105 protein-coding genes, 1 tRNA gene and 1 pseudogene (2 of these 107 cut by a window edge) are annotated in these 115,343 nt (G+C 65.2%); 71 read left to right on the forward strand and 36 right to left on the reverse strand.

What is annotated here, in order from left to right; genetic code table 11:
- A protein-coding gene (locus QY049_RS30680) for a (2Fe-2S)-binding protein (RefSeq protein WP_194478611.1) crosses the window boundary here: on the reverse strand, positions 1-334 show its 5' portion. 158 nt of this gene lie to the left of the window's left edge; the window shows 334 of its 492 coding nt (coding positions 1-334); the start codon lies at positions 332-334; its stop codon lies beyond the left edge, outside the window.
- A gap of 308 nt (positions 335-642) precedes the next feature.
- Here QY049_RS30680 and QY049_RS30685 point away from each other — a divergent pair, with 308 nt between their 5' ends.
- The 4 genes from QY049_RS30685 (at position 643) to QY049_RS30700 (ending at position 3,157) form a co-directional block, all read left to right on the forward strand.
- Positions 643-1,407, forward strand: coding sequence for an alpha/beta fold hydrolase (locus QY049_RS30685; RefSeq protein WP_258764330.1), 765 nt, complete (start codon positions 643-645; stop codon positions 1,405-1,407).
- A 23-nt stretch (positions 1,408-1,430) separates the two neighbouring features.
- Positions 1,431-1,772: a hypothetical protein gene (locus QY049_RS30690; RefSeq protein ID WP_258767093.1), complete on the forward strand. Its 342-nt coding sequence runs from the start codon at positions 1,431-1,433 to the stop codon at positions 1,770-1,772.
- 51 nt (positions 1,773-1,823) lie between these two features.
- Positions 1,824-2,495 (forward strand): dienelactone hydrolase family protein, encoded by a 672-nt coding sequence (locus QY049_RS30695; RefSeq protein WP_258764331.1) that lies wholly within the window; start codon positions 1,824-1,826, stop codon positions 2,493-2,495.
- A 179-nt stretch (positions 2,496-2,674) separates the two neighbouring features.
- Positions 2,675-3,157, forward strand: a complete 483-nt coding sequence (locus tag QY049_RS30700) for a hypothetical protein (RefSeq protein WP_194478614.1) — start codon at positions 2,675-2,677, stop codon at positions 3,155-3,157.
- Between the two features lie 134 nt (positions 3,158-3,291).
- Here QY049_RS30700 and QY049_RS30705 read toward each other — a convergent pair whose 3' ends face one another.
- The 3 genes from QY049_RS30705 to QY049_RS30715 form a co-directional block, all read right to left on the reverse strand.
- Entirely contained in the window at positions 3,292-4,032 is a 741-nt protein-coding gene (locus QY049_RS30705) for a polysaccharide biosynthesis/export family protein (protein WP_246755663.1), read from the reverse strand.
- A gap of 142 nt (positions 4,033-4,174) precedes the next feature.
- Positions 4,175-4,831: a peptide-methionine (S)-S-oxide reductase MsrA gene (gene msrA, locus QY049_RS30710; protein WP_258764332.1), complete on the reverse strand. Its 657-nt coding sequence runs from the start codon at positions 4,829-4,831 to the stop codon at positions 4,175-4,177.
- Positions 4,832-4,955: 124 nt separating this feature from the next.
- Positions 4,956-5,273: a hypothetical protein gene (locus QY049_RS30715; protein ID WP_258764333.1), complete on the reverse strand. Its 318-nt coding sequence runs from the start codon at positions 5,271-5,273 to the stop codon at positions 4,956-4,958.
- Positions 5,274-5,662: 389 nt separating this feature from the next.
- On the opposite strand from QY049_RS30715, the gene rpsT reads away from it, so the two are divergent.
- The 13 genes from rpsT (at position 5,663) to QY049_RS30780 (ending at position 22,808) form a co-directional block, all read left to right on the forward strand.
- Positions 5,663-5,929: a 30S ribosomal protein S20 gene (gene rpsT, locus QY049_RS30720; RefSeq protein WP_092289289.1), complete on the forward strand. Its 267-nt coding sequence runs from the start codon at positions 5,663-5,665 to the stop codon at positions 5,927-5,929.
- 1,287 nt (positions 5,930-7,216) lie between these two features.
- Positions 7,217-8,629, forward strand: coding sequence for a chromosomal replication initiator protein DnaA (dnaA, locus tag QY049_RS30725; RefSeq protein ID WP_194482907.1), 1,413 nt, complete (start codon positions 7,217-7,219; stop codon positions 8,627-8,629).
- Positions 8,630-8,901: 272 nt separating this feature from the next.
- Positions 8,902-10,020, forward strand: a complete 1,119-nt coding sequence (gene dnaN, locus QY049_RS30730; protein ID WP_194478617.1) for a DNA polymerase III subunit beta — start codon at positions 8,902-8,904, stop codon at positions 10,018-10,020.
- 207 nt (positions 10,021-10,227) lie between these two features.
- Positions 10,228-10,593: an endonuclease domain-containing protein gene (locus QY049_RS30735; RefSeq protein WP_258764334.1), complete on the forward strand. Its 366-nt coding sequence runs from the start codon at positions 10,228-10,230 to the stop codon at positions 10,591-10,593.
- An 87-nt stretch (positions 10,594-10,680) separates the two neighbouring features.
- Positions 10,681-11,817, forward strand: coding sequence for a DNA replication/repair protein RecF (gene recF / locus QY049_RS30740; RefSeq protein WP_194478619.1), 1,137 nt, complete (start codon positions 10,681-10,683; stop codon positions 11,815-11,817).
- A 117-nt stretch (positions 11,818-11,934) separates the two neighbouring features.
- Positions 11,935-12,693, forward strand: coding sequence for a hypothetical protein (locus tag QY049_RS30745; protein WP_258764335.1), 759 nt, complete (start codon positions 11,935-11,937; stop codon positions 12,691-12,693).
- A 98-nt stretch (positions 12,694-12,791) separates the two neighbouring features.
- On the forward strand, positions 12,792-14,969 hold the full coding sequence (locus QY049_RS30750; protein WP_258764336.1) for a hypothetical protein: 2,178 nt from the start codon (positions 12,792-12,794) through the stop codon (positions 14,967-14,969).
- Positions 14,970-15,105: 136 nt separating this feature from the next.
- The gene (locus tag QY049_RS30755) at positions 15,106-15,792 is read left to right on the forward strand and encodes a hypothetical protein (protein WP_258767094.1); all 687 of its coding nucleotides are present in this window, start codon (positions 15,106-15,108) and stop codon (positions 15,790-15,792) included.
- A gap of 282 nt (positions 15,793-16,074) precedes the next feature.
- On the forward strand, positions 16,075-18,510 hold the full coding sequence (gene gyrB / locus QY049_RS30760; RefSeq protein WP_258764337.1) for a DNA topoisomerase (ATP-hydrolyzing) subunit B: 2,436 nt from the start codon (positions 16,075-16,077) through the stop codon (positions 18,508-18,510).
- Positions 18,511-18,788: 278 nt separating this feature from the next.
- Positions 18,789-20,084 carry a UDP-N-acetylglucosamine 1-carboxyvinyltransferase gene (murA, locus tag QY049_RS30765; RefSeq protein WP_194478623.1) on the forward strand — a complete coding sequence of 432 codons (1,296 nt, stop codon included), beginning with the start codon at positions 18,789-18,791 and terminating at the stop codon, positions 20,082-20,084.
- Between the two features lie 200 nt (positions 20,085-20,284).
- Positions 20,285-21,676: an MATE family efflux transporter gene (locus QY049_RS30770; protein ID WP_301270377.1), complete on the forward strand. Its 1,392-nt coding sequence runs from the start codon at positions 20,285-20,287 to the stop codon at positions 21,674-21,676.
- Positions 21,673-22,161, forward strand: a complete 489-nt coding sequence (locus QY049_RS30775; protein WP_194478625.1) for a DUF2867 domain-containing protein — start codon at positions 21,673-21,675, stop codon at positions 22,159-22,161. The genes QY049_RS30770 and QY049_RS30775 overlap by 4 nt, the downstream gene beginning before the upstream one ends.
- Positions 22,158-22,808 (forward strand): 2-hydroxychromene-2-carboxylate isomerase, encoded by a 651-nt coding sequence (locus tag QY049_RS30780; RefSeq protein WP_258764339.1) that lies wholly within the window; start codon positions 22,158-22,160, stop codon positions 22,806-22,808. Before QY049_RS30775 ends, QY049_RS30780 begins: the two co-directional genes overlap by 4 nt.
- 15 nt (positions 22,809-22,823) lie before the next feature.
- Here the strand turns inward: QY049_RS30780 and QY049_RS30785 are convergent, their stop codons facing one another.
- Entirely contained in the window at positions 22,824-23,216 is a 393-nt protein-coding gene (locus QY049_RS30785) for a BLUF domain-containing protein (protein WP_258764340.1), read from the reverse strand.
- 24 nt (positions 23,217-23,240) lie between these two features.
- Complete coding sequence (locus tag QY049_RS30790) at positions 23,241-24,356, reverse strand: aromatic acid exporter family protein (protein WP_258764341.1); 1,116 nt, start codon at positions 24,354-24,356, stop codon at positions 23,241-23,243.
- Between the two features lie 124 nt (positions 24,357-24,480).
- On the opposite strand from QY049_RS30790, the gene QY049_RS30795 reads away from it, so the two are divergent.
- On the forward strand, positions 24,481-25,851 hold the full coding sequence (locus QY049_RS30795) for an MmgE/PrpD family protein (protein WP_258764342.1): 1,371 nt from the start codon (positions 24,481-24,483) through the stop codon (positions 25,849-25,851).
- Positions 25,852-25,855: 4 nt separating this feature from the next.
- Here QY049_RS30795 and QY049_RS30800 read toward each other — a convergent pair whose 3' ends face one another.
- Positions 25,856-27,283 (reverse strand): serine hydrolase, encoded by a 1,428-nt coding sequence (locus QY049_RS30800; protein ID WP_258764343.1) that lies wholly within the window; start codon positions 27,281-27,283, stop codon positions 25,856-25,858.
- Positions 27,284-27,428: 145 nt separating this feature from the next.
- Positions 27,429-28,490 carry a helix-turn-helix domain-containing protein gene (locus tag QY049_RS30805; protein ID WP_258764344.1) on the reverse strand — a complete coding sequence of 354 codons (1,062 nt, stop codon included), beginning with the start codon at positions 28,488-28,490 and terminating at the stop codon, positions 27,429-27,431.
- A gap of 289 nt (positions 28,491-28,779) precedes the next feature.
- Here QY049_RS30805 and QY049_RS30810 point away from each other — a divergent pair, with 289 nt between their 5' ends.
- The 3 genes and pseudogenes from QY049_RS30810 to QY049_RS30820 all read left to right on the forward strand — a co-directional run.
- Positions 28,780-29,697 (forward strand): pirin family protein, encoded by a 918-nt coding sequence (locus QY049_RS30810; protein ID WP_258764345.1) that lies wholly within the window; start codon positions 28,780-28,782, stop codon positions 29,695-29,697.
- Positions 29,698-29,773: 76 nt separating this feature from the next.
- On the forward strand, positions 29,774-30,688 hold the full coding sequence (locus QY049_RS30815; protein WP_258764346.1) for a phosphoribosylaminoimidazolesuccinocarboxamide synthase: 915 nt from the start codon (positions 29,774-29,776) through the stop codon (positions 30,686-30,688).
- A gap of 174 nt (positions 30,689-30,862) precedes the next feature.
- Positions 30,863-31,156, forward strand: a pseudogene (locus tag QY049_RS30820) (cyclic nucleotide-binding domain-containing protein); the annotation flags it as partial.
- A 42-nt stretch (positions 31,157-31,198) separates the two neighbouring features.
- On the opposite strand, the gene QY049_RS30825 reads toward QY049_RS30820, so the two are convergent.
- The 3 genes from QY049_RS30825 to QY049_RS30835 all read right to left on the reverse strand — a co-directional run bounded on the left by QY049_RS30825 (position 31,199) and on the right by QY049_RS30835 (position 34,313).
- Entirely contained in the window at positions 31,199-32,284 is a 1,086-nt protein-coding gene (locus QY049_RS30825; protein ID WP_194478634.1) for an SbmA/BacA-like family transporter, read from the reverse strand.
- Positions 32,285-32,386: 102 nt separating this feature from the next.
- Positions 32,387-33,880, reverse strand: coding sequence for an NAD-dependent succinate-semialdehyde dehydrogenase (locus QY049_RS30830; RefSeq protein WP_258764347.1), 1,494 nt, complete (start codon positions 33,878-33,880; stop codon positions 32,387-32,389).
- A 112-nt stretch (positions 33,881-33,992) separates the two neighbouring features.
- Positions 33,993-34,313 carry a hypothetical protein gene (locus tag QY049_RS30835; RefSeq protein ID WP_194478636.1) on the reverse strand — a complete coding sequence of 107 codons (321 nt, stop codon included), beginning with the start codon at positions 34,311-34,313 and terminating at the stop codon, positions 33,993-33,995.
- Positions 34,314-34,655: 342 nt separating this feature from the next.
- On the opposite strand from QY049_RS30835, the gene QY049_RS30840 reads away from it, so the two are divergent.
- Together QY049_RS30840 and QY049_RS30845 are read left to right on the forward strand one after the other, a co-directional pair.
- Complete coding sequence (locus QY049_RS30840) at positions 34,656-35,849, forward strand: serine hydrolase (protein ID WP_258764348.1); 1,194 nt, start codon at positions 34,656-34,658, stop codon at positions 35,847-35,849.
- Between the two features lie 108 nt (positions 35,850-35,957).
- A complete protein-coding gene (locus QY049_RS30845; RefSeq protein WP_258764349.1) occupies positions 35,958-37,664 on the forward strand; it encodes an AMP-binding protein in 1,707 nt (568 codons plus the stop codon).
- A gap of 164 nt (positions 37,665-37,828) precedes the next feature.
- Here QY049_RS30845 and QY049_RS30850 read toward each other — a convergent pair whose 3' ends face one another.
- The gene (locus QY049_RS30850) at positions 37,829-38,830 is read right to left on the reverse strand and encodes an adenosine kinase (RefSeq protein WP_258764350.1); all 1,002 of its coding nucleotides are present in this window, start codon (positions 38,828-38,830) and stop codon (positions 37,829-37,831) included.
- 124 nt (positions 38,831-38,954) lie between these two features.
- Here QY049_RS30850 and murJ point away from each other — a divergent pair, with 124 nt between their 5' ends.
- From murJ to trmB, 15 genes are all read left to right on the forward strand, one after another.
- Complete coding sequence (murJ, locus tag QY049_RS30855; protein WP_301270378.1) at positions 38,955-40,487, forward strand: murein biosynthesis integral membrane protein MurJ; 1,533 nt, start codon at positions 38,955-38,957, stop codon at positions 40,485-40,487.
- 81 nt (positions 40,488-40,568) lie between these two features.
- The gene (trpS, locus tag QY049_RS30860; protein WP_194478641.1) at positions 40,569-41,621 is read left to right on the forward strand and encodes a tryptophan--tRNA ligase; all 1,053 of its coding nucleotides are present in this window, start codon (positions 40,569-40,571) and stop codon (positions 41,619-41,621) included.
- Between the two features lie 277 nt (positions 41,622-41,898).
- On the forward strand, positions 41,899-42,468 hold the full coding sequence (locus QY049_RS30865; protein ID WP_258764352.1) for a NifU family protein: 570 nt from the start codon (positions 41,899-41,901) through the stop codon (positions 42,466-42,468).
- 90 nt (positions 42,469-42,558) lie between these two features.
- On the forward strand, positions 42,559-43,251 hold the full coding sequence (gene tsaB, locus QY049_RS30870; RefSeq protein WP_301270379.1) for a tRNA (adenosine(37)-N6)-threonylcarbamoyltransferase complex dimerization subunit type 1 TsaB: 693 nt from the start codon (positions 42,559-42,561) through the stop codon (positions 43,249-43,251).
- Positions 43,248-43,733, forward strand: coding sequence for a ribosomal protein S18-alanine N-acetyltransferase (gene rimI / locus QY049_RS30875; RefSeq protein WP_194478644.1), 486 nt, complete (start codon positions 43,248-43,250; stop codon positions 43,731-43,733). Before tsaB ends, rimI begins: the two co-directional genes overlap by 4 nt.
- Before the next feature lie 38 nt (positions 43,734-43,771).
- Positions 43,772-44,227, forward strand: coding sequence for a Fur family transcriptional regulator (locus QY049_RS30880; RefSeq protein ID WP_128948724.1), 456 nt, complete (start codon positions 43,772-43,774; stop codon positions 44,225-44,227).
- A 5-nt stretch (positions 44,228-44,232) separates the two neighbouring features.
- Complete coding sequence (locus QY049_RS30885; protein ID WP_258764353.1) at positions 44,233-44,913, forward strand: HAD family hydrolase; 681 nt, start codon at positions 44,233-44,235, stop codon at positions 44,911-44,913.
- Between the two features lie 210 nt (positions 44,914-45,123).
- The gene (gene miaB, locus QY049_RS30890) at positions 45,124-46,521 is read left to right on the forward strand and encodes a tRNA (N6-isopentenyl adenosine(37)-C2)-methylthiotransferase MiaB (protein WP_258764354.1); all 1,398 of its coding nucleotides are present in this window, start codon (positions 45,124-45,126) and stop codon (positions 46,519-46,521) included.
- Positions 46,522-46,585: 64 nt separating this feature from the next.
- Positions 46,586-47,584, forward strand: coding sequence for a PhoH family protein (locus tag QY049_RS30895; RefSeq protein ID WP_258764355.1), 999 nt, complete (start codon positions 46,586-46,588; stop codon positions 47,582-47,584).
- A gap of 60 nt (positions 47,585-47,644) precedes the next feature.
- A complete protein-coding gene (ybeY, locus tag QY049_RS30900; RefSeq protein WP_258764356.1) occupies positions 47,645-48,154 on the forward strand; it encodes an rRNA maturation RNase YbeY in 510 nt (169 codons plus the stop codon).
- Between the two features lies 1 nt (position 48,155).
- Positions 48,156-49,274 carry a hemolysin family protein gene (locus QY049_RS30905; RefSeq protein ID WP_258764357.1) on the forward strand — a complete coding sequence of 373 codons (1,119 nt, stop codon included), beginning with the start codon at positions 48,156-48,158 and terminating at the stop codon, positions 49,272-49,274.
- Entirely contained in the window at positions 49,271-50,884 is a 1,614-nt protein-coding gene (gene lnt, locus QY049_RS30910; RefSeq protein ID WP_258764358.1) for an apolipoprotein N-acyltransferase, read from the forward strand. Before QY049_RS30905 ends, lnt begins: the two co-directional genes overlap by 4 nt.
- 232 nt (positions 50,885-51,116) lie before the next feature.
- Entirely contained in the window at positions 51,117-51,530 is a 414-nt protein-coding gene (locus tag QY049_RS30915; protein ID WP_194478651.1) for a helix-turn-helix domain-containing protein, read from the forward strand.
- Between the two features lie 115 nt (positions 51,531-51,645).
- The gene (locus tag QY049_RS30920; protein ID WP_258764359.1) at positions 51,646-52,773 is read left to right on the forward strand and encodes a M20 family metallopeptidase; all 1,128 of its coding nucleotides are present in this window, start codon (positions 51,646-51,648) and stop codon (positions 52,771-52,773) included.
- Entirely contained in the window at positions 52,770-53,480 is a 711-nt protein-coding gene (gene trmB / locus QY049_RS30925) for a tRNA (guanosine(46)-N7)-methyltransferase TrmB (protein WP_258764360.1), read from the forward strand. The genes QY049_RS30920 and trmB overlap by 4 nt, the downstream gene beginning before the upstream one ends.
- Here the strand turns inward: trmB and QY049_RS30930 are convergent.
- Positions 53,477-54,559: a DUF2336 domain-containing protein gene (locus QY049_RS30930; protein WP_258764361.1), complete on the reverse strand. Its 1,083-nt coding sequence runs from the start codon at positions 54,557-54,559 to the stop codon at positions 53,477-53,479. The two genes, trmB and QY049_RS30930, sit on opposite strands and share 4 nt — an antisense overlap.
- Positions 54,560-54,917: 358 nt before the next feature.
- Here QY049_RS30930 and rimP point away from each other — a divergent pair, with 358 nt between their 5' ends.
- From rimP to pnp, 8 genes are all read left to right on the forward strand, one after another.
- Positions 54,918-55,676 carry a ribosome maturation factor RimP gene (gene rimP, locus QY049_RS30935; RefSeq protein ID WP_194478655.1) on the forward strand — a complete coding sequence of 253 codons (759 nt, stop codon included), beginning with the start codon at positions 54,918-54,920 and terminating at the stop codon, positions 55,674-55,676.
- A gap of 2 nt (positions 55,677-55,678) precedes the next feature.
- Entirely contained in the window at positions 55,679-57,289 is a 1,611-nt protein-coding gene (gene nusA, locus QY049_RS30940; protein WP_194478656.1) for a transcription termination factor NusA, read from the forward strand.
- 23 nt (positions 57,290-57,312) lie between these two features.
- Positions 57,313-57,996 carry an RNA-binding protein gene (locus tag QY049_RS30945; protein WP_258764362.1) on the forward strand — a complete coding sequence of 228 codons (684 nt, stop codon included), beginning with the start codon at positions 57,313-57,315 and terminating at the stop codon, positions 57,994-57,996.
- Between the two features lie 70 nt (positions 57,997-58,066).
- Positions 58,067-60,760 (forward strand): translation initiation factor IF-2, encoded by a 2,694-nt coding sequence (gene infB / locus QY049_RS30950; protein ID WP_194478658.1) that lies wholly within the window; start codon positions 58,067-58,069, stop codon positions 60,758-60,760.
- Between the two features lie 155 nt (positions 60,761-60,915).
- Positions 60,916-61,359: a 30S ribosome-binding factor RbfA gene (gene rbfA, locus QY049_RS30955; protein ID WP_194478659.1), complete on the forward strand. Its 444-nt coding sequence runs from the start codon at positions 60,916-60,918 to the stop codon at positions 61,357-61,359.
- Positions 61,356-62,474, forward strand: coding sequence for a tRNA pseudouridine(55) synthase TruB (gene truB, locus QY049_RS30960; RefSeq protein WP_258764363.1), 1,119 nt, complete (start codon positions 61,356-61,358; stop codon positions 62,472-62,474). Before rbfA ends, truB begins: the two co-directional genes overlap by 4 nt.
- A 2-nt stretch (positions 62,475-62,476) precedes the next feature.
- On the forward strand, positions 62,477-62,746 hold the full coding sequence (gene rpsO / locus QY049_RS30965) for a 30S ribosomal protein S15 (RefSeq protein ID WP_018644188.1): 270 nt from the start codon (positions 62,477-62,479) through the stop codon (positions 62,744-62,746).
- Positions 62,747-63,123: 377 nt separating this feature from the next.
- Positions 63,124-65,286 (forward strand): polyribonucleotide nucleotidyltransferase, encoded by a 2,163-nt coding sequence (gene pnp / locus QY049_RS30970; RefSeq protein ID WP_194478661.1) that lies wholly within the window; start codon positions 63,124-63,126, stop codon positions 65,284-65,286.
- 75 nt (positions 65,287-65,361) lie between these two features.
- On the opposite strand, the gene katG is transcribed toward pnp, so the two are convergent.
- The gene (gene katG, locus QY049_RS30975) at positions 65,362-67,527 is read right to left on the reverse strand and encodes a catalase/peroxidase HPI (protein ID WP_258764364.1); all 2,166 of its coding nucleotides are present in this window, start codon (positions 67,525-67,527) and stop codon (positions 65,362-65,364) included.
- 114 nt (positions 67,528-67,641) lie between these two features.
- On the opposite strand from katG, the gene QY049_RS30980 reads away from it, so the two are divergent.
- From QY049_RS30980 to QY049_RS30990, 3 genes are read left to right on the forward strand one after another with little or no spacing between them, the layout of a single operon-like run.
- Positions 67,642-68,568 carry a hydrogen peroxide-inducible genes activator gene (locus tag QY049_RS30980; RefSeq protein WP_194478663.1) on the forward strand — a complete coding sequence of 309 codons (927 nt, stop codon included), beginning with the start codon at positions 67,642-67,644 and terminating at the stop codon, positions 68,566-68,568.
- Positions 68,569-68,577: 9 nt separating this feature from the next.
- Positions 68,578-69,042 (forward strand): GNAT family N-acetyltransferase, encoded by a 465-nt coding sequence (locus QY049_RS30985; RefSeq protein WP_258764365.1) that lies wholly within the window; start codon positions 68,578-68,580, stop codon positions 69,040-69,042.
- On the forward strand, positions 69,039-69,635 hold the full coding sequence (locus tag QY049_RS30990; protein ID WP_258764366.1) for a glutathione S-transferase family protein: 597 nt from the start codon (positions 69,039-69,041) through the stop codon (positions 69,633-69,635). The genes QY049_RS30985 and QY049_RS30990 overlap by 4 nt, the downstream gene beginning before the upstream one ends.
- Here the strand turns inward: QY049_RS30990 and fabI are convergent.
- The 3 genes from fabI to fabA form a co-directional block, all read right to left on the reverse strand.
- A complete protein-coding gene (gene fabI / locus QY049_RS30995) occupies positions 69,632-70,432 on the reverse strand; it encodes an enoyl-ACP reductase FabI (RefSeq protein WP_258764367.1) in 801 nt (266 codons plus the stop codon). The two genes, QY049_RS30990 and fabI, sit on opposite strands and share 4 nt — an antisense overlap.
- 141 nt (positions 70,433-70,573) lie before the next feature.
- Positions 70,574-71,797 carry a beta-ketoacyl-ACP synthase I gene (gene fabB, locus QY049_RS31000; protein WP_194478667.1) on the reverse strand — a complete coding sequence of 408 codons (1,224 nt, stop codon included), beginning with the start codon at positions 71,795-71,797 and terminating at the stop codon, positions 70,574-70,576.
- A gap of 40 nt (positions 71,798-71,837) precedes the next feature.
- Complete coding sequence (gene fabA / locus QY049_RS31005; protein ID WP_194482543.1) at positions 71,838-72,359, reverse strand: bifunctional 3-hydroxydecanoyl-ACP dehydratase/trans-2-decenoyl-ACP isomerase; 522 nt, start codon at positions 72,357-72,359, stop codon at positions 71,838-71,840.
- 369 nt (positions 72,360-72,728) lie between these two features.
- Between fabA and irrA the strand changes: the two genes are divergently transcribed.
- Entirely contained in the window at positions 72,729-73,217 is a 489-nt protein-coding gene (irrA, locus tag QY049_RS31010) for an iron response transcriptional regulator IrrA (RefSeq protein ID WP_194478668.1), read from the forward strand.
- A gap of 87 nt (positions 73,218-73,304) precedes the next feature.
- Here irrA and QY049_RS31015 read toward each other — a convergent pair whose 3' ends face one another.
- Positions 73,305-73,835 carry an SH3 domain-containing protein gene (locus tag QY049_RS31015; RefSeq protein ID WP_301270380.1) on the reverse strand — a complete coding sequence of 177 codons (531 nt, stop codon included), beginning with the start codon at positions 73,833-73,835 and terminating at the stop codon, positions 73,305-73,307.
- A 310-nt stretch (positions 73,836-74,145) separates the two neighbouring features.
- Here QY049_RS31015 and QY049_RS31020 point away from each other — a divergent pair, with 310 nt between their 5' ends.
- Positions 74,146-75,147 (forward strand): D-glycerate dehydrogenase, encoded by a 1,002-nt coding sequence (locus QY049_RS31020; protein ID WP_194478670.1) that lies wholly within the window; start codon positions 74,146-74,148, stop codon positions 75,145-75,147.
- A gap of 19 nt (positions 75,148-75,166) precedes the next feature.
- Here the strand turns inward: QY049_RS31020 and QY049_RS31025 are convergent, their stop codons facing one another.
- Positions 75,167-75,970, reverse strand: coding sequence for a molybdopterin-synthase adenylyltransferase MoeB (locus QY049_RS31025; RefSeq protein ID WP_258764369.1), 804 nt, complete (start codon positions 75,968-75,970; stop codon positions 75,167-75,169).
- Positions 75,971-76,061: 91 nt separating this feature from the next.
- Between QY049_RS31025 and QY049_RS31030 the strand changes: the two genes are divergently transcribed.
- Positions 76,062-77,423 (forward strand): serine protease, encoded by a 1,362-nt coding sequence (locus tag QY049_RS31030; RefSeq protein ID WP_258764370.1) that lies wholly within the window; start codon positions 76,062-76,064, stop codon positions 77,421-77,423.
- 3 nt (positions 77,424-77,426) lie between these two features.
- On the opposite strand, the gene ggt is transcribed toward QY049_RS31030, so the two are convergent.
- Positions 77,427-79,106, reverse strand: coding sequence for a gamma-glutamyltransferase (gene ggt / locus QY049_RS31035; protein WP_258764371.1), 1,680 nt, complete (start codon positions 79,104-79,106; stop codon positions 77,427-77,429).
- Positions 79,066-79,230 carry a hypothetical protein gene (locus QY049_RS31040; protein ID WP_258767126.1) on the reverse strand — a complete coding sequence of 55 codons (165 nt, stop codon included), beginning with the start codon at positions 79,228-79,230 and terminating at the stop codon, positions 79,066-79,068. The genes ggt and QY049_RS31040 overlap by 41 nt, the downstream gene beginning before the upstream one ends.
- Positions 79,231-79,353: 123 nt before the next feature.
- On the opposite strand from QY049_RS31040, the gene QY049_RS31045 reads away from it, so the two are divergent.
- Complete coding sequence (locus tag QY049_RS31045; RefSeq protein WP_258764372.1) at positions 79,354-80,094, forward strand: ParA family protein; 741 nt, start codon at positions 79,354-79,356, stop codon at positions 80,092-80,094.
- 261 nt (positions 80,095-80,355) lie between these two features.
- On the opposite strand, the gene mutM is transcribed toward QY049_RS31045, so the two are convergent.
- The gene (mutM, locus tag QY049_RS31050) at positions 80,356-81,237 is read right to left on the reverse strand and encodes a bifunctional DNA-formamidopyrimidine glycosylase/DNA-(apurinic or apyrimidinic site) lyase (RefSeq protein ID WP_194478676.1); all 882 of its coding nucleotides are present in this window, start codon (positions 81,235-81,237) and stop codon (positions 80,356-80,358) included.
- A gap of 81 nt (positions 81,238-81,318) precedes the next feature.
- Here mutM and ubiE point away from each other — a divergent pair, with 81 nt between their 5' ends.
- The 11 genes from ubiE (at position 81,319) to trxA (ending at position 98,466) form a co-directional block, all read left to right on the forward strand.
- On the forward strand, positions 81,319-82,080 hold the full coding sequence (ubiE, locus tag QY049_RS31055; RefSeq protein WP_258764373.1) for a bifunctional demethylmenaquinone methyltransferase/2-methoxy-6-polyprenyl-1,4-benzoquinol methylase UbiE: 762 nt from the start codon (positions 81,319-81,321) through the stop codon (positions 82,078-82,080).
- Entirely contained in the window at positions 82,077-83,651 is a 1,575-nt protein-coding gene (ubiB, locus tag QY049_RS31060; protein WP_258764374.1) for a 2-polyprenylphenol 6-hydroxylase, read from the forward strand. The genes ubiE and ubiB overlap by 4 nt, the downstream gene beginning before the upstream one ends.
- 67 nt (positions 83,652-83,718) lie before the next feature.
- Positions 83,719-85,179 carry a bifunctional phosphopantothenoylcysteine decarboxylase/phosphopantothenate--cysteine ligase CoaBC gene (gene coaBC, locus QY049_RS31065; protein ID WP_258764375.1) on the forward strand — a complete coding sequence of 487 codons (1,461 nt, stop codon included), beginning with the start codon at positions 83,719-83,721 and terminating at the stop codon, positions 85,177-85,179.
- Complete coding sequence (gene dut / locus QY049_RS31070) at positions 85,176-85,634, forward strand: dUTP diphosphatase (RefSeq protein WP_194478680.1); 459 nt, start codon at positions 85,176-85,178, stop codon at positions 85,632-85,634. The genes coaBC and dut overlap by 4 nt, the downstream gene beginning before the upstream one ends.
- A gap of 427 nt (positions 85,635-86,061) precedes the next feature.
- Entirely contained in the window at positions 86,062-88,566 is a 2,505-nt protein-coding gene (locus QY049_RS31075; protein ID WP_258764376.1) for a PAS domain-containing sensor histidine kinase, read from the forward strand.
- On the forward strand, positions 88,563-90,083 hold the full coding sequence (tsaE, locus tag QY049_RS31080; RefSeq protein WP_258764377.1) for a tRNA (adenosine(37)-N6)-threonylcarbamoyltransferase complex ATPase subunit type 1 TsaE: 1,521 nt from the start codon (positions 88,563-88,565) through the stop codon (positions 90,081-90,083). The genes QY049_RS31075 and tsaE overlap by 4 nt, the downstream gene beginning before the upstream one ends.
- A gap of 87 nt (positions 90,084-90,170) precedes the next feature.
- Positions 90,171-90,488: a PilZ domain-containing protein gene (locus QY049_RS31085; RefSeq protein WP_194478683.1), complete on the forward strand. Its 318-nt coding sequence runs from the start codon at positions 90,171-90,173 to the stop codon at positions 90,486-90,488.
- 123 nt (positions 90,489-90,611) lie between these two features.
- Positions 90,612-91,334, forward strand: a complete 723-nt coding sequence (locus QY049_RS31090) for a nucleotidyltransferase family protein (RefSeq protein WP_194478684.1) — start codon at positions 90,612-90,614, stop codon at positions 91,332-91,334.
- 92 nt (positions 91,335-91,426) lie between these two features.
- Positions 91,427-94,573, forward strand: coding sequence for a double-strand break repair protein AddB (gene addB / locus QY049_RS31095; RefSeq protein WP_258764378.1), 3,147 nt, complete (start codon positions 91,427-91,429; stop codon positions 94,571-94,573).
- Positions 94,567-98,076 carry a double-strand break repair helicase AddA gene (gene addA / locus QY049_RS31100; protein WP_258764379.1) on the forward strand — a complete coding sequence of 1,170 codons (3,510 nt, stop codon included), beginning with the start codon at positions 94,567-94,569 and terminating at the stop codon, positions 98,074-98,076. Before addB ends, addA begins: the two co-directional genes overlap by 7 nt.
- Positions 98,077-98,145: 69 nt before the next feature.
- Positions 98,146-98,466: a thioredoxin gene (gene trxA / locus QY049_RS31105; protein WP_007598398.1), complete on the forward strand. Its 321-nt coding sequence runs from the start codon at positions 98,146-98,148 to the stop codon at positions 98,464-98,466.
- A gap of 59 nt (positions 98,467-98,525) precedes the next feature.
- Here trxA and QY049_RS31110 read toward each other — a convergent pair whose 3' ends face one another.
- From QY049_RS31110 to trpA, 5 genes are all read right to left on the reverse strand, one after another.
- Complete coding sequence (locus QY049_RS31110) at positions 98,526-98,957, reverse strand: SRPBCC family protein (RefSeq protein ID WP_258764380.1); 432 nt, start codon at positions 98,955-98,957, stop codon at positions 98,526-98,528.
- A gap of 35 nt (positions 98,958-98,992) precedes the next feature.
- Positions 98,993-99,733 (reverse strand): metallophosphoesterase, encoded by a 741-nt coding sequence (locus QY049_RS31115; protein ID WP_258764381.1) that lies wholly within the window; start codon positions 99,731-99,733, stop codon positions 98,993-98,995.
- A 20-nt stretch (positions 99,734-99,753) separates the two neighbouring features.
- Entirely contained in the window at positions 99,754-101,097 is a 1,344-nt protein-coding gene (locus QY049_RS31120) for a folylpolyglutamate synthase/dihydrofolate synthase family protein (protein ID WP_258764382.1), read from the reverse strand.
- Positions 101,094-102,035, reverse strand: coding sequence for an acetyl-CoA carboxylase, carboxyltransferase subunit beta (gene accD, locus QY049_RS31125; RefSeq protein WP_128948769.1), 942 nt, complete (start codon positions 102,033-102,035; stop codon positions 101,094-101,096). The genes QY049_RS31120 and accD overlap by 4 nt, the downstream gene beginning before the upstream one ends.
- Before the next feature lie 173 nt (positions 102,036-102,208).
- Positions 102,209-103,045, reverse strand: coding sequence for a tryptophan synthase subunit alpha (gene trpA, locus QY049_RS31130; RefSeq protein ID WP_258764383.1), 837 nt, complete (start codon positions 103,043-103,045; stop codon positions 102,209-102,211).
- A gap of 72 nt (positions 103,046-103,117) precedes the next feature.
- Between trpA and QY049_RS31135 the strand changes: the two genes are divergently transcribed.
- Positions 103,118-103,462 carry an endonuclease domain-containing protein gene (locus QY049_RS31135; RefSeq protein ID WP_258764384.1) on the forward strand — a complete coding sequence of 115 codons (345 nt, stop codon included), beginning with the start codon at positions 103,118-103,120 and terminating at the stop codon, positions 103,460-103,462.
- A gap of 79 nt (positions 103,463-103,541) precedes the next feature.
- Here QY049_RS31135 and trpB read toward each other — a convergent pair whose 3' ends face one another.
- From trpB to aroA, 8 genes are all read right to left on the reverse strand, one after another.
- Positions 103,542-104,759 carry a tryptophan synthase subunit beta gene (trpB, locus tag QY049_RS31140; RefSeq protein WP_258764385.1) on the reverse strand — a complete coding sequence of 406 codons (1,218 nt, stop codon included), beginning with the start codon at positions 104,757-104,759 and terminating at the stop codon, positions 103,542-103,544.
- Entirely contained in the window at positions 104,756-105,415 is a 660-nt protein-coding gene (locus QY049_RS31145) for a phosphoribosylanthranilate isomerase (RefSeq protein WP_194478692.1), read from the reverse strand. The genes trpB and QY049_RS31145 overlap by 4 nt, the downstream gene beginning before the upstream one ends.
- Before the next feature lie 65 nt (positions 105,416-105,480).
- Complete coding sequence (locus QY049_RS31150; RefSeq protein WP_258764386.1) at positions 105,481-105,873, reverse strand: lipopolysaccharide assembly protein LapA domain-containing protein; 393 nt, start codon at positions 105,871-105,873, stop codon at positions 105,481-105,483.
- Positions 105,874-105,944: 71 nt separating this feature from the next.
- Complete coding sequence (locus QY049_RS31155; protein WP_007598410.1) at positions 105,945-106,250, reverse strand: integration host factor subunit beta; 306 nt, start codon at positions 106,248-106,250, stop codon at positions 105,945-105,947.
- 183 nt (positions 106,251-106,433) lie between these two features.
- Positions 106,434-107,414, reverse strand: a complete 981-nt coding sequence (sppA, locus tag QY049_RS31160; protein WP_194478694.1) for a signal peptide peptidase SppA — start codon at positions 107,412-107,414, stop codon at positions 106,434-106,436.
- A gap of 194 nt (positions 107,415-107,608) precedes the next feature.
- Positions 107,609-109,315 (reverse strand): 30S ribosomal protein S1, encoded by a 1,707-nt coding sequence (rpsA, locus tag QY049_RS31165; protein WP_188099359.1) that lies wholly within the window; start codon positions 109,313-109,315, stop codon positions 107,609-107,611.
- 270 nt (positions 109,316-109,585) lie between these two features.
- On the reverse strand, positions 109,586-110,224 hold the full coding sequence (gene cmk, locus QY049_RS31170) for a (d)CMP kinase (RefSeq protein ID WP_258764387.1): 639 nt from the start codon (positions 110,222-110,224) through the stop codon (positions 109,586-109,588).
- The gene (gene aroA, locus QY049_RS31175) at positions 110,221-111,558 is read right to left on the reverse strand and encodes a 3-phosphoshikimate 1-carboxyvinyltransferase (RefSeq protein WP_258764388.1); all 1,338 of its coding nucleotides are present in this window, start codon (positions 111,556-111,558) and stop codon (positions 110,221-110,223) included. Before aroA ends, cmk begins: the two co-directional genes overlap by 4 nt.
- Before the next feature lie 160 nt (positions 111,559-111,718).
- Here aroA and QY049_RS31180 point away from each other — a divergent pair, with 160 nt between their 5' ends.
- The 3 genes from QY049_RS31180 to QY049_RS31190 all read left to right on the forward strand — a co-directional run bounded on the left by QY049_RS31180 (position 111,719) and on the right by QY049_RS31190 (position 112,678).
- The gene (locus tag QY049_RS31180; protein WP_194478697.1) at positions 111,719-112,129 is read left to right on the forward strand and encodes a TIGR02300 family protein; all 411 of its coding nucleotides are present in this window, start codon (positions 111,719-111,721) and stop codon (positions 112,127-112,129) included.
- A 92-nt stretch (positions 112,130-112,221) separates the two neighbouring features.
- Positions 112,222-112,297 (forward strand) — tRNA-Ala (locus QY049_RS31185).
- 138 nt (positions 112,298-112,435) lie between these two features.
- The gene (locus QY049_RS31190; protein WP_258764389.1) at positions 112,436-112,678 is read left to right on the forward strand and encodes a GIY-YIG nuclease family protein; all 243 of its coding nucleotides are present in this window, start codon (positions 112,436-112,438) and stop codon (positions 112,676-112,678) included.
- A 9-nt stretch (positions 112,679-112,687) separates the two neighbouring features.
- On the opposite strand, the gene QY049_RS31195 is transcribed toward QY049_RS31190, so the two are convergent.
- Entirely contained in the window at positions 112,688-113,146 is a 459-nt protein-coding gene (locus QY049_RS31195) for a MarR family winged helix-turn-helix transcriptional regulator (protein ID WP_194478698.1), read from the reverse strand.
- 156 nt (positions 113,147-113,302) lie between these two features.
- Between QY049_RS31195 and QY049_RS31200 the strand changes: the two genes are divergently transcribed.
- The 3 genes from QY049_RS31200 to ugpB form a co-directional block, all read left to right on the forward strand.
- Positions 113,303-113,728: an organic hydroperoxide resistance protein gene (locus tag QY049_RS31200; RefSeq protein WP_194478699.1), complete on the forward strand. Its 426-nt coding sequence runs from the start codon at positions 113,303-113,305 to the stop codon at positions 113,726-113,728.
- A 173-nt stretch (positions 113,729-113,901) separates the two neighbouring features.
- Positions 113,902-115,104, forward strand: a complete 1,203-nt coding sequence (locus QY049_RS31205; protein ID WP_194478700.1) for a CaiB/BaiF CoA-transferase family protein — start codon at positions 113,902-113,904, stop codon at positions 115,102-115,104.
- 234 nt (positions 115,105-115,338) lie between these two features.
- A protein-coding gene (gene ugpB / locus QY049_RS31210; protein ID WP_194478701.1) for a sn-glycerol-3-phosphate ABC transporter substrate-binding protein UgpB crosses the window boundary here: on the forward strand, positions 115,339-115,343 show its 5' portion. It continues 1,312 nt past the right edge of the window; 5 of the gene's 1,317 nt are visible here — the first part of the coding sequence; its start codon is at positions 115,339-115,341; its stop codon lies off the right edge, out of view.

Raw genomic sequence — 115,343 nt, forward strand, 5'->3', positions numbered from 1 at the left:
CCAGCAGCGAAGCCGCCTGCATGATCTGCCCGGACTGGCAGTAGCCGCATTGCGGCACCTGCTCGGCAATCCACGCCTTCTGCAGGGGATGATCGCCCTTGGCCGACAGGCCCTCGATGGTGGTGATCTTCTTGCCGGCGACGTCGCCGACCATGGTCTGGCACGAGCGCACGGCTTCGCCGTTGACGTGCACGGTGCAGGCACCGCACAGGCCGGCACCGCAGCCGAATTTCGTGCCGGTCATCTGCAATTGCTCGCGGATGGCCCAAAGGAGCGGCGTGTCGTTTGCCGCATCCACGGACATACTCCGCCCGTTGATCGTGAGCGTTGGCATAGGCGTCTTCCCCTGCCGGTGCATGAAGCCGCTTACGGCGGCAACTTGAATGGCGGCCGCCCACCGGGTCAGCGACCGCCTTGCGCGCGAGAATGATCGGGTTCGTGCGCAGAGGCAAATGCAATCTGGAATCGATTGAAGCTATCGCGGCATCTGCCTGTTGTGCGTTGCGAGAACAGCGCTGACGCTAGCGACTGAACGCAACTAGCAACACGACAAGCATGCGTATCATTGCGATCGCGGCGGTTTCCTCCGAGTAACCTCGCAGGCTAGGATGGATCGAACCAAAACAAAATAAGGGTGGCGCAATGCCAAGGATCGATCGTGAAGGCGTCGGCATTTATTACGAAGTGCACGGTGACGGGCCGCCGCTGCTGCTCACGCACGGCTATTCCTCGACCTCGGCGATGTGGCATGGTCAGGTCGACGCGCTCGCGCGCGATCACAAGCTGATCTTGTGGGACATGCGCGGCCACGGACAGTCCGATTACCCTGACGATCCCAAAGCCTACAGCGAGGCGCTGACGGTCGGCGACATCGCGGCGATCCTCGATGCGGCCGGCGCCCCGCGCGCCATCATCGGCGGCCTCTCGCTCGGCGGCTACATGTCGCTCGCATTCTATCGCGCCCATCCCTCGCGCACGCGCGCGCTGCTGATCATCGACACCGGTCCCGGCTTCAGGAAGGACGACGCGCGCGAGGCGTGGAACGCGCGTGCGTTCGCCACCGCCGACAAGCTCGATCGTGAAGGTCTCGACGTGCTGAAAGCAGCCACGCGCGAGCGCGCCACCGCCAGCCATCGCAACGCCAGGGGCCTGGCGATGGCCGCGCGCGGCATGCTGACCCAGCGCGACGCCGCGGTGATGGAGTTGTTGCCGAATATAAGAGTGCCGTCGCTGATCGTGGTCGGCGCCGACGACACGCCGTTCCTGGCGGCGTCGGATTACATGGCGGCCAAGATTCCGGGCGCACAAAAGGTCGTGATCCCCGCGGCCGGACACGCCGTCAACATCGATCAGCCCAAGGCTTTTGTTGACGCCGTGGCGCCTTTCCTGAAGAACTTGCCGGAATAGGCGGCGAGGTGAGGGTCATGACGATGAAGCGGGCATTGGCGGCTGCGGGCGCGGCGCTTCTCATCATGGCGGCGTCCGCGCGGGCCGAACCCTTCGGCACGGTGCCGCCGCGCCGTCCCTTCGTCGACAGCCTATCGAACAACGCGCCCCTGGCGTTCGGGATGGACGCGGAGCAGACCGCGCACGCGCTGGGGCAGCCCCTGCGATACGTCCGCGGACGTCCCGGCAATGAAATCTATCTCGCGCTCCGCGACATCGGCGGCAGCGGACTGATCCCCTATCGCCACCGCCTGTTCCTGCAATTCCGTCACGGACGGCTGGCAGGATGGAAGGAGGATTACGGCGAGAACTGGATGTGGGAGTGACGGGCAAAGACAAGCGCCCGCATTGACGATCAACCAAGAAGGACAACCCGCGTGGGACAAGACATCAAACTGACGGCCTCCGACAATTTCCAGCTCGGCGCCTATCGCGCCGATCCCTCGGGCAACCCGAAGGGCGCGGTGGTGGTGATCCAGGAGATCTTTGGCGTCAATCATCACATCCGTTCGGTCTGCGACCGCCTCGCCGGCGAAGGCTATGTCGCGATCGCGCCGTCGATCTTCGACCGAACCACGCCGGGCTTCCAGTCCGGCTACACGCCCGACGAGATCGCCGAAGCGCGCAAGTTCGTCGCCAATCCCGATTGGAGCGCGATGCTGCGCGACACGCAGGCTGCGATCGACGCGGTGAAGAGCGTCGGCCTGGTCGGCATCATCGGCTTCTGTCTCGGCGGCAGCGTCGCCTTTGTCGCGGCGACGCGGCTGAACGGCCTCAAGGCCGCGATCGGCTATTACGGCGGCGCCGTGGTGCGCTTCGCCGACGAGAAGCCGAAGGTGCCGACGCAGTTGCATTTCGGCGAGAAGGATGCCGGCATTCCCCTCGCCGACGTCGAGACCGTCAAGACGAAGCGGCCCGATGTCGAGGTCTTCATCTATCCGGGCGCCCAGCACGGCTTCCATTGCGACGAGCGGCCGAGCTACGACAAGGCCAGTTCCGACATCGCCTGGCCGCGCAGCATGGCGTTCTTTGCGAAGCATTTGACGTAAGGCACACGGGCCGTCTCTCTCCACCGTCATTCCGGGATACGCCGCGGAGCGGTGCAGGCCCGGAATGACGAGAGCAGAGAGTTGCGCCGCGCTGCCCTCCGAGCAGAAATCGGGTGGCTGCACCACACCACCCGACGATAGAGCTGGCTGATCGAGCCAGTTCACGCCGGGAGAGCGTCATGCAGCAGGCCAACACGAACATCGTCATCCGCAACCCGTTCGGTACCCTGGACGTGCCTGATCCCGGCGATGCCGACGTCATGCACTATGCGATATCGGCTTCGCTTGCCGGCGATGCCGCCGACGGCAATGCGGCGCATTGGGCGACCGTTCCCGCAATCGGCGACCCGCTCGAAGGCGCCTGGGCCAGCCGCTGGAACGGCGGCGCCGATCCGACCATGTCAGGCGATACGCCCGAAGCATGGAAGCAAGGACGCGCGGAGGTGCGCGTCGTCGGTGAGCGCATTTATCTGCGGTTCGACTGGGACAATGGCCGACGCCACGGGCTGATCGACGCTGTGCGCGAGAGCGGCAATGGCCTGATCGGGAAATACATCAACCTGACCAATCCCGCGATCGTCAGGCCGTGGATCGGGCGCGTGGTCGACGCCTTCAGGATCGACGGATGCTTTCCGAATGGGCGGCTGGATTTCAGGCGGTGACCCTATCCGTCATTCCGGGATGCGCCGCGAAGCGAAGCGGGCCCGGAATCCATAACCACCATCGGGAGTATGGATTCCGGGTTCGCGCTACGCGCGCCCCGGAATGACGAAAGGATGGGATCGGGCTGAAGCTTCTAGAACCAGCGCTCGCCGACGAACACGGTGTCGCCGGGGCTGACGGGGGTGCCGAGCGGCACGACGGCACGCATGGCGCCGCCATTCTCGGTGTGGGTCACGGTGACCACGTCGCGCTTGGCGCGCGGCGAGAAGCCGCCGGCGATCGCCACCGCGCTCTCGACCGTCATGTTGGGCACGTACGGATATTGGCCGGGGGCTGCGACTTCGCCGAGAATGAAGAACGGACGATAGGAGTCGATCTCCACGGCGACGGAAGGCTCACGGATATAGCCGTTGCGCAGGCGCGCGGCGATTTCTCTGGCGAGCCCCGCCGTGGTGCGGCCGCGCGCCGGCACCGCGCCGATCAGCGGCATGGTGATGGAACCGCCGGCATCGATGGCGTAGCTGTTGGTGAGACCTTCCTGGCCGTAGACCACGACGCGCAGCTTGTCGCCGGCGTCGAGGTGATAGGAAGCGTCGTAACGCACGGGCGCGGCCATCACCGGTCCGCCATAGGCGACCGGAACGGGTGCAGGACCCGCGGCAAAGGAATTGGTGAGCGCATCGATGGCACCGCCGCCGCTGTTGGCAACGACGACCGGCGGCGGAGCGCCGTAGGGCTGGCCGTAGGCCATGGCGTCGAGATCGGGACGGGGTTGCACCATCGCGACAGGGCCGGCGGTCTGCATGCAGCCGCCCAGGGCCAGCGCGGCGGACGCTGCCAAGATCGACCATCGAAACGCGCGCAGAACCCGCACCGGACCATCCCTACAACCGAGACAGGTCCAGTCTTGCACCGGTTATGGTTAATAAAGGGTTGAGGGGACTTGCTCGGTGCGCCCCCTCTCCCGCTCGGCAAGCGGGAGAGGTGCAGCGGTGCTCGTGGCGTTACCGAATGCCTTAAGCGCTCACACCCACGCCGATGGGACACGACACGCCGGTGCCACCGAGGCCGCAATAGCCGGCGGGATTCTTCGCCAGATATTGCTGATGATAGTCCTCTGCGAAATAGAACGGACCCGCGGTCGCGATCTCGGTGGTGATGGCCCCCAGGCCCTTTGCGCTGAGCGCCTTCTGATAAAGCGCCTTCGACTCGTCGGCGGCTTTCTTCTGCGCATCGGAGAAGGTGTAGATCGCGCTTCTGTATTGCGTGCCGACATCGTTGCCCTGGCGCATGCCCTGCGTCGGGTTGTGGTTCTCCCAGAAAGTCTTCAGCAGCTTCTCGTAGGAGACCCTCGTCGGATCGAACACGACCAGCACCACTTCGGTGTGGCCGGTACGGCCCGAGCAGGTCTCTTCATAGGTCGGGTTCGGCGTGTGGCCGCCGGCATAGCCGACGGCGGTGGAATAGATGCCGTCGCCGAGCTCCCAGAATTTGCGCTCGGCGCCCCAGAAGCAGCCGAGCCCGAACACGGCCTGCTCGAGACCTGCGGGATAAGGCGGCTGCAATCTTGCGCCGTTGACGAAATGGATGCTCGCGGTGGGAATGGCTTGCGCACGGCCGGGCAGCGCGTCGGCTGCGCTCGGCAATGCGGTGGACTTGCGCATGAACAGCATGATGAACCTCCGCAAACGAGATGTGCGTCGCCCGAGCCAGATGCTTCAGGCGGCGTGCTCGCGATCGAGTGGGAATATAGGTGTTTACGCAACGAGAGGCAGTCTTGTTACGGCCCCCGGGAGCTCAGTCGCGGGAATAACCGATCAGCGGCTTGCGCGGTCGGAACAGGATCATCAGCAAAATGCCGAGGATGCCGAGGACGGCGAACACCGGCTGGTCCAGCACGAGGCGGATCACCGAGGTCCAGAGCCAGGGCGCCTTGGCCTCGACCCAGGCACGGAAGGCCGATTGGCTGGCCTGGTTGATGTCGTTCCAGAACTGGCCGAACCGGGTGAAGCGGAGGGTCTGGTCGGCCACCCAGCGGGCGCCGTCATAGACCATGAAGAAGAACCCGCCGGCCAGCAGCAACAGGCCAATCAGTCGGAAAAAGCCGCGGATCATACCCCACCCCAATTGATCGTCCGGTCGGACGACCCCTATCGACGCCGCCAGCCAATAGCCGGGAGACGGCAGAAATTCAACCTCATCAGGGCGTTACGCCCCCCTCCTGGCACGCCGGAAGCCTGCTTTTCCAACCCCGAAAGCGTTGACGGTGCCAAAGACCCCCTCTATAAGGGCGCCAACTGGCGGCGGGCGCAATCCTGCCGCCGCTGTTCTTTGAGCAGTTGCAGGCTCTTTTGGGGCCTCAGAGAGAGCCGCAAGGCTTTTCGCTCATGTTCCGGGAACGGCCCAGCAACCGAACACCCTAAATCCGAGCGTCGATTCCGCGGTCAAGCTGCCGGCGCTACCCGACCAAGACGCGACCGGTACCCGCAAAGGACATTGAGACCATGGCCAACACTACCTCTGCCAAGAAAGCGACGCGCAAGATCGCCCGCCGCACCGCCGTCAACAAGTCGCGCCGCACCCAGATGCGCGGCGCCGTGCGTAACGTCGAAGAAGCCATCAAGACCGGCGACCGCGCCGCCGCCGCGAAGGCGCTGGCCGCTGCCGAGCCCGCGCTGATGCGCGCCGCCCAGCGCAACATCATTCACAAGAACAACGCCAGCCGCAAAGTCTCGCGCCTCACCGCGCAGATCGCCAAGCTCGCCAAGTAGGCTCGCGAAGTAAAGTTCGTCGCGCGAAGCCGGTCGCTTCACGCGATCGGTCGAAGCGAACATCGCGCACGTCAATCAGCCCGGCTTTCACGCCGGGCTTTTTGCTGCCTGTCACAATTACCGTTTGTGGTCACTTCCCGCTTGCGGTCTTTGGGCGAGCGATCTTCGGCTGGAAGAGTCTTCGCGGCTTCGCCAGGCTGCGTCCGTAATTTCACCTGTCGCTGTTTTTGCAACAGCGGAAACTTTCACTGCGCTGCGAAAAACCCCTGCGGCGCGGGCCTAAGTTGAATTCCCGCGCGCCAGAGTTCTGCACACCGTAGTTTCACCGGAACGCGTTTCCACGACGGGTTACCCTCTGAAACGAGACTCAAAAAACGGTGTCTCGCTAACCACTTATCGACATAGCGGCGACAAGCATTTGGAAAATTCGCTCGCGCGTCGCGAGCGTGACGCTTTTGTAAAAATTTTTTGGCGATTGGGGAGTCATTGTCACATGATGCGCCGCATTTTCGAATCTGTGCACGAATCCAAAAACTTGGTCTCGAGGCTGTGTACAACTCGTGCGCGGCGTTAACGCTGGTCAAGTTTTTTGATGCCTCAAGTGTGAATCAATTTCGTTGCGAGTCTTTGCGCATAGTGTATTCCTTAAGTCGTTCGCGGCGCCCACGATCTTGAGACCAGCGCGGTTTGGGAAACGGGGCGGGCGTGCAAATCGGCGGCGGTGTGCACGTAGGCGACGCTTCAACAAGCGATTGTCGGATCAAAAACCCATAGCAATATGGGAACGGTAGCTCTTTGTCTTGACGTCTCCAAGCGATATCTCAGCGATCGCGCGAGGGGGATATGAGAGGCATCTCGAGACTACCCCGACACGCATGATGGCGTAGCCGAACGGACGATACGAAAAGACGGGCAGGGCATCCGCAATTGGAGCATTCCAGGAGTGGCTGTCTTTTAGACACGCAGGACCTTGCCGTGAGCGATCACGGCAGGACGGGGAGGTATCATGTCCTACGGATTCAACGCGGTATTGACTTTGGCTTCATCGTTCAACGATGCCGTTTCCAATCCGTCCTGCGATCAGCCCCCTATCCGTGAGGGCGCGTCGAGTACGCGCTGACCTCGCGAACTCTCCATCCAAGACATCGCTGACCTGACCCGCGGCGTTTTCGCCGAACGGTCGAGCCATGCCTGAAGATGGATTCGCTCGAGGTCGCGCCATGCATGGCAGGAACTCTGCATGGCGTTCACCACGCAACCTTATCTCTCGAGAAAAGTTTTCAAATGATGACGACATCGGAACAGGATCGCTGGTCCCGCGTGAAGAATCGGCTGCGCTCGAACGTCGGCGAAGACGTCTATACGAGCTGGTTTGCACGCATGGACCTCGAAGGCGTACAGGAGGAGAGCGTGCGGCTCTCGGTCCCGACCCGCTTCCTGAAGAGCTGGATCCAGGCCCATTATGCCGAGCGCGTGCTGTCGTGCTGGCAGGCCGAGATGCCGGAGGTGCATCGCATCGATCTCACCGTTCGCTCCGCCGTGCGCCCGGTCGTTCAGCCGAAGGAAGCGCCGGCGCCGGTCGAAGCGCGCCGCGCGCCTGCGCCCGAGCTGCGCTCGACCGCGACCGCGCCCGTGTCCGCCAATCATGATGCGCTCGGCGGCTCGCCGCTCGATCCGCGCCTGACCTTTGCGAGCTTCGTCATCGGCCGTTCCAACACGCTGGCGCATGCCGCCGCGCGTCAGGTCGCCGAAGGGCGCCGCGGCGACCCCGTGATGTTCAACCCGCTCTACATTCATGCCGGCGTCGGCCTCGGCAAGACGCATCTGCTGCAGGCGGTGACCTGGGCCGGCAATTCCGGCAACGAGCGCAAGGTGCTTTATCTCACCGCGGAAAAATTCATGTACGGCTTCGTCGCCGCGCTGAAGACGCAGACGGCGCTGGCCTTCAAGGAAGCGCTGCGCGGCATCGACGTGCTCGTGATCGACGACCTGCAGTTCCTGCAGGGCAAGTCGACGCAGGCCGAGTTCTGTCACACGCTGAACGCGCTGATCGATGCCGGCCGTCAGGTCGTGATCGCGGCCGACCGTCCGCCGTCAGATCTGGAAAGCCTGGACGATCGCGTCCGTTCGCGTCTGGCCGGCGGTCTCGTGGTCGAGATGGGCTCGCTCGGCGAGGAGCTGCGCCACGGCATTCTCAAGTCGCGCGTCGCAGCCGCCCGCACCCATCACGCCACCTTCGACGTGCCCGAGGAGGTGCTGCATTATCTGGCGCGCGCCATCACCCATAACGGCCGCGACCTCGAAGGCGCGATCAACCGGCTGCTGGCTCACTCGAAACTCAATAACCAGCCGGTGACGCTGGAGATGGCCGAGCGCGAGGTGCGCGACCTGATCCGCCCCTCGGAGCCGAAGCGGATCAAGATCGAGGACATCCAGCGCGTGGTGGCGCGGCAGTACAATGTCAGCCGCTCGGACCTGCTGTCCTCGCGCCGGACCGCCAATGTGGTGCGGCCGCGCCAGGTGGCGATGTACCTCGCCAAGACGCTGACGCTGCGCTCGCTCCCCGAGATCGGCCGCCGCTTCGGTGGCCGCGACCACACCACGGTGCTGCATGCCGTGCGCAAGATCGAGGCGCTCGTCTCCAAGGACAACGCGCTGTCCGAGGAGGTCGAGTCGCTCAAGCGCCAGCTTCAGGAATAAACGCCTAGAGTTCTCCTCCTCGACCTCCCGCCGCCCCGGCCATGCCCGGGCGGCGGTTTGCTTGCCGGGGCGGCGCCCTTTATTTCTGGCTGTAAATCGTGGGGAACCAGCCCCCGATCCCTTGAATCCCGGGGCCATCCGCGCCACCTTGCGCGACCCTGACGGCTTTGGTCATATCGGCTCGATGACCCGGCCTTCCGGGGTTTTCGGTGCCGCGGCGCGCTGTCCTCCGCCCGGCTTTTTCCATCTTTGGGGATCGGGCGAGTAGTGCAATGAAGGTTACGGTCGAACGCGCGCAACTCCTGAAATCGCTGGGCCATGTCCACCGCGTGGTCGAACGCCGCAACACGATTCCGATCCTGGGCAACGTGCTGGTGCGCGCCGAGAACGCGAAATTGTCGCTGAAGGCGACCGACCTCGATCTCGAGGTGACGGAAACGCTGCCCGCGGAGACCGCCACGGCCGGCTCGACCACCGTGCCGGCGCACATGTTCTACGACATCGTGCGCAAGCTGCCCGACGGCTCGCAGATCGTGCTGGAGGCCGACGGCGACCGCGCCGTGCTGGCGATCCGCGCCGGCCGCTCGCGCTTCACGCTGCAGACGCTTCCGGAGAACGACTTCCCCGACCTCGCCGCCGGCGATCTCTCGCATTCGTTCAATCTCGCCGCCAAGGACGTCAAGCGGCTGATCGACCGCACCCAGTTCGCGATCTCGACCGAAGAAACGCGCTATTATCTCAACGGCATCTATCTGCACGCCGCCGGCACGGCGAAGGCGGCGACCCTGCGCGGCGTCGCCACCGACGGCCACCGCCTCGCACAGCTCGACCTGGTGCAGCCCAAGGGCGCCGAGGGCATGCCCGGCGTCATCGTGCCGCGCAAGACCGTCGGCGAGGTGCAGCGCCTGATCGAGGACAGCGAAGCCGAAATGACGATCGAGCTATCGCAGGCCAAGATCCGCTTCACGATCGGCAACGTCGTGCTGACCTCGAAACTGATCGACGGCACCTTCCCCGACTATGGCCGCGTCATTCCGCAAGGGAACGACAAGGAGCTCGTCGTCGACAAGAAGGATTTCGAGAACGCGGTCGACCGCGTCTCCACCATCTCCAGCGAGCGCGGCCGCGCGGTGAAACTGTCGCTGTCGCCCGGCAAGCTGGTGCTGTCGGTGACCAATCCGGATTCCGGCAGCGCGACCGAAGAGCTCGAGGTCGAATACGCCTCCGACGCGCTCGATATCGGCTTCAACTCCCGCTACCTCCTCGACATCGCCGCCCAGATCGAGGGCGACGTCGCAACGCTGAGGCTCGCCGACCCCGGCTCGCCGACCCTGGTCCAGGACCGCGACGACAAGAGCGCGCTGTATGTGCTGATGCCGATGCGGGTGTGAGGGAGGTGCCGCTCCGTTCGCGACACCGTCTATGCGGAGACAACCCCTCACCCGGCTTCGCGGAGCGATGCCCTCTCCCACAAGGGGGGAGGGTAAAACGACAGCTTTCCCCGTCGCAACAAGCGCGGTGCACGTTGTTGTGCCCTCTCCCCTTGTGGGAGAGGGCATCTCCGCTGGCGGATACGCACTCAGTCAGGTGAGGGGTTCGTGCCGCGGGAGCAGTCTCATCGGCAAGTCGCCAAGCGCCTCCGCCAATTCGCGAAGAACATGCGGCACGAGCCAACCGATGCGGAAGCCGCAATGTGGCGTTTGCTGAGGGATCGTCGGCTCTCCACTTTCAAGTTTCGCCGACAGGTGCCGTTCAAAAACTACATTCTCGACTTTGTTTGTTTCGAGAAGTCTCTCGTGATCGAGATCGACGGAAGTCAACACGCTGAATCGCAAGGAGACGCGACGCGTGAGGCGGCGCTTGCCGCCGAAGGGTTTTGGACATTGCGCTATTGGAACAACGACGTGTTACAGCAGCCCGCTTCCGTATTGGAGGATATCCTTGAAAAACTCGCTCAGCGGTAACATCCCCCTCACCCGTCGCCTCACTTCGTGAGGCGCCACCCTCTCCCACAAGGGGAGAGGGGAAGAATCGCCTCCATCGAACATCACATGACCCCCTCCCGCATTCATCGCCTGACGCTGACGCATTTTCGGAACTATCGGGCGGCGGGGCTCGAGGCGGCGGCTGACATGGTGGCGCTGGTCGGGCCGAACGGGGCGGGCAAGACCAATTGCATCGAGGCGATCTCGTTCCTGTCGCCGGGCCGCGGCTTGCGGCGCGCGACGCTGGAGGATGTCGCCGACAACCAGGGCGACGGGTCCTGGGCGGTCTCCGCCCAGGTCGAGGGCGCGCTGGGCCTCGCCACGCTCGGCACCGGAATCGAGCCGCCGCGCGCGGACGCTGCGGTCAACCGCCGCTGCCGCATCGACCGCGAGCCGGTGAATTCGGCGGCCGCCTTCGGCGACCACATCCGCATGGTGTGGCTGACGCCGGCGATGGACGGGCTGTTCATGGGCGGTGCGTCCGAGCGGCGACGCTTCTTCGACCGCCTGGTGTTGGCGATCGACAGCGAGCATTCCAGCCGCATCAACGCGCTCGAACGTTCGCTGCGTTCGCGCAACCGCCTGCTCGAGACCCGCAATTACGACGACCATTGGTGTGACGCGATCGAGCGCGAGACCGCCGAGCTCGCGGTCGCAGTCGCCGCAACGCGCGGCCAGACCGCGGCGCGGCTCGCCGGCATGCTCGACGCGCGTGCGCAACGATCCGCGTTTCCATCGGCACAGATCGCGCTCGACGGCTGGATGGAGAACGCGCTGCTGACCGAGACCGCGACGTCGGTCGAGGACCGTTACCGCCAGATCCTGCGTGACAACCGCCCGCGCGATGCGATTGCCGGCCGCACCACCGACGGCCCGCATCTCACCGATCTCCAGGTGATCTATGCGCCAAAAAGCATGCCCGCGCGTGATGCCTCGACCGGCGAGCAGAAGGCGCTGCTGATCGGCCTCGTGCTGGCGCATGCGACGCTGGTCGCCGAGATGACTGGCATCGTGCCGCTGCTGCTGCTCGACGAGGTCGTCGCCCATCTCGATCCCAACCGGCGCGCCGCGCTGTTCGACGAGCTGCGCAAGCTCGGCGCGCAGGTGTGGCTGACCGGCGCGGACCCGGCCGCGTTTGCCGAGATCGGCGCGGGCGGCGAAGTGTTTGACGTCGAGAGCGGACGCGTTTCCGCCCGGCGATAGCCTGATGCGTTGAACCCGGCCTAACCGGGCCGCGACTAGGACTGTGAGGCCGCTGCTGGCGGTGTCGCAGCCGTTGCAATCGCGCGAACGACACGCGCGATATCCCTGGAGAGAAGCATGATGACGGTAAGGCGAGGGGCGAAAGCCCCGGCACGATGGCGGCTGTTCGTGTGCGGCCTCGCCCTGCTCGCAAGCGGCCTCGCCGCCGCAAGCGCGACCGGCTGGATGCCGCATCTGCCGCCGCTGTTCTCGTCGGCGCTCACGCCGGATCCCGATGCCGCCCTGCCCGCCCCGACGCGGACCAGCTATCGCGAGATCGGCACCACGAAAATGCTCGGCATCGAGGTTCCGCTCCGGACCAAGCTCACGGCGCGCATCCCCGCACAGCTCGGCGACGTGCTCACCTTCTACCGCGCCGAGCTCGGCAAGCTCGGCTGGCAGGAGCAGCGCGACGGCGCCGTGATCGCCAGCGATCACGTCCGGCTCGCCTTCGTCACGCCGCTGGGGCCGGCGGCGCTGGCGCTTGACCGCAAGGACGAGAGCACCCTCGTCAATCTGGTGCAGCGAAACAAGGAGGCCGCGACCATGGCGCATGTGATGCCGCGGCCCGGCCGCGCGGCACTGATGTTCACCAATCTTGGCGACAAGGAAGCCGTGCTCACGCTCGACCACCATACCGTCACGCTTCCGGCTCGCGCAGGCAAGGAGCGCCCCGAGGCGCCGCTGTTCAACATGCCGCCGGGCAAATATTCGTACGCGTTGAAGATCGCCGGCGGTCCGGACCGCGACACGACGATCGAGATCGCGGCCGGCGATGCCTGGGAGGTCACGGTCGGTCCCGAAGGCGATTTGTGGTCGCCGCTGCAGCTGTATTGAGCGCGCGCCGCGGGATACCGCCGTTGAACCTGTCCGGCTCCATCAACGACTAGCTGTCTGGGCCGCGCCGATTCCCGCGAAATCCAGGAGATTTGCCGATGTCGATGACCAAGCGCGGGATGCAGGTCCCGGCACGTGGGCTGCTGCTTGCATGCGGCGTTCTGCTGACGGCGAGCACCGCGCACGCGGCGCAATTCGACGCCGGCTATGTCGATCCTCACGCGGTGCCGATGCTGCCAGGCGCGATCGAGGACACCTCGCGTCCCGATCCCTACCGGGTGCAATACGGCGTACCGACCGTGGTCGCCGTGACGGCAGCTGCGGTGAAGAAGATGCTCAGCACTGAGGGCTGGGTGTCCTATGTCCACCCGCTCGACGAGACCAACACCAATCTCGCCTTCAAGAAGGGGCGGCAGGGACTGTCCGTTAACTTCACGCAGGGCCTCGGCCGTCCCGATCAATCCGCGGTCACCTACTCGCCAAACCGGATCTATTCGAACGTGCCGTTCCCCGAAGGCGCCGTTGATCTCGTGTTCGACGAGACGCGGCCCTATCTCGGCTGCATCGCGCCCAGCGCGTTCGATGCGACGGTGGCGTTCTACCTCAAGGAAATGGCCGCGATCGGCTGGCGCAAGCTCACGCCCGAAACAGCCGCAAGCTGGCCAAACGCGGACCTGAGCGCGCCAATCCCGAACGGCGTCCGCGCCTTCTTCGACCACCCCGATGGCGATTCGACGCAATTCTACAAGCAGAAGCCGGTGATGCTGACCCTGACCCGCCGTGACGACGCACGCACCAATGTCGACATCAGGGTCGCGCCGTTCGCACTGCCCACCGATCTCGAGGCGGGCGATGCGGCTGGCCTGCCGGAGCCGAAGCCGTTCAAATCATCCTCCGGACGAGGCAACGCCCAAACCGCAACGCGCGAGCTGATCGTCGCGGCCCTTGCCGATCTGCCCGCCGTGCTCGCCTTCTACCATCGCGAATTTGCCGCGCGCGGCTGGACCGAGCAGGGAAGCGCGCCGCTTGCCCCGGGAGACGAAGTCGCGCTGAAATTCTCCTCGCCCGAGGAAAACGGCGTGCTGCACTTGGGGCGCAAATACGATTTCACGATGGTGCATTTGACCGCGCAGGTGAAGGAGAGCGTGCTCGCCGCCCGCGCCAAGGCGAAGAAGGATGCCGACGAGCAATTCATGAAGGACGCGGAGGCGATGACGAAGCAGGTGCTCGCCGAGGACGCGGCCCGTCGCAAGGTACAAGCCACCGCACTCTCGGATACGCCGCTGCAGGTGCAGGCCGGGAGCACCACGCCGGTGCCGCTGCCGGAAAATGCACAGGAGGTGGATTTCGATGGCGCCGGCGGCCGGCTCGAATTCACCACCACATCAAGCGTCAAGGCTCTCGCCACGTTCTACCGCTCATCGCTCAAGCAGGCGGGTTGGAAGGAGCAGCCGTCGGTGATCAACCAGCCGAACCTGGCTGTCCTGGAGTTCGCCAGGGGCGGCAAATCGATCTCGTTCACAGTGATGCAGATGGGGCCGAAGGTGAATGTCAGCGCCGATGGCTCGGGCCTCAAGATGGCCGCAGCCAATCCTGGCTCCAAGGCCGCCTCAGCGAGCCGCGATGCGGCTAGCACGCAGGCCAAGGCGTCCGGCTTGCTGGAGGCGGATCCTGACTCTGCACTGCCCGTGCCGAAGCAACACAGCTCGACCTCGCTTGGCACGGCAAAACTGCCCGGCATCGAGGCGCCGTTCCGCCGCGAGCTCGAAGCCAGCGTCCCGGCCGAACTCGGCGACGTGCTTGCCTTCTATCGCACCGAGCTGAAAAAACTCGGCTGGCAGGAGAAGCCTGAAGGCGCGGTGACGACCGCCGATCGCGTCCAGCTCGCCTTCGCGTCCCCGCAGGGACCGGCGATGCTGAAGCTTGGCCGCGCCAACGGCGAAACTTCGGTCAACCTCGTGCAGAAGAACCCTGAAGCCGCGACCAAGGCGGACATCATGCCGAAACCGGGTCAGGCAAAGCTCTTGCTCGGCAATATGGGCGGTCAGGACGCGCAGATCACCATCAACAAGCAGACCGTCAAGATCGTCGCTGGCGCAGGCGGTCCGCAGTCGCCGAAGGGCCCCATGCTCGATGTGCCGCCGGGCAGGTACCAATATTCGCTGAAAGTGGCCGGCCGCCCGGTCCGCAGCGACACGATCGAGGTCGCCGCGGGCGACGCCTGGGGCTTGATGGTGGGGCCGACCGGCGAAGTGCTGCCGTTGCAGATGTATTGATCCCGCAGCCCTTGCCTGTGACGGCCAGGTTGAACCCATCAGGCTCGCGGGGCGACTAGTCGTCGAGAGGCGGCGACCGTGTCGCGGCCGCTGCATCGCGCGGAGATCACGAGGCGCGACATCCAGGAGAGTGGGCATGGCAACGGCAGGGCGCGGGACGAAGCTCCCGGCACGGTGGCGGCTGTTGGTTTGCGGCCTCATGCTTCTCTCGGGCTGTTCGCAAGAGCCGCTGACCGCAGCAGACCCCCACGCCGACCTGCCCGTGCCGACGCGAGCCAGTCACTCAAGCTACAGCACCTCCCACGCGTCCGGCATCGAAGTCCCGCTTCGGATCGAGCTCAAAGCCCAGGTGCCCGCGGAGCTCAGCGACGTGCTCGCCTTCTACCGCGCAGAGCTCGCAAAGCGCGGCTGGCGGGAAAAGCCTGATGGCGCGATGGTCGCCGCCGATCGGGCGTTGCTCGTCTTCGCCTCCCCGAAGGGGCCGGGCATGATGACGCTCGACCGCGCCAAGGGCGAAACCACGATCGACCTGGTGCAGCGGAATACAGAGACCGCGGCCAAGGCCAACTTCCTGCCGACACCAGGACAAGCTCGGCTTATATTCGGCTATCTCAGGCCGAACGCGGCTTCGCTTGTCATCAACGATCAAACCATCGAGATCGCTGGTGGCGAAAATCATCCACAAGTGCTGGATCTGCCGCCGGGCACATATCCCTATGAGCTGCGCGCGTGGGGCCTTCTGCTGCGCGCCGATACCGTCACCCTGGCGGCAGGCGAGGCCTCGGGCCTCAGCGACGACAAGAAGCCGTCCCAGATCTACTGAACCCCTTGGCCTGTTCCGGGGCACCACAGCGCCCCGGACGAGCGTCTGCACCCCCGCAAAATCCACGTCTTCGAGGGCCAAAAACGAGCTCTCGAATCGGGCTTTGGACGAGCCCCGGAATCGGCCTTCGGACGCCTTGAAATCGGGCTCAAAAACCCCATTTCCTCAAAGGGTTGCCGGAAGATAGTTTGCGCTAGGCGCTAGCCCTCTTTCATGGCACAAATAGCCTGCAAATCAGCGCCTTCTGCGCGGCTGATTCGGGCGACATCTCGAAGGCCTCTCATGACAGAACCTGCTCGGCAGACGCCTGCCGAAAACGAGCCCTCCACCGCGAGCGAATACGGCGCGGAATCGATCCGCGTGCTCAAGGGGCTCGATGCCGTCCGAAAGCGCCCCGGCATGTATATCGGCGACACCGATGACGGCTCGGGCCTGCATCACATGGTGTACGAAGTCGTCGACAACGCCATCGACGAAGCGCTGGCGGGCCACGCCACGCGCGTCGACGTCGTGCTCAATGCCGACAACTCCGTCAGTGTGCGCGACGACGGCCGCGGCATTCCCGTCGACATCCACAAGGGCGAAGGCATCTCTGCGGCCGAGGTCATCATGACCCAGCTGCACGCCGGCGGTAAGTTCGACCAGAACTCCTACAAGGTCTCCGGCGGTCTGCACGGCGTCGGCGTCTCCGTCGTCAACGCGCTGTCGAGCAAGCTGGGCTTGCGCATCTGGCGCGACGACAAGGAGCACTACATCGAGTTCGCCCATGGCGATGCGGTCGCACCGCTGAAAGTGGTCGGCGATGCGCCGGGACGGCGCGGCACCGAGGTGACGTTCCTGGCCTCGTCCGAGACCTTCAAGAACATCGAGTATGATTTCGCGACGCTCGAGCACCGGCTGCGCGAGCTCGCCTTCCTCAATTCCGGCGTCAACATCGCGCTGTCCGACATGCGTCACGCGGTCGAAAAGCGCGAGGAGATGTATTATTCCGGCGGCGTCGAGGAGTTCGTCAAATATCTCGACCGCAACAAGACGGCCCTGGTGCCCAAGCCGATCATGGTGCGCGCCGAAGCCAACGGCATCGGCGTCGAGGCCGCCTTGTGGTGGAACGACAGCTATCATGAGAACGTGCTGTGCTTCACCAACAACATCCCGCAGCGTGACGGCGGCACCCATCTCGCCGGCTTCCGCGGCGCGCTGACGCGCCAGGTCACCGGCTATGCCGAAGCCAACGCGAAGAAGGAAAAGGTCGCGCTGACCGGCGACGACTGCCGCGAAGGCTTGACCGCCGTGCTCTCGGTGAAGGTGCCGGACCCGAAATTCTCGTCGCAGACCAAGGACAAGCTGGTGTCCTCGGAAGTGCGTCCCGTGGTCGAGAACGTCCTCAACGAGGCGCTCCAGGCCTGGTTCGAGGAGCATCCGAGCGAAGCCAAGATGATCGTCGGCAAGGTGATCCAGGCCGCCGCTGCCCGCGAAGCCGCGCGAAAGGCGCGCGAGCTGACGCGCAAGAGCCCGCTCTCGGTGTCCTCGCTGCCCGGCAAGCTCGCCGACTGCCAGGAAAAGGATCCGGAAAAATCCGAGCTCTTCATCGTCGAGGGTGACTCGGCAGGCGGCAGCGCCAAGCAGGGGCGCAACCGCGAATTCCAGGCGGTGCTGCCGCTGCGCGGCAAGATCCTCAACGTGGAACGCGTTCGTTCCGACACCATGCTGAAGAGTGAGCAGATCGGCACGTTGATCACCGCCCTCGGCACCGGTATCGGCGACGAATTCTCGATCGACAAGCTGCGCTACCACAAGATCATCGTGATGACGGACGCCGACGTCGACGGCGCCCACATCCGTACGCTGCTGCTGACGTTCTTCTACCGGCAGATGCCCGACATCATCGATGGCGGCTATCTCTATATCGCCCAGCCGCCGCTCTATAAGGTCAGCAGAGGCAAGTCCGAGCAGTACCTGAAGGACGAGCGTGCGCTGGAGGATTATCTGATCGACGCCGGCCTTGACGATTGCGTGTACATCCCCGGCACCGGCGGCGACCGGTCCGGCCGCGATCTGCGCGCGCTGGTGGATGATGCCCGTGTTGTCCGCAGCATTTTGCGCAATCTGCACAGCCGCTACAACCGCAAGGTCGTCGAGCAGGCCGCCATCACCGGCGTGCTGAATAAGTCGGTCTACGGCAACCCCGAGAACGCCACGGCCGCGGCGCAGTACATCGCGACCCGGCTGGACAGCCAGGCCGAGGAGGTCGAGCGCGGCTGGGTCGGGCAGTTCGTCGAGGGCCAGGGCTTCCTGTTCGAGCGCACCGTGCGCGGCGTCAAGGAAGCCGCCATCATCGACGACGCGCTGCTCGGCTCCGCCGAAGCCCGCAAGCTCGACGAGTACGCGCCAAAGCTCCAGGACGTCTATGCCCGCTCCGGCAAGCTGCGGCGCAAGGACAGCGAGCACGTGGTGCACGGCCCGTCCGACCTGTTCGAGGCGGTCACCGACTCCGGGCGCAAAGGCATCACGCTGCAACGCTACAAAGGCCTGGGCGAGATGAACCCCGAGCAGCTGTGGGAGACCACGCTCGACACCGACGTGCGCTCGCTGCTGCAGGTGAAGGTCAAGGAGGTCGACGAGGCCGACGACATCTTCACCAAGCTGATGGGCGACGTGGTCGAACCGCGCCGCGATTTCATTCAGGAGCATTCGCTGAGCGCGACGATCGATATTTGAGGCTTGCTTCGCCTCTTCCGCTTGCGGGAGAGGCCGATGGGCCCCGGGCGATGCGAAGCATCGTCCCGCGCGCGGCGGGTGAGGGCTTTCTCCTCGCGGGGATGTTTTCTCTAAATCTCGGCAATCCCGCCGCGGAAGCGCCCCCTCCCCCGCAAGCGAGAGATGGAGCGCACCTTCTTCGTGGTGACCATCAAGCCTGAATTGCTACCGCCCACAATTCTCGGTAGTTTCCGCCTCCAAAGCAGCCCGCCCCAACCCTACAGGACGGAGAGATCCAAGTGGCGCCCATCCAATACATCGTCGAGGGCGGTCACCGGCTCTCGGGCTCGATCGAGCCGGCCGGCAACAAGAATTCTGCGCTTCCGATCATTGCAGCCGCACTCCTCACCGAACATCCGGTGACGCTGGAGAACGTGCCGCGGATCCGCGACACCGAGACGCTGGTCGAGCTGATCCGCTCGGTCGGTGCATCTGCGGAATGGACCGCCCGCAACACGCTTCACATCCACGCCAAGAGCATCCGCGCCGCCGATCTCGATCCCGAGCTCTGCGTCCGCATCCGCGCTTCCATCCTGCTGGCAGGTCCCCTGCTCGCCCGCTGCGGCGAGGTGATGCTGCCGCCGCCGGGCGGCGACGTGATCGGCCGGCGCCGGCTCGACACCCACGTGCTGGCGCTGGAGCAGCTCGGTGCCAAGGTCACCGCGACCGACCGGCTCGAATTCCGCTGCCCCAAGCTCACCGGCGCCGACGTGTTCCTGGACGAGCCGAGCGTCACGGCGACCGAGAACGCGCTGGTCGCCGCCGTCGCCGCCGACGGCGTCACTTATCTGCGCAACGCGGCGTCCGAGCCGCATGTGCAGGACCTCGCCAATTTCCTGGCCGCGCTCGGCGCGAGGATCGAGGGCATCGGCACCAACACCATGGTCATCCATGGCCCGGCGACGCTCGGTGCTGCGACCTACCGGATCCAGCCCGACCATATCGAGGTCGGCTCGCTGATCGGCCTCGCCGCCGTGACGCGCTCGCCGCTTCGTATTGTTCGTGCCGGCGTCGAGCATTTGCGCTCGATCCGCATGGGTTTCGAGCGGCTCGGCATCGTCTGCCGCGTCGAGGGCGACGATCTCATCGTGCCGTCGAACCAGACGCTGAAGATCCAGGACGATTTCGGCGGCCACGTGCCGAAGCTGGAAGACCAGCCCTGGCCGGCCTTCCCGGCCGATCTGATGTCGATCGCGATCGTCACCGCGACGCAATGCGAAGGCGTGATCCTGATGTTCGAGAAGATGTTCGAGTCCAGGATGTTCTTCGTCGACAAGCTGATCGGGATGGGCGCGCGCATCGTGCTCTGCGATCCGCATCGCGCGATCATCGCGGGCCCCAGCCGGCTGCACGGCGCGACGCTGAGTTCGCCGGACATCCGCGCCGGCATGGCGATGCTGCTCGCCGCCGTGTGCGCCGAGGGTACCTCCACCATCAACAACGCCGACCAGATCGAGCGCGGCTATGAGCGCATCGACGAACGCCTGAACGCGCTGGGCGCGAAGATCCGCCGCGTGCCGGAGCGGAAGGGGTGAAGGGGTCTTTTTTCCTTCTCCCCTTGTGGGAGAAGGTGGCGCGAAGCGCCGGATGAGGGGTTCTCTCCTAGATCGTATCTGTTGAGACATACCCCTCACCCGTCTCGCCGCTACGCGGCGAGCCACGCTCTCCCACAAGGGGAGAGGGTAAGAAACCGAGGGCCATGTTTTCGTCGCCCTGCTGTGCTATTGCAGCCAACATGCTCGACACGGTCCAACCACAACAGCCGGGGCAAGCCGGCGTACAAGGCCATCTCGCGCAGGAATTCGTCGAGACGTTGCGGCTGGCCGTGCCGATGATGCTGACGCAGCTCGGACAGATCGCGATGGTCACGAGCGATCTCGCGCTGATCGGGCGCCTCGGCGAGGATTCGGTCGCCCCTGCGGCACTTGCGCACACCGTCTATTTCGTCAGCTTCACCTTCGGGCTCGGCCTGATGGCTGCGGTGTCGCCGCTGGCAGCCCAGGCGTTCGGCGCCGGCGACATCAGGCGCATTCGCCGCTCCCTGCGCGTCGGCCTGTGGGTCGCGTTCCTCATTTCACTGCCGATGATGGCCTCGCCGCTGTATGGCGAGCACATCCTGACGGCACTCGGACAGGCGCCGCATTCGGCCGCGCTGGCGCAGCGCTATCTGAATGGCCTCGCCTGGGGCATCGCGCCGGCGCTCGGCTTCATCGCGCTGCGCAGCATGATGAGCGCGGTGAACCGGCCACAGGCGCCGCTGTGGATCACGCTGGCGGCGATCCCCGCGAATTTCGCGCTGGTCTATTGCCTGATCCATGGCCTGTTCGGCCTGCCGGAGCTCGGCCTGTTCGGCGCGGGGCTTGGGACCACGCTGGTCAATCTCGGCACCTTCATCGCCGCACTCGCCATTGCGGCGTGGCGCAAGCCGTTCGCCGACTACCGTCCGCTCGCCCACCTCTGGCGGATCGACTGGCCCTTGATGCGTCAGCTGATCGCCATCGGCGCGCCGATCTCGTTTTCGCTGCTGCTGGAATACGGCCTGTTCTCCTCGGCCGCGCTGCTGATGGGGCTGATCTCGACCACAGCGTTGGCCGCGCATCAGATCGCGCTCCAGGTCACGGCCGTGCTGTTCATGATCCCGCTCGGCATCGGCATGGCCGCGACGGTGCGTGTCGGCCATGCTTTCGGCCGCGAGGATCCTGCCGGCGTCCGGCGTGCGGGCCTCGTCGCGGCAGCGCTCGGGATCGCGTTCGTATCGGCGCTGACCATTGCCATCATCCTCGGCCGATATGAGCTCGGGCGGCTGTTCTTCGGCAGCAGCGCGGCCAGCGTGCCGACGGTCGAGCTGACGGCGACGCTTCTCCTTGTCGGTGCGACCTTCTTCATCGCCGATGCGCTGCAGACCATCATGGGCGGCGCACTGCGCGGCATCAATGACACAAGGATGACATTGGTTTTCGCAGCAACAGGCTATTGGTGCGTCGGCTTCCCCATCGCCTGGGTACTGGCCTTCCATGCCGGCCTCGGCGCGGTCGGCGTCTGGATCGGGCTGTCGATCGGATCGTTCGTCTATGCCGGCCTGTTGATCTTGCGCTTTGGCATGCTGACGCGCAAAATCGCGGGATGACAGGATCCGTTCGCGAAATCACGCCCGATGTCGATGCCGGCGCTGTGCTGGCAGGGGCGCAGTTTATCGATGCGTTTCGTGCAGAGGTCGGCGCGAGGCAATTGAGCGCCCGCGAGGCCTGCACCCGAATGGTGCTGCACGGGCCGCGCTGGATCGACGGGTTGACCCGCTTGCGCAACATTCTGGTGACACCCTTTGGCTTGAAAACATCGGGTGAAGCCGCCCATGCGCCCGGCGGCCTGATCGGCCTGTTTCCGGTGGTGAGCGAGACGCCTGAGCGGCTGGTCGCCGGCTTCGACGACTATCATCTCGATTTCCGTATCGTGGTCGATGTCGCCGGCGAAGCGCCGCTCCGCCACGTCACCGTGACCACTCTGGTGAAGACCAACAATCTCCTCGGACGGACTTACCTCACGCTCATCACGCCGTTCCACAAGCTGGTGGCCCGCAGCATGATGGGATGCATCCTGGAGCCGGCGCGATGACGCTGTCCGTCGACCTCTTCTTCTCCTTTCGCAGCCCGTACAGCTATCTGGCGCTGCCGAGGACGCTGAAGCTGGTCGAGGAACATGATCTCGCGATCAACCTGCGGCCGGTCTATCCGATCGCGGTTCGCGTGCCCGGTTTCTTCAAGAAGGCCAGTCCGCAGTTTGCGCGCTACATCGTGCTGGACTCCCGCCGTGTCGCCGCGCACGCCGGCATTCCGTTCCGCTTTCCACGGCCCGACCCGATCGTGCAGGACATGACGACGCTCGATGTCGCGGCAGAGCAGCCCTATATCCATCGCCTGACGCGCCTGGGAGCGATGGCGCAGCTCGACGGCCGCTCGCTCGCGTTCACATCAGCGATCGCGCCGGTGCTCTGGGATGGTTCGGTTGCCGGCTGGAACGAAGGCGATCACCTCGCGCGGGCAGCCGACAAGGCCGGGTTCGATCTCGCGACGATGGATGCGGCGATCAGCGCCGACCCGGATCGCTATGAGCAGGTGATCACCGAGAACGAAAAGGACCACGCGGCGTCAGGCCATTGGGGCGTGCCGACCTTCGTGTTCGAGAACGAGCCGTTCTTCGGCCAGGACCGCATCGATCTGTTGCTCTGGCGCTTGCAAAGCAAGGGTCTCGCGAAGCGTTAGCATCTTGATCGACGCTTACTCGGTGCCCGCGACAAAATGGTCCATGTAGTCAAGCAACTCTCCGACGTCCTGCGCGCGCACGGCGTCGGATAAAACCCTGTCTATTGCAGTTGCCCGTCCCGCATATGCCAACGCCCAGCGCCCATACCTGCGGTGCTTGATGCTGGGAGTCGTCAGAGTTCGGACGTCCGCGTGCCTGCGATCCCTGCAAATCGAGAGCTTCATCGTAGCAAGTTTCTCGTCGGGGCCTTCGAGAAACTGGGCAAAGTGGCGACCGGAAAATATCAGCACGCCCGTGAGGCCAAGCTCTGCGTTTCTCGTTTCCGCCGTGCTTCTGATGCTGGCGATCTCGCCATCGGCGTTGTCGCCGAGCAGACTGGTGCTGACATAGACCCAGGTCGAAAACATGGCTTCGCCCTCAATCCGAATACGTCACTCGGCCACCTTCACCGGCCCGTCCACCGCCGCCTCCGACCATTCGCCGACGACGCGGTCGAGGTCGCAGAGATTCTGGTGCATCTGCTCAAGCGAGAAGCCGAGCGCGAAGAAGCGTTCGGCGGTGTCGCCGGTGTGGCCGCGGATCAGGCCGTCCTGGCGCACGGCCGCGACCGCCTCGGCGTAATGCTGAAGCGCGACATGCACGGGATGGATCGGCGGCGCACCGGCGCCTTCGCGAAGGGCATCGGCGGCCGACTTCAGGAAACGCAGGATCGCCGCGCTGACCTCTGCCAGGGGGCCGGCGAGCCTGACCTGCACCTCGGCCGGCAGCGGCACTACGGTGGCGCGGCCGATCATCACGACGTCGTGGCGCAGCCGCAGGATCGTGCGCAGCAAGGGGCCGGTGTCGGGGCCGCTCGACAGAAGCGCCGAACGCTCGCGCTCGGCCTCCGCGCCGATGGTATTCATGCCCACCATGGCGGTGCCGATGCCGTCCTGGATCCGATGCAGCGCATCGTTGTCGCGGCCGCGCGTAAGACCGGCGAGCAATTCGTTGAAGGCCTCCGCGATCAGATCGAGCAGTTTCGCCGCGCTGGCGCGGATCTGCCGCACCGCGCGCGAGGGCAGCACCAGGAAGGAGACGAGCAGCCCCGTCACCGCGCCGACCGAAACCTCGCTGACACGATCGATCGCGGAGGCCATGGGATCGGCATGATGCATGCTCGGAAGCACCAGAACGATCACGGCCGTCACCGTTGCGGAGCTCAGGTTCGGGTAGATCGATGCGACGAAGGCCAGCGGCGCCACGGCCAGCACCAGCAGTCCCAGCAGGCCCGCTTCGCTGGAATAGGGGATCAGGATCGCGATCGCGCCGCCATAGATGGCGCCGCCGATCGTGCCGAGCATGTAATCGCGCGTCGCCTTCAACGAACGGCCGACGCTCATCTGGGTGACGATGATCGACGTCAGCACGGCCCAGAGCGGCAACAACAGATGCAGCGCGGTGGCGAGTGCGTAGGCCGCGGTGGCCGCGACCGTGACCCGGACCGCCAGCCCCAGCTGCGTCCTGCGCGACCAGACACGGTCGAACAACTGTCTTGCTGAAATCATCGTCTGATGTCCCGGACCCATCCTCATCCCACCAGCCAAGAGCATAGCTGATGCCCGCGGCCCCAAGGCCGCTTGAAAGGCAAAATCAGCCCGCCTAACTTGCCGGCCAAAACGAGGAAACACGATGGCCCACGAAACCGCAACGCTCGCCGCCTATGTCGCCAACCTGAAATTCGCCGATATTCCGGCGGAGGTGCTGGATCGCGCCAAGGTGCTGACGCTGGATTTCCTGGGCAGCGCCATCCGGGCGCGGAGCGAGGCGGAATCCACCCCGTCGCTGCTGAAGATGCTGGAAGCGCTCTCGCTCGACACCAAGGGCGATTCCACCGTGTTCGGCGACAGCAAGACCTGGACGCCGGCGGTCGCCGCTTTGCTCAACGGCGCACTCGGCCATTCCCTCGATTTCGACGATACCCACGCCGATTCCTCGCTGCATCCCAGCGCGCCGGTGGTTCCGGCCGCGTTTGCCGTCGGCGAGATGGTCGGCGCTTCGGGCCGCGACGTGCTGACGGCGATCGTTGCGGGCTACGAGGTCTGCTGCCGGCTCGGCAACGCGCTCGACCCGACCTCGCATTATGCGCGCGGATTCCACCCGACCGCGACGGCCGGCACCTATGGTTCGGCCGCAACGGCGGCCAAACTGTTCGGCCTCACCGAGCCGCAGATCATCGCCGCCTTCGGCGTCGCCGGCAGCCAGGCCGCAGGCTCGCTGCAATTTCTGATGAACGGCGCCTGGAACAAGCGCTACCAGGTCGGCGCCGCCGCGATGAACGGCGTGATCGCCGCGACGCTGGCGCGCAACGATTTCGTCGGCGCGACGGAATCGGTCGAGGGCAAGCACGGCCTGCTCGCCGGCTACACCGATGACGCGCATCCCGACAAGGCCGTCGCCGGGCTCGGCAAGACCTATGAAACCATGAAGATCGGCGTCAAACCGTATCCGAGCTGCCGCTACACCCATGCCGCGATCGACGCCCTGATCGCGATGCGGCGCGAGCACAATTTGACGCCCGACCAGGTCAAGCGCGTCGAGATCGGCCTGCATCGCAACGGCATCACGCTGACAGGCGATGCCGCCACCAAGCGGCATCCGACTTCGATCGTCGGCGGCCAGTTCTCGATGTTCTTCACCGGCGCGCTCGCGCTCGACCAGGGCTCGTTCGGCTGGGACGATTACGCCAGGCTCGGCGATGCCGCCATCGACGCGCTCGCCGACAAGTTCGACGTGGTGCAGGACGACCGGCTCGAGATCGGCCGTACCCATCCCTTCGGCGCGCGCGTCAGCATCACCACTGAAGACGGTGTGCATGAGCGGCTCTACGCCGATCCATCCGGAGAGCCGACGTCCTTCCCCGACGCACAGGCGATGCAGCAGAAGTTCCTGACGCTGGCGCGACCCGTGCTGAATGCACGGGCCGACAAGTTCGCCGACGCGATCATGACGCTGGAGCGGTTCGATCGCGTGGCGAAGGCGACGGAGCTGGGGCGGCAATAGTCGCCTAGTTCGCTCCCGCCAGCTTTCCGCCCTCACGCGTCGTCGCCACGACATCGCGCACGAGATCGAACACACCATCGGCGAGCGGCGGGAAGTTCGGCGAGCGGCCGAGGCGCACGATCACCAGCTTCTCCGATGGAATCACGATCGTGTACTGACCGATCGTGCCCTTGGCGAAGAATGCATCGCGCGGCCAGCCGTGCTTCACGCGAAACTTCGCGCCAAAACTGTCGCCCTGGTTGGTCCAGAAACCGGCGCCGATGCCGACCCACGCATTTGGCGTGGCGGATGCCGAATAGTTCACCCATCCCTCCGGCAGAATGCGTCTGCCACCAACCACACCGTCATTGAGATAGAGCTGGCCGAGGCGCGCCCAGTCCCGCGCGGAGGCCAGCATCTCGCCGGAGCCCTCGATCGTGCCTGCAGCATCGAGCTGGAGCGTGACGTTGACCATGCCGAGCGGCGCGAACAATTCGCGGCGCGCGAAGGCGAGCGCATCGGCGGGCTTGCCGCCGGCGGCATCGCGCAGCAGATGCGCGAGGATGATGAAGTTGCCGTCATGATAATTCCACGTCGTGCCCGGCGCTGTCGCAAGCGGCGCGCGCTCGGCAAAGCTGGCCATATCGTCCTCGGCATATTTCATGGTGTTGACCGGTTCGAGCGCGGAGCCAAGCTTGGCCTCCAACGAACTTCCAAGCGCGATGCCGGCGGTGTGACGCAGCAACTGGTCGACGGTGATGGCGTGGCGCGGATCGTCGGGGTTTCGCCACGCGGCGATGGGGGCGGGTCCGTCCAGCTTCAGTTTGCCCTGGCGCACGAGAATGCCCGTCAGTGCCGACATCACCGACTTCGTCATGGAGAAGCCGAGCAGTTGCGTCTCCGGGCCGATGCCGCCGGCATAGCGTTCGGCGATGATGCGGCCGGCCTTCATCACGACGATCGCGCGGGTGCGGCGATATGGCGGTTGCGCGGGTTCGGTGAAGGCACGGTCGAGCGCGGCCGCCAGGCCAGCGCTTTGCGGCGGCACGAGCCCGGGGCCGGCAATCTCGGGGAGTAACGCGGGCTGCTTGTCGTCAGGCGGCAGCGCGACGTCGGCGATCCCCTGGCCATGCTCGAGCGTGCAGCCGAGCCCGTCGCGGTAGACGGCATGGCTGCGGCCGATCCCGAACAGGGACACCGTGACGTCCTTGCGGGCGCGATCGACCCGAAAATCCATCGCCCAGGTGAGCAGACCCGTACCCGGCATCGCGTCGGTGGTTTCAGTGAGGTCCCGGTGGGGATCGAGGCCGGAGACGAAGATCTCCGAGCAGAGCGTGTCGGCGATGAAGCCGGTGGCGACCTTGGGCACGTCACGCGCCCGCGCCGCGCCGAGCGCGAGACCGGCGCAGGCGATGGCGGTGGCGAGGAGGACGATCTTGCGGCGACGAGTCACGGGCTTTCTCCGGCTGGGGTGCGAGTGCGGGAGAGCAGGCCGGATGCGCGCGATACACGCTCGCCGGATTCGGAAATCGGCCTCATCGAAACTGATGGGGACTGGTCGATTTCGGAATTCTTATGTAATTTCAATGATCTAAAATCTAGGCCGCATCGGCCTTGAGGCGCCGATACTCCGTCGGCGTCACGCCCGTGACCGCCTTGAAGGCGCGGTTGAACGGGCCGAGCGACTGGAAGCCGGCATCCATCGCGATGGTGATGACGGGAACCTCGGCCTGGTCGGGATCGGCGAGCGCGGCCTTGGCTTCCTCGATGCGGTGGTTGTTCAGGAACACATTGAAGTTGCGGTAGCCGAGCCGCTGGTTGATCAACCGGCGCAACCGGTATTCCGGGATTTTCAGCCGGGTGGCCAGCACGCCGATGGTGATGTTCTCCTGCCGGTAGATCCGCTCGTCCGCCATCAGCCGCATTAAGGCGGCGATGAGCTTTTGATCGGCGGCGTCATCGGCGGCAGGTTGACTGAAAGCGTCAGGCGGTGCGGGCTCCGCCGCCACCGGAAACAGCTCCGCCCCGTCAACCCGCATCATGGCATAGACGATCGCCGCGACGGTGCAGGCGAGCACCCCGGCATTGACGGTTTCGGCTGCAGCGCCGACATGGCGGCCGGCGACCGCGATCTGGAGCACCGCGTTCAGCCCGCCATAAAGCGCGATCGCGCAGACGATGAAGACACGAACGCGGCGGCGGCGCTCGACGAGGTCAGTCGGCCAGGAAGCGATCATCTGCCCGACCGCAAGCCCGATGAAGCCGAGCACGATCAGATTGACCACCGTCACCGAGAACCGCACATGGCCGCCGGGCGCAATCCAGACGCAGCCCGCGAAGCTGTAGGCCGCCACCAGCGCCCAGGTCAAACCATGCCACCAGCGGAGGCGAAACTCGTCGTCGAACAGGGCGCGCGTGAACAGCCAGAACACCACGATGGTGCCGGTCGATATTGCGATCAGCGGTGCATGCCAGAGCGGGACCCGCGACGTGACATCCAGCGAGTAGCTCACCACATGCGCGACCGAGCCCAGCACGAAGGCCGCACCGAGGCGGGCAGCCGGCACATTGCGAAAATCATGCAGCAGCGACGCCGCCAGCACCAGCAGCAGCGCGACTGTGGCAGCGCGAAAGGCGAGGTCGAGGGCGGCAAGAGTCATCAGGAGACGTAGCCGGTCACGGTTGCACTCGACCGAACATCGTTCGTTGCGCCGGTTTTTTCAAGAACCATCCGCATTCCAAGCCTAGCAGCACCCACCGCTGTCGTCGCCCGGCTTGACCGGGCGATCCAGTACGCCGAGACGGTTGTGATGGAATCGATGAGCTGCGGCGTACCGGATGCCCCGCTTTCGCGGAGCATGACAGCGGAGCGTGTGGTTGGCCTTTGTCGCGACGACGACGCCAAATCCTGCTAGCATCAGTCTCGATACGATACAGAAGGAGTCCACCATGAGCTGGCAGCCCTCCAACGATCCCGTGCTCGGCGATCCCATGTCATGCGATGCGCTGGATCTCGTCATCGTGCCCCGCACCCGCGATCTCGGCGATGGATTCGAGGTTCGGCGCGCGCTGCCGCATGGCAAGCGGCAGATGGTCGGGCCCTTCATTTTCTTCGATCATTTCGGCCCGGTGCAGTTCGTCTCCGGCAAGGGCATGGACGTGCGGCCGCATCCACATATCGGCCTTGCCACCGTCACCTATCTGTTCGACGGGTCCATCATGCATCGCGACAGCGAGGGCAACGTGCAGGAGATCGCGCCCGGCGCGATGAACCTGATGACCGCCGGACGCGGCATCGCCCATTCCGAGCGTACGCCGGACGCGCAGCGCGCATCGGGCCAGAAGATGCTCGGCCTGCAAAGCTGGATCGCGCTGCCTGAAGGCTCCGAAGAGATCGACCCTTCGTTCCAGCATTATGCCGCGGGCGATCTGCCGATGATCTCCGAGCGCGATTTTAACGCACGGGTGATCGCCGGGTCGGCCTTCGGCATCACCTCGCCGGTGAAGATGGTCTCGCCCTGGTTCTACACCGAGGTCACGGCGGCCGCCGGCGCGATCGTGCCGCTCGACCCCGATCACGAGGAGCGCGCGATCTACGTCGTCGACGGCGAGGTCGAGATCGCGAACGAGCGCTACGAGGGGCCGCGGCTGCTGATCTTCCGTCCCGGCGACCGCATCACGGTGAAGGCGCTGAAGGCCACGCGGATGATGTTTCTCGGTGGCGATGCATTGGAAGGCCCGCGCCACATCTGGTGGAATTTCGTCTCCTCCAGCAAGGAGCGGATCGAGCAGGCCAAGCAGGACTGGAAAACCGGCCGCTTCGCCGCGGTTCCGCAGGAACATGAGTTCATTCCGCTGCCGGAATAGGCTAATCCCGCATACGGCCGTGCCAGCAGGCGCGGCCGTATAACCTTTCCGAAGCCAAGTCTACGAAAGCCTTGCGATGACCACGATGCTCTCCAGCGACCTGCCCCTGACCAAGATCGGCCGCGGCAAGGTGCGCGACATCTACGCCGTCGACGACGACCGCCTGCTGCTCCTCACCACCGACCGCATCAGCGCCTTCGACGTCGTCATGGGCGAGACCATCCCGATGAAGGGCGCAGTACTGACCCAGATCAGCGCGTATTGGTTCAACAAGCTCGAAGGCATCGTGCCGCATCACATGATCAGCGCCGACACCGACGAGATCATCGCGGCCGTGCCGGCGTTGAAACCGCATCGCGCCGAGATCCTCGGCCGCGCCATGCTGTCCCGCCGCACCACCGTATTTCCGATCGAATGCGTGATCCGCGGTTATCTCTCTGGCTCGGCCTGGAAGGAATATGCGGCGAGCGGCACGCTGGCGGGCGAGAAGCTGAAACCCGGCCTGGTCGAGAGCGAGAAGCTCGAGCCGTCGATCTTCAGCCCCGCCACCAAGGCCGAGACCGGCCACGACGAAAACATCACCATCGCGAAGATGCGCGAAGTCGTCGGCGACGACGTCGCCTACACGCTCGAAAGCATGACGCGTGCGATCTACACGCTCGGCGAGGAGCTGGCACGCGAGCAGGGCATCATCATCGCCGACACCAAGTTCGAGTTCGGCCGCGACAAGGACGGTCGCATCATCCTGATCGACGAAGTCATGACGCCGGATTCGTCGCGCTTCTGGGCGGTCGATGCCTACAGGCCCGGCCAGCCGCAGGCGAGCTTCGACAAGCAGCCCCTGCGCGACTATCTCGACGTCGAGCGCCGCGCCGGCCGCTGGAACGGCGACGCCCCGCCGCCGCCACTGCCGGCGAGCGTGGTGGACGCGACCAGCAAGCGATACCTGGAAGCGTATCGGCGGGTGACGGGGAAAGAGCTGAAGATCTAGGCCGGCTGTCCATTGTCGTCCTGGCGAAAGCCAGGACCCATACCGCGAGGTCTCTCGATCGCGGACAGTGCTAATCCCGAATGACCGGTCTTCGCCAAACTCCTCCCTGGGGTAATGGGGTCCTGGCTTTCGCCAGGAGATCAAGCGCAGCGCGACCGATCTTGGCGTCGAGCCCTCGAGGGCCGCGTCGGCATCATGGTTCCCGCCGATGAAGACCGCAGCACGCGCGTGCGCAGCCTCGGCCGCTACACCACGATCGGCGAAATGGGCCTGGTGTCACACGCGCCGCGCAGCGCCACCATCCAGGCCGAGGTCGACAGCGTTCTCTACGTGCTGAACACGCACCAGTTCGACGCGATCAAGCAAGAAGCGCCCGCGCTCAGCCACAAGCTGCTGACCTATTTCGTGTCGGTGATGGCGGAGCGGCTGACCTTTGCGAACCGGACGATCGCGGTGCTGCGGCGGTAGGACGCGAAAACACGTGCGGTTGGTTGACCGGGTCGGCCTGGCTCAGGACTCGGTCGCATGCCATTCGTCCAGCGCCAACATGAGTTCGGCAACCCGGTTGGCGGAGGCTGTCCATTCTGCAAGCTTGGCGTAGTTGTCCGTGAACCAGTTGAACGCGGTCTGCACGACGACGAAGGCTGCCGACGCCTGAACGACTTCGCCGAGCGTCAGCGCATCGGCCAGGTATTTGGGAAGACACAGCAGAAGACCGATCACCGGCGTGACCAGAAGACTGGTATACGTAACCAGCGTCATCCGCATCAATTGCCAGCAATAGATGCGCCAGATCGCGATCACGGCCTTCAATGCCGACACGACGGCGTGGCGGCCATTCGGCCGGTCCTCGGAAATGACCTTGCCTTCAACACCCTCGCGGACATGCGTTCCGATCGCCCGCAGTTCGGCCTCCATGCGCTTGTTCTCCTCGATGACTCGCGTCAGGTGGCCGGCTGTCAACCAGATGCCGAGCGCCAGCAAGGCGGAATATGCGATCACAGCAAGGACAAGATATCCGGGAAGCGTGAAGTCCAGACCATCGAGATGAACCTGCAAATCGCCGCCGACGGACCACAGCACCCCGATGAACGTGCCGATCGTGAGCAACGACTGAAGCAGCCCGGTGACAAGATCGATCGGCAAGTCGGTTGCGACCCTGGCGTCATCGGCGATTCGATATTCCGGCGCCTCGTGGTGTCCGGCGAGGCGACCCGACCTGGCAAGGCGAGAACCTCCGAGCCAATCGTCATAGAGGCGGTTACTTAGCCACTCGCGCCAGGAGCGCTGCAGGGTCATGCGCGCCCACACCGAGAATACGGTCAAGGCGATACTCGCCGCCGCCAGCGGCAGAAACCGGAACGCCTGGAGCAGGAGTTCGGCCTGATCCTTCCGGCCGATGGCGTTGAAGAAGTCCCGATTCCAGAAGTTCAGGCCGTATTGGGTCAGAAGTTGCAGGACAACATTGATGATCAACCCGAGGACGAGGGCCCATGCGACCCAGGCGGTGGGGCCCCGCCAATATCCCGATGCGCTTTGCCAGAAGCGGCCAAGCAGCCGCTTCTCACCCGGAGCGAAAGAGATCCTCGTCAGCATTCGCGAGCCGCAATCCTGCGTGTGCACCACCGTGCCGCTCGCGCCAAATTAGGGAGTCTTGCCCGAGGCCTCTTGACCTGCGTCAAGCGACGCCAGCTGGCGCTACACTCCCGCCATCATCACGTATTTGATCTCGACATATTCTTCCATGCCGTGACGAGATCCTTCGCGTCCCAGGCCGCTTTCCTTGACGCCGCCGAACGGCGCGACTTCGGTGGTGATCAGGCCGGTGTTGACGCCGACCATGCCCGATTCCAGGGCCTCGGCGACGCGCCAGACGCGGCCGAGATCGCGGGAGTAGAAGTAGGAGGCGAGGCCGAACGGCGAGGCGTTGCACATCGCGATCACATCGGCTTCGTCCTTGAAGCGGATCACCGGCGCGAGCGGGCCGAAGGTCTCCTCCTGCGACACCAGCGAGTCGGGCTTGACGTCGGCAAGCACGGTCGGCTCGAAGAAGGAACGACCGAGCTCGCTGCGCTTGCCGCCGGTGACGACCTTGGCGCCGCGCTTGACGGCGTCCGCGATGTGGCGCTCGACCTTGTCGACCGCCTTCATGTTGATCAGCGGCCCTTGCGTCACGCCGCTCTCGGTGCCGTCGCCGATCTTCATCGCCGCGACCTTCGCGGACAGCTTCTGAACGAAGGCGTCGTAGATCTTGTCCTGGGCGTAGATGCGGTTGGCGCAGACGCAGGTCTGGCCCATGTTGCGGTATTTCGAGACGATCGCACCTTCGACCGCCGCGTCGATGTCGGCGTCGTCGAACACCACGAAAGGCGCGTTGCCGCCGAGCTCGAGGCCGAGCCGCTTCACGCCGACCGAGGCCTGCTGGTAGAGAATCTTGCCGACCGCGGTCGAGCCGGTGAAGCCGACGAAACGCACGGCCGGATGCTCGCACAGCACCTTGCCGATCGGCGGCGCATCACCGGTGATGATGTTGAGCACGCCCTTGGGAATGCCGGCCTTCTCGGCGAGCACGGCCAGCGCCAAAGCCGACAGCGGCGTTTCGTTGGCGGGCTTGAGCACCACGGTGCAGCCCGCGGCCAGCGCCGGCGACACTTTTCGGGTGATCATCGAGTTCGGGAAATTCCACGGGGTGATGGCGCCGCAGACGCCGATCGGTTGCTTGATCGCGAGCAGGCGCGCATCGGGCCGCTGCGACGGGATGGTCTCGCCATAGACACGCCTCGCTTCCTCCGCGAAGAACTCGATATAAGCGGCGCCGATGTCGACCTCGCCGAGCGCTTCCGACAGCGGCTTGCCTTGCTCGGAGGTGAGGATCAGCGCGAGGTCCTCGCGATTGGTCGTGATGAGTTCGAACCATTTGCGCAGGATGTTGGAGCGCTGCTTGGCGGTATGCCTGGCCCAGGCCGGGAAGGCGCGCTGCGCGGCCTCGACGGCCTTGGTGGTATCATCCGCGCCGAGCTGCGGGACCTTTGCGATCTCGACACCGGTGGCGGGGTTGTTCACCGCAAAAACGGGCGTGCCGACCCAGGCGCCGTCGAGGTAGCATGCCTCCTTCAGCAGCGAAGGATCCTTCAACCGGTCACGCAAGGTGGCGGTGGCGTGCTGGGCGCGTGCGGCGGCGGTCGGCGTCATGGCGTTACTCCCTTAGGGGCAATCGGGTCGGCCCGGAATATAGGGATATCGGGTACGTAATGCACCGTCCCGCAACGCACAGCTGATGGGAGTAAAGCCGACAGCGGCGTGGTTACGCCGCGCCGCTCATATAGGTTTCGCGCCGGCCGATCATGCGCTCGGCGGCCGCCTTGGCGTCGGCCTTCGAGGAGGTCGCGCAGGTGCGATATTCGAGATCTGGCACGTCTGACGTGTCGCGGCGGCCGAACCAGGATTTCGAGCCGACCGGCAGCAGCGCCAGCGACTGCGCCAGATTGTCGACCGCACCGAAGGAATAGAGTGCGCCGGTACCGGCGATCCGGACTTCGTATATGCCGGGCGAGATCGGCGCTTCCAGATTGTCGCCCCGTCCGGGACGGGGATAGCGCTTCCATTCGCTCCAGGTCGAAATCATCTTAAAGTCCCCTCGCGGTCGGTTCGGCGACCGCCAAATTTGCTTCAAATCTTAACGTCAGCCGCCGATCAGGCCGTCAGCTGAACGCCGCAACGCACAAAATGTTTCTAGTGCTTCAAACGCCTGAAACATACCGCCTGAGCCCATCCAAGGTCACGGTCAGTTGCGGCCATCCACCGCAGATTGCGAAGAAGTGTTGCAGATCAGTCGTCCCGCGTGGGGCGCAGACCGTCAAATCACGACATCGCGACCGAAGGCTGCATATCGCCACGCTTGCCGCACGACGGATGCGGGAGGACAATCCGTTCACTTCCAACAATAATCAAACCGGAGGAAACGCGTATGCAAAGCAAAGCTCAGATCGACGAGACTCTGCGCAAGACGAGCGACGCCAAGGAGATTCCCGGCGTTGTTGCGATTGCCGCCAGCGGCAGCGAAATTCTGTATCAGGGCGCGTTCGGCAAGCGCGACCTCGCCAAGCCCGACCCGATGACCGCGGACAGCGTGTTCTGGATCGCCTCGATGACGAAGGCGGTGACGTCGGCCGGCGCGATGCAGCTGGTCGAACAGGGCAAGCTGTCGCTCGACGCGCCGATCGGATCGCTACTGCCCGATCTCGCCAAGCCGCAGGTGCTCGAAGGCTTCGACGCCAAGGGCGAACCAAAACTGCGGCCGGCAAAGAGCGCAATCACGCTGCGCCAGCTCATGACCCACACGGCGGGCTTCTGCTACGACATGTGGAACGGCGAGTTCGCGCGCTACATGGAGAAGACCGGCACGCCGGGAATCATCACCTGCCAGAACGCGGCGCTGAAGACGCCCGTGATGACCGATCCCGGCACGCGCTGGGAATACGGCATCAATATCGATTTCGTCGGCAAGGCCGTGGAAGCCGTCAGCGGCAAGCGGCTCGACGCATATCTGCGCGACAACCTGTTTGCGCCGCTCGGCATGTCCGACACCGGCTTCAAGATCACCGACGACATGCGCAAGCGTCTCGTCGGCATGCATGCCCGCGGCGAGGACGGCCAGCTCGCTGCGATGCCATTCGAGCTCGAGCAGAATCCGGAATTCCACATGGGCGGCGGCGGCCTCTATTCGACCGCGGCCGACTACATCAAGTTTACCCAGATGATCCTGAACAAGGGCCGCGGCAACGGCAACCAGGTTCTGAAACCAGAGACGATCGCCATGATGGGGCAGAACCAGATGGGCGACCTCAACATGACCAAGATGACCAGCGCGGCGCCGCCCTACACCAACGACGTCGATCTGTATCCGGAGCAGGCGAAGAAATGGGGCCTCAGCTTCATGATCAACACCGCCAGGACCGCGGAGGGCCGCAGCGCCGGCAGCCTCGCCTGGGCTGGCCTCGCCAACACCTATTACTGGATCGATCCTGCGCGGGACGTCACCGGCGTGATCCTGATGCAGCTGCTGCCGTTTGCGGACGCGAAATGCTTGCAGGCGTTCGCGGGCTTCGAGCGCGGCGTTTATGCCGGGCTCGATGCGGGCAGCGGCAAGAAGGCGGCCTAACCCCTTAGTATGAGGCGCGCGGCGTCGCGCGCCTGATCGGCAACGGATAACCTCGTGCCCGAAAGCCCTCGGCTTCAGGCACGAGGCAATAATTTCGAGGAGACGACCTTGGCGAACGATCTTGCAGGCAAAGCCGACAGTTACGTTTGCGGCATCTCGGACACGCCGCTGCTCGGCGACACCATCGGTCGCAGCCTCGACCACGCGGTACGGCGCTGGGGCGGGCGTGAAGCGCTGGTCTCGCCGAGCCATGGCGTGCGCTGGACCTGGGCGGAATTCGCCGAACGCGTCGACGCGCTCGCCGCCGGCTTTCTCGCGCTCGGCCTGAAACGCGGCGAGCGGATCGGCATCTGGTCGCTGAACCGGCCGGAATGGACGCTGACGCAGTTCGCTGCCGCCAAGGCCGGCCTGATCCTGGTGACGATCAATCCCGCCTACCGGCTCAGCGAGCTGGAGTTCGCGCTGAAGAAGGTCGGCTGCGCGGCGATCGTCTCCGCGACGGCGTTCAAGACCAGCCAGTACATGGAGATGCTCAACACGCTGCTGCCGGAGCTGGCGGGCGCCAGGCCCGGCCAGCTGCAGGCGGCGCGGCTGCCCGCCTTGCGGATGGTGATCCAGATCGGCGGTCCTTCCGCGCCCGGCACGATCCCGTTCGACGAAGTCGCGCACATGGGCAAGGCGGAGCATCGCGAGCAACTCGCGGCGCTTGGTGCTGCGCTCCAGTTCGACGACCCCGTCAACATCCAGTTCACCAGCGGCACCACAGGATCGCCCAAAGGCGTGACGCTGACGCACCACAACATCCTCAACAACGGCTATTTCACGGGGCGCGCGATGCGCCTCACCGAAGCGGACCGTATCTGCATCCCCGTGCCGCTCTACCACTGCTTCGGCATGGTGATGGGCAATCTCGCCTCCGTCACGCTCGGCGCAACCATGGTCTATCCCGGCGAGGGGTTCGATCCGCTCGCGACGCTGCGCGCGATCGAGCAGGAGAAATGCACGACGCTGTACGGCGTACCGACCATGTTCATCGCCGAGCTCGATCATCCCGAGTTCAAGGCGTTCAACCTGAAATCGCTGCGCACCGGCATCATGGCCGGCGCGCCCTGCCCGATCGAGGTGATGAAGCGCGTCAACACCGAGATGAACATGCGCGAGGTCACCATCGCCTACGGCATGACCGAGACCAGCCCGGTCAGCTTCCAGAGCGCGACGGACGATCCGCTGGAGCGGCGCGTCTCCACCGTCGGGCGGATTCATCCGCATGTCGAGGTGAAGGTCGTCGACCTCGAAGGCAAGATCGTCAAGCGCGGCGAACGCGGCGAGCTCTGCACCCGCGGCTACAGCGTCATGCTGGGCTATTGGGAGGAGAAGGAAAGGACCGGCGACGTGCTCGACGCAAACGGCTGGATGCACACCGGCGACCTCGCCACCATCGACGACGAGGGCTACTGCAACATCGTCGGCCGCATCAAGGATCTGGTGATCCGCGGCGGCGAGAACCTCTATCCGCGCGAGATCGAGGAGTTCCTGTACCGCCATCCCAAGATCCAGGACGTGCAGATCTTCGGCGTGGCCGACACGCGCTATGGCGAGGAGCTCTGCGCCTGGATCCGCGTCAGGCCGGGCGAGACGCTGACCGCCGAGGAGGTCCGCGCCTTCTGCGACGGCCAGATCGCCCACAACAAGATCCCGCGCTACGTCGAGTTCGTCGACGAATTTCCGATGACGGTGACCGGCAAGATCCAGAAATTCGTGATGCGGGATGCGGTGGAGCAGCGGCTGGGGCTGAAGGCGGCGAAGACGGCGTGAGGCGGCTCCGCTGCCACTCCAATCACTCTGTCATTCCCCGCGGAATCCAGTACGCCGCGGCTTCTCGATTGAACCACTGACGTCTCTGGAATACCGGGTCGCCCGGTCCTGGTGCGCAATTGCGCACTGGCCGGGCAACGACAGCGGAGCGTGAGGCGCGAACCTTAGACCGTCAGCCCGCGCTGCTGCGCCAAATCCCTCAACGACACCTGCGGCCTTGCGCCGATGTGCTGGATCACTTCGGCAGCCGCAAGCGCGCCGAGCTCGCCGCACTGCTTGTGCGAGAGATCGCGCGAGAGACCATAGAGGAAGCCGGCCGCGAACAGATCGCCGGCGCCGGTGGTGTCGACCAGCTGCGCGATCGGCGAAGCGGGCGCTGCGACGGCGTCGGTCGGCGTCACCACCACGCAGCCCTTCTCGCTACGGGTGACGACGCCGAGCTTGACGTCGCTGCGCAGCTGCTTGAGCGCGGTGTCGAAGTCGGAGGTCTCGTAGAGCGAGTGCAGCTCGGACTCGTTGGCGAACACGATGTCGGCGGTGCCGCTCCGCATCAATCCCAGGAACTCGTCGCGATAGCGGCTGACGCAGAAGGAATCCGACAGCGTCAATGCCACCTTGCGGCCGGCCTCGTGGGCGATCTTGGAAGCCTTCAGGAAGGCTTCCTTGGCGCCCGGCGGGTCCCACAGATAGCCTTCGAGATAGACGATCTTTGCAGCCGCGATCTCGGCCGGATCGATATCGGCCGGCGACAGATCCTGCGCCGCGCCGAGATAGGTGTTCATCGTGCGCTCGCCGTCGCCCGTGACCAGGATGTAGGAGCAGCCGGTGGCGGGGCCGTCCTTCGCGGGCGGCGTGTTGAAGGCGACGCCGGCGGCGCGGATGTCGTGGACATAGAGTTTGCCGATCTGGTCGTCCTTGACCTTGCCGACATAAGCGGCACGCGCGCCCAGGCTGCCGATGCCGACGATGGTGTTGGCGGCAGATCCCCCCGAGACTTCCGTCGCAGGGCCCATGTCATTGTAAATGGCGGCGGCCCGCGCCTCGTCGATCAGGGACATGCTGCCCTTGGTCATGCCGTGCTTGACCAAAAAGGCTTCATCGGTCCGGACCAGCACGTCGAACAGCGCATTGCCGATGCCGAGAACGTCATATTTCACGTCAGCCATTCACCTTGATCCTGTTTGCCGGATTGCGATACCCGCAGAAATCCGCTTCCTGTCGGCCTGAAATCCGGCTCGCGGCCTATCACGACCGGCCCCGCGCGGGCAAGCAACGGTATGATCAAAGAACATGATCCGCTCCTTCCTGACCGTCTCGACGGGAACACTGGCCTCGCGGCTGCTGGGCTTTGCGCGCGATTCCCTGATCGCGGCGCTGCTCGGCACCGGCGCGGTGGCGGATGCCTTTCTGGCCGCTTTCCAGCTCGTCAACGTGGTGCGGCGGCTGCTCAGCGAGGGGGCCCTCAATGCGGCCTTGGTCCCGGCCTGGCTGCGCGTCCGTGAGCGCGATGGCGCGGAGGCCGCCTCCGCCTTCGCCGGACGCGTGCTGGGCACGGTCAGCGCGGCCCTGATCGCGATCGCGATCGGGATCGCGCTTCTGATGCCGCTGATCGTCATGATCATCGCGCCCGGCTTCGCCGGCAGCCCCACGCTCGATCTCGCCGTCCAGAACGCCCGGCTGATGCTGCCTTATCTCGCCTTTGCCGGTCCGGTCACGGTGCTGATGGGACTATTGAATGCGCAGGGGCGGTTTGCGCTCACGGCGTTCTCACCGCTGCTGTTCAACATCGCTCTGATTGCGGCCATCGCAATATTGCTTATCTGGCACGCCGACGCGTCCTTCGCCGCATGGATGCTGGCCGCGACTGTCGGCATCGCCGGCCTGCTGCAGCTCGTGATGCTGGGATCGCAGCGAAGCGCGCGTCTCGCAACACCACTGCGCGCAAGTTTCGACAGGGAGATGCGCGGCTTCTTCGCGAAAGCCATTCCCGGCATGATCGCAAGCTCCGGCCCGCAATGGCTGATGGTGGCCGGTGCGATCATCGCCTCCGCGACGCCTTCTGCCGTCTCCTGGCTCTATTTCGCCAACCGCCTGATCGAGCTGCCGCTCGGCATCGTCGGCGTCGCCATGGGCACGGTGCTGGTGCCGGAGCTGACGCGCGCCGTCAGCAGCGGCGACCGCGAGGCGGTGGCGCATGCAGAATCGCGCGCGCTGGAACTTGCGGTCGGGCTCGCGCTGCCCGCCACGCTCGGCCTTGCCGTGCTGGCCGAGCCGATCGTGCGGCTGTTGTTCGAGCATGGCGCCTTCGGCGCGGAGGACAGCACCGCGACCGCGCATGCACTGATGTGGCTGGCGCTGGGCCTGCCGGCGCATGTGCTGATCAAGGCGCTGTCGCCGGCCTTCTTTGCCCGCAGCGACACGATGACGCCGCTGCTCGCTACGGCCAAAGGCTTTGTGGTCGCGGTGGCGCTCGCCATCCTGCTCGGGCACTTCTTCGGCGCGAGCGGGATCGCCGCGAGCATTGCCGCCGGCGCCTGGAGCAGCGCCGTCTCGTTACTTCGCAAGGGCACCAGCGAGTTCGGCTTCTCGGTCGATGCCGCCGCCAGCAGGCGGTTGCCGCGGATCTTGCTCGCCGCCGCCGCGATGGGCGCCCTGCTCTTCCTGACGCGGGGGCTGATGCCGGTGGAGGCCCACGGCCTGATCAGGTTCATCGCGCTGGGCTTGCAGATCGCGGCCGGGATCGCCGTCTATGGCCTGCTCTTGCAAGTCCTTGGCGCGGCGTCCTGGCGCGAGGCGGTTAACGCCTTGAAACGGTCCGCCTGACGGCGCGGCGCTCGAATTGCCCTTGACGGGGCAGCGCCGCTGTTGGAAACGACGGCCGGCGACCTCTCAGGAAAACTGACCATGCCATTCGTTGAACGGGTTTTTTCGGGCGTCCAGCCGACGGGCAATCTGCACCTCGGCAATTACCTCGGCGCGATCGTCAACTTCGTGAAGATGCAGGAAACCCACAACTGCATCTATTGCGTCGTCGACATGCACGCGATCACGCAAGGCCTCGACGTCTGGGGCGGACCGGCCGAGCTCGCGCGCAACACCCGCGAAGTGACCGCGGCATTCATCGCCGCCGGCATCGACCCGAAGAAGCACATCGTGTTCAACCAGAGCCAGGTCTCGGGCCATGCCGAGCTCGCCTGGATCTTCAACTGCGTGGCGCGCATGGGCTGGCTCGGCCGCATGACCCAGTTCAAGGAGAAGGCCGGCAAGGACCGCGAGAACGCATCCGTCGGGTTGTTCGACTATCCCGTGCTGATGGCCGCCGACATTCTGCTTTACCGCGCGACCCACGTTCCGGTCGGCGAGGACCAGAAGCAGCATCTCGAGCTCTCGCGCGACATCGCGCAGAAGTTCAACAACGACTTCGGCGACTCCATTCGCGCGCAGGGCACCAATGACGGCCTGTTCTTCCCGCTGCCGGAACCGCTGATCACGGGGCCGGCAACGCGCGTGATGTCCTTGCGCGACGGCACCAAGAAGATGTCGAAGTCGGATGCGTCGGACAATTCGCGCATCAACCTCACCGACGATGCCGACACCATCGCGCAGAAGATCCGCAAGGCAAAGACCGACCCGGAACCGCTGCCGTCTGAGGAAAAGGGCCTGGAGGCGCGGCCCGAGGCCGACAATCTTGTCGGCATTTTCGCCGCGCTCTCGGGCCGCGCCAAGGCCGACGTGCTCCGCGAATTCGGCGGCGGCCAGTTCTCCAGCTTCAAGAACGCGCTGGCGGAACTGTGCGTCACCAAGCTCGCGCCGATCGCCGGCGAGATGAAGCGCCTCGTCGCCGATCCCGGCCACATCGACGCCATCCTGAACGATGGTTCCGACCGGGCGCGTGCCATCGCCGAAGAGACCATGAACCTCTCCAAGGACATCGTCGGCTTCATCCGCCGGCGCTGAAGTCCGGCTGCGCAGGCATCTCGTCCAGGCGCGGCGAACCCGAGAACCGTCATGCCCGGGCTTGTCCCGGGCATCCACGTTCTTGGCGCTGGCAGAAGCAAGACGTGGGTGGGCAGGGACACGCCCGGTCACGACGGTGCAGAACTTTTCCCGCCGGATAACCCGTTGAAATAACAGCGAAACACTCTTGCGACCCCTTGATCGTGCGTTCTCCGTCGCCATCTGCTAGGGAAGAGAGCACGCGCCGGCCTTGAACCGGCGACGTCTGGAGAAAACCATGTTCATTCAAACCGAAGCCACCCCCAATCCCGCCACGCTGAAATTCATTCCGGGCCGCGTCGTGTCCGACGGCAGCCCGATGGAATTTTCGAGCCGCGAAGCCGCCGGCCGTTCGCCGCTCGCCGAAAAGCTGTTCGACGTGCCCGGCGTCACCGGCGTGTTCTATGGATCGGACTTCATCACCGTGACCAAGGCGAACGGTGAATGGCAGCAGCTCAAGCCCGCGATCCTGGGCGCCATCATGGAGCACTACATGTCCGGCGCGCCGCTGCTCGCCGACGGCGCGCTCACGAGCGATATGGATCTCGACGACGAGGACGAGTTCTTCGACGAGGCCGATGCCGAGACGGTCGACATGATCAAGGATCTGATCGAAACGCGCGTGCGGCCGGCGGTCGCCAATGACGGCGGCGACATCACCTTCCGCGGCTTCAAGGACGGGATCGTCTATCTCAACATGAAAGGCGCCTGCTCCGGCTGCCCGTCGTCGACCGCCACGCTTCAGCACGGCATTCAGAATTTGCTGAAGCACTTCGTGCCCGACGTGGTCGAAGTCCGGCCGATGTAGCCGCGGTGCGCGAATGGCGAGCAGCGAATGGCGAATGAAACCGTTATCGGCTAGACTATTCGCGGTTCACCACTCGCCATTCGCTTTTTCATGTTGATCCTTGCCATCGATACCGCGCTGGAGGCGTGCGCGGCCGCCGTTCTCGACACCGACGCCGGTGAGCTCCTTGCGCAGGAGCAGTTGTTCATGAAGCGCGGCCATGCCGAAGCGCTGATGCCGATGATCGCACGCGTGATGCAATCGGCCGATCTCGCCTTCACGGCACTCGACCGCATCGCCGTTACAGTCGGCCCCGGCAGCTTCACCGGCTTGCGCGTCGGCATTTCGGCGGCCCGCGGACTTGCGCTCGCGGCCAAGCGACCGGCCGTCGGCCTCACTACTCTCTCGGCCTATGCGGCCGCCATCGTCGGCCAGAGTGGGCCAGACCCGGTGATCTCGGCGATCGATGCGCGGCATGATCACGTCTACTTCCAGATCGTCGGCGGCGACAGCAGCCAGCTGGTGCGGCCGGGCGTCGCGTCGATCGACGAGGCCATCGCAGCCTCGCAATTCGGCGCGCCGCATCTGGTCGGCAATGCCGCCAAAATTCTCGCCGAGCGCTGGCCGAAGGATGGACCGCAACCCATTTCGGTCGACGCGCAGCCGGCGCCCGACATCAGCTGGGTCGCATGGCTCGGTGCCGCGGCCAATCCCGATACCAATCCGGCGCGGCCGTTCTATCTCAAGGCGCCCGATGCGAAGCCGGCTGCGCTGCCTCCGCTCGCACAAGCTGTAAGCTCATGATGAGATGGCTTTCGGAATGGTGGCGCGGCGGCACTGCGGCCGTCGAGCCGGCATCCGCGCGCGACGCGGCGCGGCTGGCGCAGCTTCACGGCCAATCATTCGCGCATGGCTGGGGCGAAGCCGAATTCGAGAGCATGCTCCGCGAGAGTAACACGCTCGTCCACCGCTTGCGCCTGGGGCGCAAGATCATCGGCTTCGCAGTGTCCCGGATCGGAGCGGACGAAGCGGAAATCCTCTCGGTCGCAGTCGACCAGTCCCACCGCGGCCGCGGCCTCTCCCGCGCGCTGCTGATGACCCATCTCGGCCATCTCGCCGGGCGTGGCGTGCGCACGATATTTCTGGAAGTCGAGGAGAACAACCAGCCCGCGCGACGGCTCTATGAGAGGGGCGGATTCGTGGTGGTCGGGCGCCGCGAACGCTACTATAAGCAGGCCAACGGGGAACAATTGAACGCACTTCTGATGCGACGTGACTTGTCGTAACATTGATGGCAGAAAGCGCCCCGTCAGGCGGACCCATGATGACTGGACTCAAACCTTCTTCGGCATCCAAGGCGACCGGCATCGAAGCGCGCTGTGCCGCAACCGGCATGCGCATGACCGAGCAGCGCCGCGTCATCGCGCGCGTGCTTGCGGAAGCCGTCGATCATCCCGATGTCGAGGAATTGTACCGGCGCTGTGTCGCGGTCGACGACAAGATCTCCATCTCGACCGTCTATCGCACCGTCAAGCTGTTCGAGGATGCCGGTATCATCGAACGCCACGATTTCCGCGAGGGCCGCGCGCGCTACGAGACGATGCGCGACAGCCATCACGACCACCTCATCAATCTGCGCGACGGCAAGGTGATCGAGTTCACCTCCGAAGAGATCGAGAAGCTGCAGGCGGAGATCGCCCGCAAGCTCGGCTACAAGCTGGTCGATCACAGGCTCGAGCTCTATTGCGTCCCGCTCGACGACGACAAGCCGGCGTCTTGAGTTTCGTGCCGATAGACCTCATCATCTTCGATTGCGACGGCGTGCTCGTGGACAGCGAGGTGATATCCTGTCGTGCCCATGCGGATGTGCTGACGCGCCACGGTTATCCCATTACATCGGAGCAGGTGTCCGAGCGATTCCTCGGCCGTTCGACCAAACAGGCCAATCTCGAGATCGAAGCCGAGCTCGGCCGCAAGCTGCCCGAGGCCTATCACGGCGATCTCCAGGACGAGCTGTTTCGTGCCTTCGAAGCCGACCTCGAAGCGATCCGCGGCATCCACGATGTGCTCGACGTCGTGACGCAACGCGTCTGTGTTGCCTCGAGCGGCTCGCATTCGCGCATGCAAGTGAGTCTCGGAAGCACGGGACTCTATGAACGCCTCGCGCCGAACATCTTTTCGTCCTCGCAAGTGACGAACGGCAAGCCGGCGCCGGACCTGTTCCTGTTCGCGGCCAGGGAAATGGGTGTCCCTCCCGAGCGCTGTGTCGTGGTCGAGGACAGCCTGGCCGGCGTTGCCGGCGCACGGGCGGCCGGAATGAAGGTGTTCGGCTTTTGCGGTGGCAGTCATTGCGGAACCGGTCATGCCGAGACCCTGCGCCGGGCCGGCGCCGACCTGACCTTCGCCGACATGCATCAATTGCCGGAGCTGGTCCGGCGGGTCGCGGCGGACGCCCTGACGGGCTAGCTAGTCTCTGGCCGTCATTCAGGGGCGATGCGGCGGGACGGCGGAGCGCGGCCCGGAGCATCGAACCCGGAATCTCGTGCCAAAACCTCTGGATTCCGGCTTCGCGCTGGCGCGCGCCCCGGAATGACGTCCGAAAATGCCCCCAATCGCTGGATTTTCGGACCCCCAGCCTATATTTGAAGGCCGTCCTCCACCACACCTCCGGGTTCCATGAAGCCGCCGCGCAAGCTGCACATCAAATCATATGGCTGCCAGATGAACGTCTACGATGCCCAGCGCATGGTGGACACGCTGGCTCCGGAAGGATTCGTGGAGACTAATAAGGCCGAGGACGCCGACCTCGTCATCCTCAACACCTGCCACATCCGAGAAAAGGCCTCCGAGAAGGTCTATTCCGAGCTTGGGCGCCTGCGCGTCGCCAAGGACGAGGCCGCGCGCGAGGGACGCGCCATGCAGATCGCGGTAGCCGGCTGTGTCGCGCAGGCCGAAGGTGGCGAGATCACGCGCCGCGCGCCTGTTGTCGATGTCGTGGTCGGCCCGCAGAGCTATCATCACCTTCCGGAGCTTCTGAAGCGGGCGCGCAACGAAGGCCGCGCGATCGAGACGGAGTTTCCCGCCGCCGACAAGTTCGGCTTCCTGGCTCAGCCCAGGCCCGACGCGATTCGCGCGCGCGGCATTTCCGCGTTCGTCACGGTGCAGGAAGGCTGCGACAAGTTTTGCACCTTCTGCGTCGTGCCGTACACGCGCGGTGCCGAGGTCTCGCGACCCGTCGCGAAGATCGTCGACGACGTCAAGCGGCTCGCCGACAATGGCGTGCGCGAGCTCACGCTGATCGGACAGAACGTCAACGCCTATCATGGCGACGGGCCGGACGGCAAAAGCTGGGGGCTCGGCAAGCTGCTGGAGCGCCTGGCAGAGATTCCCGGTATCGCGCGGCTGCGCTACTCGACCAGCCATCCCCGCGACGTCGATGACAGCTTGATTGCGGCCCATCGCGATCTCGATGCCTTGATGCCGTTCGTGCACCTGCCGGTGCAGTCCGGCTCGGACCGTATTCTCGCGGCCATGAACCGGAAACATACCGCCGATGATTACCGTGAAGTCATCGACCGATTCCGGTCCGCACGCCAAGACATTGCTTTTTCATCAGATTTTATCGTCGGTTTCCCGGGCGAAAGTGAGCAAGATTTTCTCGCCACCCTCGCGCTTGTCACGCAAATCGGCTACGCTGCTGCCTATTCGTTCAAATACTCCGCCCGGCCGGGAACGCCGGCCGCGGATATGCAGGAGACGGTGTCCCCCGCCGAGATGGACCAGCGATTGGAGCGGCTCCAGGACTTGATCGACAGCCAGCAATCGGCCTTCAACAAGGCTGCGATTGGCTCAACGGTCGACGTGCTGTTCGAACGTCCGGCCCGCAAGGACGGCCAGATCGTCGGGCGCACCGCTTTCCTGCAGCCTGCGCATGTGATGGCTTCCCCCGACATCATCGGACAGATCCTGCCGGTCAGGATCGACAGCCTCGAGCGCTACAGCTTCCTCGGCGAGCTCGCCGCGCCACGCGATGCGCGCGAATCCGCTTTATCATCCATCGCCACTGGAGCCTGAACCCTTGCCAAAAAGCGCATCGGATTCGTCTTCTATCGCTCCCAGCCGCAAATTTGACCGCGACATGCAAGTTCCACCCGAGACCCAGGTCGTCATCGACTTCGACGACAACCGCGCCGCATCCGCGCTGGTCGGCCCCTATGGCCAGAACCTGGCGCAGATCGAGCGCCGTCTCGGCGTCGTCGTGGACTCCAAGGGCAACCACATCACCATCGGCGGCACGCGCGACGGCTGCGACGCCGCGCGCCGCGTGCTGGAGACACTCTACGCGCACGCCGTGAAGGGACAGGATGTCGACCAGGGCGAAGTCGAAGGCGCGATCCGCGCCGTGATCGCGCAAGGGTCGCTGTTCGAGTTCGACGCCAAGTCGGCGAAGACCACCTTCGACAGCATCAACTTGCGCAAGCGCCCGGTGCGCGCGCGCACGGCTGCCCAGGACTCCTACATCCGCGCGCTGAAGCGGCACGAGCTGGTGTTCGGCATCGGCCCGGCCGGCACCGGCAAGACCTGGCTCGCGGTCGCGCATGCGGCGCAATTGTTCGAGCGCAAGGAAGTCGACAAGATCATCCTGTCGCGTCCCGCCGTGGAAGCCGGCGAGCGGCTCGGCTTCCTGCCCGGCGATCTCCGCGAGAAGGTCGATCCTTATCTGCGTCCGATCTACGACGCGCTCTATGACCTCATGGACGCGCGCATCGTCGAGCGCGCGCTGCAGACCGGAGAGATCGAGATCGCGCCGCTCGCCTTCATGCGCGGCCGCACGCTGACCAACGCCGCGATCATCCTCGACGAAGCGCAGAACACGACGTCGATGCAGATGAAGATGTTCCTGACCCGCCTCGGCGAGAACAGTCGCATGATCGTCACGGGCGACCCCTCTCAAATCGATTTGCCGAACGGCCAGACCTCGGGTCTCGCCGAAGCGACCCGTCTGCTCGATGGCGTCGACGGCATTGCGCAAGTTCATTTCAAAGCCGAGGACGTGATCCGCCACGAGCTCGTGGCACGAATCGTCGCTGCCTATGAAGGGTCGCCGCAGCGGCCGCCCGCCGGCAACAAATCCTGACGAGACAACAACCGGACCAAGCGGGCGCGGATACGGCGCCCCATCGTTCCGAACAAAGCCATGTCACATCCCAACCTTCCCATCACCGAAGTCCTCGTCGTCGCCGATTGCTGGCAGAGCGAGCCCGACGCCGAAACCGTGATCCAGCGCGCCGTCGCCGCTGCCGCCGAATCCGTCGACGAAGACGTCGCGGATGCAGAAGTGGCCGTGATGCTGACTGACGATGCCGGCATCCGCACGCTCAACAGCAATTGGCGCGGCATGGACAAGCCGACCAACGTGCTGTCGTTTCCGGCGCTCCAGCCCGAAGGCGAATGGAAGCCGGGCGATGCGCCGCGCATGCTCGGCGACATCGCGATCGCCTTCGAGACCATGCGGCGCGAGGCGGACGAGGAACACAAGCCGTTCGATCACCATTTGAGCCATCTCGCCGTGCATGGTTTCCTGCACCTGATCGGCTACGATCACGAGAACGACGGCGACGCCGAAGAAATGGAAGCGCTCGAAACCGAGATCCTGGCCCACCTCGGTATCCCCAATCCGTATGCGGACCGAGCTGGAACGCACTGAAATGCCGGATTCAGAGCCCGTTCACGACAATCCGCGCAACACGGCCAATCTGCCGGCCGTGGTCGCGCCTGGCGAGGTCATGCGCCCGACGGCGGAAGGCTGGCTGCTGCGCGCCATCCGCACGCTGTTCGGCTGGAAGGCCGGATCGGTGCGCGACGATCTCCAGGTCGTGCTCGACGCGACGACGCCGGACGACACCGGCTTTTCCGCGGTCGAGCGCACCATGCTGCGCAACATCCTCGGCCTCCACGAGCGTCGCATCGCCGACGTCATGGTGCATCGCGCCGACATCATCGCCGTGAAGCGCGACATCCCGCTCGGCGAATTGATGGACCGTTTCGAGAGCGCCGGCCACTCGCGCCTGGTCGTCTACAACGAGACGCTCGACGATCCCGTCGGCATCGTCCACATCCGCGACCTGCTCGCCTTCATGACCGCGCGCGCGCGGGTGTCGGAGGCCACCAAGACCAAGCGCAAGAAGCCGCTGCCGGCCGGGCTCGATTTGAAGGCCGTGGACCTCGCGCTGCCGCTCCAGGACGCGCGCATCATCCGCAAGCTGCTCTATGTGCCGCCGTCGATGCGGGCGATCGACCTGCTGGCGCAGATGCAGGCCACGCGCATTCACCTGGCGCTGGTCGTCGACGAATATGGCGGCAGCGACGGGCTGGTTTCGCTCGAGGACATCGTCGAGCAGATCGTCGGCGAGATCGACGACGAGCATGACAGCGACGAGCCGCCGTCGATCGTGCGGCTGCCCGACAATGCCTTCATTGCGGACGCCCGCGCCAGCCTCGACGACGTCCGCACCGTGATCGGCGAAGACTTTGTCACCGGCGAGGCCGGCGAGGAAGTGGAGACGCTGGGCGGCTATCTCGTCAGCTTCGTCGGCCGGCTGCCGGTGCGCGGCGAGGTGATCTCGGGCCCCGGCAATTACGAGGTCGAGGTGCTCGATGCCGATCCGCGCCGCGTCAAGCGGCTGCGCATTTCGACGCGAAAGGAACGCCCTGCCCCGCGCACCCAGCGCGAGAGAAGCCGCCGCGAGACCGCGCCCGAGAGCGGCCAGCCGCCTTCCGGCGAGACGCCGCCCCCGCCGCCTGCCGACGGGACCGGTCCGCAGTGACCGCGTTCCAGCGATTTCGACAGATTGCACTCGCCATCATCCTGACCTGGGGATGGAAGCGCGCGCTGCTGGCGATGGCCTGTGGCGCACTCTCGGTGCTGGCGCTGGCGCCGTTCAACATCTTTCCGGTGCTGTTCATCACCTTCCCCGTGCTGGTCTGGCTGATCGACGGCGCCGGTGCAGGACGACATGGTGGCGTCCCCGCCGCGGCGCTGACCGGCTTCTGGTTCGGTCTCGGCTATTTCGTCCCCGGCCTCTACTGGATCGGCATCGCCTTCTTCGTCGACGCCGACGTGTTCGCCTGGCTGACGCCGTTCGCCGTGCTGGGCCTTCCGGCCTATCTCTCGATCTTCACCGCCATCGGCTTCGCGCTGGCCCGCCTGCTCTGGACCAAGGATGCCACCCGCATTCTCGCGCTCGCAGCAAGCCTCACCGTCAGCGAATGGCTGCGCGGGCACGTGCTCACGGGCTTTCCCTGGAATGCGTTCGGCTATGCGCTGTCGGAGCCGCTGGCGCTGGCGCAGGCGTCATCCCTCGTCGGCGAGTGGGGCATGACGTTCCTCGCGGTTGCGATCTTCGCAAGCCCGGCGGTGCTGATCGACCGCACGCGCGATCGGAGCCTCGCATGGCGCGTGCCGGCCGCGGCGCTCGCGCTGCTGGTCGTGATGGGCGTCTTCGGCGCCATCCGCCTGTCGCTGCATCCGACCACGATGGTCGCCGGCACCAAGCTGCGCCTGATGCAACCGGACCTGCAGCAGGACGCCAAGTTCAACTACTCCGCCAAGGCGGAGGTGATGAAGAAATATCTGGCGCTGTCGGACCGTGCATCCGGTCCCCAATCGACCGGCGTGCGCGACGCCACGATCCTGATCTGGCCGGAATCCGCTTTTCCGTTCTTCCTGACCCGCGAAGCCGACGCGATGGCGCAAATCGCCGAGCTGCTGCCCAAGGGCACGGTGCTGATCACCGGATCGGTGCGCGCCCCCGATCTGCCGCCGGGCAAGCCTATCACTCGCGCCTACAATTCGATCTACGTGATCGACCACGACGGCAGCGTGCTTGCGGTCTACGACAAGCTGCACCTGGTTCCGTTCGGCGAATATCTTCCGTTCCAGGACACGATGGAGAAGCTCGGCTTCGAGCAGCTGACACGGGTCCGCGGCGGCTTCATTGCCGGCACGGTGCGGCACGTGCTGCCGCTGCCGGGTGCACCGCCGGCGCTGCCGTTGATCTGCTACGAGGCGATCTTCCCCGGCGAAGTCGGCACGCGTGACGAGCGTCCGGGTTGGATGGTGAACCTCACCAATGACGGCTGGTTCGGCATCTCGACCGGTCCGTACCAGCATCTGGAGCAGGCGCGGATGCGCGCCATCGAGCTCGGATTGCCGCTGGTCCGTTCGGCCAATACCGGCATCTCGGCGGTGATCGATCCGGTGGGACGCACGGTGGCCAGCCTCGGCCTCGGCATCGAAGGCATTTTGGATGCAAACCTGCCCACCGCAATTCCGCCCACCGTCTATGCGAGAGTCGGTGACATCCCCGCAGCCATGCTCGTCGCGCTGGCTGTGATATTGGCGGTGCGACGCCGTGTTGCCAAACGGCACCCCTGATCGCGCGGTCGCTGGCCATTTCCGACGAGGCGGCCGGAATCCTCTGACAATCGTAGTCCGACGGTTGACAGACCGCACACGGGCTCCCCATTCTGCGCCGGCTGCGCAAGACAGCGGTGCATTGCTAAATTTCTCCGCAATGTTTCCCCAATCAGAGTGAAGTTTTGACGTCGCCGTCACCCGAGGCAATACTTTCGATTGCGCCGACGGTGGTGTTTGGAGGGCTGAGGAAATGTCGAAAGCGCCCAACCCTGTTGACAAATATGTCGGCAGTCGCGTGCGTATGCGCCGCATCATGTTGGGTATGAGCCAGGAAAAGCTCGGTGAAGCTTTGGGCCTGACATTCCAGCAAATCCAGAAGTACGAGAAAGGCACGAACCGCGTTGGCGCCAGCCGAATCCAGCAGATTGCCGAGATTCTGCAGGTGCCGGTATCGTTCCTGTTCGAGGGCGGACCGAGCGGCGTAGCCGGACCGAACGGCTTCGCGGAAGGTGCGTCGCCCTCTTATGTCTCCGACTTCCTCGCCACATCAGAAGGGCTCGCGCTGACCAAGGCGTTCACCCGAATCACCGATTCGAAGCTGCGCCGTTCGATCGTCGATCTCGTCGAGCAGATCGCCGCCCGCGAAGGCCCGGACAAGCGCTGACGCGCGATTTCTTTCCGATTTGAGACTGCGCCAATTGTGGCCTATGTCGTCATTTGCGGGCACGCTCCATGCTGCTTCCGCTGAGATCATACGATACGAAGGCACAGATACGGTCATGGCGAGCTCCAATTCGTTCGATTCCCAAACTATCCTTGCTGGTATCCGCCGCTGGGTGGAGATCGAGACGCCGACGGAAGTGCCCGAGCAGGTCAACAAACTGACCTCGATGGTTGCCGATCATTATCGCGATCTGCCCGTCACGCTCGAACGCGTGGCCGGCGCCGATGGCTGCGGCGATCATCTCGTGGTGCGGTCGAGCTGGGGCCAGGACCAACCCGGTATCCTGGTGCTCAGCCATCTCGACACCGTTCACCCCATGGGGTTCATCGCGCGCCTGCCGTTCAAGGTCGAAGGCGACAGCGCGTTCGGTCCCGGCATCTACGACATGAAGGGCGGTGCCTACATCGCCTATCACGCCTTTCGCGAGCTTTGCGCTGCACCCACCCGTCCACCGCTCGGCATCACCCATTTGTTCACCTCCGACGAGGAGATCGGCAGCCCGACCTCGCGCGCGCTGATCGAAGCGGAAGGACGCAAGGCCAAATACGTGCTGGTGACGGAGCCTGCGCGCGACGGTGGCAAGATCGTCACCGGGCGCAAGGGCGTCGGGCGCTTCAAGGTTTTCATCAAGGGCGTGCCCGCGCATGCCGGCTCGCGCCCCGAAGACGGCCGCAGTGCCGTGCGCGAGCTCGCCAACGTCATCCAGACGCTGGAAGCGATGAACGATCTGAAGCGCGGCGTCACCGTCAATGTCGGCGTGGTACGCGGCGGCACACGCCCCAACGTCACACCGGAAGAAGCCTATGCCGAAGTCGATCTGCGCGTGCCTGGTGTCGACGATGCGGAAGAGTTCGTCGGCAAGATTCTTGGACTGACGTCGAAAACCGACGGCGTGACCGTGACCGTCACCGGCGAGCTCAACCGTCCGCCCTATGAGAAGGGCAATGCCGGCGCCTCGCTGTATCAGCACGCGAAGTCGCTCGCTGCCGAACTTGGTTTCGAACTGGTCGACACCCACACCGGCGGCGGCTCGGACGGCAATTTCACCGCGCCGCACACCGGCACGCTCGACGGGCTCGGCGTCGACGGCAAGGGCGCGCACACGCACTATGAGCAGCTCTACGTCTCCTCGCTCGAGCCGCGCGCAAGGCTGCTTCATCGCCTGTACCAGACGCTGCGATGAGCGAACGCAAATCAGATCCCGATCGCGCGGACGGCGAGCGGGCCTTCTTCGGACGGCGCAAGGGCCACAAGCTCAGGCAGCACCAGGCCGAACTGGTCGATCACCTGCTGCCGCATCTGTCGCTCGACATCACGGCGGACCGTCCGGCGAACGCCGCCGGGATCTTCGATCCCGCGGCCGAAGATGTGCGGCTCGAGATCGGCTTCGGCGGAGGCGAGCATCTCGCCGCGGAAGCGCAGACCTTTCCGATGACCGGCTTCATCGGCTGCGAGCCCTATGTCAACGGCATGGCCAAGATCCTCGCGCAGATCGAGGCCGCCAACATCGCCAACATCCGCCTGTTCGCAGGCGATGCGGCCGAGCTGCTGGCGTGGCTGCCCGATGCCTCGCTGTCGCGGATCGATCTGATCCATCCCGACCCATGGCCGAAACGCCGGCACTGGAAGCGGCGCTTCGTCCAGGACCGGACGGTCGCTGCGATGGCGCGCGTACTCGAGGCCGGCGGGGAGTTCCGCTTCGTCTGCGACATCGACGATTACTGCGCCTGGACACTGTCGCATCTTGCGCGCTCGCCTGATTTTCAGTGGCTCGCCGAACGCGCCGATGATTTTCGCCAGCCATGGGCGGACTACACCATGACGCGCTATGGACGGAAGGCGGCGCGCGAAGGGCGCAAGGCAGCCTACCTGCGATTTCGCAGAAGCTAGATCGTCCGCCGGCTACGCCAGAAATTCACGACGCGATCGGCCGTCGCCGGCATCAGGCGCGTGAAATTCATCCGCGCCGATTCAAGATCGGCATCGGCCGGCGTGCGATGTGGCCCGTACCACATCAGGACCAGCGCGCGCACAGTGGGCCAGCCGAGATTCAGAACGCGGCCTAGCACCAGGATCGGATCGTAGCGGTCGCCCGAGATCAGGCGATCGAGGATTGGAAGCCTGACGCCTGACATCGCCGAGAGCGTGGCGACCGATTCCTCGTATTTGTGCGCCTTGGCAAAACCGAGCAGCGCGCTCTCGCCGAGATGTCCACCGCGATGCAGGCCGAGCACCGTGCGTTGCGCGTCCGAGAAATCGCGTCGCGGACCCGCCGGCCGCGCAGCTTCCTCGATCGCGGCCATGGCCCGCTTGATCTCGACCTGACGCACCGGATTGACCACCGTGAAAAGGCGACGGCGTATGACGTCGAGCGTGCCGTTGAGAAGTTCCTTGAGATGATCGCCCGAGAGATCCTCGCGCTGGCCGATCTTGAGCGTCAGCACGCCATCCCGGCTCGCGCGCTTGATCAGCTCCGAATAGCCACCCGGCGAAAACATCGCGCCGGCATTGCCGGCGGCGCGGCGCACCACGTCGCGATCGCCGCGCTCGACCAGCACGTCGGTGATCTCGGTCGACAGCGTCGGCCGCTCCGTCATCGCCAGCAAATGGCCCTGACCTTTCAGCCGGGCGATCTCGACGAGAGCGGCTTCATCGAGCACGGGCGAGCGGCGCAGCACCGGGCCCGCCACCAGGATCTCGTTTTCACGGGCAAGCTGGCCGACCAGATGAGGCGGCGCATTGTCCAGCCGCGAGAAGCGCTCGGCGAGATCGACGCGCGAGGCAAGCTCCGCATGCGGGACGAGATCGATCAGGAGATTGTCGAAGAGATCGATGAGCTCGGGACGGAGTCTCGAAGCGTCCTGAAAGAACAGCGCGGCAATGGCGCTCGCGATCTCGCCACGACGCCGGGGATCACCGCGCTTGACGATATCGTCCAGTCCTGGAATGAGCGACGTGGCAACGGTCATGAAACGCAACTCGAATCTGGCACGCCGTGGGCGCGCCATAGGTCAAGCCGCCCCACAGGCGTGAAATTTAGGCCCGGTTTGTGAAGGAAGCGTTGCTCCCCGGGCGCCGCCCGAGGGGCAAAAAGCCCGCATCCGCCTGCGATGGGCCTTGTCCGGGCGGCCGGAAAGGGCTATATCACCGCCAATTCATCTTCTCATACGATCCGCGTAGTGAGAGTGGGCCCGAAAGGACCCGCTCTTTTTTATTACCTGAACGCGGCTTGGCGGAAGATGCGTCCCGACAGGCTGTCGGGAAAGTTCCGAAGCGGGCTTTGACCTCTTAGCCAAGCGTTAACCATCGAGCGCCTTGACCCCTGATATGACCGAACCGACCACTGGTTCCACCGATGCCGAGTTGCTGGCCGAGCCGAGGCTCGTGGTCGAGCCGGGCGTCGCGGCACGGGTGTCTGCGGTCGCAGCTCCGGTGCTCGAAGGCATGGGCTACCGCCTGGTGCGGATCCGCATCTCGGGCGAGGCCGGCTGCACCGTCCAGATCATGGCCGAGCGGCCGGACGGCTCGATGCAGCTCGAGGACTGCGAGGCGATCTCGCGGGCGCTGTCGCCCGTGCTCGACGTCGCCGACCCCATCGACCGCGCCTATCGGCTGGAAATCTCCTCGCCGGGGATCGACCGCCCGCTGGTGCGCCGCTCCGATTTCGAGCGCTATTCCGGCCATCTGGTGAAGGTCGAAATGGCGGTCGCCCATGAGGGGCGCAAGCGATTCCGCGGCACGCTCGGCGCCGTCGAGGGCGACCGCGTGCATCTGCATCGCGACGACGTCAAGGCGGGCGACAATCCCGACGTGCTGCTGACGATGGAAGACATCGGCGAGGCGCGGCTGGTGCTGACCGATGAGCTGATCGCCGAATCCATGCGCCGCGGCAAGGCCGAAGAGCGCCAGATGCGCCGCGATCTCGGCATCGAGCCGCCGCAGGCACCGCACGCCGAGATCAGTGCGAAAACCACCAAGAACACCAAGCCGCAAAAGAAAAAGCCGGCACCGACCAATACGAAGAAACATCGCCTTGCCGCCGAACGCGCGCGGCGCGGCGAGATCGAGCCTGACGAAGGAGACTAGCCATGGCAGTCAGCGCCAATCGACTTGAATTGCTCCAGATCGCCGACGCCGTCGCGCGCGAGAAATCGATCGACCGCGGCATCGTCATTGCGGCGATGGAAGATGCCATCGCCAAGGCGGCGCGGGCCCGCTACGGCAGCGAGACCGACGTTCACGCCGAGATCGACCCGAAGAAGGGCGAGCTTCGGCTGTCGCGCCACATGCTGGTGGTCGACAAGGTCGAAAACCATTCCAACCAGATCTCGCTGATCGACGCGCAGCGCGCCAATCCGGGCGCCCAGGTCGGCGACACCATCGCAGACACCCTGCCGCCGCTCGAATACGGCCGCATCGCCGCGCAGTCGGCCAAGCAGGTGATCGTGCAGAAGGTGCGCGAGGCCGAGCGTGATCGGCAATACCAGGAATTCAAGGACCGCATCGGCGACATCGTCAACGGCGTCGTCAAGCGCGTCGAATATGGCAGCGTGATCGTCGACCTCGGCCGCGGTGAAGCCATCATCCGCCGCGACGAGATGCTGCCGCGCGAAGTGTTCCGCAACGGCGACCGCGTCCGCGCCTACATCTTCGACGTCCGCCGCGAGACCCGCGGCCCGCAGATCTTCCTCTCCCGCACCCACCCGCAGTTCATGGCGAAGCTGTTCGCGCAGGAAGTGCCCGAGATCTACGACGGCATCGTCGAGATCAAGGCGGTCGCCCGCGATCCGGGCTCGCGCGCGAAAATCGGCGTGATTTCCCGCGATTCCTCGGTCGATCCGGTCGGCGCATGCGTCGGTATGCGCGGCTCGCGCGTTCAGGCGGTGGTGAACGAATTGCAGGGCGAGAAGATCGACATCATTCCGTGGTCGCCCGACATCGCGACCTTCGTGGTCAACGCGCTGGCGCCGGCGGAAGTCTCCAAGGTCGTCATCGATGAAGACCGCGAGCGTATCGAGGTCGTGGTCCCCGACACCAACAACCAGCTCTCGCTGGCGATCGGCCGCCGCGGCCAGAACGTTCGCCTCGCCTCGCAGCTCACCGGCTGGGACATCGACATCCTGACCGAGCAGGAGGAGTCGGAGCGGCGCCAGGCCGACTTCGAGAACTCCACCCGCGTCTTCATGGAATCGCTCAATGTCGACGAGGTGGTCGGCCAGCTGCTCGCCTCCGAAGGCTTCACCTCCGTCGAGGAACTCGCGATGGTGGACCTCAAGGAGCTCGCCAGCATCGAAGGTTTCGACGAGGAGACCGCGCAGGAGCTGCAGAGCCGCGCCCGGGAATATCTCGATCAGCAGGAGGCCGAGATCGAGGCCCGCCGCAAGGAATTGGGCGTCGAGGACGCCGTGAAGGACGTGCCCGGCGTGACCTCGAAGATGCTGGTGAAGTTCGGCGAGAACGACATCAAGACGGTCGAGGACCTCGCCGGCTGCGCCACCGACGATCTGGTCGGCTGGACCGAGCGCAAGGAAGGCGGCGAGCAGACCAAGTTCGCCGGAGCGCTCGACGGCCTCGGCATCTCCCGCGACGACGCGGAAGCCATGATCATGCAGGCCCGCGTCAAGGCCGGCTGGATCACCGAGGCTGACCTTGCCAAGCCGGCCGAAGAGGCTGACGCGGCCGAAGATCAGCCGGCTTAAGGGCGACGGAGGATGTCGCCCGGATGCTTGCCAGCGCTGACAGCGAACTTGACCATGGACCGCGGGCCGAAAGGTCCGCGACCATGCGCATGTGCGCGGTCAGCCGCGAGGTCCGGCCGATCGACGAACTGATCCGCTTCGTCGTATCGCCCCAAGGCGATATAGTTCCGGATCTCAAACGTAAGCTGCCCGGACGGGGCATGTGGGTCACGGCGTCGCGACAGGTGGTTGCGGAAGCCGTCCGCCGTCACCAATTTACCAAGGCCTTCAGGCGCGACCTGCGCATCCCCCAGACGCTTCCCGCCGACATCGAGGCGCTCCTGGTCCGGAGCGTGACCGAAGCTCTTGGGATTGCCGCCAAGGCGGGCCAGATCGTTGCCGGATTCGGCAAGGTCGAAACCGCCCTGCGGGAAGGTACGGTCGAGGTCCTGATCCACGCCAGCGACGGGGCCGCGGACGGAATCCGCAAATTGGACATGCTGGCGCGGCAAAATGCCGGAAATCGCGGTACCAGGCCGCAGATTCCGGTCGTCACCGCGCTGAAATCGATAGAATTGGATTTGGCACTTACCCGGTCAAATGTGATACATGCTGCCCTGCTCGCGGGCCCGGCGAGCAAGTCATTCCTGTCACGTAGCCAGATGCTGGTCCGATACCGGATGGCGGACGATGACAAGACTGCCGAAAAACCCGGCCAGGATTTCTGAGAGACAACGACGACCCGATAGGACGGTGCGGCAACGCACAACACTGATAAATCAGGATTAGGACTGCTGAATGGTTGATACCAAGACCCCTGACGACAAGAAGCTGAGCGTTCCGAGCAAGACGCTATCGCTCAAGCCGCGCGTCGAAACGGGAACTGTGCGCCAGAGCTTCAGCCATGGCCGCAGCAAGCAGGTCGTGGTCGAGAAGCGCGGCAAGCGCCGCATCGACGGCAGCCCTGAGCCGCAGTCGCCCACGATCGTCGCGAAGCCGGCCCCGGCCGCACCCGCGCCCACCCCGTCGCGCCCCGCGGCGCCGCCGCGCAACGCCGGCTCCGGCGTCGTGCTGCGCACGCTGACCGAGGACGAACGTTCCGCGCGCGCCAGCGCGCTCGCCGACGCCAAGGTTCGCGAAGTCGAGGAGCGCCGCCAGGCCGAGGAAGAGGCCCAGCGCCGCGCCGTTCGCGAGGCCGCCGAGCGCGCCGAACGCGAAGCTGCCGAATCCCGCCGCAAGGCCGAGGAAGAGCGTCATCGTCACGAGGAAGAAGCCAAGCGCAAGGCCGAAACCGAAGCCAAGAAGCGGTTTGGCGAAGGCGAGCAGCCGGCCTCCGGCGCGCGTCCCGCCGCAGCAGCCTCAGCCCCGGCGACCAGTGCTCCGCGTCCCGCCCCGACCGCCACGCGACCGGGAGCAACGACCACCGCGCGCCCGGCAACCACCACCACATCGCGGCCAGGAGGCCCTCTGGGTCGCGCGCCCGCCGTCGCTGCCGGCCCCGACGAGGACGATGGTCCGCGCCAGATCCGTCGTGGCCCCGGCGGCGCCGCCCGTCCCGTGGTCGCGCCCAAGCCCACTCACAAGCCCGGCCCGCAGAAGGAACGCGGCCGCCTGACGGTCGTGACCGCGCTCAATGCCGACGAAGTCCGCGAGCGTTCGATCGCCTCGTTCCGCCGCCGCACCCAGCGCCTGAAGGGCCATGCCGCGAACGAGCCGAAGGAAAAGCTCATTCGCGAAGTGGTCATTCCGGAAGCGATCACCATCCAGGAACTCGCCAACCGCATGGCCGAGCGCGCGGTCGACGTCATCCGCATGCTGATGAAGCAGGGCGCGATGCACAAGATCACCGATGTGATCGACGCCGACACCGCTCAGCTCATCGCCGAGGAACTCGGCCACACCGTCAAGCGCGTCGCCGCGTCGGACGTTGAAGAAGGCCTGTTCGACCAGGTCGACGATTCCACCGACACCGAGACGCGCTCTCCTGTCGTCACCGTTATGGGCCACGTCGACCACGGCAAGACCTCGCTGCTCGACGCGCTCCGCCATGCCAACGTGGTGTCAGGCGAAGCCGGCGGCATCACCCAGCATATCGGCGCCTATCAGGTCGTCTCGCCCGAGAGCGGCAAGAAGATCACCTTCATCGACACGCCCGGTCACGCCGCGTTCACCGCGATGCGCGCCCGCGGCGCCAAGGTCACCGACATCGTCGTGCTGGTGGTCGCGGCCGATGACGGCGTCATGCCGCAGACGATCGAAGCCATCAATCACGCCAAGGCGGCACGCGTGCCGATCATTGTTGCCATCAACAAGATCGACAAGCCCGATGCCAAGCCCGAGCGCGTCCGCACCGAACTGCTCCAGCACGAGGTTCAGGTCGAATCCTTCGGCGGCGACGTCGTCGACGTCGAAGTGTCCGCCAAGAACAAGACCAATCTCGACAAGCTGCTCGAGATGATCGCGCTCCAGGCCGAAATCCTCGACCTCAAGACCAATTCGGAGCGTCCGGCCGAAGGCACCGTGATCGAAGCCAAGCTCGATCGCGGCCGCGGTCCGGTTGCGACCGTGCTGGTCCAGCGCGGCACGCTTCGCGTCGGCGACATCATCGTCGCCGGTGCCGAAATGGGCCGCGTTCGCGCGCTGATCTCCGATCAGGGCGAGACGGTGCAGGAAGCCGGCCCCTCGGTGCCGGTCGAAGTGCTCGGCTTCAACGGTCCGCCGGAGGCCGGCGATCGCCTCGCGGTGGTCGAGAACGAAGCCCGCGCCCGCCAGGTCACCAGCTACCGCGCGCACCAGAAGCGCGAGAACGCGGCTGCCTCGATCTCCGGCATGCGCGGCTCGCTCGAACAGATGATGTCGCAGTTGAAGACGGCGGGCCGCAAGGAATTCCCGCTGATCGTCAAGGCCGACGTGCAGGGCTCGCTGGAAGCGATCCTCGGCTCGCTGGAGAAGCTCGGCACCGACGAAGTCGCAGCCCGCATCCTGCATGCCGGCGTCGGCGGAATCTCGGAATCCGACGTCACGCTCGCGGAAGGCTTCAACGCCGCGATCATCGGCTTCTCGGTTCGCGCGAACAAGGAGGCCGCTGCGGCCGCCAAGCGCAACGGCATCGAGATCCGCTACTACAACATCATCTACGACCTCGTGGACGACGTGAAGAAGGCGATGAGCGGCCTGCTCGCGCCGACCTTGCGCGAAACCATGCTGGGCAACGCCGAGATCCTGGAGATCTTCAACATCTCCAAGGTCGGCAAGGTTGCCGGCTGCCGCGTCACCGACGGCACCGTGGAACGCGGCGCCAATGTGCGCCTGATCCGCGACAACGTCGTCGTGCACGAAGGCAAGCTGTCGACGCTGAAGCGCTTCAAGGACGAAGTGAAGGAAGTCCAGTCCGGTCAGGAATGCGGGATGGCCTTCGAGAACTACCACGACATGCGTGCCGGTGACGTGATCGAGTGTTACCGCGTGGAGACGATCCAGCGCTCCCTGTAAGTCCAAATCTTACCGAAGCGCCCGGATCTTTTTGAACTGAAATTGAGGAAGTGCGATGGCCGGAGTTTTCCGGCCATCAGCGCCTCATTCGTTTCAACAGGTCAAACGACAATGCTCGTGTCCCAAACGCGGGCACGACGAGGTGATTTCCGACCATGCCGCGCCATCATCAGAAAAAGAGTTCCGCGCCCGGCGGCTCGCAGCGACAGCTGCGCGTCGGCGAGCAGGTTCGCCACGCGATAGCCGATATTCTGGCGCAAGGCAGCGTACATGATGCGGATCTCGAGGGTCACATCATCACCGTGCCGGAGGTGCGGATGTCGCCCGATTTGAAGCTCGCGACAATCTACGTGATGCCGCTCGGTGGCCGCGACACCGAGCTCGTCATCGCTGCGCTCGATCGCAACAAGAAATTCCTGCGCGGCGAAGTCGCGCGGCGCGTTAACCTGAAATTTGCACCTGACATTCGCTTCCGCGTCGACGAACGATTCGACGAAGCGGAACGGATCGAGAAGCTTTTGCGAACACCTGCGGTGCAGAAGGACTTGGACAAGAATCCGGAACAGGATCCGGATACGGATCGGGAAGAAGAACGATGATGATGGACCCGGCTCACGGCACGATCGGCAGCGATGAGGCCGATACGCGCGAGGTGCAAAAGAATAATTTTGCAGATGCCGGCGGCAATGCAGAGCCGCATCAGGAGGCGCGCCGCGTCAACAACGATCCGCGCGCGAACAAGCAGAAGGGCAATCAGGTGCGCCGCGACCGGCGCGACGTGCACGGCTGGGTCGTGCTCGACAAGCCCATCGGAATGACCTCGACGCAGGCCGTTGCCGTGCTCAAGCGCCTGTTCAACGCCAAGCGCGCGGGCCATGCCGGCACGCTCGACCCGCTCGCCTCGGGCGGCCTGCCGATCGCGCTCGGCGAGGCCACCAAAACGGTTCCCTTCGTCATGGACGGCCGCAAGCGCTATCGCTTCACCGTGTGCTGGGGCGAGGAGCGCGACACCGACGACATCGAGGGCCAGGTCACCGCGACCTCGGACCAGCGTCCGACCCGGGAGGCTATCGAAGCCCTGCTGCCCCGTTTCACCGGGGTGATCGAGCAGGTTCCGCCGCGCTATTCGGCGATCAAGGTTCAGGGCGAGCGGGCCTATGACCTCGCCCGCGATGGCGAAGTCGTGGAACTGGCCGCCCGGCCGGTCGAGATTCATCATTTAACCCTTGTGAATCAACCGGATAACGACCGCGCCGTATTCGAGGCCGAGTGCGGCAAGGGGACTTATGTCCGGGCGCTCGCCCGCGATATGGGCCGGATTCTGGGTACTTACGGCCATATCTGCGCGCTGCGGCGGACCCTGGTCGGCCCATTCAGCGAAAATGACATGATTCCGCTGGATCAGTTGGAGGCTTTGTGCGATAGAGCCGCGTCCGGCGAGGGAAGCCTCGCCGACGCGCTGATGCCCGTTGAGACCGCGCTGGACGACATCCCGGCACTGGCCGTCACTCGGGCTGATGCGGCAAGGCTCCATCGGGGCCAGGCCGTTTTGTTGCGCGGACGGGATGCGCCCACAAGTAGCGGCACAGTCTATGTCACGGTGGCAGGCCGTCTTTTGGCGCTTGCCGAAGTTGGCAATGGCGAAATCATCCCCAAGCGTGTGTTCAACCTGACCGGCTTGACTGCCTCAACCGGTCGCAACGAGAGAAATTGACGATGTCGATTGCCGCAGAACGCAAAGCGGAAGTCATCAAGACGAATGCTACCAAGGCCGGTGATACCGGCTCGCCCGAGGTTCAGGTCGCGATCCTGTCGGAACGCATCAACAACCTGACCAACCACTTCAAGACCCACGTGAAGGACAACCATTCGCGTCGTGGGCTCCTGAAGCTGGTCTCGACCCGCCGCTCGCTCCTCGACTACCTGAAGAAGCGGGACGAGGCGCGGTACAAGGCGCTGCTCGAGAAGCACAACATTCGTCGTTAAGAGTTCTTGCGCGCGCCACCGGCGCGCGTTTTTGCGCGTGGTTTCGAGCGAAAGCGTTTGTTTCAAGGTTTTTGATCGAGGCTCACGCGTACGTCCGGTGCGGGCCCATGAGGCTCCGCATCCGGAGCACGATCAGCGAAGACCGCGGTTCGGTGTTCGCGTTCGTGCCGACTGACAGTCCAGCAGCAATCCGGCGGCTGGGCGCAACGGGCAAGGTGCCCGTATGACCCGAAAGGATGGACGCCATCCGACATCCAAAAACCATGGCAGGATCGCAGGACGCTGATCGCCCGCTCCGGTCAGCGTCCTGCAATCTTGACATGGTTTTTGTTTTTCGAGCCGTCCCTTCTTTCGAGAACCCATGAAAGAAGACCTCTATGTTCAATAAGCATTCAGTCGAGATCGACTGGGGCGGACGCCCTCTCAAACTCGAAACCGGCAAGATCGCACGCCAGGCCGACGGCGCCGTCATCGCCACCTATGGCGAGACGGTGGTGCTCGCCACCGTCGTCGCGGCGAAGGCGCCGCGTGAAGGCGTCGACTTCCTGCCGCTGACCGTCGACTACCAGGAAAAGACCTACGCAGCTGGCCGCATTCCCGGCGGCTATTTCAAGCGCGAGGGCCGTCCGACCGAGAAGGAGACGCTGGTCTCCCGCCTGATCGACCGTCCGATCCGTCCGCTGTTCGTCGACGGCTGGCGCAACGAAACCCAGGTGATCGCCACCGTGCTGTCGCACGACATGGAGAACGATCCCGACATCGTCGCGCTGGTGGCCTCCTCGGCCGCGCTGACGCTGTCCGGCGCACCGTTCAAGGGCCCGATCGGCGCCGCCCGCGTCGGCTTCGCCAACGACGAGTTCATCCTCAACCCGACGCTCGACGAGATGGTCGACACCCAGCTCGACCTCGTCGTCGCCGGCACCGCCGACGCCGTGCTGATGGTGGAATCGGAAGCCAAGGAGCTGAACGAAGACATCATGCTCGGCGCCGTGATGTTCGGTCACCGCCACTTCCAGCCGGTCATCAAGGCGATCATCGAGCTCGCCGAGAAGGCCGCCAAGGAACCGCGCGAAGTCACTACAATCGACAACGCCGCGCTCGAGAAGGAAATGCTCGGCCTCGTCGAGCAGGAGCTGCGCGCCGCCTACGCGATTCCGGTCAAGCAGGATCGCTACGCCGCGGTCGGCAAGGTCAAGGAAAAGGTGATCGCGCACTACTTCCCCGAAGGGCAGGAGCCGAAATACGACAAGCTGCGCATCAGCGCCGTGTTCAAGGAGCTCGAGGCGAAGATCGTTCGCTGGAACATCCTCGACACCGGCAAGCGCATCGACGGCCGTGACTCCAAGACCGTGCGCAACATCATCGCCGAAGTCGGCGTGCTGCCCCGCGCCCACGGCTCGGCGCTGTTCACCCGCGGCGAGACGCAGGGCCTGGTCGTCACCACGCTCGGCACCGGCGAGGACGAGCAGTACATCGACGCGCTGTCGGGAACGTACAAAGAGACGTTCCTGCTGCACTACAACTTCCCTCCCTACTCGGTCGGTGAGACCGGCCGCCTCGGCGGCACCAAGCGTCGCGAGATCGGCCACGGCAAGCTCGCCTGGCGCGCGATCCACCCGGTGCTGCCGCCGCATCACGAGTTCCCCTACACGATCCGCGTGGTCTCGGAGATCACCGAATCCAACGGCTCCTCGTCGATGGCCTCGGTCTGCGGCGCTTCGCTCGCTCTGATGGACGCCGGCGTGCCGTTGAAGCGGCCGACGGCGGGCATCGCGATGGGCCTGATCCTCGAAGACAAGCGCTTCGCGGTTCTCTCGGACATCCTCGGTGACGAGGACCATCTCGGCGACATGGACTTCAAGGTCGCCGGCACCGAAGCGGGCATCACCTCGCTCCAGATGGACATCAAGATCGAGGGCATCACCGAGGAGATCATGAAGGTCGCCCTCGGCCAGGCCAAGGAAGGCCGCATCCACATCCTCGGCGAGATGGCGAAGGCGCTCACCAATGCCCGCGCCGAGCTCGGCGAATACGCGCCGCGCATCGAGACCTTCAAGATCGCGACCGACAAGATCCGCGAAGTGATCGGCACCGGCGGCAAGGTGATCCGCGAGATCGTCGAGAAGACCGGCGCCAAGGTCAACATCGAGGACGACGGCACCGTCAAGGTCGCCTCCTCCGACGGCGAGGCGATGAAGGCCGCGATCAAGTGGATCAAGTCGATCGCGTCCGATCCGGAAGTCGGCCAGATCTATGACGGCACCGTCGTCAAGGTGATGGAGTTCGGCGCTTTCGTGAACTTCTTCGGTTCGAAGGACGGCCTCGTTCACATCAGCCAGCTCGCTTCGGCGCGCGTGCAGAAGACCTCCGACGTCGTCAAGGAAGGCGACAAGGTCAAGGTCAAGCTGCTCGGCTTCGACGATCGCGGCAAGACCCGCCTGTCGATGAAGGTCGTCGACCAGACCACCGGCGAGGACCTCGAAGGCAAGGACAAGGGCGGCGAGGGCGAGAAGGCCCCGCGCGAAGCGGCCGGCGAGTAGTCGCTCCGCATATCAAAAACACGAAGGGCGGCCTTTCGGCCGCCCTTTTTGTTTGTCGCTCGCTGTGCGCTGGGATCAGGCCGCAAGGTCGAACCGGTCGAGGTTCATCACCTTGGTCCAGGCCTCGGCGAAGTCCTGCACGAACTGCTGCTTCGAGTCCGACGTCGCATAGACCTCGGCATAGGCGCGGAGCTGCGAGTGCGAGCCGAAGATGAGATCGGCGCGCGTGCCGGTCCACTTCACCGCATTGGTCTTGCGGTCGCGCCCCTCGTAGGAACCGTCGGCAGCCGGGGACCATTGCGTGCTCATGTCGAGCAGGTTGACGAAGTAGTCGTTGGAGAGCGTGCCCACCTTCGAGGTGAGGACGCCGGCCTTCGACCCGTTCGCGTTGGCGCCGAGCACGCGCAGACCGCCGACGAGCGCCGTGAGTTCGGGACCCGTGAGCTTCAGAAGCTGCGCGCGATCGACGAGCGCTTCTTCCTGCTGCAGGAACTGGTGCTTCTTGCCGACGTAGTTGCGGAAGCCATCGGCCCGCGGCTCGAGCGGCGCGAAGGAGGCAACGTCAGTCTGCTCCTGCGAAGCATCCATGCGGCCCGGCGTGAAGCCGACCTTGACGTCGACGCCGGCATCCTTGGCGGCCTTCTCGACCGCGGCCGAACCGCCGAGGACGATGAGGTCGGCGATCGAGACCTTCTTGGCACCTGACGACGCGTTGAAGTCCTTCTGGATCGCTTCGAGCTTGCCAAGCACCTTCGAGAGCTGGGCAGGCTGGTTCACCTCCCAGTCCTTCTGGGGAGCAAGACGGATGCGCGCACCGTTGGCTCCGCCGCGCTTGTCCGAGCCGCGGAACGTCGAGGCCGAGGCCCAGGCGGTCGAGACCAGCTCGGACACCGACAGGCCCGAAGCCAGGATCTTGGTCTTCAGCGCAGCAATGTCCTGATCGCTGACCAGCTCGTGGTTCACGGCCGGGATCGGATCCTGCCAGATCAGCGTCTCCTTCGGCACCAGCGGGCCGAGGTAGCGCTGGATCGGACCCATGTCGCGATGGGTCAGCTTGAACCAGGCGCGGGCGAACGCGTCCGCGAACTGATCGGGGTGTTCGAGGAAGCGGCGCGAGATCTTCTCATAGGCCGGATCGAAGCGCAGCGAGAGGTCGGTGGTCAGCATCGTGGGCCGATGCTTCTTCGACTTGTCGAACGGATCCGGAATGATGGCGTCGGCACCCTTGGCGGTCCACTGGTTCGCACCACCCGGGCTCTTCGTCAGCTCCCATTCGTACTTGAACAGGTTCTCGAAGAAGTTGTTGCTCCACTTCGTCGGCGTCGTGGTCCAGGTCACTTCGAGACCGCTGGTGATGGAATCACCGGCGAGGCCCGAGGCGTGCTTGCTCTTCCAACCGAGACCCTGGTCTTCCAGCGCGCCCGCTTCCGGCTCGGGACCGACCAGCGACGGATCGCCGGCACCGTGGGTCTTGCCGAAGGTGTGGCCGCCGGCGATCAGCGCGACGGTCTCTTCGTCGTTCATCGCCATGCGGAAGAAGGTCTCGCGGATGTCCTTCGCCGCGGCAATCGGATCCGGCTTGCCGTTCGGGCCCTCCGGATTGACGTAGATGAGGCCCATCTGCACGGCGCCGAGCGGCTCGGCGAGCTGACGCTCGCCGCTGTAGCGCTCGTCGCCGAGCCAGGTGCCTTCGGGACCCCAATAGAGCTCCTCCGGCTCCCAGACGTCGGCGCGACCGCCGGCGAAGCCGAAGGTCTTGAAGCCCATCGACTCCAGCGCGACGTTGCCGGCGAGCACCATCAGGTCGGCCCAGGAAATCTTGCGACCGTATTTCTGCTTGATCGGCCAGAGCAGACGGCGCGCCTTGTCGAGGTTGGCGTTATCGGGCCAGCTGTTGAGCGGAGCGAAACGCTGCTGACCGGCACCGGCGCCGCCGCGGCCGTCGGTGATGCGATAGGTGCCCGCGCTGTGCCAGGCCATGCGGATCATGAGGCCGCCATAGTGACCGAAGTCGGCGGGCCACCATTCCTGCGAATCCGTCATCAGGGCGGTGAGGTCCTTGACGACTGCGTTCAGGTCGAGCGTCTTGAATTCCTTGGCGTAGTCGAAGTCCTTGCCCATCGGATCGGACAGGCCGGAGTTCTTGTGCAGCATCTCGATGCTGAGGTTGGTGGGCCACCAGTCGCGGTTCGCTGGCACGCGTTTGCCGCCCGAAAACGGGCACTTCGAAGTGTCGTCCATGAATACCTCCTCTGGTGGCGTCGCACTCGCGCCATTGACCAGGTAGAACCACTCTAAGCGTCGCGTTCGATCAGGGGAAGTTGACTTTAATGATCGCTGCGATAGGTTTTTCTGATGATCAATCTGACGCTGCGCCAGCTGCGATATTTTGACGCGTTGGCGCGTCATGGTCATTTCGGCCGCGCCGCGGAGGCCTGTTCCATCTCGCAGCCGGCATTGTCGATGCAGATCAAGGAACTGGAGGAGGCGCTCGGCGGGCTGTTGCTGGAGCGCAGCGCGCGCCAGGTCGCGCTGACCCGGTTCGGCGAGGAACTCGCACAGCGCGTCCGCGAGATCCTGCGCTCGGTCGACGAACTCGGCGACTTCGCCCGCGCCTCGCAGGACCGCTTTGCGGGCCGCTTACGGATCGGCATGATCCCGACGATCGCGCCCTATCTGCTGCCCAAGATCACCAAGAATCTCACGCGCATGCATCCGGAGCTCGACATCCGCGTGCGCGAGACGATGACGCCGCGGCTGATCCAGGAGCTGGTCGAGGGCCGCCTCGACACCGCCATCGTCGCGCTGCCGGTGTCCGAACCCTCGCTCACCGAGGTCGCCTTGTTCGAAGAGAAATTCCTGCTGGTGCGGCCGGGCACGGATGCGGGCACCCCAGTGCCGTCGCGCGAGATGATGCGCGAGATGCGGCTGTTGCTGCTCGAAGAGGGCCATTGTTTCCGCGACCAGGCGCTGTCGTTCTGCAACATGCAATCGGCGCCGCCGCGCGAGATGCTGGATGCGAATTCGCTCTCGACGCTGGTCCAGATGGTCAGCGCCGGCATTGGCGTCACCCTGATCCCGGAGATGGCGGTGTCGGTGGAGACGCGATCGGCTTCGGTCTCGCTGTCGCGCTTCCGCGACCCGGAGCCGTCGCGTACCATCGGCATGGTCTGGCGCAAGACCAGTCCGCTGGCGCGCCAGCTGCTCCAGATCTCCGAGGTGGTGTGCCTGTCAGCAGGCAAGGCGCGCCCGCGGCAGACCGCGCGCGGCCAGAAAGCTTGAGAGGCCGCGATGGCAGATCCGATCATCCGTCCCGCCCGCACCGATGAATATGACGAGATCGGCCGCGTCTGGATGGAGAGCTGGGTCTCGACCGGGCTTGGCGAGGCCAGCGAATTCCTGCTGGCCAATCTGCGTGCGCGCATCCGGCGCGAGGTCGAGAACGGTTGGAGCCTGTTCGTCGCCGACGACGCCGGCACCATCGCCGCGATGCTGGCGCTGCATCTGCCAAATCTTTATCTCGACATGCTGTTCGTCGGGCCTGTCTATCAGGGGCAATCGCTCGGTCGAAAGCTGCTTGCCTTCACGCGCACGCAAATGCCCGACGAGATATACCTGCGCTGCGTCCGCGAGAATGAAAAGGCCTGGCGCTGGTATGAGCGCGAAGGATTCGTGTTCGAGAAGGAAGAGATCGAGCCGTCGAACGGCTTCATGATGAAGTACTACCGGTGGAAGAACAAAGAGAATGCCCCATGATCAAGCTCTATTGGTCGCCTCGCTCGCGTTCGTTTTCGACGTTGTGGCTGATGGAAGAGAGCGGCCTTCCCTATGAGCGCGTGCTCACCGACATTTCGACGGGCGCGCAGAAAGCGCCGGACTATCTGAAGATCAATCCGATGGGCAAGGTACCGGCGCTCAGCGATGGCGAAGCCGCGCTCGGCGAAGCCGCTGCGATCTGCGCCTACATCGCCGACCGCTATCCTGAAACGAAGCTGGCGCCCGCCGTGACCGATCCGCGCCGCGCGCGCTATCTGCAATGGCTGTTCTTCTCGCCGAGTTGCATCGAGCCGGCGATCATCCAGATCTTCACCAAGATCGAGGTGCCGACCTCGACCGCCGCCTGGGGCAGCGCGACTCAGGTCTTCGACGTGATGGAAGCGGCGCTGGAAAAGGGGCCGTGGATTCTCGGCGAGGAGTTTTCCGCGGCCGACGTCACGATCGGCTCGGGCCTGAATTTCGCGGTGCGCCTGTTCAAGATGGTGCCGTCGCGCCCGGCCTTCGATGCCTATATCGCGCGCTGCATGGCGCGGCCGGCGTTCCGGCGCGCAGAGACAATCGCGGCGGGTTAGCTTTCCGCCTTCAAATCGTCCGGCCTCGGCATCAGCACGATGTTGTAGCCGGAATCGACATAGTGGATCTCGCCGGTCACGCCGCCCGAAAGATCGGACAGCAGATACAGTGCCGAGCCGCCGAGCTCGTCGAGCGTGACGCCGCGGCGGAGCGGTGAGTGCTTTTGCATGAAGGCGAACATCGCACGCGCCTCGCCGATGCCGGAGCCGGCGAGCGTTCGGATGGGTCCGGCGGAGATCGCGTTGACGCGAATGCCGCGCGGTCCGAAATCGGAGGCGAGATAGCGCACCGAGGCTTCCAGCGCCGCCTTGGCCACGCCCATCACGTTGTAATTCGGCATCGACCGCTCGGAGGCGCCGAAGGTCAGCGTGATCATGCTGCCGCCGTCCGTCATCAGATCGGCCGCGCGCTTTGCAACCTCCGTGAAGGAGAAGCAGGAGATCACCATGGTGCGCGAAAAATTCTCGCGGCTGGTGTCGGCGTAGCGGCCCTTCAGCTCGTTCTTGTCGGCAAAGCCGATCGCGTGAATGACGAAATCGAGCTTGCCCCACTTCTCGCGCAAGACGTCGAACGTGGCATCGACGCTGGCGATGTCCTCGACGTCACAAGGCAGTACCAACTCGACACCAAGAGATTCCGCAAGCGTCTTGACGCGCTTGCCGAGCGCTTCGCCCTGGAAGGTGAAGGCAAGCTCGGCGCCATGGGCGTGCAGCGTCTTCGCCATGCCCCAGGCGATCGAATGATCATTGGCGATGCCCATGACCAGACCGCGCTTGCCTTTCATCAAACCTTCCATTGCAGGATCACCTTCCGCTTTCATGCCGGGCGCCGGGTTCAAAACGTGGATGGCCGGGACACAGGCGAGCGAAGCGACGCCGTCCTTCGGACGGCTATGCCCGGCCATGACGAGAAAATCAACGATGCGCCAACAATGCCGTCACACATCCATCCGGCTGAACACCAGCGTGGCGTTGGTGCCGCCAAAGCCGAACGAGTTCGAGAGCACGGTGCCGATCTTGACGTTGTCGATCCGCTTGCGCACGATCGGCATGTCGGCGAACACCGGATCGAGCTCCTGGATGTGAGCGCTCTCGCAGATGAAGCCGTTGTTCATCATCAGCAGCGAGTAGATCGCCTCCTGCACGCCGGTCGCGCCCAGCGAGTGGCCGGTCAGCGCCTTGGTCGCCGAGATCGGCGGGCACTTCTCGCCGGAGCCGAAGACGCGGCGGAGCGCGTCGATCTCGGGCGGATCGCCGGCCGGCGTCGAGGTGGCGTGCGGGTTGATATAGTCGACCTTGGTCTTCACCGTCGACATCGCCATGCGCATGCAGCGCTCGGCGCCTTCGCCCGACGGGGCGACCATGTCGTAGCCGTCCGAGGTCGCGCCATAGCCGACGATCTCGCCGTAGATGCGCGCGCCGCGCGCCCTGGCATGCTCGAGCTCTTCCAGGACGAGCACTCCCGCGCCGCCGGCAATGACAAAACCGTCGCGGTTGACGTCGTAGGGCCGCGAGGCGGTGGCGGGCGTGTCGTTGTACTTCGAGGACATCGCGCCCATGGCGTCGAACAGCACCGAGAGCGACCAGTCGAGCTCCTCGCAGCCGCCGGCGAAGACGACGTCCTGCTTGCCGATCTGGATCGTCTCATAGGCATTGCCGACACAATGGTTCGACGTCGCGCAGGCCGAGGAGATCGAATAGTTCACACCCTTGATCTTGAACCAGGTGGCGAGCGTTGCGGACGCCGTGGACGACATTGCCTTCGGCACTGCAAACGGACCGACGCGCTTCGGTCCCTTGGTGCGGGTGATGTCGGCGGATTCGACGATGGTGCGGGCCGACGGTCCGCCGGAGCCCATGATGATGCCGGTGCGGATGTTGGAGACTTCGTCGGGCGATAGGCCGGAGTCCTGGATCGCCTGCTCCATCGCGACGTGGTTCCACGCGGCGCCCTGGCCGAGGAAACGCATCGCGCGCCGGTCGACCACCGTCGAAGGATCGAGCGTGGGCGCACCTTGTACCTGCGAGCGGAAGCCGAGCTCGGCATATTTCTCGGCCCGCGAAATGCCCGACTTCGCCTCGTGAAGGCTCGCAAGCACTTCCTGGGTGTTGTTTCCGATCGACGAGACGATACCCATCCCGGTGACCACAACCCGCCTCATGACAGCCTCGCCTATATCGTTGTCTTCTTGATGATGCGCGTTAGCCCAGGTTCACGCCCTGCTTGAACAGACCGACCTTCAGATCCTTGGCGCGATAAATAATCTGGTCGTCGACCGAAAGCCATCCGTCGGCAATGCCGAGCACGAGCTTTGAACGCATCACGCGCTTGATGTCGACGTTGTACACAACCTTGCGGGCCTCGGGCAGCACCTGGCCGCTGAACTTTAATTCGTTCAGGCCGAGCGCGCGGCCACGCCCTTCGCCTCCGGTCCAGCCGAGGTAAAAGCCGACCATTTGCCACAGCGCATCGAGGCCGAGGCAGCCGGGCATCACGGGGTCGTTCTTGAAGTGGCAGCCGAAGAACCAGAGGTCGGATTTCACGTCGAGCTCGGCGCGTACCAGGCCCTTGCCGAACTCGCCGCCATTGTCGTTAATTTCCGTGATGCGATCGAACATCAGCATCGGCGGCAGCGGCAACTGAGCGTTGCCCGGACCGAACATTTCGCCGCGGGCACAGGCCAGCAGATCTTCGTATTCGTAACCGTTGCGCCTGTTCAGCATGCGGAAGCCTCTGTTTGAACCCCGATTGAGCGGCGTTTCTGGCAAAAATGGGCCCCGTTTAGTTCGGAAAGCAACGCCTTTCGCCGTCGTCAGCAGGCGCGAATGCCGAGAGCCCGGATGGACCTGCGAACCATGGACTTGCGAACCCGGCCTCAATGCCCGGCCGCGCCACATCAGGCTCAGCGGAACCGCGCGCTCTCTAACACAGGCCATTTCGGTGGCAAAGCAATCTCATGAAGGTAAAATGACGGGACTCGGGTCCGGTTCCTTGCGGGATTAGAACCGCTCTAGTTGCGAGAAACTTGCATCTGCATCTATCTGTCCTTATATTGCAGGTAGATAGTGTCAACGCGTGCCTGAATTTTGGAAATGAGCGAGAACAACGCGCCCCGTCGCGACGATGACGTCCATGCGGCCCTTCTGTCCGGCCGCCAGCCGGCCCTGACGGGTTGCCCATGGCACGACGTCAATGAAATGCTCCAGTCTGCCGGCCTGCGCCCGACGCGCCAGCGCATGGCTCTGGGCTGGCTGCTGTTCGGCAAGGGCGCACGCCACCTCACGGCCGAAATGCTCTATGAGGAAGCGACCCTGGCCAAGGTCCCGGTCTCGCTCGCGACCGTCTACAACACGCTGAACCAGCTGACCGATGCCGGCCTGCTGCGCCAGGTCAGCGTCGACGGCACCAAGACCTATTTCGACACCAACGTCACCACCCACCACCATTACTACCTCGAGAACAGCCACGAGCTGGTCGATATCGAGGACCCGCATCTGGCGCTATCCAAGATGCCGGAGGTGCCCGAGGGTTACGAGATCGCGCGCATCGACATGGTCGTGCGCCTGCGCAAGAAGCGCTGAGAGCGATCCAAACCGCTGAATTGGTCGTCATGGCCGGGCTTGTCCCGGCCATCTACGTTCTTGGGCTAGGCGCTGGAGCCCGCCGCGTCAGTTCACCTGCTCGTCGGCATAGACGCCCCAGAGGCGTTCCTGCTGAATCCACCCGTCAAAGCCGTTGCCGGTGACGTGGCACCAGCCGGTGGTGCATTTTTTCACCGTCGTGACGACGCCGGCCTGGAGTTTGGCCGCCACTGCGCTGTCGGAATCGGCGCGGTCGTAGATCGGCGCAAGCTCGTCCTTGTGCTTCATGGTGACCACCGCAGTGCGGCGGCCCGACAGCAGCGAGTGATAGACCCAGCCCTCGGCGCCTTCGGAATCGCGCACCCGCCGCCAGTTCTCAAACTCCGCGGTGATTTCGACCGGCAGGCCGGCGCGGGTGTAGACCCAGGCCACGTCATTGTCCTTGGTCGGGCCGGCGCGAACGTTCACGTGATCCGATTTGAGGCTGACATAGCGCGGCACCGGCAGGCCGCTCGCGGTCTGGGGTGTGGTGTCCTTGGCCGAGTGCCCGGGGCTGACCGAAGCGCTCAACCAGGTGCAAACGAGCGTCATCACCGAACAAAAACGCCCCAACGCCATCAACCCGTCTCCTGTCGAGGACCCGGCTGGGCCAGGTTCCTCACCCCGAATTCCAAAACCTGCCGCGCAATCCCTCCCGCCCCACGCGGTGTTCCCGAAGCCAACTTGTCTTGGCCCGGCCTTCTGCTAGAGAGGACGGACACTTGAACAACCAGTTTGTCCCGATTTTCCGGCCGGAAATCTCGGGAGAGCTTGAAGGAAACGCCGGGGACCACACGGCCAAGGCAGTGTCGAACAACCGGGTTAATGAGGCCTCAACGGCCGGCCTTTGGCGACAGAGGCGGCCTGCAACGCCTCATGAGGGCAGGACATGTCGGTGAAAAAAAAGCCCCTTGTCGTGGTGACGCGCAAATTGCCGGACTCGATCGAGACCCGGATGCGCGAACTGTTCGACGCCCGCATCAATCTCGACGACACGCCGATGTCCGCCGAGCAGATCGCCGAAGCTGCGCGCACCGCCGACATCCTGGTTCCCACGGTCACCGACCACATCAGCGCCGACATCGTCAACCAGCCCGACTGCAAGCTCCGCCTGATCGCCAATTTCGGCAACGGCGTCGACAATATCGACGTCGAAGCCGCGCATGCCCGCGGCATCACCGTCACCAACACGCCGAAGGTGCTGACCGAAGACACCGCCGACATGACCATGGCGCTGATCCTGGCGGTGCCGCGCCGGATGATCGAGGGCGCTTCGGTGCTGACGGAAGGAAAGCCCTGGGCAGGCTGGTCGCCGACATGGATGCTCGGCCACCGCATCGGCGGCAAGCGCCTCGGCATCATCGGCATGGGCCGTATCGGCCAGGCGGTGGCACGCCGCGCCCGCGCCTTCGGCTTGCAGATCCACTATCACAACCGCCGTCCCGTCGCGCCGAAGATCGCCGAAGAGCTTGGCGCGACCTATTGGGAAAGCCTCGACCAGATGCTGGCGCGGATGGACATCATCTCGGTGAACTGTCCGCACACGCCGGCAACCTATCACCTGCTGTCGGCGCGGCGGCTGAAGCTGATCCGCAAGGACGCCTACATCGTCAACACCGCACGCGGCGAAGTCACCGACGAGGACACGCTGATCAAGCTGATCGAAGGCGGCGAGATCGGCGGCGCCGCCCTCGACGTCTATGAGCACGAGCCTGCGGTCAATCCGAAGCTGGTGCGGCTTGCGAAGGCCGGCAAGGTGATCCTGATGCCGCACATGGGCTCGGCCACGATCGAGGGCCGCGTCGAGATGGGCGAGAAGGTGATCATCAACATCCGCACCTTCCTCGATGCCCACAAGCCGCCGGATCGCGTGCTGCCGAGCATGCTCTGAGGCTGAAGACCGATCGCACTCAGGTGCGGTGGGCGCTGAGATCGGCGATGACAGGCCCGTCGCCATTGAGCGGATTGGCCGGGTCGCGCGCGTAGCGCAGCGTTTCGAAGCGCATCGCGCGCGCATCGATCATCAGGAGGCGGCCGACCAGGCCGTCGCCGAAACCGACGATCTCGCGGATCGCCTCCAGCGCCATCATCGAGCCCATCACGCCCGCAAGCGCACCCATGACGCCGGCTTCGGCGCAAGCCGGCACGGTGCCGGGCGGCGGCGCCTCCGGAAACAGGCAGCGATAGGTCGGATTGAACTCACCCTGCTCGTTCGTCTCGTGCGCACGGATGGTGGTGAGTGAACCATCGAATGTGCCGAGCGCCGCGGTAATCAGCGGCCGCTTCGCAAAGAAGCAGGCGTCCGAGGCCAGATAGCGCGTCGAGAAATTGTCGGACCCGTCGAGCACGAGATCGTAATCGCCGATCAGGCTCAGCGCATTGTCGGCATTGAGCCACGTGGCATGACCAACGAAATTCACATGCGGATTGAGCGCCGCGATCCGCTCAGCCGCGCTCTCGACCTTGTGCCGGCCGATGTCGGGCGTCGTGTGGATCACCTGGCGCTGAAGATTGGACAACGACACCACGTCGTCATCGACCACGCCGAGCGTTCCGACGCCGGCGGCAGCCAGGTACATCAGCGCGGGCGCGCCGAGCCCGCCGGCGCCGATCACCAGCACGGAGGCCCGCTTCAGCGCGGCCTGGCCGGGGCCGCCGACATCGCGCAGCACGATATGACGGGCATAGCGTTCGAGTTCGTCCGGGCTCAGCACTGTCTCTTACTCCTGAACCACCCCGAGATTGTTCGCGACCAACGAGATGTGCTTCAATGGCAGCGCGTTCAATGGGCTGGCTGGATTTGTCATGAGATCGATGCTTGCGGCAACACTGATGTTGGCGTCGGCCACAGGCGCCGGCGCCCAGATGACGACGCCGCAGGTCCCCGGCACCAAGCCAAAGGCGGTCCAGACCGTGCCGATCAAGCCGCCCGCCCTGCAGACGCCGTCGGAAACGGCCGACGCGATGGCGCAGGCCGAGCGGCTGTCGCTGCAATCCGACCTGGCCTGGGTCGGCGAATATAACGGCGCCATCACCGGCGACGTCAGCTCGCGCATGGTCGACGCCATCAAGGAATACCAGAAGGCCAAGGGCGGCAAGCCGACCGGTGTGCTGAATCCGCAGGAGCGCGCCGCGCTCGCCGAGACCGCACGGCGCAAGCAGGACAGCGTCGGCTGGAAGATCGTGACGGAGATGACAAGCGGCGCGCGGCTCGGCATTCCCTCCAAACTGGTGCCGCAGCAGGCCACCGACGCCAGCGGCTCGAAATGGAGCTCGCCCACGGGAACGGTGCAGGTGCTGCTCAGCCGCCGCAAGGAAGCGAACCCGACCAGCGCAAAACTCGCTGAAACAGAGAAAAAGGAGCCGGCCGGGCGCAAGGTCGACTACACCGTGGTGAAGCCGGGCTTCTTCGTGCTTTCAGGGTTGCAAGGCCTGAAGAAGTTTTACGTGCGCGGGACCTTCAAGGGTGACGAGGTCCGGATCATGACGATCCTCTACGACCAGGCGACCGAAAACACGGTCGAGCCGGTCGTGATCGCGATGTCGAGCGCGTTCAATGCGTTTCCCACGGCGCCCCAGGCCGGACCGCCGCCGCGCAAGACCGTCGAATATGGCACCGGCCTCGTCGTCAGCGACGATGGTGCGATCGTCACGGATCGTCTCGTCACCGATTCCTGCCTCGCGATCACAATCGGCGGCTACGGCAATGCCGATCGCCTCGCCGAGGACAAGGAGCACGACCTCGCGCTGCTGCACATCTATGGCACGCGCGGCTTGAAGCCGCTCAGCCTCGCTGGCGGCGCGGCGAAGGCAAGTGTCGATGTCGTCGGCATCGCTGATCCCCAAAGCCAGGGCGGCGCAGCCGGCGTGTCGAGCGTCAGCGGAGCGCTCGCGCCGGTGACGGCGAGCGACTCCGCGCTGTCGCCACCGCCCGCCGTCGGCTTCTCCGGCAGCCCGACCATCGACAACGATGGAAAATTCGTCGGCATCGCGCTGCTGAAGCCGGCGATGGTCGCGGGTCCTTCGACAGCGGTGCCGGCGTCACAGGCGGTGATGGTCTCCGCCGATGTGGTGCGCGATTTCCTGAAGGCGAACGCGGTCACCGCGAACGGCACGTCGACTGATGCGAAGGCCGCCGTCGTGCGCGTGATCTGCGTGCGGAAATAGCAATCAACTCAGCCTGAACCGGATCCCGCTCTTCGCGAGGCCGCCGGAGATCCCGACCGGCGTGCCATCCGCACGCCAGCAGGCGGCGCCGGTCATGGTGCCGTCGTCGTGGAAGGCGATGCCGTTCATGCCGCCGGCAACCGTTGCGACAGGCTCAACCTTGTGGCCGAGCATCGCGAGTTTTTCACGCACGGCCTCGGGCACGGCCTGCTCGACCTCGAGCGCGTTGCCCTCGGTCCAGACGCGCGGCGCCTCGACCGCTTCCTGCAAGCTCATGCCGTGGTCGATCAGGTTGATCAGCGCCTGCATCGCGCTCGGAAAGATGCGCTTTCCCCCGGGCAGGCCCAGCGCATAGCGCAGCTTGCCGTCGCGTAGCGCCATCATCGGCGACATCGAGGTCGTGACGCGCTTGCCCGGCGCAAGCGACAGCGCGTGGCCCGGCCGCGGATCGAACAGGTTCATGTAATTGTTGGCGATGGCCCCCAAGCCCGGAATCATGATCTTGGCGCCGAACAGGTTGTTGATGGTCTGCGTGGTCGCGACCACGTTGCCGAAACCATCGGCCGCCGTCATGTGCGTGGTGTGCGCGCTTTCGAGCTGCATGACGCCGGCGCCCCAGGCTTGCGCCCGCGCCGGATCGATCGCGCCGCGGCGCTCCTCGGCGTAAGCCTTCGAGGTCAGCTTCTCCACGGGCACCCCGACATAGTCAGGATCGCCGCTGGCGGCGGCGCGATCAGCGAAGGCGATCTTCAGGACTTCGGCGAGATAATGAATTGTCTCTGATGTGCCGAAGCCGAGGCTGCCGATGTCATACCCCTCAAGAATGTTCAGCATCTGCGCGATATGCACACCGGAAGCCGCAGGCGGCGGCGGGCCAAAGATGGCCCAGCCGCGATAGTCGGCGCGGATCGGCTGCCGCTCGACGGTCTTGTAGCTGGTCAGATCGTTACGGCGGATGAAGCCGCCGGCCTTTTCCATGTAGTCGGCGAGGATGTCGCCGAGCGGCCCCTCGTAGAGCGCTTGCTCGCCGTGTTCGGCGATGTAGCGGAGCGTCTCCGCATATTCGGCCTGCACCACGCGCTCGCCGACCTTGAGCGGCTCACCGCCGGGCAGGAAGATCGCCGCGATCGGCTTGTCCTTGCGCATCTCGGCGGCGCTTTCGCTGATGCATTCGTGCAAATAGGGCGTCGCCGCGTAGCCGCGCGCGGCGTGCTTGATCGCGGGCTGCATGACGTCGGCGAGGCTCATGGTGCCGAAGCGCCGCAGCGTCTCGCACCAGGCTTTCAGCGAGCCCGGGGTCGCAACCGCTTTCGGGCCGTTGAGGTTCTCGTTGCCGACGGTGTCGAACACGTCGTGAGCCGAGCCCGGCCTGGAGGTGTAGGTGGTGTCGCGTACCGAAGCGGGCACCGTGCTCTGGCCGTCGATGACGCGGTGGCTGCCATCGGCGAGCCTGATATGGGCCATGCCGCCGCCGATGATGCCGACCATCATCGGCTCGACCACGGTCAGCGTGAACAGCGTCGCAATCGCGGCATCGATGGCGTTGCCGCCGGCCGCCAGCATCTCGGCGCCGGCGCTGGAGGCGAGCGGGTGGTTGCTCACCACCATGCCGCGGCTCGAGACCGCCGGCATCTTCTGGCATTCAAAAGTGGTAGCCGTCCGGTCCCGCCAGTTGCCGCTCATGCCGCTTACCCTTCTTCTTGTTCACGACGGCGAGCACATCATACGCACTTCTACGGGTCCAGTACTGGTACGGATTAACTGGCATTCCCGATTCTGCCATCATCGTCAGTGTTGATTCGGACATCCGCGGTCCCCTTTGGATCGGGCAGGGCACGTCCTGAGCGAGAAGAGCTCAGCATCCAGAAGCGATGCACGTTCGCGTGGCGTTACCCCAAAGACCCAGGCACTCCAAAGGATTCATCGTCCAATGCACACGATCGTACTGGCCACCCAAAAGGGTGGTAGCGGCAAGAGCACGCTCGCCATCGGCCTCGCGCTGGCTGCCAGGCAGGCCGGCTTCACCGTCCGCCTGATCGAGACCGACCCGCAGGGCACCCTGTCCAACTGGGCCCGCCGCCGCAACAACGACGATCTCGTCGTCGAGCCGATCTATCACGCCGCCGATTTCGCGCCGCGGCTGAAGATGCTGGCCGACAGCGGCCTCCAGCTCGCGATCGTCGACACCGCGGCCGGCCTCTCCGCCGCGACCACCGCCGCGATCCGCCATTCCGATCTCTGCCTGATCCCAGCCCGCCCGAGCGTCGCCGACATCGAGGCGACCGCCTCCACCGTCAGCGTCGCGCGCGCCTGGAAGCGTTCCTATAGCTTCGTGCTGAACCAGACGCCGATCCGCGGCCAGCGCATCGACAACGCGGCCAACACGCTCGCCGAGGAAGCCGCGCTCGATCTCGCCGAGGTGCTCGCACGCCCGCTGATCGCGATGCGCAACGACCACCAGGACTCGCTTGCCTCGGGCCTCGCCGTCAGCGAGTTCGCGCCGAACGGCAAGTCGACCGAGGAGATCCGCGGCCTCTGGCGCTGGATCGAGACTCGTCTCGAGCTCTCCACCGGCAATCTGCTGATCGATCAGGTGCTGTCGGCAGCGGACGGGATGATGCACGCCGCCAGCGAGCGGTCGGCCGACGAGACCACCGTTCTGGCGTCCTGAGCGGGGCGATCGCTCGAGGCCAGACGGGCTCTTCGCCGTCCGGTGGATGAGCCCAGGCGACGAAGCAATCCGGCCTACAGCCCGGCCGGATTGCTTCGCTTCGCGGTTTCAGGCGAGGACCAACGCGCCCTCGAACGAGATCTCGAAAACAACCCCATGCACAGTAGAAGGGCTGCTTGCCAAGCTATCGCGGCGACGGCGCGCAGGCGTCTGACTCGTCAGGCAAAATGGCCGTGCGCCAGCATTTGTAGCCGCACTACGTCACTTCTGACATTTCGGACACCAGAAGGTCGAACGACCGTTCTGGGTGAAACGCTTGATCGTGCCGCCGCAGCGCGGCGTCGCGCATGTCTCGCCTTCGCGGTCATAGACCTTGAAGGAATGCTGGAAATAGCCGAGCTCGCCCGAGGTCTGGCGATGGTCGCGCAGTGACGAACCACCGGCCTTGATGGCGTCGTTCAGCACGGTGTGGATCGCACCGACCAACCGCTTGGCGTGATCGGTCGCTTCCCCCTTCTTCGTCGACAGCGTCGCGGCGATCCGGCGCGGCGACAGATGCGAGCGGTGCAGGGCTTCGCAGACATAGATGTTGCCGAGGCCCGCGACGACGCGCTGGTCGAGCAGCGCGGCCTTCAGGCTGGTGGTCTTGTCCCGGCAGGCGCGCGCCAGCATCGCGGCGTCGAACTCGTTGCCGAGCGGCTCGGGGCCGAGGTCGCGTAAGAGCGGCTCGTCCTCGATCGCATTGCGCGCGATCACTTTCATGTAACCGAAGCGGCGCGGATCGTTGAAGACGATGTCGGCGCCGGAAGACATCCGAAACAGCACATGGTCGTGCGCGGAGTCCTTGCCCTTGGGATGGTGAAACTCGCCTGGCGCGGCCTCGTTGTCGGGCTTGATGACGCGGAATGAGCCCGACATGCCCAGATGCATCAGCAGCACATCGCCGGAGCCGAGATCGGCCATGAGATATTTTGCACGCCGGCCGAGCCCCGTGACGATCTGCCCCTGCAGCCGGGCGACGAAATCGGGCTGGAACGGAAAGCGCAAGTCCGGCCGGCGGGCCTCCGCGACGACGATTTTCGCACCCTCCATGACGGGCTGAAGGCCGCGGCGGACGGTCTCGACTTCGGGCAATTCAGGCATGGTCAGGCATTCACCTTATGAGGGCGGTGTGATAGCGCCATTGCGGCGGGCGGGCTATGGTCCGCCCATTGGAGTAGAGTAATGGATCGGCCGGGCGAAACCACGCATTTTGGCTTCAGGGACGTTCCCCTGGGGGACAAGCAGACGCTGGTGAACGATGTGTTTCACAGCGTGGCGTCGCGCTATGACTTGATGAACGATTTGATGTCCGGTGGCCTGCACCGGGTCTGGAAGGACATCATGATCAATGCGCTGGACCCGCCGCGAAGCGACCGGCCGTTCAAACTGCTCGACGTTGCCGGCGGCACCGGCGACATCTCGTTCCGCGCCGCCAAGGCGGCAGGTTCCGGCTTCCATGCCACCGTCTGCGACATCAATTCCGACATGCTGGCGGTGGGCCGCGAGCGTGCCGCCAAGCGCCACCTCGACACCCAGGTCGATTTCGTCGAAGGCAATGCCGAAGCGCTCGCCTTCGCCGACCGCAGCTTCGACGCATATACGATCGCCTTCGGCATTCGCAACGTGCCCCAAATCGACAAGGCGCTACGCGAGGCCTATCGCGTGCTCAAGCCCGGCAGCCGCTTCCTGTGCCTGGAATTCTCCACCGTCGAGATGCCCGGCCTCGACAAGCTCTACGACCTGTTCTCGTTCAAGGTGATACCGCCGCTCGGCCGCATGGTCACGGGCGATGCCGAATCCTACCAATATCTCGTCGAATCGATCCGCAAGTTTCCGAAGCGGAACGCCTTCGCCGACATGATCCGCGACGCCGGCTTTTCCCGCGTGAGCTGGCAGACCCTGACCGGCGGCATCGTCGCACTGCATTCGGGCTGGCGTTTGTGATCTCTGCCATCACCCACATCACGCGCCTGATCCGCGCCGCGTTCGTGTTTGCGCGCGAGGGCGTGTTCGGCTCCGTCGACCCGAGCCTGGTGCCGCCGCCCGGACAGCTCGCGCTGAAACTGGCACGCCTCGTCGAACGACGCGGCGACAAGCACGGCCCGCGGATCTCGCGCGCGCTGACGCGGATGGGCCCGGCCTATCTCAAGCTCGGGCAATTCCTGGCCACACGCCCCGATGTCGTCGGCCTCAATATCGCGCGCGATCTCGAAAGCCTGCAGGATCGCCTGCCGCCGTTCCCGCAAGCCGAAGCCGAAGCCGCAATCGCGACCTCCCTGGAGCGGCCGCTGAAAGACGTGTTCGTCAGCCTCAGCGCGCCGGTTGCCGCCGCTTCGATCGCGCAGGTGCATCGCGGCGAGATCGAGCGAGACGGTATCCGCAAGCCTGTCGCGGTCAAGGTGCTCAGGCCGAACGTGTCCGCGCGCTTCCGCCGCGACCTCTCCGATTTCTTCTTCGTCGCGCACAAGGCCGAGACCTATTCCGCCGAGGCGCGACGGCTGCGCCTCGTCGAAGTCATCAACACCATGTCGCGCTCGGTCGCGATGGAGATGGACCTGCGGCTGGAAGCTGCGGCGCTGTCGGAGATGGCGGAGAACACGCGCGACGATCCGGATTTTCGCGTGCCCGAAGTCGACTGGGACCGCACCACCCACAACGTGCTGACGATGGAGTGGATCGACGGCATCGCGCTGAACGATCACAAGCGCCTGGCGGAAGCGCAGGTCGACCTGCCCGATCTCGGCCGCAAGGTGATCCAGAGTTTCCTGCGCCACGCGCTGCGCGACGGCTTCTTCCACGCCGACATGCATCCGGGCAATCTGTTCCTCGATGACGCCGGCCGTCTCGTCGCGGTCGATTTCGGCATCATGGGCCGGCTCGGCATGAAGGAGCGGCGCTTCCTCGCCGAAATCCTGCTCGGCTTCATCACCCGCGACTATCGCCGCGTCGCCGAGGTGCATTTCGAAGCGGGCTACGTGCCCTCGCATCACTCGGTCGAGAACTTTGCACAAGCCATCCGCGCCATCGGCGAGCCGATCCACAATCGCACCGCCGAGGAAATCTCGATGGCGCGGCTGTTGACGCTGCTGCTCGAGGTCACCGGCCTGTTCGACATGACGACGCGGCCCGAGCTGATCCTGCTGCAAAAGACCATGGTCGTGGTCGAGGGCGTGGCGCGCGGCTTCGATCCCAGGCTCGACATCTGGAAGGTCGCCGACCCCGTCGTGCGCGAATGGATCGAGCGGAATCTCGGCCCGATCGGCCGGGTGCAGGGCGCGCTGGCCGGCGGCGGCGACCTCGCCAAGGTGCTGATGCGCCTGCCCGACATCGCCCAGCGCTCGGTCGCAGTGCTCGAGCAGCTCGAGACCATGACGCGGGAAGGCATCCGCCTGTCGCCGGAGAGCATCGCCGCGATGGGGCGCAGCGAGGGCCGCAAGAACCGCTGGCGCACCGTGGCAGTCTGGATCATCGCGGTGACCTTCATCGGCATCCTGATCGCCGTCCGGAATCTGTGATCGCCGAATGATTGCATTGATATCACTAAAATGATATCATCGCCATCATCTCGTGCTGGAGGGCGCCATGGCAAGCCTGACCATCCGCAAGCTCGACGACACCGTCAAAGCCTATCTGCGCCTGCGCTCGGCCAGGAACCGCAGGTCGGTCGAGGAAGAGGTTCGGGTCATCCTGCGAGAGTTGATCGAGGGCCGCGAGGAGCCGCTGACGCCGTTCGCGGTACCGCCCGAGGCATCCCCTGCACCCGCGTCCCTGCGCCCCGGCGCCGTCCCTGAGGCCAGCGTCACGCTGATCATCGGCGGCGGCATCGCGGCCTTCAAGTCGCTCGACTTGATCCGCCGGCTGAAGGAGCGCCGCATCGAGGTCCGCTGCGTGCTGACCAGGGCCGCCGAGCAGTTCGTCACCCCGCTCTCGGTCAGCGCCCTCTCCCATGAGCGCGTCTACACCGATCTGTTCGATCCGCAGAGCGAGTTCGACGCCGGCCATATCCGCCTCGCGCGCGACTGCGATCTGATCGTGGTGGCGCCCGCGACCGCCGATCTGATGGCGAAGATGGCGAACGGCCATGCCGACGATCTCGCCAGCGCCATCCTGCTCGCGACCAACCGCAAGGTCCTGATTGCACCGGCGATGAATCCATTGATGTGGAACAACGCCGCGACACGCCGCAATGTCGCGCAGCTTCAGCGCGACGGCATCCTGTTCATCGGGCCCAATTCCGGCGAGATGGCCGAAGCTGGCGAGGCCGGCGTCGGCCGCATGTCGGAAGCCATCGAGATCGCCACTGCCGCCGAGAAATTGCTGCGGCCGCCGGTGCCGCGGCCGCTGGCCGGCAAGCGCGTGCTGATCACCGCCGGTCCGACGCATGAGCCGATCGATCCGGTGCGCTACATCGCCAATCGCTCTTCGGGGAAACAGGGTTTTGCGATTGCTGCCGCGGCGCAAGCTGCGGGCGCAGAGGTGATCCTGGTGAGCGGCCCCGTCGATCTCGACGATCCCCAGGGCGTGACGGTGAAGCACGTCGAATCCGCGCGGCAGATGCTGGAACAGGTGCAGGCCGCGCTGCCCGCCGACATCGCGATCTTTGCCGCCGCGGTCGCCGACTGGCGCGTCGCCAACGAGGGCGAGCAGAAGCTGAAGAAGACCTCCGCCGGCATGCCGCCGCTTCAGCTCGTCGAAAACCCCGACATCCTCGCCACGATCTCGAAACTCGCCGACAAGCGCCCGCCGCTGGTGATCGGCTTCGCCGCCGAGACCGAGCATCTCATCGACAACGCGAAGTCAAAACTCGCGCGCAAGGGCTGCGACTGGATCGTCGCCAACGACGTCTCGCCCTCGACCGGCGTGATGGGCGGCGACCGCAACACCGTGCACCTCATCAGCAAGAATGGCGAGAACAACGGCGAGATCATTGTTGATTCCTGGCCTGTCATGACCAAGGAACAGGTCGCCATCGAACTGGTCGCGCATATCGCAAAGAGCGTGTCCGACACATCCGTCGACGAATCCCTGGAGCCGGCATCTTGAGCAGCAAAGTCACGGTCGAACTGCAGCGCCTGCCCCATGCGGACGGCCTGCCGCTGCCGGCCTATCAGACCGCGGAGGCCGCCGGCCTCGATCTGATGGCGGCGGTGCCGGAGGACGAGCCGATGACGCTCGCATCGGGTCAATATGCGCTGGTGCCGACCGGCCTTGCCATCGCACTGCCGCCGGGGCACGAGGCGCAGGTGCGGCCACGCTCCGGGCTTGCGGCCAAGCACGGCGTCACCGTGCTGAACACACCGGGCACTGTCGACGCCGACTACCGCGGCGAGATCAAGGTAATCCTGATCAACCACGGCGCCGCCCCCTTCGTGATCAAGCGCGGCGAGCGCATCGCGCAGATGGTGATCGCGCCCGTGCTCCAGGCCACGCTGGTTCCAGTGGCGACACTGTCCTCGACCGATCGCGGCGCCGGCGGCTTTGGGTCGACGGGGCGGTAAGCGCATCGAATCCAATCAACAGCGACGCTCTCTCCGTTCCCTCCCCCCTTGTGGGGGAGGGACAGGGAGGGGGCGGGGTGCCACACGGGGACTCTTTCAATCGGACACCCGTCTTCCTCACATCATCAACAACTGGCACTTCCTGCTTTGCTACCCCTCTCCCTAGCCCTCCCCCACAAGGGGGAGGGAACGCACCTCCGTTGGAGCGTGATCGAGTCTCATCCCGTCAGCGCTAACGCACGGCCCCATCAACCGAATCATCCGCAGAATTACGTGAGGGCGGAACCCGCGCCCGGCATTTTTGTGGGACCGCCTTTGCGTTCACGGTCTGGACTCTTACCGGTGGAGTCGCGGTGAGGGTATTGTCGTTTGATTCGCGCACGACGGGGGTCGCAGCGCGGTCAATTCGTGCGGTCTTGGGGCAACTATGTCAGGCGTGATCGTGTCGATGCGTCGGACGCTGCTGTCGTGCACCTCGCTGGCGCGCAACAGCTTGTTGGGAGGCGCTCTCGCAGCGCTGCTGCCGGCTGAGCCGGCTGATGCCGCCGACCTTGTCGACACACTTTCGATATTGCTGGATTTCAACCGGCAGGAGCTCGCGGTGCTCGCCACCGCGCTGGCCCTGCTCGGCTTCACGGTCGTGGCCGCGATCCTATTGATGCGAACGCGCGTGCGCACCGCCAAGAACGAGGCGGGGCTGCGCTTGCGGATTCGGGAACTCCAGTTGCAGGCCGACCGCTTCGGCGCGCTGCTGTTCGCCGAGCCGCAGGTGCTGATCTCCTGGCCGGCCGGCGACAATCGCGCGCAGATCTCGGGCGATATCTCGATGGTGCTGCCGCGCGATTCGTCGCCGCAGCGCGTGCTCGCGTTTGGAACCTGGCTGCCGCCGGAACCGGCGCTGCAGATGGATCACGCCGTCGACGGCTTGCGCGAGCGCGGCGACGGCTTCCAGCTCACGCTGACCACTGCCAACGGCCACACGCTGGAAGCGATCGGCCGCGCCATCGGCGGCCAGGCCATTGTCCGGATTCGCGAATTGTCCGGCCTGCGGCGCGATCTGGCCGAGACCAATCTGCGCTACAAGGCACTCTCCGACGAGACCGAGATGCTGCGCGGCTTCGCCGCTGCCGCACCATGGCCGATCTGGGCCAAGAGCGGGAACGGCGCGCTGGTCTTCGCCAACCCCGCCTATGTCCGCGCGACGGAAGCGACCAGCATCATCGACGCCCAGGAGCGCAGGCTCGAGCTGCTCGACAGCGCCGACCGCGCCGCGATGGAGCGCAGCCTGAAGGAGGCAGCTCACTTCACCTCGCGGCTGCCGATCGTGATCGGCGGCGAGCGGCGCATGTACGACGTGCGGGCCGCCAATGTCGGCCACGGCAGCGTCGGCGTCGCGATCGACGCATCGGAGGCGGACGCGCTGAGCGCGGCGCTGGTGCGGATGGCGGAAGCCCATCGCCGCACGCTCGACCAGCTCTCTTCCGGCGTGGCCGTGTTCGACGGCCAGCGCCGGCTCGCCTTCTACAACGATTCCTACCGGCGGCTGTGGGACCTCGACCGCACCTTCCTCGACGCCCACCCTGACGATTCCAGCGTGCTCGACCGGCTCCGCGCCGCGCGCAAATTGCAGGAGCAGCCGGACTTCCGCGCCTGGAAGGCCAAGCTGCACGAGGCCTACCGCGCGGTCGAAGCCGCCAAGGACACCTGGTATTTGCCCGACGGTCGCGCGCTGTCCGTCGTCACCACGCCCAACCCCGAAGGCGGCGTCACCTATCTGTTCGACGACGTCACCGAGAGCCTCGAGCTGGCCCGCCGCTTCGATGGCATGATCCGGGTCCAGCGCGAGACCCTCGACAGCCTCGCCGAGGGCGTCGCCGTGTTCGGCAGCAACGGCAAGGCGCAGCTGTTCAATCCGGCCTTCCTGCGGATGTGGAAGCTGTCGAACGACGCCATGCGCGAGGAGCCGCACATCCAGACCGTCGAAGGCTGGTGCCACCAGCTGTTCGACGACCCGCTCGTCTGGCGCCAGATCCGCGAAGCCATCACCTCGATCGAGAATCGCGCCGACGTGCCGCTGAAGCTGGAGCGCAAGGACGGCAGCGTGCTCGACGGCATGATCCGTCCGCTGCATGACGGCGCGACCATGCTGACGTTCCTCGACATCACCGACACCGAGAACGTCGAGCGCGCGCTGCGCGAGCGCAACGAGGCGCTGGAAGCCGCCGACCAGATGAAGGTGGATTTCGTCCACCACGTCTCCTACGAGCTGCGCTCGCCGCTCACCACCATCATCGGCTTCGCTCATTTCCTCAGCGACCCCTCGACCGGACCGCTGACGCCGAAGCAGGCCGAATATCTCGACTACGTCACCAAATCGACCAACGCACTGCTGGCGCTGACCAACAACATTCTCGATCTCGCCACCATCGACGCCGGCGCCATGAAGCTGGAGCTCGGCCCGGTCGACGTCAGCAAGACCATCGAACTCGCCGCCGAAGGTATCCAGGACCGGCTCGCCACCGACCGCATCCGCCTCAAGGTCGAGATCGCGCCCGATGTCGGCAGCTTCATCGGCGACGAGAAGCGCGTGGTGCAGGTGCTCTATAACCTCCTCGCCAACGCCGTCGGCTTCTCGCCGCCGGACTCCACCGTCGGCATCAGTGCGCGCCGCACCGACCGCAGCGTGGTCTTCATTGTGACAGATTCCGGACCTGGAATACCCGCCGACATGAAGGACAAGGTGTTCAACTGGTTCGAAAGCCGCTCGCAGGGCTCGCGTCATCGCGGCGCCGGGCTCGGGCTGTCGCTGGTGCGCTCCTTCGTCGAGCTGCATGGCGGCAAGGTGCAGGTGGATTCGGTCGTCGGCAAGGGCACGGTCGTGATCTGCGATTTCCCGACCGACCAGGCGGCGCATCGCGACGCCGCCGAATGAGCGAGCCCACCAAACTCTCCGTCGCGCTTGTCAACGAGACGGCCACCGCGCAATTGATGGCCGATCTCGCTTTGCTGGTCGGTCCCGGCGACACCATCACGCTGACAGGCGATCTCGGCGCCGGAAAGACGGCCGCGGCCCGCAGCCTGATCCGCTATCTCGCCGGCGACGACGAGCTGGAAGTGCCGAGCCCGACCTTCACGCTGGTGCAGGGCTACGAGCTCGCAGCCTTTGCGGTGATGCATGCCGATCTCTATCGCGTCGAGGACGAGAGCGAGCTTGAGGAGATCGGGCTGTCGCCGCTGCCGGACGCGACGCTGGTTCTGATCGAATGGCCCGAGCGTGCGCCGTCCGCGATGCCGGAAGATCGCATCGACATCGCCCTGACGCATCGCCCTGCGCTCGGCTCGAATGCGCGCGCCGCCGACATCACAGGTTACGGCAAGAGCGCGGCGACGGTTGCGCGGCTGAAGACGCTGCGCGAATTCCTCGAAGTGTCGGGCTATCTCGATGCGACGCGCAAGCGCATGGCCGGAGACGCCTCGACGCGCTCCTATGCGCGGCTGATCCGCGACGGCGGCGTCGTCATCCTCATGAACTCGCCGCAACGCCCCGACGGCGCCGCGATCTACAACGGAAAATCCTACAGCGCCGCGGTGCATCTGGCGGAAAACATCAAGCCGTTCGTCGCCGTGGACGAAGGCCTGCGCGCCGCGGGGATCTCGGCGCCGAAGATCCATCATTTCGATCTCGACCACGGCTTCCTGATCTCGGAGGATTTCGGCAGCGAAGGCGTGATCGAAGGCGATCCGCCGCGGCCGATCACCGAGCGCTATGAGGCCGCGACCGACGTGCTGGCCGCGCTGCACGGCAAGACGCTGCCGGAAACGCTGCCGCTGGACGGGCAGACCTATACCATTCCCGCTTGGGACACCGACGCGCTGCTGATTGAAATCGGTCTGATGCCGGAATGGTATCTGCCCGACCGCGACGCGCCGCTGAGCGAGGAGAAGCGCGCGGAGTTTTTTTCGATGTGGCGCGAGCTGCTGAAGAAGCCGCTCGCCGCGCCGAAGACCTGGATCATCCGCGACTATCACTCGCCAAATCTGATCTGGCTTGCGGATCGGACCGGCATGGCGCGCGTCGGCGTGATCGACTTCCAGGACACCGTGCTCGGGCCGCACTCCTATGACGTGGTGTCGCTGCTTCAAGATGCGCGCATCGACGTGCCTGAGACCCTCGAGCTGACGCTGCTGTCGCGCTACATCAAGGCGCGCCGCGCTGCGGATGCAAGCTTCGATGCGGCCGGCTTCGCCGAGCTCTATGCCATCATGTCGGCGCAGCGCAACACGCGTCTGCTCGGCACCTTCGCCCGGCTCAACCGCCGCGACGGCAAGCCGCATTACCTGCGCCACCAGCCGCGGATCTGGACCTATCTCCAGCGCTCTCTCGCCCATCCCGCGCTCGCGCATCTGCGCGACTGGTACATCGCAAACGTGCCGCCGCCGCGATCCTGAGCCGGAACCGGTTTACCAGCCGTTAGCCATCGCATCAGTATGATCGGCCGCGGGCAGCCGGACAAAGACGGGGCTGGAGCGGGGCAGATGGCGGTCAAGACGGACCAGCGCGGGAACAACAGGGTTGTTTTCGAACGTGGGATTGCGGCCCAGATGATGGGCATCGACGGCACCTGGCGGCGCGAATGCACCATGGAGGACGTCTCCGAGACCGGCGCCAAGCTGACCATCGACGGCTCGGTCGAAGGCCTGCACCTGAAGGAATTCTTTCTGCTGCTGTCGTCGACCGGACTTGCGTACCGGCGCTGCGAACTGGCCTGGGTGAATGGCGACCAGATCGGCGTCAATTTCCTGAAAGTCGGGGACAAGAAGAAAAAGGCGCGTTCCACAGCCGTGAGTGCGTGAGCGCAACACACGTCGCACAACCGTCACGGCGAGTGGCTAAGGCCGTCGAGATGCGGTGCGGCTGATCCCGGCCCGTGCTAGGATTGCTGCAAACGCGAATTTGAGGTTCGAGAAAGCTCAAGCATGTCCGTCAAACCGACCAAAGCCATGGTGCTCGCCGCAGGGTTCGGCCTGCGCATGCGTCCGCTGACGGACAAGATGCCGAAGCCGATGGTGCCGGTGGCCGGCCAGCCGCTGCTCGACCACGTGCTCGACAAGCTCGGCCAGGCCGGCGTCACCGACGCGGTCGTCAACGTGCACTATCTGCCGGACCAGATCATCCAGCACACCGCAACGCGCCAGCACCCGCGCGTGACCATCTCGGACGAGCGCGACCAGGTGCTCGGCACCGGCGGCGGCGTGGTCAAGGCGCTGCCGCTGCTCGGCGATGCGCCGTTCTTCCACGTCAATTCCGACACGCTGTGGATCGACGGCGTCCGCTCCAACCTGACGCGGCTCGCGGAAAATTTCGACCCTGCAAGCATGGACATCCTGCTGCTGATGGCGCCGACGGCGACCAGCATCGGCTATAGCGGCCGCGGTGATTACGGCATGCTGCCCGACGGGAGCCTGCGCAAGCGCAAGGAAAAAGAGATCGTCCCGTTCGTCTATGCGGGCGCGGCCATCCTGTCGCCGAAGATCTTCGAAGGCGCGCCGCAGGGCGAGTTCTCGCTGACGAAGATGTTCGACCGCGCCAATGAGCAGGAGCGCCTGTTCGGCCTCCGCCTCGACGGCGTCTGGATGCATGTCGGCACGCCCGACGCGGTCCAGGCCGCGGAAGAGGCGTTCCTGGAGAGCGTCGCGTAAGGTAGCGAACAGCGGGGACGACTTCCTCTCGCCCCATGACCATTTGAATCCGCCTGCCTATATTGGCGCCTGATCCCCGAATCAGGCAGCACATGCGCGTTTTCAGCGTTCCCCTCTCAGTTCCGTTCCTACGCACCATCGTCGCGGCCCTGCTCGACGGGCGGCTGGTCGACGGATTCGAGGCGCGCAAGGAACCGGCGCGGCTGGCGGACGCCACGCTCTATCTGCCGACGCGGCGCGCCATGCGCGTCGTCCGCGAGATCTTCCTCGACGAAATGGCCGCGGACGCCGTGGTGCTGCCGCGCATCGTCGCGCTCGGCGACATCGACGAGGACGAGCTGGCCTTTGCCGACGAAAGCGAGCAGTTTTCCGGCGCAACGCCGCTCGACATTCCGCCGCGGCTCGGCGAGCTGGAGCGGCGGCTGACGCTGGCGCAGCTCGTCGCCGCCTGGGCCAAGGGCCCGGTGCTGGCGCCGCTGGTGGTCGGCGGACCCGCGTCGACGCTGGCATTGGCCGGCGACCTCGCCCGCCTGATCGACGACATGGTGACGCGCGGCGTCGCGTGGAGCGCGCTCGACGGCCTCGTGCCTGACATGCTCGATCGCTACTGGCAGCACTCGCTCGAATTCCTGCGCATCGCCCGCATCGCCTGGCCCAATCATCTCGCGGAGATCAACCGCATCGAGCCCGCGGCACGGCGCGATCTCCTGATCGCGGCGGAAGCCAAACGCCTGACTGCGCATCCGCATGGACCCGTGATCGCAGCCGGCTCCACCGGTTCGATGCCGGCCACCGCAAAGTTCTTGCATGCGGTCGCCTCGCTGCCGCACGGCGCCGTGGTGTTGCCGGGCCTCGACACCGATCTCGACGACGACGCCTGGCGGACGATCGGCGGCGTGCGCGATTCGCTCGGCAAGTTCACGGAGCATCCGGCGTCGAATCATCCGCAATATGCGATGCATGCGCTGCTGGATCGCTTCGGCATCAAGCGCAGCGACGTCGAGATCCTGCAGCCGCCGGCGGACGGTGGCCGCGATCTGCTCGCGTCCGAATCGATGCGGCCGTCGGCGAACACGGAAGTCTGGCACGACCGCCTGAAGCAACCTGACGTCGCCGCGAAGATCGCGGGCGGCATGACAAATCTCGCAGTCGTCGAGGCGCCCAATCCGGAAATGGAAGCGCTCGCGATCGCCATCGCGATGCGCGAGGCGCAGCATCTCGACAAATCAGCGGCGCTGGTGACGCCGGATCGCGCGCTGGCGCGGCGCGTGATCGCCGCGCTGACCCGATGGGATCTCGCCTTCGACGATTCCGGCGGCGACGTGCTGATGGAAACCTCCGCGGGCGTGTTTGCACGGCTGGCGGCCGAGGCTGCGACCAGGGGACTGGAACCGCCGACGCTGCTGGCGATGCTGAAGCATCCGCTGTGCCGGCTCGGCCGTGCGCCCGGCGCGTGGAAGCTGGCGATCGAGGGGCTCGAGCTCGCAGTCCTGCGCGGCACGCGCCCGCCTGCGGGCACGGGTGGCCTGCTGCGCGAATTCAACCGCTTTCGCGAGGAGCTGGCCAAGCTCTGGCGCAAGGAGGTTTCTGCGCTGCACGCCGCCGAACCTCGCGCACACCTCGAGGCCGAGGATCTCGATCGCATCGAGGCGCTGATCGAGGCCTTGCAGAAGGCCTTGGCTCCGATCGAGAGCCTGGCGTCGTCGAGGCCGTTCGACTTCGCCGAGCTCGCACATCGGCATCGCGAGATCATGATCGAGCTGTCGCGCGACGAGCAGGGCATCCCGCTCGCCTTCGAGGAGCGCGAAGGCCTCGCGCTCGCCGGCGCCTTCGACGATCTCCTGCGCGGTGGCACCACCAGCGGCTTGATGGTGACGCTGCCCGACTATGCCGAACTGTTCCAGACCGCGTTCAGCGACCGCGCGGTGCGTCGGCGCGACAAGCCCGGCGCGCGCCTGCAGATCTACGGCCCGCTGGAATCGCGCCTGATGCAGGCCGACCGCGTCATCATCGGCGGCCTGATCGAGGGCGTGTGGCCGCCGGCGCCGCGGATCGATCCCTGGCTGAGCCGGCCGATGCGGCACGAGCTTGGTCTCGATCTGCCGGAGCGCCGTATCGGCCTCTCCGCGCACGACTTCGCCCAGCTGCTCGGCGGCGGCGAGGTGATCCTCACGCATTCCGCCAAAGCCGGCGGCGCTCCCGCGGTGGCCTCGCGCTTCCTGCACCGGCTCGAGGCCGTCGCCGGCGACGATCTCTGGAAGGCGGCGGTTCGCGCGGGCCAGAAATACGTGCAATTCGCGGGCGCACTGGACCAGCCCGCCAAGGTCGAGCCGATCGAGCAGCCGGAGCCGCGGCCACCGCGCGCGACGCGGCCGCTGCAGATGTCGGTGACCGCGATCGAGGACTGGCTCCGCGATCCCTACACGATCTACGCCAAGTACATCCTGCGGCTCGATGCACTCGATCCCGTCGACATGCCGCTCTCGGCCGCCGATCGCGGCTCGGCGATCCACGATGCGCTCGGCGAGTTCACCGAGACATTCGCCACGCGCCTGCCCGATGATCCCGCCCGCGTGCTGCGCGCGATCGGCGAGAAATACTTCGCGCCGCTGATGGAGCGGCCCGAGGCGCGCGCGCTGTGGTGGCCGCGCTTTCAGCGCATCGCGCAATGGTTCGGCGAGTGGGAGACGGCGCGGCGCGATGCGATCGAGGCGATTACCGCCGAGACCCGCGGCGAGATCTCGATCCCGCTCGACAGCGAGCGCAGCTTTAAGCTCACCGCCCGCGCCGACCGCATCGAGCGGCGCCAGGGCGGCGGCTACGCCATCCTCGACTACAAGACCGGGCAACCGCCGACCGGCAAGCAGGTCCGCATGGGCCTGTCGCCGCAGCTGACCCTGGAGGCTGCGATCCTGCGCGAGGGCGGCTTCCCCGACATCGGCGCCGGCGCGTCGGTCAGCCAGCTCGTCTACGTTCGCCTCAGCGGCAACAATCCGCCGGGCGAGGAGCGCATCCTCGAGCTCAAGTACAAGCCGGGCGACGAGCCGCAGCCGCCGGATACGGCTGCAGCCGAAGCGCGGGCCAAGCTGGAGGCGCTGATCCGCGCCTTCGACGATCCGAACCAGCCCTACACCTCGCTGAACCTGCCGATGTGGACCAACCGCTACGGCGCCTATGACGATCTCGCCCGGATCAAGGAATGGTCGGCGGCCGGCGGATTGGGGATCGAGGAATGGTAAAGGCGCCCCGCCCCATCCCGGACGAAGTGCGTGCGCGGCAGGCGCGCGCATCCGATCCGACCGCGTCGGCCTTCGTGTCGGCCAACGCCGGCTCGGGCAAGACTCATGTGCTGGTGCAGCGCGTGATCCGCCTGCTGCTGTCAGGGGTGCCGCCGGAAAAGATCCTCTGCATCACCTTCACCAAGGCCGCCGCCGCCAACATGGCCGAACGCGTGTTCACCACGCTTGGCCATTGGGTGACGCTCGACGATGCCGGGCTCGATGCCGCGATCCGCGCCGTCGGTATTCCGCACCCGGACCGAAAACTGCGCCGCGAGGCGCGAAAGCTGTTTGCCTGCGCACTGGAGACGCCGGGCGGGTTGAAGGTGCAGACCATCCACGCGCTCTGCACACGCCTGCTCCAGCAATTCCCGTTCGAGGCCAATGTGCCGGCGCGGTTCGCGGTCATGGACGACCGCGACCAGACCGACATGATGGAACGCGCCAATCTGAAGGTATTCTTGGAGGCCGCGCGCGAACCCGACAGCGTCACCGGCCGCGCGCTGCTGACGGCGATGGCGAGTGCGGCCGACGTCACCTTCAAGGAGGTGGTGCGCGAAGCCTGTCTCAGCCGCGACCATTTCATGGCCTGGACCGACGAAGCCGGCAACGCCGGCGCGGCCGCCGAACAGATGGCAGCCGTGCTGGGCGTCGACAGGAGCGATCGCATCGAGGACGTCGAGACCGAGATTCTCGATGGTCCGTTCCTGCCGCGGTCACGCTGGGACGACATCGCCTTTGCATTGGAGGACGGCAGCAAGTCCGACAACGACCAGGCCAGCCGCCTCCGCGAGGCGAAGGCCTTCTCCGGCGCGGCGCAGGTCGATGCTTATCTGTCCGTCTTCCTCACCGATGACAAGCTGCCGCGCAAGGCGGTGCTGTCCAAGAAGTTTTGCGAGCACAATCCCTCCGTCGCGCGCCTGTTCGAGAACGAAGCGCTGCGCATCAGTGAACTGGTCGAGAAGCGCCGCGCGTTGACCGTACGTGACCGCACCGCGGCTCTCCTGCATATCGCGACCGCCGCTGCCGCGAACTACCGCCGCGAAAAGCAAGAGCGCGGGCTGCTCGACTACGACGATCTCATCGACAAGACGTTGGCGATGCTCGACCGCATCTCCTCGGGCTGGGTCCATTACAAGCTCGACCGCGGCGTCGATCACGTGCTGATCGACGAGGCCCAGGATACCAGCCCGCGGCAATGGGACATCGTCGCGCATATCATCTCCGAGTTCACGGCCGGCGAAGGCGCGCGCGAGGGGTTGAACCGCACGGTCTTCGCCGTCGGCGACGAGAAGCAATCGATCTTCTCGTTCCAGGGCGCGGCGCCCCACGAATTCGACGCGCGCCGGCGCGAGCTGCACCGAAAGTTCACCGCAGCGGGGCTGAAGTTCGATCCTGTTGCCTTCACCTACTCGTTCCGCTCGGGCGCCGCGATCCTGCATTCGGTCGACCACGTCTTCCGCGATCCCGCGATCTACAAGAGCATCCATTCGATCGAGATCGGCCATCCCCTGCACAATGCGCTCGCTGACGCCGGTCCCAGCGTGATCGAGCTATGGGATCTCGCCGAAGCCGACGATCGGCAGGAGATCGAGGGCTGGCGTGCGCCGTTCGATGGCGTCGCCGTCACCAGTCCCGAGGTCAAGCTCGCGCGCCGTATCCAGGCCGAGATCAAGCGGCTGGTCGAGAGCGGCACGCTGACCGGACATGAAGGCGAGCGGCGACCCCTGCGGTACGGCGACATGCTGATCCTGGTGCGCCGGCGCGGCAACGCGTTCGACGCGGTGATCCAGGCGCTGAAGCACGCTGGCGTCCCCGTCGCCGGTGCCGACCGGCTCAAGCTGACCGAGCACATCGCCATCATCGACCTGATGAACCTCGCCGACGCGCTGCTGCTGCCGCAGGACGATCTCGCGCTGGCGGTGGCGCTGAAGAGCCCGCTGTTCGGTCTCGACGACGACGACCTGTTTCAGTTGGCGCATGATCGCAGGGGATCGCTGCGTCGCGCGCTCGGCGAGCATGCCGCCGAAAGCGAGAAATTCGCGACCGTGCTGCGGCGCCTGGAAGCCTGCGAGATTCGTGCGCGCGAGGAAACGCCCTTCGCGTTCTACGCCTGGCTGCTCGGCGGTGACGGCGGCCGCGCGCGCATCCTGCGCCGGCTCGGCTTTGAAGCCAACGATGCGCTCGACGAATTTCTGGAGCTGGCGCTGAACTGCGAGCGCAAGGCACCGGCCTCGCTGCAAGGTTTCATGGCCTGGCTGCGCTCCGCCGACACCGAGGTGAAGCGCGACATGGAGATCACGCGCGACGAGGTGCGGGTGATGACGGTGCACGGCGCCAAGGGCCTCGAGGCTTCCGTCGTGTTCATGGTCGACACCACATCGTCGCCCGCGGACTCGCAGCGGGTCCGGCTGATCCAGGTGCCGCGCGGCAATGGCGGCGAGGTGGTCGTGTGGGCCGGCCGCAAGGCGGACGATCCAAAACCCGTCGCAGACGCGCGCAAGGCGATGCTGGAGGAGACCGAGGACGAATATCGCCGCCTGCTCTATGTCGCGATGACGCGCGCAGCCGATCGTCTGATCGTCGGCGGCTGCATGCCCGGCAACATGAAGACGGTCCGCAAGCTGAGCTGGTACGATCTCATCGACACCGGGCTGTCGGGCTCTGGCCTGGACAGGCAGACGATCGAGACACCGCTCGGCAAGGTCATCCGGTTCTCCCGGCCGGAGGATGTCGCGGCGCTGGGCACGCCCGCGACCACAGTGGCACATTCGATCACCCTGCCGGACTGGCTGAGGACGCCGGCGCCGCGCGAAATCATCGAGGAGGATCCGGTGCGGCCCTCCGGCCAGTCGGCCGAGGATGGCCGCAGAGTGCGATCGGGCGAATCGGTGCAGTCGCGCGCGCTGGCGCTGCAGCGGGGCACGCTGGTGCACCGGCTGCTGCAATCCCTTCCCGACATCGCCGCCGAGCGCCGGCGCGAGGCCGCGCTCGGCTTCATGGCGCGCAATGCCGCCGACTGGACCGAGGCCGACCGCACCGCGCTGGCCGAAAAGGTGCTCGGCTTGATCGCCGAGCCGCGCTTTGCCCCGGTCTTTGCCGCCGGCAGCCGGGCCGAGGTCGCCGTCGTCGGCAAGCTCGACCGGCCGGGCCGCCCGCCGGCGCTGGTGTCCGGGCAGATCGACCGGCTGGTGGTGACGCCGGACGAGGTCCTGATCGTCGATTTCAAGACCAACCAGACCGCGCCCAGAAGTGCCACTGATGCGCCTGCCGCCTATGTCCGGCAGCTGGCGCTGTACCGGGCGGTGCTTTCAAGGCTTTATCCCCAAAAGCCCATCCGCGCCGTCCTGCTCTGGACCGAGGCCCCTGAATATATGGAGATTTCAGCCCCCGCGCTGGACGCGGCGCTGGCATCCCTTCATCTCGGTGTGAGCGTCCTTGACCCGGCAAGGGGCCGTTCATAGGTTGACGCCATGATCCCCGGCGCGATTCCAGGTCGCGCCGATTCTCTTTCAACCGAACGAGGTACTCCCATGGCCGTTGGCAAGGTTTCCGACACCGATTTCGAAGCCGAAGTGCTCAAGGCGAACGGCCCTGTCGTCGTCGATTTCTGGGCCGAGTGGTGCGGCCCCTGCCGCATGATCGCACCCGCCCTCGACGAGATCGCCGGCGCGATGGGCGACAAGGTCAAGATCGTGAAGCTCAACGTCGACGAGAGCCCGAAGACCGCGTCGAAGTATGGCGTGATGTCGATCCCGACCCTGATGATCTTCAAGGGCGGCGAGATGGCGTCCCGCCAGGTCGGCGCTGCGCCGAAGGCGAAGCTCCAGCAGTGGATCACCTCCGCGGTCTGATCCACCTCGCGACACGATGATTGTTCGACGACGGCCGGCGCTTCGCCGGCCGTTTTGCCTTAACCGCTGTCCCTGGCCTCCGCGAGCCTGGCAAGGCTCGCCAGGACCTCGGGAAAATCCGACGCAACGGCTGGACCGATCTCGGCCGCTTGCGGGCCATTGGCATCGACAGCGTAAACGATGCGCGTGCGCGCGGGGCCCAGCCGCTCGATGCGATGGGCGACCTTGATGGCGAGATCGCCGACCCGCGTTTCGTCGACGAAGCCGGCGTTCTCACGCACGTCGATCAGTTGCGAGCGAAGTGCCTCCTCGCCGGGCGGCTTCATCGTGAACCAGGTGCCGACCGCGAACGGCCCGTCAATCTCGATCTGCTCGATACCCGCATTCCAATTTTTCCAGCCGGGCACATCGCGAAAGATGCGCCAAATCGTCTCTGCGGGTGCAGACGTCTCGATGGCATATTCGTGTCGCCAGATGTTGTCGTCGCTCATGGCAATATCTCCCGTTGGCTCCTACGAAGCGACCTCTACCTGATCCACCCCGTCGCCAGCGCGTTCGCGAGCTCCGGCTGGTTGTTGCGGCGGGCGAGCCCGGCCATCGTTTCATGGTCGTAGGTGATCTGGCGGAACGTCACCTGCCAGGCACCGTCGACAAGCTCGAGGATCGCGTAGCGCGCGTGCGGCGTGCCGGCTTCGACGAGGTGCGGAAACGGATGCACGTCGCGATAGCCGGGGCTGCCGACGCTGCCGGGATTGACGATCAATCGGCCATCGCGCAACCGAACGGCGCGGGCGAGATGGGTGTGGGCGCAGAGGGTCAGCGATTGCGTGATGCCTTGTGCGAACTGCTCGATGAGGTCGAGCGGCGACTGCGCCACCGTGCCGTCGGGATGCACGGTGTCGAGCCAATAGATTTCGTCATCCTTTGGCGTTGCGTGACAGAGGAATACCTGATCCCGAAACACGCGCGTCATCGGCTGCGCACGCAGCCAGTCGAGTTGCGCCGCATTGAGCTGCGCATGCGCCGGGCGGTCCCACGAACCCATCTTCTCCGGCGGACGATCGAGCAAATAGCGGTCGTGATTGCCGAGCACATGCACGGCGTCCAGCGACATCAGGATCTCGATGGTGCGCCGTGCGTCGAGCGGGCCGCTCAGCATGTCGCCGAGATTGACGATGTCGGTGACCCCAAGCGCGCGGATATCGGCCAGCACCGCCTCCAGCGCGAGATAGTTTCCGTGGACGTCGGCGATCGCGGCAAAACGCATTGGAAGTTCCTGTAGCCCCTCTATGCAGGAGGCGTGCCGTTGAGGCCGAGCACGTGGCCGGCGAGATAGAGCGAGCCAGTGATCAGGATGCGCGGCGGCACCTCGTAGGCGAGCTTCGCCAGGGAACGCAGCGCGGCCTCGATGCCGGGCGCGATCTCAACGCGCATGCCGAGGCTGCGGACGGCATCGGCAAGGCGATCGACCGGCATCGCGTTCTCGGTCTCGGGAATCGGCACCGCGACGATGTGACGGGTCAGGCCGGCGAAATTGGCCAGAAACGCCTGCGCGTCCTTGTTGGCCATCATGCCCGCGATGACGACAAGCGGCCGCGACACCCGTTCCTCGAGATCGCCGAGCGCGGCAGCCGCGACGCGGCCACCTTCGGCATTGTGCCCGCCGTCGAGCCAGATCTCGCTGCCCTGCGGCCCCCACGAGAGCAGCTCGCCCGAGGTGAGACGCTGCATCCGCGCCGGCCATTCGGCGCCGATGATGCCGGCCTCGAACGCGGCCTGATTGACCTTGAAAGTCTTGATCGCGCGCAACGTCGCGATGGCAAGGCCTGCATTGTCGAACTGATGGCGACCGAACAGGCGCGGCGCGGCGAGATCCATCAAGCCGCGCTCGTCGGAATAGACCAGGCGGCCATGCTCGACATTGACGTGCCAGCTTTCGTTCGCGGCAAACAGCGGCGCGCGCATGCGCCTGGCCTGCGCCTCGATCACAGCCATGGCCTCGCCCGTCTGCTCGGCGCAAATCACCGGCACGCCGCGCTTGATGATCGCGGCCTTCTCGCCGGCGATCGACGCCAGCGTGTCCCCGAGGAAATCCATGTGGTCCATGCTGACAGGCGTGATCACGCAGGCCGCGGGCGTATCGACCACGTTGGTCGAATCGAGCCGGCCGCCGAGGCCGACTTCGAGCAGCACGGCATCGGCGGGATTTTGCGCAAACAACAGCAAGGCGGCCGCGGTCTTGAGCTCGAACACCGTCGCAGGCTCGCCGGCATTGACGCGCTCGACCTCTTCCAGCGCCGCGCGCAATTCGTCGTCGGAGACGAGCACGCCGCCGCCGACGCGGCCGAGGCGGAAACATTCGTTGATGCGAACCAGATAGGGCGAGGTGTAGGCGTGGACGCGCAGACCCGCCGCCTCCAGCGTCGCGCGCAGATAGGCCACCGTCGAGCCCTTGCCGTTGGTGCCGGCGACATGGATCACCGGCGGCAGCTTGCGTTCGGGGTGACCGAGCCGCTCGAGCAGGCGATGCATCCGCTCCAGCCCGAGATCGATGCGCTTCTGATGCAGGGCCGACAGCCGCACGATCAATGCATCGAGCGGCTTCTTTGCGCTGTCAGGGGACGCGTTCACGCGTGCGGCGCAGCCGGTGCCGTCTCGGGAGCCGAGACGATCTGTGCCGGGGTCGTCACCGGCTGGACCGATTTCGAGGCACCATCAAGCGCCGGCGCCCTGGTCAGCAGACGGCACAGCCGCGCAAGCGTCGGGCGCAGCTCGTGGCGGTGCACGACCATGTCGACCATGCCGTGCTCTTTCAGATATTCGGCGCGCTGGAAGCCTTCGGGGAGCTTTTCGCGAATGGTCTGCTCGATCACGCGCGCGCCGGCAAAACCGATCAGCGCGCCGGGCTCGGCGATCTGGACGTCGCCGAGCATCGCGTAGGATGCGGTGACGCCGCCGGTGGTCGGGTTGGTCAGCACGACGATGTAGGGCTGCTTGGCTTCGCGCAGCATCTGCACTGCGACCGTGGTGCGCGGCATCTGCATCAGCGACAAAATGCCTTCCTGCATGCGCGCACCGCCCGAGGCGGCGAACACGATGAAGGGCGACTTCTTCTCGACCGCGAGCTCGAGCCCGCGCACGATGGCCTCGCCCGCGGCCATGCCGAGCGAGCCGCCCATGAAGTCGAAATCCTGCACGGCGACGACGACGCCCGCGCCTTCGAGCTTGCCGTAGCCGACCTTGATCGCGTCGTTCAGATTGGTGCGCGCCCGCGCATCCTTGATGCGGTCTACGTATTTCTTCTCGTCGCGGAACTTGAGCGGATCGGGCGTGACATCGGGCAGGGCGACGTCGAACCAGGTCTCGTTGTCGAAGATCGACTTCAGCCGCGCCACCGCGCCCATGCGCATGTGGTAGTTCGAGCCGGGAATGACGAACTGGTTGGCCTCGACGTCCTTGTAGAACACGAGCTGTCCGGAATCCGGGCACTTGATCCAGAGATTCTCCGGCGTCTCACGCCGCAGCATGTTGCGGATCTTCGGCCGGACCACATTGGTAAGCCAGTTCATGGTTTGCTCCGATGTGCGACCCCGCTGGGGACCGCCTGAAAGGATATATGGCGGCCGGGCCTTTGCCCGGCAAGCCGCCGTGTCGCCCGCCTAAGAGCATGATCCGGAAAAGTGTGAAGCGGTTTTTCCGACAAGATCATGCTCAGACTAAAGAGCTAAAGCGGAATTATGGCCTATCCGGCCGCCTGTTTCGCAGCCCTGACGCCCTGGGACAGGGCCGCGGTCAGCTCGGCCACGGCGTTAACGGTTTTGGCGGTCGCGCGACCCTCGGCATCGAGGCTGTTCTTGAGCGCATCGACCAGCGCAGTGCCGACCACCGAACCATCGGCCTTTTCGGCAATGGCGCGCGCCGCCTCCGGCGTGCGGATGCCAAAACCGACGCAGATCGGCAGCTCGGTATGCCGCTTGATGCGCGCGACGGCCTCACCGACGGCATTCGCGTCCGCTGCCGCCGCACCGGTGATGCCGGCGATGGAGACGTAATAGACAAAGCCCGACGTGTTCGAGAGCACCGCGGGGAGGCGCTTGTCGTCGGTGGTCGGGGTCGCCAAGCGAATGAAGTTCAGTCCTGCCTTCAGCGCGGGAATGCAGAGCTCGTCGTCTTCCTCCGGTGGCAAATCGACGATGATCAGGCCGTCAACGCCTGATGTCTTGGCGTCAGCCAGAAACTTGTCGACGCCGTAAATGTAGATCGGATTGTAATAACCCATCAGCACCAGCGGTGTGACGTTGTCGTCCTTGCGGAAGCCACGCACCAGCTCCAGCGTCTTCTTCAAGGTCATTCCCACCTTGAGCGCGCGGAGCCCGGCGGCCTGGATCGACGGACCATCCGCCATCGGATCGGTGAAGGGAATGCCGAGCTCGATGACGTCGGAGCCTGATTTCGAGAGCGCCTTGACGATCTCGAGCGACGTCGCCGGATCGGGATCGCCGGCCATCACATAGGTGACGAAGGCCGCGCGGCCCTGCTTCTTCAGCTCGGCGAAACGGGTATCAATACGCGTGGTCATGATTCGGCGGCCGCTGTGCTATACCTCTCCCCACCGGGGAGAGGTCGGCTGCGAAGCAGCCGGGTGAGGGGGATGGAAAGGTTCAAATCGAGGGCTCGAAGGCTCCGCGAGTCGCAGACGAGCGCCGAAGCAAGGCTTTGGCAGGCGCTGCGCAACAGGCAGCTCGCCCGCTGGAAATTTTGCCGCCAGCATCCGGTCGATCGGTATGTCGTCGACTTCGTGACGCTGGATGGGAAGCTCATCGTTGAAGTTGATGGCGTCACGCATTCGAGTCCGAGCGAAATCGAACGAGATGAAGCGAGGACCAAAGTGCTCGAAGCCTGCGGCTTCTTCGTCCTTCGCGTCTCAAACACCGATGTGTACGAAAATATCGAAGGCGTCCTCGAGCTGATCCGGTCATCACTAAGGTTCGACTGAGCGGAGAGGCCCCTCACCCGGCTGCTTCGCAGCCGACCTCTCCCCGGCGGGGAGAGGTGAAGAGAGTGCGATCCTCGCCTCACTTGCTCTTGCCCTTCAGGATGTCGCCGACCTGCGGAACGTCCTTGTCGCCGCGGCCGGAGAGATTGACGACCATCAGGTGGTCTTTCGGCCGCTTCGGCGCGAGCTCCATCACCTTGGCGATGGCGTGCGCGGGTTCGAGCGCGGGAATGATGCCTTCGAGCTTCGAGAGCAGCTGGAACGCGGCGAGCGCCTCGTCGTCGGTCGCGAAGAGATAGTTGACGCGGCCGACCTCGTGCAGCCAGGAGTGCTCCGGGCCAATGCCGGGATAGTCGAGGCCGGCCGAGATCGAATGCGCGTCCTGGATCTGGCCATCGGCATCCATCAGCAGATAAGTGCGATTGCCGTGGAGCACGCCGGGGCGGCCGCCCGCGATCGACGCCGCATGCAGCTGCGTCAGCCCATGGCCTGCGGCTTCGACACCGAAAATTTCAACGCTGGGATCATCGAGGAAGGGATGGAACAGGCCCATCGCGTTCGAGCCGCCGCCGATGCAGGCGACCAGCGAATCCGGCAGGCGACCCTCGACCTCCTGCATCTGCGTCCTCGTCTCGTTGCCGATGATCGACTGGAAGTCGCGCACCAGCGTCGGATAGGGATGCGGGCCGGCCACCGTGCCGATGCAGTAGAAGGTGTTGTGCACGTTGGTGACCCAGTCGCGCAGTGCCTCGTTCATCGCGTCCTTCAGCGTGCGCGTGCCCGACTGCACCGGGACCACCGTCGCGCCCAGCATCTCCATGCGGATCACGTTGGGCTGCTGCCGCTCGACGTCGACGGCGCCCATATACACCACGCATTCGAGCCCGAACCGCGCGCACAGCGTTGCGGTGGCGACGCCGTGCTGGCCGGCACCGGTCTCGGCGATGATGCGCTTCTTGCCCATGCGCCGCGCCAGCATGATCTGGCCGAGCACATTGTTCACCTTGTGCGAGCCGGTGTGGTTGAGCTCTTCGCGCTTCAGGTAGATTTTCGCGCCGCCGAGATGTTCGGTGAGACGCTCGGCGAAATAGAGCGGCGAGGGCCGGCCGACATAGTTCTTGAGATAGCCGTTCATCTCGGCCTGGAAGGACGGATCGGCCTTGGCCGCGGTGTAGGCCTTCTCGAGGTCGAGGATCAGCGGCATCAGGGTTTCGGCGACGAAGCGTCCGCCGAAAATGCCGAAATGGCCGCGCTCGTCCGGGCCGCTGCGATAGGAATTTGGTTTGGCGATGTTCATCGAACGCTCAACTCTCGGGTGGCGCGCGCGGCGCGAATGAAGGCCTTGATCAACTCCGGGTCTTTCACGCCGGGAGCGCTCTCGACACCGGATGACACGTCGACGCCGCCGGCGCCGGTCACACGGAGGGCTTCCGCGACGTTGTCGGCGTGAAGTCCGCCCGACACCATATACGGCAGATCGAGCTCCAGGTTTTGCAGCAATTGCCAGTCGAACGGAGCGCCGAGCCCGCCGGGACGCGTCGCATCCTTGGGCGCACGCGCATCGAACAGGATGCGGTCGGCAACTGCGGCATAGCCGGGCAGCACGGCGAGATCGGCCGCGCTTGCGACCGGCACGGCCTTCATCACGGGGCGGCCGAACTTCTGCTTGATGTCGCGCAGCCGCGCCACGCTCTCATGGCCGTGGAGCTGGAAGATGTCGGGCGACAGCGCGTCCATGATGTTGTCGAGCGTGGCGTCGTCGGCGTCGACGGTGAGCGCCACCTTGAGCGCGCGCCGTTTCACCTGCCGGCCGAGATCGCGCCCCGTCTCCAGCGAAACATGCCGCGGCGAGGGCGGAAAGAACACGAACCCCACCATGTCGGCGCCCGCGTCGAGCGCCGTTTGAAGCGTTTCGCGCGTTGACAGGCCGCAGATTTTGACGAGCAGGGACATGGTCTCAAAGCAGATGGAGGCCGCAAGTGGCGGCCGGGAAACGGGCTTTTTCGGTTGGGCCGCTTCTACAACGTCGCGCGCTGCTTGTCTCGCCCGATAGGCCCGTAAAGGCCCACCCCTGATGGCACCGGGAGGCGCTGGGTTTCGGGCCTGGCCGCGGCCGCCTGGGCCCGGAGTCCAGCCAATTCGACCTGGGCAGCGCGGGCATCCGCCTCATGCCGGCGCGCCGCCCGTCGCCAGTGCCGCTGGCCGAACCAGACGGCAAAGCCGCCGGCGACGACACCCACGGCCGCCACCAGGATCAGCAGCAGGAACAGCGGCAGCGTGACCGACAGGGCCGGATCGGCCGCCATGAAGGGATCGAAGGAGACGGTGACGAAATGCCGGTTGGCCACCGCAAAGGTCACCAGGACCAGGGCCAGCGGAATCACGATCAGCGCGGTCAGGAATTTTCGCATCGCGATCGCTCGTCTTGAATCAAGCTTGCGGCCGCATCATGCGGCCATTTGGTTAAGCCCGGACGACAGACCTAATCGGGCGCGCCCGGATCCGGATGGTCGCGGTTGAGCCGCTCGCGCATTTCCTTGCCGGTCTTGAAGAACGGAACGCTCTTCTGATCGACGGGGACATGGGCGCCGGTGCGCGGATTTCGGCCCGCACGTGCGGGGCGATGTTTGACCGAGAATGCGCCGAAGCCGCGCAGCTCGACGCGGTCACCGCGCGCGAGTGCCGCTACGATCTCTTCGAGAATCGCATTCACAATGTTCTCGACATCCCGCTGGTACAGATGCGGGTTGTGCTCGGCGATACGCTGAACAAGTTCGGATTTGATCATCGAGAGATAGGACCCGGAAGCGTGCGGATGACCATTTCCGTGAAAATGCCTTGATCTGTCAAGACGCTAAATGAAGGATGAGTGTCGGGAAAATGCGTGACATTTGCCGAAAAAGCGGGCTGCACGGCTACCCGCCAGACGGGAAAAAGATACCGGGCTCGCGTTGTTCCCGGCCATTTCAGGTCAATTCGACGCAGCCGGCTGCCACAGGGCCAGCATTCCATCCAACCCGGCGCGATCGACCGCCTGCGCAACGCCGGTTTGCTCGATCTGATGCGCAATCGAGCTGAATCCAAGCGCTTCCAGGGTCACCGAGGCCGCCGTCTTGAGGAACGTCAGATCGCCGAAGCGGGGCTCCAGCTTGTAGTCGCGTACCGAAAGACCCTTCTTGACGCCCTTCTGCTGCTCCAGCCAGGCCACGGCGGTTTTCTCGTCGCCGAGCTGATCGATCAGCTTGAGATCGATGGCCTGACGGCCGGTGAAGACGCGGCCGTCGACGACTTTTTCGAGCTGCGTGTCATCCATGCCACGGCGCTGCTTCACCAGATCCTTGAACCAGGCATAGGAATCCTTCACCAGCGCATCCAGCGCGGCGCGGGCTTCCGGGCTGGTCGGCTCAAAACCGTTGGGCGCGGCCTTCAGCGGCGTGGACTTCACTTCCTCGACCTTGACGCCGATCGTCTTCAACAGCTCGCTGAAATTGGGAAACTGGAACAGCACGCCGATCGAGCCGACCAGCGAGCTCTGCTGGGCGATGATGTGGTCGCTCGCAATCGCGGTGATGTAGCCGCCGGACGCGGCAAGACCTTCGACCACGACGACCATCGGCTTCTTCGCCTTCAGGCGCGTCAGGGAATCATAGAGCTGCTCGGAGCCGGCGGTGGTGCCGCCGGGCGAGTTGATGTGAACGATGACGGCGGCGGCCTGCGAGTTCTCCAGCCGCTCCAGCGCCCGCGTGCGTTCGGAATCGCTGCGGATCAGCCCGTCGATCTGCACGCGCGCGATCGCGCCGGCGGAGGCGAAGGTGCCGCGCGCGCCCGGCGTCGCGATCATCGCAAAGCCCGCGATCGCAGCGATCGCGATCAGCGCGGCCATCACGCGCCAGAACGTCAGCTTCCGGCGGATCCTGCGGCGATCGACGATGATGTCCGAATCGAGCGACATCGGGATATCTCCAAATGAAAGGCCGCTGGCGGTTGTGCCGTCACGACGTGACCATCAGCTTGTCTGGATACATCAATTGCGGCGCAATTTGAAGAAAACAAGGCTGTGAGCAGGTAGCCCGGGGCATCGACGACGGCAGCAAAAAAGCCCCGGCTCGCGCCGGGGCTCTGATGTCGGCAAAACAATCGTTTTGCTTACTTGCTGTCGCGGTTCTTGAGCGCGGTGCCCAGAATGTCGCCGAGCGTCGCACCCGAATCCGAGGAGCCGTACTGCGCGATGGCTTCCTTTTCTTCGGCGACTTCGAGCGCCTTGATCGACACCTGGACCTTGCGGGCCTTCTTGTCGAACTGGATCACGCGGGCATCGACTTTCTCGCCGACGGCGAAGCGTTCGGCGCGCTGGTCGTTGCGGTCACGCGCGAGCTCCGAGCGCTTGATGAAGGTCGAGAAGTCGGTACCGGTGATCTTCACCTCGATACCGCTTTCCTTCACTTCGAGCACTTCGCAGGTCACCACCGCGCCCTTCTTGACATCGCCCGGCTCGGCGAAGGGGTCGCCTTCGAGCTGCTTGATGCCGAGCGAGATACGCTCCTTCTCGACGTCCACATCGAGCACCACGGCCTTCACCATGTCGCCCTTCTTGTAGTTGTCGATCACCTGCTCGCCCGGAAGCTTCCAGTCGAGGTCGGAGAGGTGGACCATGCCGTCGACGTCGCCCTCGAGGCCGAGGAACAGACCGAACTCGGTCTTGTTCTTGACTTCGCCCTCGACCACCGAACCGGTCGGGTGACCTTCGACGAAGACCTCCCAGGGATTGCGCATGGTCTGCTTGAGGCCGAGCGAGATGCGGCGCTTGACGGAATCGACTTCCAGCACCTGCACGTCGACTTCCTGCGAGGTCGACACGATCTTGCCGGGGTGCATGTTCTTCTTGGTCCACGACATCTCGGAGACGTGGATCAGGCCTTCGATGCCCGGCTCGAGCTCGACGAAAGCACCGTAGTCGGTGATGTTGGTGACGCGGCCGGTGAAGCGGGCACCCAGCGGGTACTTGGCTTCGATGCCCTGCCACGGATCGTCCAGCAGCTGCTTCATGCCCAGCGAGATGCGGTGCGTCTCGTGGTTGATCTTGATGATCTTGACCTTCACGGTCTGGCCGATCGAGAGCACCTCGGTCGGGTGGTTGACGCGACGCCACGCGATGTCGGTGACGTGCAGCAGGCCGTCGATGCCGCCAAGATCGACGAACGCACCGTAATCGGTGATGTTCTTGACCACGCCGTCGATGACCTGACCCTCTTCGAGGTTCTGCACCAGCTCCTGACGCTGCTCGGCGCGGGTCTCTTCGAGAACCGTGCGGCGGGAGACGACGATGTTGCCGCGGCGGCGGTCCATCTTGAGGATCTGGAACGGCTGCGCGTTGTTCATCAGCGGCGCAACGTCGCGGATCGGGCGGATGTCGACCTGCGAACGCGGCAGGAACGCAACGGCGCCGTCGAGGTCGACGGTGAAGCCGCCCTTGACCTGGTTGAAGATGACGCCCGTGACCTTCTCGTTGTTCTGGAACGCCTTCTCCAGCTTGCCCCAGCTCTCTTCGCGGCGCGCCTTGTCGCGCGACAGCACGGCTTCGCCGAGGGCGTTCTCGATGCGATCGAGGAACACTTCCACCTCGTCGCCAACCTTGATTTCGCTGTCACGGCCGGGGCCGGAAAATTCGCGCAGCGCGACGCGGCCTTCGGTCTTCAGGCCGACGTCGATGACGGCCATGTCCTTTTCGATTGCAACCACCTTGCCCTTGACGACCGAGCTCTCCTGCAGGTTGCCACCTGCGAAGGACTCGTCGAGCATCGCGGCGAAATCGTCACGCGACGGGCTATAGGTATCAGCGGAAGTCGAAGCCATTTGTTCTCCAGTTGCGGAATGTCTTGCCGGCCGTTGGGTTCATGGGCGTATCGCGCACGCAGTGTCGGAAGGCCCGCAAGACCTTCGAGCGACCGCTCGTTGCTCCGGCCTGGAGAGGCGGAACAGCGGAAGCGGGCCGGCAGAGGCCCGCGCGTTCGATACGTGGAAATCCTTATGTCCGGAACCTGGATCGCGTCGGCCCCAAACAGGGACCGAGTGTATCGACCTCAAAGAGCGGGAGCGGGCGCTTCCTCCAATGACATCCGCGGCTTAACCCCGCGAACGGCCCGCTCGGACGGCCTCGATAATGTCGATGGCGGCCCGGACGCCGCCTTCTATATCCAGTTGGGAGTTATCTAGCAAGTAAGCATCCACGGCCGGCTTCAGAGGTGCAATCGGCCGGTTCTTGTCGCGCTCGTCGCGCCGGATGATGTCGGCGAGCACCGCCGCCTCGTCCGCCTCCTCGCCGCGCGCCTTGGCCTCCATGGTGCGGCGGCGGGCACGGACCTTGGGGTCGGCCACGACGAAGATCTTCACGTCGGCATGGGGACAGATCACGGTTCCAATGTCCCGGCCATCGAGCACCGCGCCGGGCGGATCGGCGGCGAATTGCCGCTGGAAATTGACCAGGACCTCGCGAACCCTGGGAATCGCCGACACGATGGAGGCGCCCTCGCCGGCCTCCTGGGTCTTCAGGGCGGGATTGCCGAACTTTTCAGGATCGAGTTCCAGGGCGGCCTGCACCGCCGCGGCCTCGTCCCGGAGATCATGGCCGGACTGCATCAGCGCGTAGGCGACCGCGCGATAGATCACACCGGTATCGAGATGACGGTAACCGTAGTGATGGGCGAGGCGCTTGCCGAGCGTGCCCTTGCCCGAGGCCGCGGGTCCGTCGATGGCGATGATCATGAAAACTCGGCCCCCAACGATCGCATCATCGGAATGAAATCAGGGAAACTGGTGGCGATGAAGGCGGTGTCGTCGACCGTCACCGGCTGATCGGAGGCGCAGCCCATCACCAGCGCGGACATCGCGATGCGATGGTCCATATGTGTGGCGACCGTCCCGCCGCCCGGCACGTGGCCGCGACCCTCGACGATCAGATCGTCGCCGGACACCGTCACCTTCACTCCGTTGACGCGGAGCATGTCGGCGGTGGCCTCGAGCCGATCGGACTCCTTGACGCGCAGCTCCTGCAGGCCGCGCATGATGGTGGTTCCTTCGGCGAACGACGCCGCCACCGCCAGCACCAGATATTCGTCGATCATCGAGGGCGCGCGCTCCGGCGGCACCTCGACGCCGCGCAGCTTTGAGGCGCGCACGCGCAAGCGCGCCATCGGCTCGCCGGCGTCACCGCGGACTTCGCTTTCCTCGATGGACGCGCCCATTTCACGCAGCGTCGTAAACAGACCGGTGCGCAGCGGATTGGTCATCACATCGGACAGAACGATGTCGGAGCCTTCGACGATCAGCGCCGCGACGATAGGAAAGGCCGCCGACGAGGGATCGGCTGGCACGATGACGGTGGCGCCATGCAGCTCGGGCTGGCCGACCAGCATGACGCGGCGGCCGTGGGCCCCCTCGGCGACAGAGGTGATGTCCGCGCCAAAATGCTTCAGCATCAGCTCGGTGTGGTCGCGGCTGGCCTCGCTCTCGATCACGGTCGTGGTGCCCGGCGCGGCGAGGCCCGCCAGCAGCACCGCCGACTTGATCTGGGCCGAGGCGACCGGGGTCTTGTAGGTGATCGGCAGCGGGTCGCGCGCGCCCTGGAGGGTCAGCGGCAAACGGCCGCCTTCGCCTCCGGACACGACCTTGGCGCCCATCTTTTCGAGCGGATCGAGGATCCGGCGCATCGGGCGGCTGCGCAGCGAGGCATCGCCGTCGAACACCGCGGAGATCGGGCAGCCGGCGACGGCGCCCATGACAAGCCGGCAGCCGGTGCCGGAGTTGCCGAAATCCAGCGCCGCCTTGGGCTGGGCGAAGCCGCCGACGCCCACACCCTGGACCGTCCAGGCGAAATCGCCGGTACGCTCGACCTTGGCGCCGAGCGCCTGCATCGATTTGGCGGTGTTGAGGACGTCCTCTCCCTCCAGGAGGCCGGTAATGCGGGTCTCGCCGACCGCGAGCGCGCCGAGGATCAGGGCGCGGTGGGAGATCGATTTGTCCCCGGGCACCCGTACTTTTCCGGTCAGGGGACCGCTCGAGCGCGACTTCAGCGGCGTCGGCTTGTCGGAATGGGTCAAGATTGTGTCCTTGGATGGGCCCTGTGAGGCTGCGGGCAGGTACCACATGGTCTCCCCGCCGTCACGAGCATGTCTTTCTCTCGTAATGCGCTATTGACAGCGGGCCGCCAACTAGCCAAGTGAAGCACCGCTTTTCAGACATTCCCAGGATTCCTCTGCCGTGGCCAAGTCCGAACTCGGAACCAAACGTATTTGCCCGACCACGGGCAAGAAATTCTATGACCTCAACAAGAATCCGGTGATCTCGCCCTATACCGGCGAGGTCGTGCCGATCGCGCCGATCGCGCCCGCCCGCGCGACCCGTGGCAGCGCGGAATCCCGCAACGTGCCCCAGGATACGGCGCCGGAGCCGGCCGAGAACGAAGAGTTGGTCTCGCTCGAGGAGGCCGATGCCGAGGAGAACACCGGCAAGGTCAAGGCCGTCGTCCCCGAATCCGAAGACGATATCGAGGTCGACGAGACCCTCGACGACGACGATGACGATGATTCGACCTTCATTGCCGACGAAGAAGAGGGCGATGAGGACGTGACCGACATCATTGGTGATGTCGGAGGCGATGAAGAGACTTGAGATCAGTCCTGATCTGTGAAAAAGGGTGCACCGCGCGAGTCACCAGGCTCGCCGGTCGGGAGTGATCCGGAAGGGTCGTCCCAAAAGTTTAAGGGGCCATAGCTCAGCTGGGAGAGCGCTTGCATGGCATGCAAGAGGTCGGCGGTTCGATCCCGCCTGGCTCCACCACGCTTCGCCCTTCGGGCTACGCGTGGCGCAGCCACGACGGAGCCTGCAGGGCGAAGCGTGGTGTCCGGCGAAGCCCACGGGGCGAAGACGGACTGGTGATGAGATCCCATCGAACGACTACCCAGGCGATAGCCGTCAATGTGGTACGTCTACATCCTCCGCAGCATCGAGTTTCCTGACCAAGAGTATGTTGGGGCCACTGAGAATTTGAAGCGACGGATTCCTGAGCACAATGCCGGCAAATCCAGCCACACCGCCAAGTTCAAACCGTGGAAGCTGATCTGGTACTGCGCCTTCCCAGACAAGCACAAGGCGCTCGCGTTCGAGGCCTATCTGAAGTCGCACTCGGGTCGCGCATTCACGAGGAAGCGGCTGTGTTAGGGCGCCCCCCTACTCCCCAATCACTGCATTCAGCCGATCCCTTAGCGCGACGATCTCGTCCTTCATTGCGACGAGCTCCGACACCGAGCAATCCGATGCAGCGAGGATCGACTGCGGGACGCTGCGCGCCTTCTCCTTCAGCGCATGCCCTTGCGGGGTCAGCGCGATCAGCACCTGGCGCTCGTCCTCGCTGGAGCGCGTGCGCTTGACCAGGTGCGCGGCCTCGAGCCGCTTCAGCAAGGGCGTCAGCGTGCCCGAGTCCAAAAACAGCCTCTCGCCGATCTCCTTCACCGGCACGTCGTCGCGCTCCCACAACACCAGCATCGCCAGATATTGCGGATAGGTCAGGCCGAGCCGGTCGAGCAGCGGCTTGTAAACGCGGTTGAAGGCGTGCGCGGCCGAATAGACGGCGAAGCAGATCTGGTTGTCGAGGCGTTGCGGATCGAGCGCCGATAGTTTCCGGGCCATGGAGAATCTCTCGGGATTTGCCTCATTGTGGGGCCAGGCGGCCGTACATTCAATTGCGAACAATTAAATGTGAGGCATGCAAATTTCAATTGCGCACAATCAAATTGCTTGCGATACAGATGCCACCCCAACCCGAAGCCCCCAAGGGAGACGAAAATGTCCGTGAACGTCCTCTACAAGACCAGTGCAAAAGCCACCGGCGGCCGCGATGGCCATGCCGCGACGCTCGACGGCGCGCTCGACGTCAAGCTCACCACGCCGAAGGAGCTCGGCGGTGGCGGCGGCGCCGGCAACAATCCCGAGCAGCTGTTTGCGGCCGGCTATGCCGCCTGCTTCATCGGCGCGATGAAGTTCGTGGCCTCGCAAGGCGGCCCGAAGGTTCCCGCCGACGCTTCCGTGACCTCGACCGTCGGCATCGGCCCGCGCTCGGCCGGCGGCTTCGGCCTCGACATCGATCTGGCCGTCTCGCTGCCGGGCCTGTCCCGCGCGGATGCCGAGGCGCTGGTCGAGAAGGCGCACCAGGTGTGCCCGTACTCCAACGCGACGCGCGGCAATGTCGACGTCCGCCTGACGGTCGTCTGATCCGACGGTGAATCGGCTGGCCCGAGATCCCCTCGGGCCAGCCTCTTCCGTTTGAATTCCCGCGCTGCGGCATTGCCGCGACGACGCATAAGCCCCCAACGCGACAAGCCATTGCTGGCATCCACGAACCTCGCTAGGCCTGTGATCAACATCGACACAGGGGAAGCGAAGGCATGACTGAAGCCGTCTTGGGCGCAATGAGCGGACTGCGCGTCGTCGACCTCACGCGCGTGCTCGGCGGTCCCTACTGCACCCAGATCCTCGCCGACCATGGCGCCGACGTGATCAAGGTCGAGCCGCCCGCGGGCGACGAGGTGCGCGACTGGGGCCCTCCCTTCCACGACGACGACGCCGCCTATTTCATCGGCATCAACCGCAACAAGCGCTCGATCGGCCTCGACCTCGCCTCCGAGGGCGGCCGCATCGTGCTGCTCAAGATGCTGGAGACGGCGGACGTCCTGATCGAGAATTTCAAGCCGGGCACGCTGGAGAAATGGGGCATCGGCAACGACGTGCTTGCCCAAAAATTTCCGCGCCTCGTGCATTGCCGGATTTGCGGCTTCGGGGCCGACGGGCCGCGCGGCGGCAATCCCGGCTATGACGCCATCATCCAGGCCATGACCGGCATGATCGCCGCGACCGGCTCGGTCGAGAGCGGGCCGATGCGGATCGGCGTGCCGCTGGTGGACATCACCACCGGTCTTTACGCGGCAATCGGCATCCTGATGGCGCTCTCCGAGCGGCAGCGCTCGGGCAAGGGCCAGTTCCTTGAGACGACGCTCTACGAGACCGGCCTTGCCATCATGCATCCGCACACCGCGAATTACTTCATGCATGGCAAGCCGCCGAGCCTGACCGGCAACGAGCATCCGAACCTCGTGCCCTATGCGATCTTCCCGACCAAGACCGACAACATCTTCATCGGCGTCGGCAACGACGGCACCTTCCGCAAGCTCGCCAAGGAGATCGGCAAACCCGAACTCGGCACCGATCCGCGCTTCGCCCGCAACAAGGACCGCATCGCCAATCGCGAAGCGCTGCGCGCCGAGCTTGCCGCAGTGTTCAGCCAGCACGAGGCCGAGCCGCTGTGCAATCGCCTGCTCGCGGCTGGCCTGCCCGCAGGTCCCGTGCAGAAAATCGATCAGGCATTGACCAATCCGCACACGATCGCCCGCGGCGATGTCATCGAGAAGGACTGGTACAAGGGCGTGGCCTCGCCGATCCGGCTCGATCGCAGCAAGCCGAGCCTGCGCCGCCTGCCGCCGAAGTTCAGCCAGCACGCCCAGGAGGTGCTCGGCGAGTTCGGCTACTCGAAGGCGGAAATCGACGCGATGGTCGAGACGGGCGTGGTCTGCGGACCCCAGCGCAAGCGCTAGTCTAGGGCCCGGCCTCCTCACCCAACCAAATGCCGCAGTGCGGCGCGGGCACGCATGTGCAGCGCGAACGGCGAAGGTTGCCCGGCACGCCTTCGCCTATTTGACGACTTCCCTTTTGGCCGCGCTTGCTGCTTTCGTTTCGGCCGCTTACACAGTCATGTGAACGTCATACGGCGCTGCTAGCGCAAGCGCTTCGTTTTTGACGGCCAATGGACGGCCAAGGGAGGTTACTTGATGGC

Origin of the sequence: Bradyrhizobium sp. WYCCWR 13022, assembly GCF_030435535.1 — a bacterium.
Lineage (GTDB): Bacteria > Pseudomonadota > Alphaproteobacteria > Rhizobiales > Xanthobacteraceae > Bradyrhizobium.

Coding starts and splice junctions, on each gene's coding strand:
- rpsO (WP_018644188.1), top strand. CDS start 62,477: ATGTCGATTGCCGCAGAACGCAAAGCGGAAGTCATCAAGACGAATGCT.
- QY049_RS30780 (WP_258764339.1), top strand. CDS start 22,158: ATGACGCTGTCCGTCGACCTCTTCTTCTCCTTTCGCAGCCCGTACAGC.
- QY049_RS30880 (WP_128948724.1), top strand. CDS start 43,772: ATGACTGGACTCAAACCTTCTTCGGCATCCAAGGCGACCGGCATCGAA.
- QY049_RS30750 (WP_258764336.1), top strand. CDS start 12,792: ATGTCGATGACCAAGCGCGGGATGCAGGTCCCGGCACGTGGGCTGCTG.
- fabA (WP_194482543.1), bottom strand. CDS start 72,359: ATGCTGAACAGGCGCAACGGTTACGAATACGAAGATCTGCTGGCCTGT.
- rimP (WP_194478655.1), top strand. CDS start 54,918: ATGACCGAACCGACCACTGGTTCCACCGATGCCGAGTTGCTGGCCGAG.
- addB (WP_258764378.1), top strand. CDS start 91,427: ATGCGCGTTTTCAGCGTTCCCCTCTCAGTTCCGTTCCTACGCACCATC.
- dnaN (WP_194478617.1), top strand. CDS start 8,902: ATGAAGGTTACGGTCGAACGCGCGCAACTCCTGAAATCGCTGGGCCAT.
- QY049_RS31075 (WP_258764376.1), top strand. CDS start 86,062: ATGTCAGGCGTGATCGTGTCGATGCGTCGGACGCTGCTGTCGTGCACC.
- QY049_RS30865 (WP_258764352.1), top strand. CDS start 41,899: ATGTTCATTCAAACCGAAGCCACCCCCAATCCCGCCACGCTGAAATTC.
- QY049_RS31115 (WP_258764381.1), bottom strand. CDS start 99,733: ATGCGTTTTGCCGCGATCGCCGACGTCCACGGAAACTATCTCGCGCTG.
- QY049_RS31200 (WP_194478699.1), top strand. CDS start 113,303: ATGTCCGTGAACGTCCTCTACAAGACCAGTGCAAAAGCCACCGGCGGC.
- addA (WP_258764379.1), top strand. CDS start 94,567: ATGGTAAAGGCGCCCCGCCCCATCCCGGACGAAGTGCGTGCGCGGCAG.
- QY049_RS30905 (WP_258764357.1), top strand. CDS start 48,156: ATGCCGGATTCAGAGCCCGTTCACGACAATCCGCGCAACACGGCCAAT.
- QY049_RS31195 (WP_194478698.1), bottom strand. CDS start 113,146: ATGGCCCGGAAACTATCGGCGCTCGATCCGCAACGCCTCGACAACCAG.
- QY049_RS30895 (WP_258764355.1), top strand. CDS start 46,586: ATGCAAGTTCCACCCGAGACCCAGGTCGTCATCGACTTCGACGACAAC.
- ybeY (WP_258764356.1), top strand. CDS start 47,645: ATGTCACATCCCAACCTTCCCATCACCGAAGTCCTCGTCGTCGCCGAT.
- gyrB (WP_258764337.1), top strand. CDS start 16,075: ATGACAGAACCTGCTCGGCAGACGCCTGCCGAAAACGAGCCCTCCACC.
- QY049_RS30830 (WP_258764347.1), bottom strand. CDS start 33,880: ATGACGCCGACCGCCGCCGCACGCGCCCAGCACGCCACCGCCACCTTG.
- trxA (WP_007598398.1), top strand. CDS start 98,146: ATGGCCGTTGGCAAGGTTTCCGACACCGATTTCGAAGCCGAAGTGCTC.
- murJ (WP_301270378.1), top strand. CDS start 38,955: ATGATCCGCTCCTTCCTGACCGTCTCGACGGGAACACTGGCCTCGCGG.
- QY049_RS30775 (WP_194478625.1), top strand. CDS start 21,673: ATGACAGGATCCGTTCGCGAAATCACGCCCGATGTCGATGCCGGCGCT.
- QY049_RS30790 (WP_258764341.1), bottom strand. CDS start 24,356: ATGATTTCAGCAAGACAGTTGTTCGACCGTGTCTGGTCGCGCAGGACG.
- trpS (WP_194478641.1), top strand. CDS start 40,569: ATGCCATTCGTTGAACGGGTTTTTTCGGGCGTCCAGCCGACGGGCAAT.
- QY049_RS30930 (WP_258764361.1), bottom strand. CDS start 54,559: ATGACCGTTGCCACGTCGCTCATTCCAGGACTGGACGATATCGTCAAG.
- QY049_RS31085 (WP_194478683.1), top strand. CDS start 90,171: ATGGCGGTCAAGACGGACCAGCGCGGGAACAACAGGGTTGTTTTCGAA.
- rimI (WP_194478644.1), top strand. CDS start 43,248: ATGATGAGATGGCTTTCGGAATGGTGGCGCGGCGGCACTGCGGCCGTC.
- QY049_RS30685 (WP_258764330.1), top strand. CDS start 643: ATGCCAAGGATCGATCGTGAAGGCGTCGGCATTTATTACGAAGTGCAC.
- QY049_RS31045 (WP_258764372.1), top strand. CDS start 79,354: ATGCACACGATCGTACTGGCCACCCAAAAGGGTGGTAGCGGCAAGAGC.
- QY049_RS30835 (WP_194478636.1), bottom strand. CDS start 34,313: ATGATTTCGACCTGGAGCGAATGGAAGCGCTATCCCCGTCCCGGACGG.
- tsaB (WP_301270379.1), top strand. CDS start 42,559: ATGTTGATCCTTGCCATCGATACCGCGCTGGAGGCGTGCGCGGCCGCC.
- QY049_RS30805 (WP_258764344.1), bottom strand. CDS start 28,490: ATGACTCTTGCCGCCCTCGACCTCGCCTTTCGCGCTGCCACAGTCGCG.
- QY049_RS31030 (WP_258764370.1), top strand. CDS start 76,062: ATGAGATCGATGCTTGCGGCAACACTGATGTTGGCGTCGGCCACAGGC.
- truB (WP_258764363.1), top strand. CDS start 61,356: ATGATGATGGACCCGGCTCACGGCACGATCGGCAGCGATGAGGCCGAT.
- infB (WP_194478658.1), top strand. CDS start 58,067: ATGGTTGATACCAAGACCCCTGACGACAAGAAGCTGAGCGTTCCGAGC.
- QY049_RS30770 (WP_301270377.1), top strand. CDS start 20,285: ATGCTCGACACGGTCCAACCACAACAGCCGGGGCAAGCCGGCGTACAA.
- QY049_RS30840 (WP_258764348.1), top strand. CDS start 34,656: ATGCAAAGCAAAGCTCAGATCGACGAGACTCTGCGCAAGACGAGCGAC.
- trpA (WP_258764383.1), bottom strand. CDS start 103,045: ATGACCACGCGTATTGATACCCGTTTCGCCGAGCTGAAGAAGCAGGGC.
- QY049_RS30795 (WP_258764342.1), top strand. CDS start 24,481: ATGGCCCACGAAACCGCAACGCTCGCCGCCTATGTCGCCAACCTGAAA.
- QY049_RS31020 (WP_194478670.1), top strand. CDS start 74,146: ATGTCGGTGAAAAAAAAGCCCCTTGTCGTGGTGACGCGCAAATTGCCG.
- QY049_RS31145 (WP_194478692.1), bottom strand. CDS start 105,415: ATGTCCCTGCTCGTCAAAATCTGCGGCCTGTCAACGCGCGAAACGCTT.
- QY049_RS30990 (WP_258764366.1), top strand. CDS start 69,039: ATGATCAAGCTCTATTGGTCGCCTCGCTCGCGTTCGTTTTCGACGTTG.
- msrA (WP_258764332.1), bottom strand. CDS start 4,831: ATGCTGTTCATGCGCAAGTCCACCGCATTGCCGAGCGCAGCCGACGCG.
- QY049_RS31110 (WP_258764380.1), bottom strand. CDS start 98,957: ATGAGCGACGACAACATCTGGCGACACGAATATGCCATCGAGACGTCT.
- rbfA (WP_194478659.1), top strand. CDS start 60,916: ATGCCGCGCCATCATCAGAAAAAGAGTTCCGCGCCCGGCGGCTCGCAG.
- cmk (WP_258764387.1), bottom strand. CDS start 110,224: ATGATCATCGCCATCGACGGACCCGCGGCCTCGGGCAAGGGCACGCTC.
- QY049_RS30785 (WP_258764340.1), bottom strand. CDS start 23,216: ATGTTTTCGACCTGGGTCTATGTCAGCACCAGTCTGCTCGGCGACAAC.
- rpsA (WP_188099359.1), bottom strand. CDS start 109,315: ATGGCTTCGACTTCCGCTGATACCTATAGCCCGTCGCGTGACGATTTC.
- QY049_RS31040 (WP_258767126.1), bottom strand. CDS start 79,230: ATGTCCGAATCAACACTGACGATGATGGCAGAATCGGGAATGCCAGTT.
- recF (WP_194478619.1), top strand. CDS start 10,681: ATGACCCCCTCCCGCATTCATCGCCTGACGCTGACGCATTTTCGGAAC.
- QY049_RS31205 (WP_194478700.1), top strand. CDS start 113,902: ATGACTGAAGCCGTCTTGGGCGCAATGAGCGGACTGCGCGTCGTCGAC.
- trpB (WP_258764385.1), bottom strand. CDS start 104,759: ATGAACATCGCCAAACCAAATTCCTATCGCAGCGGCCCGGACGAGCGC.
- QY049_RS30980 (WP_194478663.1), top strand. CDS start 67,642: ATGATCAATCTGACGCTGCGCCAGCTGCGATATTTTGACGCGTTGGCG.
- sppA (WP_194478694.1), bottom strand. CDS start 107,414: ATGTCGCTCGATTCGGACATCATCGTCGATCGCCGCAGGATCCGCCGG.
- QY049_RS30700 (WP_194478614.1), top strand. CDS start 2,675: ATGCAGCAGGCCAACACGAACATCGTCATCCGCAACCCGTTCGGTACC.
- QY049_RS30825 (WP_194478634.1), bottom strand. CDS start 32,284: ATGCTGACGAGGATCTCTTTCGCTCCGGGTGAGAAGCGGCTGCTTGGC.
- katG (WP_258764364.1), bottom strand. CDS start 67,527: ATGGACGACACTTCGAAGTGCCCGTTTTCGGGCGGCAAACGCGTGCCA.
- QY049_RS31135 (WP_258764384.1), top strand. CDS start 103,118: ATGGAAAGGTTCAAATCGAGGGCTCGAAGGCTCCGCGAGTCGCAGACG.
- ggt (WP_258764371.1), bottom strand. CDS start 79,106: ATGAGCGGCAACTGGCGGGACCGGACGGCTACCACTTTTGAATGCCAG.
- QY049_RS31190 (WP_258764389.1), top strand. CDS start 112,436: ATGTGGTACGTCTACATCCTCCGCAGCATCGAGTTTCCTGACCAAGAG.
- QY049_RS31150 (WP_258764386.1), bottom strand. CDS start 105,873: ATGCGAAAATTCCTGACCGCGCTGATCGTGATTCCGCTGGCCCTGGTC.
- QY049_RS30915 (WP_194478651.1), top strand. CDS start 51,117: ATGTCGAAAGCGCCCAACCCTGTTGACAAATATGTCGGCAGTCGCGTG.
- trmB (WP_258764360.1), top strand. CDS start 52,770: ATGAGCGAACGCAAATCAGATCCCGATCGCGCGGACGGCGAGCGGGCC.
- QY049_RS30985 (WP_258764365.1), top strand. CDS start 68,578: ATGGCAGATCCGATCATCCGTCCCGCCCGCACCGATGAATATGACGAG.
- QY049_RS30815 (WP_258764346.1), top strand. CDS start 29,774: ATGACCACGATGCTCTCCAGCGACCTGCCCCTGACCAAGATCGGCCGC.
- QY049_RS30850 (WP_258764350.1), bottom strand. CDS start 38,830: ATGGCTGACGTGAAATATGACGTTCTCGGCATCGGCAATGCGCTGTTC.
- miaB (WP_258764354.1), top strand. CDS start 45,124: ATGAAGCCGCCGCGCAAGCTGCACATCAAATCATATGGCTGCCAGATG.
- mutM (WP_194478676.1), bottom strand. CDS start 81,237: ATGCCTGAATTGCCCGAAGTCGAGACCGTCCGCCGCGGCCTTCAGCCC.
- QY049_RS30920 (WP_258764359.1), top strand. CDS start 51,646: ATGGCGAGCTCCAATTCGTTCGATTCCCAAACTATCCTTGCTGGTATC.
- QY049_RS30945 (WP_258764362.1), top strand. CDS start 57,313: ATGCTTGCCAGCGCTGACAGCGAACTTGACCATGGACCGCGGGCCGAA.
- dnaA (WP_194482907.1), top strand. CDS start 7,217: ATGACGACATCGGAACAGGATCGCTGGTCCCGCGTGAAGAATCGGCTG.
- QY049_RS30745 (WP_258764335.1), top strand. CDS start 11,935: ATGATGACGGTAAGGCGAGGGGCGAAAGCCCCGGCACGATGGCGGCTG.
- accD (WP_128948769.1), bottom strand. CDS start 102,035: ATGAACTGGCTTACCAATGTGGTCCGGCCGAAGATCCGCAACATGCTG.
- tsaE (WP_258764377.1), top strand. CDS start 88,563: ATGAGCGAGCCCACCAAACTCTCCGTCGCGCTTGTCAACGAGACGGCC.
- fabI (WP_258764367.1), bottom strand. CDS start 70,432: ATGGAAGGTTTGATGAAAGGCAAGCGCGGTCTGGTCATGGGCATCGCC.
- irrA (WP_194478668.1), top strand. CDS start 72,729: ATGAGCGAGAACAACGCGCCCCGTCGCGACGATGACGTCCATGCGGCC.
- nusA (WP_194478656.1), top strand. CDS start 55,679: ATGGCAGTCAGCGCCAATCGACTTGAATTGCTCCAGATCGCCGACGCC.
- QY049_RS31015 (WP_301270380.1), bottom strand. CDS start 73,835: ATGGCGTTGGGGCGTTTTTGTTCGGTGATGACGCTCGTTTGCACCTGG.
- coaBC (WP_258764375.1), top strand. CDS start 83,719: ATGGCAAGCCTGACCATCCGCAAGCTCGACGACACCGTCAAAGCCTAT.
- QY049_RS30690 (WP_258767093.1), top strand. CDS start 1,431: ATGAAGCGGGCATTGGCGGCTGCGGGCGCGGCGCTTCTCATCATGGCG.
- QY049_RS30715 (WP_258764333.1), bottom strand. CDS start 5,273: ATGATCCGCGGCTTTTTCCGACTGATTGGCCTGTTGCTGCTGGCCGGC.
- ubiE (WP_258764373.1), top strand. CDS start 81,319: ATGGATCGGCCGGGCGAAACCACGCATTTTGGCTTCAGGGACGTTCCC.
- QY049_RS30810 (WP_258764345.1), top strand. CDS start 28,780: ATGAGCTGGCAGCCCTCCAACGATCCCGTGCTCGGCGATCCCATGTCA.
- QY049_RS30755 (WP_258767094.1), top strand. CDS start 15,106: ATGGCAACGGCAGGGCGCGGGACGAAGCTCCCGGCACGGTGGCGGCTG.
- rpsT (WP_092289289.1), top strand. CDS start 5,663: ATGGCCAACACTACCTCTGCCAAGAAAGCGACGCGCAAGATCGCCCGC.
- QY049_RS31090 (WP_194478684.1), top strand. CDS start 90,612: ATGTCCGTCAAACCGACCAAAGCCATGGTGCTCGCCGCAGGGTTCGGC.
- pnp (WP_194478661.1), top strand. CDS start 63,124: ATGTTCAATAAGCATTCAGTCGAGATCGACTGGGGCGGACGCCCTCTC.
- QY049_RS31155 (WP_007598410.1), bottom strand. CDS start 106,250: ATGATCAAATCCGAACTTGTTCAGCGTATCGCCGAGCACAACCCGCAT.
- fabB (WP_194478667.1), bottom strand. CDS start 71,797: ATGAGGCGGGTTGTGGTCACCGGGATGGGTATCGTCTCGTCGATCGGA.